At 70.6% G+C, this 113346-nt stretch carries 101 protein-coding genes and 1 tRNA gene (2 of these 102 running past the window's edge); 40 read left to right on the top strand and 62 right to left on the bottom strand.

What is annotated here, in order from left to right:
* A protein-coding gene (locus OG430_RS24615) for a lectin-like domain-containing protein (protein WP_327354763.1) crosses the window boundary here: on the top strand, positions 1-278 show its 3' end. It extends 1909 nt beyond the left edge of the window; 278 of the gene's 2187 nt are visible here — the last part of the coding sequence; its start codon lies off the left edge, out of view; it ends in the stop codon at positions 276-278.
* Positions 279-365: 87 nt separating this feature from the next.
* Here the strand turns inward: OG430_RS24615 and OG430_RS24610 are convergent, their stop codons facing one another.
* The 7 genes from OG430_RS24610 to OG430_RS24580 all read right to left on the bottom strand — a co-directional run bounded on the left by OG430_RS24610 (position 366) and on the right by OG430_RS24580 (position 9776).
* Positions 366-1340, bottom strand: a complete 975-nt coding sequence (locus OG430_RS24610) for an FKBP-type peptidyl-prolyl cis-trans isomerase (RefSeq protein WP_327354762.1) — start codon at positions 1338-1340, stop codon at positions 366-368.
* Between the two features lie 162 nt (positions 1341-1502).
* The gene (locus OG430_RS24605) at positions 1503-2525 is read right to left on the bottom strand and encodes a hypothetical protein (RefSeq protein ID WP_327354761.1); all 1023 of its coding nucleotides are present in this window, start codon (positions 2523-2525) and stop codon (positions 1503-1505) included.
* 131 nt (positions 2526-2656) lie between these two features.
* Positions 2657-3886, bottom strand: a complete 1230-nt coding sequence (locus tag OG430_RS24600; protein WP_327354760.1) for a hypothetical protein — start codon at positions 3884-3886, stop codon at positions 2657-2659.
* Between the two features lie 119 nt (positions 3887-4005).
* Positions 4006-5019 (bottom strand): hypothetical protein, encoded by a 1014-nt coding sequence (locus tag OG430_RS24595; RefSeq protein ID WP_327354759.1) that lies wholly within the window; start codon positions 5017-5019, stop codon positions 4006-4008.
* Positions 5020-5235: 216 nt separating this feature from the next.
* Positions 5236-8157 (bottom strand): lectin-like domain-containing protein, encoded by a 2922-nt coding sequence (locus OG430_RS24590; protein WP_327354758.1) that lies wholly within the window; start codon positions 8155-8157, stop codon positions 5236-5238.
* Between the two features lie 352 nt (positions 8158-8509).
* Entirely contained in the window at positions 8510-9100 is a 591-nt protein-coding gene (locus OG430_RS24585) for a hypothetical protein (protein WP_327354757.1), read from the bottom strand.
* A gap of 169 nt (positions 9101-9269) precedes the next feature.
* On the bottom strand, positions 9270-9776 hold the full coding sequence (locus OG430_RS24580) for an LURP-one-related/scramblase family protein (protein WP_327354756.1): 507 nt from the start codon (positions 9774-9776) through the stop codon (positions 9270-9272).
* Positions 9777-9968: 192 nt separating this feature from the next.
* Between OG430_RS24580 and OG430_RS24575 the strand changes: the two genes are divergently transcribed.
* The 5 genes from OG430_RS24575 to OG430_RS24555 all read left to right on the top strand — a co-directional run bounded on the left by OG430_RS24575 (position 9969) and on the right by OG430_RS24555 (position 15508).
* A complete protein-coding gene (locus tag OG430_RS24575; protein WP_327354755.1) occupies positions 9969-11042 on the top strand; it encodes an AI-2E family transporter in 1074 nt (357 codons plus the stop codon).
* A gap of 145 nt (positions 11043-11187) precedes the next feature.
* Positions 11188-13020, top strand: a complete 1833-nt coding sequence (locus tag OG430_RS24570; RefSeq protein WP_327354754.1) for an acyl-CoA dehydrogenase — start codon at positions 11188-11190, stop codon at positions 13018-13020.
* 99 nt (positions 13021-13119) lie between these two features.
* Positions 13120-13776 (top strand): hypothetical protein, encoded by a 657-nt coding sequence (locus tag OG430_RS24565; RefSeq protein ID WP_327354753.1) that lies wholly within the window; start codon positions 13120-13122, stop codon positions 13774-13776.
* Between the two features lie 69 nt (positions 13777-13845).
* The gene (locus tag OG430_RS24560; RefSeq protein WP_327354752.1) at positions 13846-15162 is read left to right on the top strand and encodes a M18 family aminopeptidase; all 1317 of its coding nucleotides are present in this window, start codon (positions 13846-13848) and stop codon (positions 15160-15162) included.
* Between the two features lie 127 nt (positions 15163-15289).
* Positions 15290-15508: a hypothetical protein gene (locus tag OG430_RS24555; protein ID WP_327354751.1), complete on the top strand. Its 219-nt coding sequence runs from the start codon at positions 15290-15292 to the stop codon at positions 15506-15508.
* Positions 15509-15513: 5 nt separating this feature from the next.
* On the opposite strand, the gene OG430_RS24550 is transcribed toward OG430_RS24555, so the two are convergent.
* Positions 15514-16242: a hypothetical protein gene (locus tag OG430_RS24550; RefSeq protein WP_327354750.1), complete on the bottom strand. Its 729-nt coding sequence runs from the start codon at positions 16240-16242 to the stop codon at positions 15514-15516.
* A 76-nt stretch (positions 16243-16318) separates the two neighbouring features.
* Between OG430_RS24550 and OG430_RS24545 the strand changes: the two genes are divergently transcribed.
* Positions 16319-16906, top strand: coding sequence for an ArsR/SmtB family transcription factor (locus OG430_RS24545; RefSeq protein WP_327354749.1), 588 nt, complete (start codon positions 16319-16321; stop codon positions 16904-16906).
* 103 nt (positions 16907-17009) lie between these two features.
* Here OG430_RS24545 and OG430_RS24540 read toward each other — a convergent pair whose 3' ends face one another.
* The 5 genes from OG430_RS24540 to OG430_RS24520 all read right to left on the bottom strand — a co-directional run bounded on the left by OG430_RS24540 (position 17010) and on the right by OG430_RS24520 (position 24906).
* Entirely contained in the window at positions 17010-18833 is a 1824-nt protein-coding gene (locus OG430_RS24540; protein WP_327354748.1) for an NHL domain-containing thioredoxin family protein, read from the bottom strand.
* A 115-nt stretch (positions 18834-18948) separates the two neighbouring features.
* Positions 18949-19905: a pirin family protein gene (locus OG430_RS24535; RefSeq protein WP_327354747.1), complete on the bottom strand. Its 957-nt coding sequence runs from the start codon at positions 19903-19905 to the stop codon at positions 18949-18951.
* A gap of 123 nt (positions 19906-20028) precedes the next feature.
* Positions 20029-22128 (bottom strand): lectin-like domain-containing protein, encoded by a 2100-nt coding sequence (locus OG430_RS24530; RefSeq protein WP_327354746.1) that lies wholly within the window; start codon positions 22126-22128, stop codon positions 20029-20031.
* A gap of 89 nt (positions 22129-22217) precedes the next feature.
* Positions 22218-22688: an SseB family protein gene (locus tag OG430_RS24525; protein WP_327354745.1), complete on the bottom strand. Its 471-nt coding sequence runs from the start codon at positions 22686-22688 to the stop codon at positions 22218-22220.
* Positions 22689-22758: 70 nt separating this feature from the next.
* On the bottom strand, positions 22759-24906 hold the full coding sequence (locus OG430_RS24520) for a SpoIIE family protein phosphatase (protein WP_327354744.1): 2148 nt from the start codon (positions 24904-24906) through the stop codon (positions 22759-22761).
* 207 nt (positions 24907-25113) lie between these two features.
* Between OG430_RS24520 and aspS the strand changes: the two genes are divergently transcribed.
* The 4 genes from aspS (at position 25114) to OG430_RS24500 (ending at position 29293) form a co-directional block, all read left to right on the top strand.
* Positions 25114-26904, top strand: coding sequence for an aspartate--tRNA ligase (gene aspS, locus OG430_RS24515; RefSeq protein WP_327359206.1), 1791 nt, complete (start codon positions 25114-25116; stop codon positions 26902-26904).
* A 196-nt stretch (positions 26905-27100) separates the two neighbouring features.
* On the top strand, positions 27101-27607 hold the full coding sequence (locus tag OG430_RS24510) for a SigE family RNA polymerase sigma factor (RefSeq protein WP_327354743.1): 507 nt from the start codon (positions 27101-27103) through the stop codon (positions 27605-27607).
* Positions 27600-28376, top strand: coding sequence for a hypothetical protein (locus tag OG430_RS24505; RefSeq protein WP_327354741.1), 777 nt, complete (start codon positions 27600-27602; stop codon positions 28374-28376). The genes OG430_RS24510 and OG430_RS24505 overlap by 8 nt, the downstream gene beginning before the upstream one ends.
* Positions 28377-28492: 116 nt before the next feature.
* On the top strand, positions 28493-29293 hold the full coding sequence (locus OG430_RS24500; protein WP_327354740.1) for a L,D-transpeptidase family protein: 801 nt from the start codon (positions 28493-28495) through the stop codon (positions 29291-29293).
* A gap of 1080 nt (positions 29294-30373) precedes the next feature.
* On the opposite strand, the gene OG430_RS24495 is transcribed toward OG430_RS24500, so the two are convergent.
* Entirely contained in the window at positions 30374-30793 is a 420-nt protein-coding gene (locus tag OG430_RS24495; protein ID WP_327354739.1) for an ATP-binding protein, read from the bottom strand.
* Positions 30794-31030: 237 nt separating this feature from the next.
* Here OG430_RS24495 and OG430_RS24490 point away from each other — a divergent pair, with 237 nt between their 5' ends.
* Both OG430_RS24490 and OG430_RS24485 read left to right on the top strand, forming a co-directional pair.
* Positions 31031-31882 carry a helix-turn-helix domain-containing protein gene (locus OG430_RS24490; protein ID WP_327354738.1) on the top strand — a complete coding sequence of 284 codons (852 nt, stop codon included), beginning with the start codon at positions 31031-31033 and terminating at the stop codon, positions 31880-31882.
* Positions 31883-31887: 5 nt separating this feature from the next.
* Positions 31888-32061, top strand: a complete 174-nt coding sequence (locus tag OG430_RS24485; protein ID WP_327354737.1) for a DUF397 domain-containing protein — start codon at positions 31888-31890, stop codon at positions 32059-32061.
* Between the two features lies 1 nt (position 32062).
* On the opposite strand, the gene metG is transcribed toward OG430_RS24485, so the two are convergent.
* Entirely contained in the window at positions 32063-33781 is a 1719-nt protein-coding gene (metG, locus tag OG430_RS24480) for a methionine--tRNA ligase (RefSeq protein ID WP_327354736.1), read from the bottom strand.
* A gap of 147 nt (positions 33782-33928) precedes the next feature.
* On the bottom strand, positions 33929-35167 hold the full coding sequence (locus OG430_RS24475; RefSeq protein WP_327354735.1) for a VWA domain-containing protein: 1239 nt from the start codon (positions 35165-35167) through the stop codon (positions 33929-33931).
* Positions 35168-35634: 467 nt separating this feature from the next.
* On the opposite strand from OG430_RS24475, the gene OG430_RS24470 reads away from it, so the two are divergent.
* Positions 35635-37695, top strand: coding sequence for a PhoX family protein (locus OG430_RS24470; RefSeq protein ID WP_327354734.1), 2061 nt, complete (start codon positions 35635-35637; stop codon positions 37693-37695).
* A gap of 144 nt (positions 37696-37839) precedes the next feature.
* Positions 37840-38490 (top strand): ScbR family autoregulator-binding transcription factor, encoded by a 651-nt coding sequence (locus OG430_RS24465; RefSeq protein WP_327354733.1) that lies wholly within the window; start codon positions 37840-37842, stop codon positions 38488-38490.
* On the opposite strand, the gene OG430_RS24460 is transcribed toward OG430_RS24465, so the two are convergent.
* From OG430_RS24460 to OG430_RS24450, 3 genes are all read right to left on the bottom strand, one after another.
* On the bottom strand, positions 38485-39096 hold the full coding sequence (locus OG430_RS24460; RefSeq protein WP_327354732.1) for a TetR family transcriptional regulator: 612 nt from the start codon (positions 39094-39096) through the stop codon (positions 38485-38487). The genes OG430_RS24465 and OG430_RS24460 overlap by 6 nt on opposite strands.
* Before the next feature lie 148 nt (positions 39097-39244).
* Positions 39245-40327, bottom strand: a complete 1083-nt coding sequence (locus OG430_RS24455) for a hypothetical protein (protein ID WP_327354731.1) — start codon at positions 40325-40327, stop codon at positions 39245-39247.
* 206 nt (positions 40328-40533) lie between these two features.
* Entirely contained in the window at positions 40534-41520 is a 987-nt protein-coding gene (locus OG430_RS24450) for a LysR family transcriptional regulator (RefSeq protein WP_327354730.1), read from the bottom strand.
* A 223-nt stretch (positions 41521-41743) separates the two neighbouring features.
* On the opposite strand from OG430_RS24450, the gene snpA reads away from it, so the two are divergent.
* On the top strand, positions 41744-42394 hold the full coding sequence (gene snpA, locus OG430_RS24445; protein ID WP_327354729.1) for a snapalysin: 651 nt from the start codon (positions 41744-41746) through the stop codon (positions 42392-42394).
* 14 nt (positions 42395-42408) lie between these two features.
* Here snpA and OG430_RS24440 read toward each other — a convergent pair whose 3' ends face one another.
* The 5 genes from OG430_RS24440 to OG430_RS24420 all read right to left on the bottom strand — a co-directional run bounded on the left by OG430_RS24440 (position 42409) and on the right by OG430_RS24420 (position 49164).
* On the bottom strand, positions 42409-43638 hold the full coding sequence (locus tag OG430_RS24440) for a HAMP domain-containing sensor histidine kinase (protein WP_327354728.1): 1230 nt from the start codon (positions 43636-43638) through the stop codon (positions 42409-42411).
* Positions 43635-44351, bottom strand: a complete 717-nt coding sequence (locus OG430_RS24435; protein WP_327354727.1) for a hypothetical protein — start codon at positions 44349-44351, stop codon at positions 43635-43637. Before OG430_RS24435 ends, OG430_RS24440 begins: the two co-directional genes overlap by 4 nt.
* Before the next feature lie 147 nt (positions 44352-44498).
* Positions 44499-46484 (bottom strand): FUSC family protein, encoded by a 1986-nt coding sequence (locus tag OG430_RS24430; RefSeq protein WP_327354726.1) that lies wholly within the window; start codon positions 46482-46484, stop codon positions 44499-44501.
* A gap of 25 nt (positions 46485-46509) precedes the next feature.
* Positions 46510-47535, bottom strand: a complete 1026-nt coding sequence (locus tag OG430_RS24425; RefSeq protein ID WP_442816543.1) for an endonuclease/exonuclease/phosphatase family protein — start codon at positions 47533-47535, stop codon at positions 46510-46512.
* A 186-nt stretch (positions 47536-47721) separates the two neighbouring features.
* A complete protein-coding gene (locus OG430_RS24420; protein WP_327354725.1) occupies positions 47722-49164 on the bottom strand; it encodes an amidase in 1443 nt (480 codons plus the stop codon).
* A gap of 179 nt (positions 49165-49343) precedes the next feature.
* Between OG430_RS24420 and OG430_RS24415 the strand changes: the two genes are divergently transcribed.
* Positions 49344-49880, top strand: coding sequence for a MauE/DoxX family redox-associated membrane protein (locus tag OG430_RS24415; RefSeq protein ID WP_327354724.1), 537 nt, complete (start codon positions 49344-49346; stop codon positions 49878-49880).
* 45 nt (positions 49881-49925) lie between these two features.
* On the opposite strand, the gene OG430_RS24410 is transcribed toward OG430_RS24415, so the two are convergent.
* The 3 genes from OG430_RS24410 to OG430_RS24400 form a co-directional block, all read right to left on the bottom strand.
* Positions 49926-50354, bottom strand: coding sequence for a DUF7144 family membrane protein (locus OG430_RS24410; protein WP_327354723.1), 429 nt, complete (start codon positions 50352-50354; stop codon positions 49926-49928).
* A gap of 85 nt (positions 50355-50439) precedes the next feature.
* Entirely contained in the window at positions 50440-50961 is a 522-nt protein-coding gene (locus tag OG430_RS24405) for a cupin domain-containing protein (protein WP_327354722.1), read from the bottom strand.
* A gap of 91 nt (positions 50962-51052) precedes the next feature.
* Complete coding sequence (locus tag OG430_RS24400; RefSeq protein ID WP_327354721.1) at positions 51053-51850, bottom strand: alpha/beta fold hydrolase; 798 nt, start codon at positions 51848-51850, stop codon at positions 51053-51055.
* Between the two features lie 103 nt (positions 51851-51953).
* Between OG430_RS24400 and OG430_RS24395 the strand changes: the two genes are divergently transcribed.
* Positions 51954-53294 (top strand): aminotransferase-like domain-containing protein, encoded by a 1341-nt coding sequence (locus OG430_RS24395; RefSeq protein ID WP_327354720.1) that lies wholly within the window; start codon positions 51954-51956, stop codon positions 53292-53294.
* Here OG430_RS24395 and OG430_RS24390 read toward each other — a convergent pair.
* From OG430_RS24390 to OG430_RS24365, 6 genes are all read right to left on the bottom strand, one after another.
* Positions 53277-54107: a hypothetical protein gene (locus tag OG430_RS24390; RefSeq protein WP_327354718.1), complete on the bottom strand. Its 831-nt coding sequence runs from the start codon at positions 54105-54107 to the stop codon at positions 53277-53279. The genes OG430_RS24395 and OG430_RS24390 overlap by 18 nt on opposite strands.
* A 123-nt stretch (positions 54108-54230) precedes the next feature.
* Positions 54231-55079, bottom strand: coding sequence for an ABC transporter permease (locus tag OG430_RS24385; RefSeq protein ID WP_327354717.1), 849 nt, complete (start codon positions 55077-55079; stop codon positions 54231-54233).
* A complete protein-coding gene (locus tag OG430_RS24380) occupies positions 55076-56152 on the bottom strand; it encodes an ATP-binding cassette domain-containing protein (RefSeq protein ID WP_327354716.1) in 1077 nt (358 codons plus the stop codon). Before OG430_RS24380 ends, OG430_RS24385 begins: the two co-directional genes overlap by 4 nt.
* A gap of 124 nt (positions 56153-56276) precedes the next feature.
* A complete protein-coding gene (locus OG430_RS24375; protein ID WP_327354715.1) occupies positions 56277-56771 on the bottom strand; it encodes an SH3 domain-containing protein in 495 nt (164 codons plus the stop codon).
* 34 nt (positions 56772-56805) lie between these two features.
* Positions 56806-57192 carry a hypothetical protein gene (locus OG430_RS24370; protein WP_327354714.1) on the bottom strand — a complete coding sequence of 129 codons (387 nt, stop codon included), beginning with the start codon at positions 57190-57192 and terminating at the stop codon, positions 56806-56808.
* Between the two features lie 220 nt (positions 57193-57412).
* Entirely contained in the window at positions 57413-58219 is an 807-nt protein-coding gene (locus OG430_RS24365; protein ID WP_327354713.1) for a nucleotidyltransferase, read from the bottom strand.
* Between the two features lie 99 nt (positions 58220-58318).
* Between OG430_RS24365 and OG430_RS24360 the strand changes: the two genes are divergently transcribed.
* Positions 58319-60316 (top strand): amino acid transporter, encoded by a 1998-nt coding sequence (locus tag OG430_RS24360; protein WP_327354712.1) that lies wholly within the window; start codon positions 58319-58321, stop codon positions 60314-60316.
* A 7-nt stretch (positions 60317-60323) separates the two neighbouring features.
* Here the strand turns inward: OG430_RS24360 and OG430_RS24355 are convergent, their stop codons facing one another.
* The 3 genes from OG430_RS24355 to OG430_RS24345 are packed head-to-tail and all read right to left on the bottom strand — an operon-like array spanning position 60324 to position 62287.
* Positions 60324-61490: an FUSC family protein gene (locus OG430_RS24355; RefSeq protein ID WP_327354711.1), complete on the bottom strand. Its 1167-nt coding sequence runs from the start codon at positions 61488-61490 to the stop codon at positions 60324-60326.
* Complete coding sequence (locus tag OG430_RS24350) at positions 61483-62121, bottom strand: disulfide bond formation protein B (RefSeq protein ID WP_327354710.1); 639 nt, start codon at positions 62119-62121, stop codon at positions 61483-61485. The genes OG430_RS24355 and OG430_RS24350 overlap by 8 nt, the downstream gene beginning before the upstream one ends.
* Before the next feature lies 1 nt (position 62122).
* On the bottom strand, positions 62123-62287 hold the full coding sequence (locus tag OG430_RS24345; protein ID WP_327354709.1) for a DUF5993 family protein: 165 nt from the start codon (positions 62285-62287) through the stop codon (positions 62123-62125).
* A 182-nt stretch (positions 62288-62469) separates the two neighbouring features.
* On the opposite strand from OG430_RS24345, the gene OG430_RS24340 reads away from it, so the two are divergent.
* Entirely contained in the window at positions 62470-62823 is a 354-nt protein-coding gene (locus OG430_RS24340) for a hypothetical protein (RefSeq protein WP_327354708.1), read from the top strand.
* On the opposite strand, the gene OG430_RS24335 is transcribed toward OG430_RS24340, so the two are convergent.
* From OG430_RS24335 to OG430_RS24305, 7 genes are all read right to left on the bottom strand, one after another.
* Positions 62709-63167: a hemerythrin domain-containing protein gene (locus tag OG430_RS24335; RefSeq protein WP_327354707.1), complete on the bottom strand. Its 459-nt coding sequence runs from the start codon at positions 63165-63167 to the stop codon at positions 62709-62711. The two genes, OG430_RS24340 and OG430_RS24335, sit on opposite strands and share 115 nt — an antisense overlap.
* A gap of 34 nt (positions 63168-63201) precedes the next feature.
* A complete protein-coding gene (locus OG430_RS24330) occupies positions 63202-63585 on the bottom strand; it encodes a fluoride efflux transporter FluC (RefSeq protein WP_327354706.1) in 384 nt (127 codons plus the stop codon).
* 3 nt (positions 63586-63588) lie between these two features.
* Positions 63589-64005, bottom strand: coding sequence for a fluoride efflux transporter CrcB (gene crcB / locus OG430_RS24325; RefSeq protein WP_327354705.1), 417 nt, complete (start codon positions 64003-64005; stop codon positions 63589-63591).
* A gap of 135 nt (positions 64006-64140) precedes the next feature.
* Entirely contained in the window at positions 64141-64962 is an 822-nt protein-coding gene (locus OG430_RS24320) for an ABC transporter permease (protein WP_327354704.1), read from the bottom strand.
* Positions 64959-65960: an ATP-binding cassette domain-containing protein gene (locus OG430_RS24315; RefSeq protein WP_327354703.1), complete on the bottom strand. Its 1002-nt coding sequence runs from the start codon at positions 65958-65960 to the stop codon at positions 64959-64961. The genes OG430_RS24320 and OG430_RS24315 overlap by 4 nt, the downstream gene beginning before the upstream one ends.
* Positions 65961-66260: 300 nt before the next feature.
* Positions 66261-68528, bottom strand: a complete 2268-nt coding sequence (locus OG430_RS24310) for an MMPL family transporter (RefSeq protein WP_327354702.1) — start codon at positions 68526-68528, stop codon at positions 66261-66263.
* Between the two features lie 204 nt (positions 68529-68732).
* On the bottom strand, positions 68733-69254 hold the full coding sequence (locus tag OG430_RS24305; RefSeq protein ID WP_327354701.1) for a MarR family winged helix-turn-helix transcriptional regulator: 522 nt from the start codon (positions 69252-69254) through the stop codon (positions 68733-68735).
* 161 nt (positions 69255-69415) lie between these two features.
* Here OG430_RS24305 and OG430_RS24300 point away from each other — a divergent pair, with 161 nt between their 5' ends.
* Together OG430_RS24300 and OG430_RS24295 are read left to right on the top strand one after the other, a co-directional pair.
* On the top strand, positions 69416-70033 hold the full coding sequence (locus OG430_RS24300; protein ID WP_327354700.1) for an SgcJ/EcaC family oxidoreductase: 618 nt from the start codon (positions 69416-69418) through the stop codon (positions 70031-70033).
* Positions 70030-70830 carry an SDR family NAD(P)-dependent oxidoreductase gene (locus OG430_RS24295; RefSeq protein ID WP_327354699.1) on the top strand — a complete coding sequence of 267 codons (801 nt, stop codon included), beginning with the start codon at positions 70030-70032 and terminating at the stop codon, positions 70828-70830. The genes OG430_RS24300 and OG430_RS24295 overlap by 4 nt, the downstream gene beginning before the upstream one ends.
* A gap of 48 nt (positions 70831-70878) precedes the next feature.
* On the opposite strand, the gene OG430_RS24290 is transcribed toward OG430_RS24295, so the two are convergent.
* Positions 70879-71823 carry an alpha/beta fold hydrolase gene (locus OG430_RS24290; protein ID WP_327354698.1) on the bottom strand — a complete coding sequence of 315 codons (945 nt, stop codon included), beginning with the start codon at positions 71821-71823 and terminating at the stop codon, positions 70879-70881.
* Positions 71824-71885: 62 nt separating this feature from the next.
* Here OG430_RS24290 and OG430_RS24285 point away from each other — a divergent pair, with 62 nt between their 5' ends.
* Positions 71886-72500 (top strand): helix-turn-helix domain-containing protein, encoded by a 615-nt coding sequence (locus OG430_RS24285; protein WP_327354697.1) that lies wholly within the window; start codon positions 71886-71888, stop codon positions 72498-72500.
* 1353 nt (positions 72501-73853) lie between these two features.
* Positions 73854-74864 (top strand): quinone oxidoreductase family protein, encoded by a 1011-nt coding sequence (locus tag OG430_RS24280; RefSeq protein WP_327354696.1) that lies wholly within the window; start codon positions 73854-73856, stop codon positions 74862-74864.
* A 72-nt stretch (positions 74865-74936) separates the two neighbouring features.
* Here the strand turns inward: OG430_RS24280 and OG430_RS24275 are convergent, their stop codons facing one another.
* Together OG430_RS24275 and OG430_RS24270 are read right to left on the bottom strand one after the other, a co-directional pair.
* Entirely contained in the window at positions 74937-75212 is a 276-nt protein-coding gene (locus tag OG430_RS24275) for a DUF397 domain-containing protein (RefSeq protein WP_327354695.1), read from the bottom strand.
* On the bottom strand, positions 75172-76020 hold the full coding sequence (locus OG430_RS24270) for a helix-turn-helix domain-containing protein (RefSeq protein WP_327354694.1): 849 nt from the start codon (positions 76018-76020) through the stop codon (positions 75172-75174). Before OG430_RS24270 ends, OG430_RS24275 begins: the two co-directional genes overlap by 41 nt.
* 85 nt (positions 76021-76105) lie before the next feature.
* Between OG430_RS24270 and OG430_RS24265 the strand changes: the two genes are divergently transcribed.
* Complete coding sequence (locus OG430_RS24265) at positions 76106-76543, top strand: ATP-binding protein (protein WP_327354693.1); 438 nt, start codon at positions 76106-76108, stop codon at positions 76541-76543.
* Here OG430_RS24265 and OG430_RS24260 read toward each other — a convergent pair.
* Positions 76540-77895 (bottom strand): MFS transporter, encoded by a 1356-nt coding sequence (locus tag OG430_RS24260; protein ID WP_327359204.1) that lies wholly within the window; start codon positions 77893-77895, stop codon positions 76540-76542. The genes OG430_RS24265 and OG430_RS24260 overlap by 4 nt on opposite strands.
* Before the next feature lie 265 nt (positions 77896-78160).
* Here OG430_RS24260 and OG430_RS24255 point away from each other — a divergent pair, with 265 nt between their 5' ends.
* The 9 genes from OG430_RS24255 (at position 78161) to OG430_RS24215 (ending at position 88794) form a co-directional block, all read left to right on the top strand.
* Entirely contained in the window at positions 78161-78646 is a 486-nt protein-coding gene (locus OG430_RS24255; protein ID WP_327354692.1) for a MarR family winged helix-turn-helix transcriptional regulator, read from the top strand.
* Positions 78647-78877: 231 nt separating this feature from the next.
* Entirely contained in the window at positions 78878-80728 is a 1851-nt protein-coding gene (locus OG430_RS24250) for an APC family permease (RefSeq protein WP_327354691.1), read from the top strand.
* 51 nt (positions 80729-80779) lie between these two features.
* Complete coding sequence (locus OG430_RS24245; RefSeq protein WP_327354690.1) at positions 80780-80932, top strand: hypothetical protein; 153 nt, start codon at positions 80780-80782, stop codon at positions 80930-80932.
* Positions 80929-81018, top strand: a complete 90-nt coding sequence (kdpF, locus tag OG430_RS24240) for a K(+)-transporting ATPase subunit F (RefSeq protein WP_327354689.1) — start codon at positions 80929-80931, stop codon at positions 81016-81018. The genes OG430_RS24245 and kdpF overlap by 4 nt, the downstream gene beginning before the upstream one ends.
* Before the next feature lie 8 nt (positions 81019-81026).
* Positions 81027-82715, top strand: coding sequence for a potassium-transporting ATPase subunit KdpA (gene kdpA / locus OG430_RS24235; protein WP_327354688.1), 1689 nt, complete (start codon positions 81027-81029; stop codon positions 82713-82715).
* On the top strand, positions 82712-84817 hold the full coding sequence (kdpB, locus tag OG430_RS24230; protein ID WP_327354687.1) for a potassium-transporting ATPase subunit KdpB: 2106 nt from the start codon (positions 82712-82714) through the stop codon (positions 84815-84817). Before kdpA ends, kdpB begins: the two co-directional genes overlap by 4 nt.
* A 9-nt stretch (positions 84818-84826) precedes the next feature.
* Complete coding sequence (locus tag OG430_RS24225; protein WP_327354686.1) at positions 84827-85498, top strand: potassium-transporting ATPase subunit C; 672 nt, start codon at positions 84827-84829, stop codon at positions 85496-85498.
* An 88-nt stretch (positions 85499-85586) separates the two neighbouring features.
* Positions 85587-86273: a response regulator transcription factor gene (locus tag OG430_RS24220; protein ID WP_327354685.1), complete on the top strand. Its 687-nt coding sequence runs from the start codon at positions 85587-85589 to the stop codon at positions 86271-86273.
* Between the two features lie 13 nt (positions 86274-86286).
* The gene (locus OG430_RS24215) at positions 86287-88794 is read left to right on the top strand and encodes a sensor histidine kinase KdpD (RefSeq protein WP_327354684.1); all 2508 of its coding nucleotides are present in this window, start codon (positions 86287-86289) and stop codon (positions 88792-88794) included.
* A 60-nt stretch (positions 88795-88854) separates the two neighbouring features.
* On the opposite strand, the gene OG430_RS24210 is transcribed toward OG430_RS24215, so the two are convergent.
* Both OG430_RS24210 and OG430_RS24205 read right to left on the bottom strand, forming a co-directional pair.
* Entirely contained in the window at positions 88855-89688 is an 834-nt protein-coding gene (locus OG430_RS24210) for a DUF4097 family beta strand repeat-containing protein (RefSeq protein WP_327354683.1), read from the bottom strand.
* A 114-nt stretch (positions 89689-89802) separates the two neighbouring features.
* On the bottom strand, positions 89803-90339 hold the full coding sequence (locus tag OG430_RS24205; protein WP_327354682.1) for a hypothetical protein: 537 nt from the start codon (positions 90337-90339) through the stop codon (positions 89803-89805).
* A 160-nt stretch (positions 90340-90499) separates the two neighbouring features.
* Between OG430_RS24205 and OG430_RS24200 the strand changes: the two genes are divergently transcribed.
* Positions 90500-90670 (top strand): hypothetical protein, encoded by a 171-nt coding sequence (locus OG430_RS24200; protein ID WP_327354681.1) that lies wholly within the window; start codon positions 90500-90502, stop codon positions 90668-90670.
* A gap of 133 nt (positions 90671-90803) precedes the next feature.
* On the opposite strand, the gene OG430_RS24195 is transcribed toward OG430_RS24200, so the two are convergent.
* A complete protein-coding gene (locus tag OG430_RS24195; RefSeq protein ID WP_327354680.1) occupies positions 90804-92429 on the bottom strand; it encodes a carboxylesterase/lipase family protein in 1626 nt (541 codons plus the stop codon).
* 285 nt (positions 92430-92714) lie between these two features.
* On the opposite strand from OG430_RS24195, the gene OG430_RS24190 reads away from it, so the two are divergent.
* Both OG430_RS24190 and OG430_RS24185 read left to right on the top strand, forming a co-directional pair.
* A complete protein-coding gene (locus tag OG430_RS24190; RefSeq protein ID WP_327359203.1) occupies positions 92715-94619 on the top strand; it encodes a potassium channel family protein in 1905 nt (634 codons plus the stop codon).
* A 118-nt stretch (positions 94620-94737) separates the two neighbouring features.
* Positions 94738-94932: a DUF1918 domain-containing protein gene (locus tag OG430_RS24185; RefSeq protein WP_327354679.1), complete on the top strand. Its 195-nt coding sequence runs from the start codon at positions 94738-94740 to the stop codon at positions 94930-94932.
* A 109-nt stretch (positions 94933-95041) separates the two neighbouring features.
* Here the strand turns inward: OG430_RS24185 and OG430_RS24180 are convergent.
* Positions 95042-95115, bottom strand: a tRNA-Gly gene (locus OG430_RS24180).
* Positions 95116-95584: 469 nt separating this feature from the next.
* Between OG430_RS24180 and dcd the strand changes: the two genes are divergently transcribed.
* Both dcd and OG430_RS24170 read left to right on the top strand, forming a co-directional pair.
* Positions 95585-96160 (top strand): dCTP deaminase, encoded by a 576-nt coding sequence (dcd, locus tag OG430_RS24175; RefSeq protein WP_327354678.1) that lies wholly within the window; start codon positions 95585-95587, stop codon positions 96158-96160.
* Positions 96160-96669: a phosphoribosyltransferase gene (locus OG430_RS24170; RefSeq protein ID WP_327354677.1), complete on the top strand. Its 510-nt coding sequence runs from the start codon at positions 96160-96162 to the stop codon at positions 96667-96669. The genes dcd and OG430_RS24170 overlap by 1 nt, the downstream gene beginning before the upstream one ends.
* An 89-nt stretch (positions 96670-96758) precedes the next feature.
* Here OG430_RS24170 and OG430_RS24165 read toward each other — a convergent pair whose 3' ends face one another.
* The 9 genes from OG430_RS24165 to OG430_RS24125 form a co-directional block, all read right to left on the bottom strand.
* The gene (locus OG430_RS24165; RefSeq protein ID WP_327354676.1) at positions 96759-97712 is read right to left on the bottom strand and encodes a Yip1 family protein; all 954 of its coding nucleotides are present in this window, start codon (positions 97710-97712) and stop codon (positions 96759-96761) included.
* A gap of 117 nt (positions 97713-97829) precedes the next feature.
* Positions 97830-99176, bottom strand: coding sequence for an FG-GAP and VCBS repeat-containing protein (locus tag OG430_RS24160; RefSeq protein ID WP_327354675.1), 1347 nt, complete (start codon positions 99174-99176; stop codon positions 97830-97832).
* Positions 99177-99247: 71 nt separating this feature from the next.
* Positions 99248-100684 carry an FG-GAP-like repeat-containing protein gene (locus OG430_RS24155; protein WP_327354674.1) on the bottom strand — a complete coding sequence of 479 codons (1437 nt, stop codon included), beginning with the start codon at positions 100682-100684 and terminating at the stop codon, positions 99248-99250.
* Between the two features lie 93 nt (positions 100685-100777).
* A complete protein-coding gene (locus OG430_RS24150) occupies positions 100778-102259 on the bottom strand; it encodes an FG-GAP and VCBS repeat-containing protein (protein WP_327354673.1) in 1482 nt (493 codons plus the stop codon).
* 381 nt (positions 102260-102640) lie between these two features.
* Positions 102641-104113 (bottom strand): FG-GAP-like repeat-containing protein, encoded by a 1473-nt coding sequence (locus OG430_RS24145; protein WP_327354672.1) that lies wholly within the window; start codon positions 104111-104113, stop codon positions 102641-102643.
* A 99-nt stretch (positions 104114-104212) separates the two neighbouring features.
* Positions 104213-105652 carry an FG-GAP and VCBS repeat-containing protein gene (locus OG430_RS24140; RefSeq protein WP_327354671.1) on the bottom strand — a complete coding sequence of 480 codons (1440 nt, stop codon included), beginning with the start codon at positions 105650-105652 and terminating at the stop codon, positions 104213-104215.
* Positions 105653-105756: 104 nt separating this feature from the next.
* Positions 105757-107184 (bottom strand): FG-GAP repeat domain-containing protein, encoded by a 1428-nt coding sequence (locus tag OG430_RS24135; RefSeq protein WP_327354670.1) that lies wholly within the window; start codon positions 107182-107184, stop codon positions 105757-105759.
* A gap of 91 nt (positions 107185-107275) precedes the next feature.
* Positions 107276-108751, bottom strand: coding sequence for an FG-GAP repeat protein (locus tag OG430_RS24130; RefSeq protein WP_327354669.1), 1476 nt, complete (start codon positions 108749-108751; stop codon positions 107276-107278).
* Positions 108752-108923: 172 nt separating this feature from the next.
* Positions 108924-110231 (bottom strand): FG-GAP repeat domain-containing protein, encoded by a 1308-nt coding sequence (locus tag OG430_RS24125; protein ID WP_327354668.1) that lies wholly within the window; start codon positions 110229-110231, stop codon positions 108924-108926.
* A gap of 273 nt (positions 110232-110504) precedes the next feature.
* Between OG430_RS24125 and OG430_RS24120 the strand changes: the two genes are divergently transcribed.
* Complete coding sequence (locus tag OG430_RS24120; protein ID WP_327354667.1) at positions 110505-111437, top strand: hypothetical protein; 933 nt, start codon at positions 110505-110507, stop codon at positions 111435-111437.
* Between the two features lie 141 nt (positions 111438-111578).
* On the opposite strand, the gene OG430_RS24115 is transcribed toward OG430_RS24120, so the two are convergent.
* Together OG430_RS24115 and OG430_RS24110 are read right to left on the bottom strand one after the other, a co-directional pair.
* Positions 111579-112751, bottom strand: a complete 1173-nt coding sequence (locus OG430_RS24115) for a hypothetical protein (RefSeq protein WP_327354666.1) — start codon at positions 112749-112751, stop codon at positions 111579-111581.
* Positions 112748-113346, bottom strand: the final stretch of a protein-coding gene (locus tag OG430_RS24110) for a hypothetical protein (protein WP_327354665.1). Its footprint extends 613 nt past the window's final position; only the last 599 of its 1212 coding nucleotides appear in the window; the start codon falls outside the window, past its right edge — the gene reads right to left on this strand; the stop codon is at positions 112748-112750. The genes OG430_RS24115 and OG430_RS24110 overlap by 4 nt, the downstream gene beginning before the upstream one ends.

Here is a 113346-nt window from a genome sequence, read left to right as displayed (position 1 = left end):
GGAAGTGCGCGATCGGCGGCCAGACGGTGACCTGCATGCGCGAGGACGTGCTGCAGCCCGGCAAGCAGTTCCCGACGATCAACGTCGAGACGACCGTCGACAAGGACGCCGAGGGTCAGATCGAGGGTGCCACCTCGGTGAGCACGTCCGGCGACCCCAACAGCGGCAACCAGGTGTTCGACACCTTCGTCGTCAAGACGGACGCGGGTCAGGACATCGACTGCGGTGGCTGGCTGAAGGACAAGCTGCCGACGACGCGGGCCGCTCAGTGCCAGTAGTTCCCGGCATGTAGACCGAGCAGCACCGAGTAATACCGAGGCCCCCGGGAGCAGTTCGCTCCCGGGGGCCTCGGGCTGCGCGCGGGTTCAGCGGCCCGCGCGGTCCCGGCGGTCCAGGATGTCGACGACGTACGCCACCGGCTTGTCCTTGGGCGCGGCCAGCGCCCCCGGCGTGTGCGTGAAGCCGGGCCGCTGGTCGGCCGGCACGGTGATCAGCACCCGGCTGCCCACCCGCCTGCCCAGCAGACCCGGGTACCAGCCGGGCAGCATGACCTCGTCCTTCATGACGAAACCGTTCGGACCACTGCGCCGGTACGTCGAGTTGAACGAGCTCTTCTTGCCCCACTCGACCCCGGTGAACTGCATGACCACCGTCTGCCCCGCCTTGAGCTCCGGCCCCTTCCCCTCGACCAGCGTGCGCACCCCGAGCTTCTTGGGCGCGGCACCCCAGGCCCCGATCACCGGCTCCTCGCCCGGCTTCACGGTGACCTCGGGCGAGCCGCCGTACGGGCCCGAACCACCCCCGGGAATCTGCTGCTTGGCGTCGTACCCCCCGATGACGTCGAAGACGAGCACCATGTGGTCGCTCGGCGTGACCTGCGCGGGTGCCATGCCGCCCGGCCCGAACCCGTGCGTCGCCGGGGTGACCAGCATGACCCGGCTGCCCGCCTTGCGGCCGAGCAGCGCCTGGTCCCAGGTCCGCGCCACGTGCTGTCCGTCGAGGACCGCGGTGGTGGGCTGTTCCAGGCGGTACGTGTCCATCAAGGGCTTGCCGGACTCCCAGATGCGCATGTCCACATCGGTGACGACGACTTGGCCCTTCTTCGTGAGCGCCCCGTCGCCCTCCTTGAGGACCTTCATCCGCGCTTCCTTCGGCGGCGGATAGGACGGCATGGCGACATCGGGACGGCTGCCGAAGTCGCCCGTCACCCGCGGGATGTTCTGCGGTTCGGGACCCGAGCAGCTCAGGGAGGCGGACAGGGCGAGGGCGGCGAGGGCCGCGGGCAGGGCCCGACGGCGCAGCAGGCCGATGCGGTCGCGGCGGTGGGGGGTGGCGGACACCGGGGGCTCCTTCGGGTCGGTGGTCGGATCCACCAGACTTGCCCGCCCGGGCCGCCCCCGGCCGGACCGCACGCGAAATGCCGGGTGCCGTACGCCCGTTCGGCGTACGGCACCCGGCCACTGAAGGAACTACCGGCCACTGAAGGAACTACTGGGGTCGTCCTACCAGCAGGAGGACGCCTTCGAGCCGCGGAACGCGTCCCGCACACCGGCGGCCGAGACGGCCGGCGGGGCGAACGGGGCGCACCGGCGGGTGACCGGGCCCGTGGGCTGTGCGGCCCGCTCGACGGCCTTCTTCGGCGCCGGTGCGAACTGGTCGGTGATCTTCGGGTCGCGGAGCACCGCCGCATGACCGACCGTCACATCCGCGACCTCGGTGCCGAGGACGCTCGCGTGAATGGCGTTGACGTAGCCGCTGGTGGCCTTCGGGTTGTACTTGTACGAACCGTTCTTGCCCTTGGTCGGCTCGCCCTGCTCGTCCGTGGTCACCTGCTCGTTCGTGGTGGCCAGGGCGAGCGGCGCCTTGGTGTAGTCCTCCGGGATGCGCAGACCGAGGTTCACGGCCCAGAGCGGCGGGATGTCGATGATCCGCAGACCGGCGATGGAGATGTAGCCACGGGCCGCGCCGCCCGTGAACTCGACCGTCCGGCCGGGCCGCGAGTACGCGGACACCGTGATGCCCTCGACGTGCACGCCGATCGGCGAGAGCTGGGTGGCGTCCGGCGCGGGCGACGGGTTCGCGATGTAGGGCACGCCCACGTCGACGGCCGCGCCGCCGGCGTCCGCGTAGACCTCACCGCGGGCCGGGACGTCGACACCGCCCAGCGCCTCCGAGGGGTGTGCGTGGCCCATGGCCCGTGAGTAGAGCGCCGACACCTTGCCGAGCCCGAAGCCGCCGGGCGCCAGGTTGACCAGCTTCCGGCCACCCGCGTGCATCTTGGGAGCCTTCGGCGTCGTGGGGTAGTGCGACTCGAACAGCTGCGTGTCGACGATCTTGCCGAGGCCCTTGACCCCGACCACCCACGCGTCTGCCTGGACACAGTCCTTGGTGTCGACGACCGTTCCCCAGTCGTCGACACCAGGGGGGACATACGCCTGAGCCGGGAGTGCGGCGGCCGCCACCGCGGTCAGGGCGAGTCCCGCTGTCAGCAGGGCGCGCGGCCCTGAAGTGCGCCATGAGGCCATGGCCGACCCTCTCTTTCCGTTTCCGTACGGGAAAAACACGGGCAGTTCGCAGCGGCCAGAGAGCGGCCACTGATAGTAAGAGATTCACTACATAGAGCGATGAGTGCACGTCGGGGCGGCCATCCGGGGACTCAGTTGCGGGCCGTCCCGCGGTGCGCCACCGCCGCGTGTCCGACCGTGACGTCCATGACGTAGGGCGTGAGCACGGTGATGTGCGCCGTGTTGGCGTAGCCGCTGGTCGCTTCCGGGTCGCGCACGTAGCCGCCGTCCTCGCCGGCCGTCGGGTGGCCCTGGGCGTCGGTGGTGACCTGCTCGTTCAGGGTGACGAAGAGCTGTGCCGGGCGGCGCGGGTCCGCCGGGATGCGCAGGCCCTTGTTGGCTTCCAACGGGCCGTTGAACGCGATGAGTTGGCGACCGTTCGAAAGGAGCCTGCCGCCCTTGGCCGAGGTGGTGAACTTCGGGGCCTGGCCGGCGGTGGCGACCGCGGTCGTGGTGGCGTCGTGCAGTTCGAGGCGGAGCGGGATCTTCGGGGCCGGAAGCTTCTCCCGCCCTGCCGCGTCGGGCCTGGTGAGGTACGGAAGGCCGAGGGTGAGCCCGCCGACCCGGGACTCGGCGGTGACCGAGTCGCCGTGCGTCGCCGTCGTGGAGGTGAGGCCCTGCACGGTGCCGAAGGTCCAGCCTTCCGACTCGAGGCGCAGGGGTTCGGGGGCGAGGTCCTTCGCCGAGGTCGGCACGCCGGGGCCCGCGGGCAGATGTGCCTCGGCCAGGCGTACGTCGGCTCCGGCGCCCCGGCCGAGGGTGCGCAGGGCCCAGACGTCGGCCTGCACCGGCTGGTTGGTGTCGGCGATGGTGCCCCAGTTGGCGGCGGGGATCGGCTCAGGCGTTTCCGGGGCCGGGGGCGGGGGCGGCTTGGGGGCGGCGGCCTTGGTGCCGGCCTTGGTGCCGGTCTTGGTGTGCGGGCGGAAGAAGCTGAAGGCCCCGTCGATCGTGCCGTGGATCAGTGCGGCGATGCCGGACTGTTCGGGGTCGAAGGGGTTCCAGTCGGGGTTGGTCGTGGGGTCGTAGCCGTTGGGGTTGGTCGTGTCGGGCTGCGTCGTCCCGGGCTGGGTGGTGCCGGGGTCGGTCGTCCCGGGCTTCGTGGTCCCGGGCTCGGTCGTCGTCGGCTTCTTGGGCACATTGCCCTCGCCCTGCGGTTCGCCCTTCTCGTTCACCTCGATCCCGGCGGGCGGCGGAAAGGGCGGCGGCTGGGCGGCGGATGCGGCGGTCGCGGTGGGCGTCGCGGCGAGCAGCAGCGCGGCGAGCGCGGTGACGGTGGCGGTGAAGGGCGAGGTGGAGCGCAGGACGGACGGCGAAGGCAGCACGGAGGCCCCCTGGTCTTCTTGGTTGTGCCTGGTGAGTGATTGGCCGTGGCTGATCGGCGAGGGGGGAACGCATCCGGTCGCCGTGCGCCCGCAAGGCGTACGGCGACCGGATGCGGCCGTCAGTTGGTGGCGATCTCCGCCGGCGGCTTGATGGTCTCGGCCGGCTTGGTCAGGTCGACCTTGGTCGGCGTCGTCTTGCCGCCGTTGATCAGGAGGTCGAGCAGGCCGGGCAGCTTCGGCGGCGTCGGCGGCTTGAGCATGTCGGTCTTGGCCGGGTCACGGATGACGGCGGCGTGGCCGATGGTGATGTCCGCGACCTCCGGGCCGAGCACGCTGGCGTGGATGGCGGTGACGTAGCCGCTGGTCGCCTTCGGGTCGTACTTGTACGAGCCGTCCTTGCCCTTGGTCGGCACACCCTTGTTGTCCGTGGTGACCTGCTCGTTGGTCATGGCGATGACCGGCGAGGGGCGGTCGCCGGCCGCCGGGATCTTGACGCCGAGGTTCACGGCCCACAGCGGCGGGATGTCGATGATCCGGATACCGGCGAGCGAGATGTAGCCGCTGGCCGCGCCGCCCTGGAACTCGACGGGCTTGCCGGGCAGCGCACGGGCGTGCACGTCGATCGCGTCGACGTGCACACCGATGCCGGAGAGCTGGGTGCCCTCCTGGGAGAGCGGCTCGATGTAGGGCACGCCGACGTCGACGGAGGCACCACCGGCGTTGGCGTACGCGGAACCCGGGTACTTGACCGTCAGCTTGCTCGACTTGGTGCGCGGCTGCTCATTGGTCAGCGCGGTGGAGTACAGCGCGGAGACCTTGCCCAGGCCGATGCCGCCGGGCGCGAGGTTGACCAGGTCGCGGCCGCCCTCGGCCTTGCGGGGCGCCTTGGGCGTGGAGGGCGAGGCGGACTCGAAGAGCCGGGCGTTGATGATGCGGCCGACACCGTCGATGCCGATGACCCAGGCGTTGGCCTGGACGCCGTCCTTGGTCTCGACGACCGTGCCCCACTCGTACGTGGGCTCGGGGTCGGCGGCCGATGCGGTACCCGCAGCCGTGAACGCCACCGTCATCGCGAGCCCGGCAGCGGTCGCCGCGCGCTTCCCCCTGGAGCCAACAGCGTGCCTAGCAGCCATAGCCACTCAGTTCCTTCCCTACAGATGAAGGTCGACAAATCGACCACTGTCTGTAAGCGGAACATCGCGCTGGGTAACTTGCATGCGGTGGGCGCCATCCGGGGCCCTCGCGGCCGCCGGGGAGTCCGGGCCATCCGCGGAAACAGCACCGCCGGGCCTCAGGAAGAGGTCCCGGCGGTGCTCCTACGAGGTGTCCGCGGTGCGCGGACTACAGGGTCAGCCCACGTCCACCGTCACGCTGTTCCAGGTGCCGGTGGCGTCCGTGTAACCGCCGAGGAGGCAGTGCGCGGCGCCCGGGATGATGTTCGCGGCGATGTCCCAGTCGGCCGTGGCGTGCACCTTGTTGCCCTTGTACGCGCCGTCGGTCACGACACCCTCGAAGTTCGCGCCGGACAGCGTGAGCTTCGAGGTGCCCTCGACCTTGGAGGTGAGGACCTTGCCGTTGACGTACCAGCGCATGACGCCGGTCATCGTCGCGTTCGGGATGCCGAGCGCGGGGACACAGGACCCCTTGCCGATGCCGTTGAACGAGACCTGGACCGAGCCCGGCTGCAGCTTCGAGTCGCTGGACGTACAGCCGGAGCTGGTGCCCGCGCCGGTGAAGGACTGCGTTTTGTCACCGATGCCGAGACCCGGCTTCATGCTGATCCGGGCCATGCCGCCGTAGCAGCTCACGCCGCCGCCCGCGGTGCCGTCGCCGCCGGCCTTGACGTCGACGGAGTCCTTGACGGTCTTGTCGCCGTCCGGGTCGCCCTTGGTGTTGACGCCCGTGGTGCCCTCGACCGTGCCCGACACGTCGTTGCCGACCGCGGTGGTCACCTTGATGGGCGGGTACTGCTTGCCGGGCTGCAGCGCGTCGTCACCGGTGCCGGGGCGGGTGCAGGTGACGGTCTGGCCGTCGATCTTGCAGTCCCAGCCGGGGCCCTGCGCGACCTTCGGCACGACGCCCTCGGGGAAGGTGCGGACGACCTTCACCGAGTCGTGCGTCGGGCCCGCGTCGGGCGCGTTGGAGACGTCGATGTTGAACTCGGCGGGCTTGCCCGCGACCACATCGCCGACCGGCTTGGTCACCACGGACAGGTCGGGCTCCTTGGCCGAGGCCGGGATCACCGTGACGGTGTCCTTGACCGGCGGCTTGGTGTCCTGGCCCGGCGTGCCGGTCTCGGTGGTACCGGTCAGGTCGCCCTTGGCGCCCTTGTCGACCTCGGTGTCCACGTTGATGGGCGGGTAGTTCTTGCCGGGCTGCAGCGCGTCGTCACCGGTGCCGGGGCGGGTGCAGGTGACGGTCTGGCCGTCGATCTTGCAGTCCCAGCCGGCACCGTTGGCGGCCACGGGCTTGACGCCCTCGGGGAAGGTGCGGACGACCTTCACCTCGCCGGTGGTCGGGCCGGCGTCCGGCGCGTTGCCCACGCCGATGGCCCACTTGGCGGGCTTGCCGGCGACGACGTCACCGACCGGCGAGGTGACCACGGTCAGGTTCGGGTCCTTGGCGGCCGGCTTGACCGTGGTGGTGTCCTTGACCGGGGTGGTGTTCGGCGCGCTGGGCGTGGTCACCTGGGTGGTGCCGTCCAGGTCGCCGGACGCGTCGTCGTCGACGTCGGTCTTGACGTTGATGGGCGGGTAGTTCTTGCCCGGGTCCAGTACGTCGTCCCCGGTGCCGGGGCGGGTGCAGGTGACGGTCTGGCCGTCGATGTCGCACTTCCAGCCGTCACCGGCGGCCTCGGTGGGCTTGATGCCCTCGGGGAAGGTGCGGACGACCTTCACCTCGCCGTCGGTCGGTCCGGCCTCCGGCTTGTTGGCCACGTCGATCTGGTACTCGGCGGGCTCACCGGCGGTCACGTCGCCCTTGGGCTTGGTGGTGACCGTCAGGTCCGGGCCCTTGACCGGGGTGATGCTGACCGGGCTGGTCTCCGGCTTCGGGTCGGACTCGCCCGGGGTGGTCGCGGCGGAGGTGATCTCCTTGTCGCCCTTGGCGTCCTTGGCGACCTCGGTCTTCACCAGGACCGGCGGCTTGGCGTCGCCCGGCTTGAGGGCGTCGGGGCCGGAGCCGGGTCGCTTGCAGGTGACCGTCTGGCCCGCCACCGAGCAGTCCCAGCCGTCACCGGAGGCCGAGACCGGCTTGATGCCTTCGGGGAAGGTCTGGGTGGTGACGATGTCGCCGTGCGTGGGACCGGCGGCCTTGTCGTTGCTGGTGGTCATCTCGAACTCGGCCGGCTCGCCGGCCTTGACCGTGCCCTTGGGCTCGACCTTCGTGAGGAGGTTCGGCTCGATCGTCTCGACCTTGCCGTTCCACAGCTCGTGGATCGCGGTGGAGTTGCCGGTCGAGGCGGCGACACCGATCCGGAGGGTGTCGGGGACCTTCGGCTGGCCCTTGATCTCGTCGAGGTCGACGGGCTCGATGACCTCGCGCGGCTCCGTACCGTCGTGGAAGTCGATGCGGACCCGCACCACTCCCTCGCTGGACAGCTCCACGATGGCGGTACGCCGGGCCTCGGTGCGGTTGGTGGCGCCGGGAGCGGCCAGCTTTCGGCCCGACTTGTACGTCGCGACCATCGGGTTCTTCACGCTGGACGCGCCACGGATCGTGATCGAGTTGGGCGTACGGTCCGACAGACCGCCTTCGGCGCCCGCGTCGTTGTGGGAGTCCGTGTAGTTGCCGTAGGCGTCGAGGCCGATGCCGAGATAGCCGCCCGCGATGCCCACGTAGCCGAGGCCCGAGCCGTTCTTGCCGGACTTCTTCGGCATCTCGGCACTGCCGTCGAGCAGCATCAGCGAGATGCCGTCGGCCGGGTCGCCGGCCTCCATCGGGTCGTAGACGCCGAAGTCGATGCTGAACTTCGTGCCGCCCCGGGTCGGGATCGGGTTCTTCGAGATCGCGTAGCCGTTCTGCAGCTTCTTGTTGTTCGTCAGCCGCAGTGCGCCCTGCCCCGGCTTGTCGCCGACCTTCTCCTGGCAGCCCTCGAGCGGCTTGGGAGCGGCGGTCGACGCCGTCAGACAGGCCCAGCCGGTGGGGTCACCCTCCTGGTAGGGACCGCCGTACCACTTGGCCTGGTCGACCGTGGCGCCGGTGAAGCTCTCGTTGGCGATCACTTCCGCCGTGGCGGACTGCGCCGTGACGAGGGACAGACCCATGGTCATGGCCGTGACCAGGCCAAGTGCCGCAGTGCCCCGGGGCGGTCGCGACCTCCCCCGGCGCTCGCGACAGTGTCCGATATCCACCATGTACCTCCTCCAGAAACGCGACAGGGTCTGCCACACGTATCCGATTAGTCACGCTACGTACGTACTGAGTCGCAGAACGTAGTGATGCGCGATCATCGGAACACCGCGGCGGCCTCCCCGCGACCCCTCGAAGTCCAAAGGAGTGAACGCCAGTTGCCCACCAGGCGGGGTGAAGTGCCATGCAGTCAGGGGGAGTTGGAGAAGCGCAAAGGCTTGACCCCGACCGCGACGGTCGGTGCCAAGCCTTTGCGGGGTTTCGGGCGACGGATCAGGCCACGTCGACCGTCAGGGTGTCCCAGGTGCCGGTCGCGTCGGTGTAGCCACCGGTGAAGCAGCCCGCGACGGCCTGGACGATGTTGGTCTCGAAGTCCCAGTTGGCCGTGGCGTTGACCTTGTTGCCCTTGAACGGGCCGTCCGTGACGACGCCTTCGAAGGTGGCACCGGACAGCGCCAGCTTGGCCGTGCCGCGGACCTTGCTGACCTGGTTGTCCAGGTCGACGCCGGCCATCGTCCAGCGGATCGCGCCGGTCATCTCGGCGTTCGGGATGCCGAGCGCGGGGAGACAGGAGCCCTTGCCGGTGCCCGTGAAGGACGCGTTGGCCGAGGACACCGACAGCTTGGAGTCGCTGGAGTTGCAGCCCGAGGTCGTGCCCGCGCCGGTCCAGGTCTGCGCCTTGTCGCCGAAGGTGAGGCCCGGCTTGATGCTGATCCGCGCCGCGCCGCCGTGGCAGGTCACGCCCGCGCCGACCGTCGGGTCCGGGGCGGCGGTGGTGACGGCCTGGGCGGAGGCCGGGGCCAGGGCGAGGAGCAGGGCAGCGGCCGGTACGGCTCCGGCGACCTTCTTGAGCATTGCGTGCATGGTGATTTCTCCTGCATCTGTGCAGCTGAGGACGTGGTACGTACCGACCACGCATTCAGTGTTCGCACAGGGTGATCGGGCGTGCGCGCTCAGTGACCTGGTCGAGTGACCGGGCAGGCGGGGCCCGGGCCCTGCCCGGCTGCGGTCCGTCGCCCCCGCCCAGCTGCGGTCAGTCGTCGTCGCGGTCCCCCTCGCGCTCCTTCTCGGCCAGCCGGATCACACACACCGCCACCGCGATCATCAGCGCCGGGTCGGCCTCCTCGTGCACGACGTCCACGCCGTACGTCTCCCGCACCCGCAGCCAGCGCCGCGAGATGTGCGCCAGCATCTCGCCGCCGTACTCGACCACGAACTCCCGGTCGAGGATCTTTCCGCTCACATCCAGCTCGGTGCCGTCCACCAGGGACACCCGGTAGTGATTGCGCAGCAGGGAGAACCGCTTCTTGCGGATGGTGGCAAGCGCCTCGCCGTCGCGCTCGATGGTCATCGCGTCACGCAGGCTGAACACCTTCGCCCGGATGTCGATGAGCACCCGCCCCTGCGGGTCCTTCAGCTCGAAGGTCTCGCGCAGCCGCATGGCCTTGCCGTCGACGAGGAAGGCCTTGCGGCCGTGCTCGTCCTCGATCCAGTAGTCGTCGCCGATGCCGAAGATCCGGTCGCGTACCAGGAATTTCATGCGGGCATACGTACCCGGGGTGCGCGGCGGGATGAGGCGGCGGCCCCAGGTGCACGCGTACGGGGGTCAACCGGCCCGACTTCACGGGCGTACTGACGACTCCTCACCGGCAGGAGGCCGCCGCCTGACGCCCCCTCACCCGGCCGGACGCCCAAACGCGCCGGGCACCTCGGGCCGTGTTCGGGTGGGGGAATGCAGCCGCTGCACACCCTTCTGCCGGAACCCGCCCGCAAGGTCGCGGCCTGGTGCGTCCTGGCCCTCCTGGTCACGGGGGTCGCCTATGTGGGCATCTGGCTCTGCATCGAGCTGAAGACCGCGGTCACGCCCGTGCTGCTCGCCCTGCTCGGCACCGCCCTGCTCGGCCCGCTGTACCGCCGGCTCGTCGCCATGAAGGTCAACAAATCCCTTGCCGCGGGCCTGACCTGCCTGGCGGTGCTCGTGGTCGTCGGCGGTGCGCTCTACATCGTGGTGAGCGCCCTCATCGACAGCGGGGAGCAGATCATCTCCTCCCTGCGCGACGCGGCGAAGGGCATCACGGAGCACTTCGGCGCCGCGGGCACCTCCCTCGACGACCTGGCCAAGAACTCCAAGGACCTGCTCTCCAAGTTCGGCGGGACGGCCGCGTCCGGGGTGATCAGCGGGGTCAGCGTCGTCGGCGAGATGATCGCGATGGCGGTGCTCGCGCTGCTCCTCGTCTTCTTCTTCCTGCGCGACTCCGACAAGGCGGTCGCCGGGCTGCACCAGCTCGCCCCGCGCGACACCGGGCACGCCCTGGAGACCATGGGGCGCCGCGCCTTCGAGGCCATCGAGGGCTTCATGCGGGGGACCACGCTGATCGCCCTCATCGACGCCGTCTGCATCACCATCGGGCTGCTCATCCTCGGGGTGCCGGGGGCCGTGGGCCTGGGGGCGCTGGTCTTCGTCGGCGCGTACATCCCCTATCTCGGCGCCTTCATCTCGGGCGCGGTCGCGGTGCTCGTGGCCTTCGCGGACCGGGGCTGGGTGATCGGGCTCTGGGCGCTCGGCGTCGTACTGGCCGTGCAGGTCCTGGAGGGCCATGTGCTGCAGCCGATGATCCAGAGCCGCACCGTCCAGATGCACCCCGCGATCGTGATGCTGGCGATCACCGCGGGGGCCTCGCTCGCCGGGATCCTCGGGATGCTGCTCGCGGTGCCGCTGGTGGCGGCGGCGTTCGGGGTGGTCTCGGAGGTGCGGGAGCGGTACGGGCTCAAGCGGGCGGCGACCGGGAGAGAAGCGGCGGACTAGAGGCTGGGATCAGAGCCTGGGATTAGAGCCTCGTCACAGATCGCCCGATAGGGTTGCTTCTTATTACTGGCGGGTAGCATCATCAGTAGCTACTTGCTGGTATTGACGAGGACCCTGCCTCCCCGATCCTTACGGAGCCGTTGCCATGGGGCACTACAAGCCGAATCTCCGCGACATCGAGTTCAACCTCTTCGAGGTGCTCGGCCGCGACAAGCTGTACGGCACCGGCCCGTTCGCGGAGATGGACGTCGAGACCGCCAAGAGCGTGCTCTCCGAGCTGACCCGCCTGGCGGAGAACGAGCTGGCGGAGTCCTTCGCGGACGCCGACCGCAACCCGCCCGTCTTCGACCCCGAGACCAACACCGCCCCGGTGCCCGCGTCCTTCAAGAAGTCCTACAAGGCCTTCATGGACTCCGAGTACTGGCGCCTCGGCCTGCCCGAGGAGATCGGCGGCACCACCGCCCCGCCGTCCCTGATCTGGTCCTACGCCGAGCTGATCCTGGGCGCCAACCCGGCGATCTGGATGTACTCTTCCGGCCCCGCGTTCGCGCGGATCCTCTTCGAGGAGGGCACCGAGGAGCAGAAGAAGTGGGCGCAGATCGCGGTCGACAAGACCTGGGGCTCGACCATGGTCCTGACCGAGCCCGACGCGGGTTCGGACGTCGGCGCCGGCCGCACCAAGGCGGTCCAGCAGGCCGACGGCTCCTGGCACATCGAGGGCGTCAAGCGCTTCATCACGTCCGGTGAGCACGACATGGAGGAGAACATCCTCCACTACGTCCTCGCCCGCCCCGAGGGCCACGGCCCCGGCACCAAGGGCCTCTCCCTCTTCCTCGTGCCGAAGTTCCACTTCGACTTCGAGACCGGCGAGCTTGGCGAGCGCAACGGCGTCTACGCCACCAACGTCGAGCACAAGATGGGCCTCAAGGCCTCCAACACCTGCGAGATGACCTTCGGCGACCAGGCCGACCACCCGGCCGTCGGCTGGCTGATCGGCGACAAGCACGACGGCATCCGCCAGATGTTCCGCATCATCGAGTTCGCCCGCATGATGGTCGGCACGAAGGCGATCTCCACGCTCTCCACGGGCTACCTCAACGCCCTCGAGTACGCCAAGGAGCGTGTCCAGGGCCCCGACCTCGCGCAGTTCATGGACAAGACCGCGCCGAAGGTCACCATCACGCACCACCCGGACGTGCGCCGCTCGCTGATCACGCAGAAGGCGTACGCGGAGGGCATGCGCGCCCTGGTCCTGCACACCGCGGCAGTCCAGGACGAGATCCTCGTCAAGGAGACCGCGGGCGAGGACACCGCCCAGCTCGAGGCGCTCAACGACCTGCTCCTGCCGATCGTGAAGGGCTACGGCTCCGAGAAGGGCTACGAGCAGCTCGCCCAGTCCCTGCAGACCTTCGGCGGCTCCGGCTTCCTGCAGGAGTACCCGATCGAGCAGTACATCCGCGACGCCAAGATCGACACCCTCTACGAGGGCACCACCGCGATCCAGGGCCAGGACTACTTCTTCCGGAAGATCGTCCGTAACCAGGGCGCGGCCCTCAACTCCCTCGCCGAGGAGATCAAGAAGTTCTTGGCCGTGGAGACCGGCGGCGAGGAGCTGTCCGGCGCCCGCGAGCAGCTCGCCAAGGCGGCCGTCGAGCTGGAGGCCATCGTCGGCCTGATGCTCACCGACCTCGCGGCGACCGAGCAGGACGTCAAGAACATCTACAAGGTGGGCCTCAACACCACCCGCCTGCTGCTCGCCTCCGGCGACGTCGTCGTCGGCTACCTGCTCCTTCGCGGTGCCGCGGTGGCCGCCGAGAAGCTGCCGAACGCCTCCGCCAAGGACAAGGCCTTCTACACCGGCAAGATCGCGGCCGCGAAGTTCTTCGCCGCCAACGTCCTGCCGGGCGTCACCGGTGCGCGCAAGCTCGCCGAGGGCGTCGACCTGGACCTGATGGAGCTGGACGAGGCGGCGTTCTAGCCCCTGGCACTGCCGACCGTTTCCGGTCTTGCCACGACGGCCCGTTCCCGCAAGGGGCGGGCCGTCCGTATGATCGGCGGCCACGAAGAGGGGCGGGGCATGAGGAGCGAGTGGTACGGCCGGATCGCGTTGGCCGCGGCGGCAGTTGTCCTGCTCGGCGCGTGCGGCGACGGCGGCGGGCAGGCCGAGTCGCCGGCCGGGAAACAGGCCGCGCCGCTGACCGCGAAGCAGGTCGGGGCCGTACTGCCGGACGCCGCGGCATTGCCCGGCTGGAAGGGCACCGAGCCGCGGGCGGCCGAGTCCATCGACAAGCACTCCAGGCCCTCGCTGTGCGGCGGACACAAGACGGACTGCGCCGGCCTGCGCTACTTCGACCAGGCCCACTTCACCGCGCCCGAGCAGGCGTTCTCGGCCAACCTCACGATCTTCGCGGCCCAGGACGAGGCATCGGCGAAGACGGCGTACGACCAGCTCGTCAAGCGCCTGTCCCGGGCCCTCGGCGAGCCCTCGAAGATCGAGGTCGGCGAGCTCGGGGACGAACGCGGCGCCGTCCGCGGCCTGTCCGGCCAGGCCTTCGGGCCGGCCGCGCACATCCAGGTGCGGACCGGGACGAGCATCCTGCAGATCAGCGCCGAAACCCTCAGCCCGGACGCGAAACTCGACCTCGCCACCGTCAAGGATCTCGCCGCCTTGGTCACCAAGCGCTCCGAACAGGTGGCCAGGGGTGACACCCCTTCCGCCGTCCTCGGCAACTGACCCACAGACCAGTGGTCGGCCCACCCCGCTCGCCGGGAGCCGACGCCCGTACGTCGTTAAGGTGAACCCATGAGCACTCCCGCCGCCGGCGCCGCAGGCAGAGCCCGCTTCGACCGCGGGCACACCGACGACATGATGTCCTTCCTCGCGGCCAGCCCGTCGCCGTACCACGCGGTGGCCAACGCGGCCGCGCGCCTGGAGAAGGCCGGCTTCCGCGAGGTCGAGGAGACCGCCGAGTGGGACGGCACCAGCGGTGGCAAGTACGTCACGCGCGGCGGTGCGATCGTCGCCTGGTACGTGCCGGAGGGCGCCTCGGCCCACACGCCGTACCGCATCGTCGGCGCACACACCGACTCGCCGAACCTGCGGGTCAAGCCGCAGCCGGACTCCGGTGCGCACGGCTGGCGCCAGATCGCCGTCGAGATCTACGGCGGGCCGCTGCTCAACTCCTGGCTGGACCGCGACCTCGGCCTCGCCGGCCGGCTCTCGTTGCGGGACGGCACGACCCGCCTGGTCAACATCGACCGCGCGCTCTGTCGGGTGCCGCAGCTGGCCATCCACCTGGACCGGGCGGTGAACACCGACGGCCTCAAGCTCGACAAGCAGCGTCATCTGCAGCCCATCTGGGGCCTCGGTGACGCACGCGAAGGCGATCTGATCCGGTTCCTCGAAGAGGAGAGCGGACTCGCGCCGGGTGCGGTCACCGGCTGGGACCTGATGACGCACCCCCTCGAAGCACCCTCCTACCTGGGCCGCGACGAAGACCTCGTCGCCGGGCCGCGCATGGACAACCTCCTTTCGGTGCACGCCGCCACGGCCGCGCTCGCCGCGGTCGCGACGGATGCCGGCGGGCTCTCGTACATCCCGGTGCTCGCGGCCTTCGACCACGAGGAGAACGGCTCGCAGTCCGACACCGGCGCGGACGGTCCGCTGCTCGGGTCGGTCCTGGAGCGCTCCGTCTTCGCCCGCGGCGGCACCTACGAGGACCGGGCACGCGCCTTCGCCGGCACGGTCTGCCTCTCCTCCGACACCGGCCACGCCGTGCACCCCAATTACGCCGAGCGCCATGACCCCACCCACCACCCGCGTGCGGGCGGCGGCCCGATCCTCAAGGTCAACGTCAACAACCGCTATGCGACCGACGGTTCGGGCCGGGCGATCTTCGCGGCCGCGTGTGAGAAGGCGGGGGTCCCCTTCCAGTCCTTCGTCTCGAACAACGCGATGCCCTGCGGCACCACGATCGGCCCGATCACCGCGGCCCGGCACGGCATCAAGACGGTCGACATCGGTGTCGCCATCCTGTCGATGCACAGCGTCCGCGAGCTGTGCGGCACGGCCGACCCCTATCTCCTGGCCAACTCGCTGGTCGCCTTCCTCGAAGGCTGAACCTCCGAGCCGAACGTCCGAGGCTGAACCTCCGCCTGTCGGAAGGCTGAACTTCCGCTTCCCGCATGGCTGTTCCGGTACCGGGTACCCGCTGCCGGAACAGCCACAGGACAGGGAGGCGGTTCATATGGGTCTGGGCGGATGCATCATCCTGATTGCCACCGGGGCGATCCTCACGTTCGCCACGGACTGGCAGATGCAGAGCGTCAACGTCGACGTCGTCGGCATCATCCTGATGCTGGTCGGCCTCATCGGTGTGCTGGCCTTCAGCTCGATGTCGCGCCGCAAGCGGGATGTCGTGGTGCCGCCGCCGGTGATCGGAGGGGATGAGCACCGGCATCTGTAACAGGCCTATATGTAGGGCTTGATGCCCACCGTGACGTCCATCTCGAAGGCGTTCGCCCCCGCCGGTGACGGCAGGCCGAGCACCCGGTCGAGTGCTCGGCCGAGCCGCCCGCAGCCGCTGGTGCGCGGGGCGGTGAACTCCGTGTCCTGCGCGCCGAAGGCCACGATCAGCGGGTCCTTCGATATCACCCGCGTGGGATAGGTGTCCTTGAGGACCAGGTGGATCGCGTCCTCGTCACTGCCCACCGAGCAGCCCTTCGAGGGCAGGGCCGGCAGACCGTGCCTTCCCCCCGCGCCTATCGCGAACTTGACGTCGAACTCGCCGCGCCGGGTGTCGTCGGACAGGAAGTCCGAGTAGCCGCCGTACTGCGGGGTGAGCGTCAGCGGGGTGCCGCCCACCCGGATCGGGGCGGCGGTCATCTCCCCGAAGACCTGGCGGAATTCGCCGTCCACACGGCCCTCCGCGAAGGTGATCTTCATGGGCGCGGTGAGCGGCTCGTCGACGGAGCCCAGACGCAGGCGGCCCGTGGCGTGCATGACTTCGCAGCGCCAGGTCCCGGGGTCGGCGCCCTCCGGCAGCTCCTCGACGGTCGGGCAGGCGGAGAAGTCGAACTTCGGCAGCTCGGCGGCCTGCTCCGCCGCATGCGCGGGTGCCGCACCCAGGGTGAGTCCGGCAAGCAGCGCTCCGGCCACGGCAGTTGAGAAGCGATTCATGGTCACTCGGCTCTTCGTCATGCAGCAAGCATTGCAGAGATTTCTCTGCAGAGAAAGGTCTGCAGAGAAATCTCTGTGATTCGGGTAGGGTGGGGTCATGACGGAAGAGCAGCGAGCAGAGCAGGGAGCAGGCGAGGGAGCAGAACGGCGCACGGTCGACAGCCCCGAGGTCCTCAAGGCCCTCGCGCACCCCCTGCGCCTGCGCATCCTGCGCCACCTCGGCAAGACCGGCCCGGCCACCTCGACCACCCTCGCCACCGCCCTGGGCGAGAACACCGGGACGCTCAGCTACCACCTGCGCATGCTCGAGCGCGCCGGCCTCATCGAGGACATCCCGGAACGCTCCACCGGCCGCGAGCGCTGGTGGCGCGGCGTGCGCGGCCTCGACATCCGCAGACCGCCGCAGAGCGAGCTGACGGACGCCGAGCGGGCCATGGCCGGTGAGCTGGACCGGATGCGGCTGGAGGAAGACGTCGAGCTGCTGCGGCAGTTCACCGCCGAGCAGGGGACGTCCGAGGGCTGGATGCGCGGCTCCCGGGGCCTCAGCCACCTCACCAAGGCCGAGCTGGACTCCTTCCACGACGACTATCTGGCCCTGCTCGCCCGCTATGCCCGAGGCCCCGAGGAGGCACCCGAGGACGCACGGCCCGTGCTGCTGCGCTGGTTCGGGCTGCCCGCCGGCTGATCGGCCGAACGGGCCATTTCGGCGGTCATGGGGGGCAGTTGGGGGACGGACGCGACCCGGCCGACGTCGTCTCGATCGACCACAACCCCGACGACGCGCTGAGCTAAGCAGTCTCGGGGGCGTCCGTCCCGGGCGCGTCCATCCCCGCGAGCACCAGGGCGAGCCGGTCCGCCCCGCCCTCGGTGAGGCGGACCGGAACCCCCCAGTCCTGCTGGTGCACATGGCAGGCGGGGTACTCGTTGGAAGGGTCGTCATCGCACGAGGCCGCCATCGCGGAGACGTGCAGCACGCCTTCCTCGACAGCCGGGTTCAGCGTCACCGGGCGCGCGAGATCCGTGCCCGCGCCCTCCCCGTCGAGCAGCAGCTCGGGCGGCGTGGACGACACGAGCAGCCGCGTCGAGGGGCCGTACCGGGTGTCCAGCTTCTGCCCGGCCGGCGCCTGGAAGACGACGTCCAACTGGAGCTTGCCCGGCGCCACTTCGGTCGCCGCCCGCTGCGTACGGTGGGCCACCGCCTCCACCCGTACGGCCTCCTCAGGGAGCCGCAGCCGGGTCAGCCGGTGCCGTGCCGACTCCACGACCACGATGTCCTCGCCCACGAGCACCGCGTCGGACGGCTCCCGCAAGTCGGTGGCCAGCGTGGTGACTTCACCACTTGCCGGGTCGTAGCGGCGCAGTGCGTGGTTGTACGTGTCGCTGACGGCGACCGAGCCGTCCGGCAGGGCCGTGACCCCCAACGGGTGCTGCAGCAGCGCCTGTTCGGCGGCCCCGTCCCGGTGCCCGAAGTCGAAGAGCCCGGTCCCGACCGCGGTGCGCACCACATGGTCCTTGGCGATCCAGCGCAGCGCGCTCGTCTCCGAGTCGGCGATCCACAGCCGCTCCCCGTCCGCGGACACCGCGAGCCCGGACGGCTGCGCGAACCACGCCTCACCGGCCGGCCCGTCGACGAGCCCTTCATTGGTGGTACCGGCCGCGACGGCGACCGTCCCGTCCGAGGGGTCGTACGTCCACAGCTGGTGCACACCCGCCATGGCGATCCACACCAGTCCGTCGAACCAGGCCACGTCCCACGGCGAGGAGAGGTCAACTTCCCGTGCGGGCCCGGCAGTCGGCGACCCCTGCCACCACTGCCGCCCCGTGCCCGCGACCGTCTCCACTTCGCCACTCGCCGGGTCGTACGTCCTGAGCGCGTGGTTCACCGTGTCCGCGACGACGACCTTCCCGTCGGGCAGCACGGCGAGCCCCTGCGGTTCGCTGAAGGAGTCGGGGCCGAAGCCGCGTTCCCCGCTGCCCACCCGGCGTACGACCGTCTCGCCGTCCGCGGCCAGCTCCACCAGCTGATGCCGCGTCGAGTCGGAGACGAGGAGGTTCCCCGACGGCAGCAGCACCGCCTTGCCGGGGAAGCGCAGGTCGGTGGCGACCGGCTCCGGCGGCACGTACGGCCCGTCGCCGCGGCGCAGCGTCCCCTTCGCCCCGTGCTCGGCCTCCAGCTCCTCGACCAGCGTCTCGATGGCGTGCGCATGCCCTTCGCCCGCGTGCTGGGCGACGACATAGCCCTCGGGGTCGATGACGACGAGCGTGGGCCAGGCCCGGACCGCGTACTGCTTCCAGGTGGCGAGCTCGGGGTCGTCGAGGACGGGGTGGTGCACCTCGTACCGCTCGACGGCGTCGACGACGGCCTGGTGCTCGGCCTCGTGCACGAACTTCGGGGAGTGCACGCCGATGATCACGACGGTGTCCCGGTGCTTCTGCTCCAGCTCGCGCAGCTCGTCGAGGACGTGCAGGCAGTTGATGCAGCAGAAGGTCCAGAAATCGAGAATTACGATGCGTCCTCGCAGGTCGGCGAGGGTGTAGGGGCGGCCGCCGGTGTTCAGCCAGCCGCCCTTGCCGAGGAGTTCCGGAGCCCGGACGCGTGCACGCTTTGCCATGTTTCAAGCCAACCACAGCGCCCGCCGGGGTAATCCCGGCGGGCGCACTGTTCACATTCCGTTGGCGGTCGTACGCCGTGGACCGTGATGGTCGTACGTCGTGGACCGTTGGCGATCACATGCCGTGGACCGCCGGGACGCTCCCGAGCCGCCCCTTCTGGAAGTCCTCGAACGCCTGCTTGAGCTCGTCCTGCGTGTTCATCACGAACGGCCCGTAGTGCGCCATCGGCTCCCGGATCGGGCGGCCGCCGAGGAGCACGACCTCCAGGTCGGGGGTGTGCCCGTCCTGCTTCTCGTCCGCGCGGACCGTGAGCGACCCGCCGTCGCCGAAGACCGCGGTCTGGCCCTTGTGGACCGGGCGACGCTCCTCGCCCACGGTGCCGCGACCGGCGAGGACGTACGCCAGACCGTTGAAGTCGGAGCGCCAGGGCAGGGTCACGGAGGCGCCCGGGCGGACCGTCGCGTGGATCATCGTGATCGGGGTGTGGGTGATGCCGGGGCCTTCGTGGCCGTCGAGCTCACCCGCGATGACCCGGAGCAGCGCGCCGCCGTCGGGGGACGCGAGGAGCTGGACCTGGCCGCCGCGGATGTCCTGGTAGCGGGGGTCCATCATCTTGTCCTTGGCGGGCAGGTTCACCCACAGCTGCAGGCCGTGGAAGAGGCCGCCGGACATGACCAGGTCCTCCGGCGGGGCCTCGATGTGGAGCAGGCCCGAGCCGGCGGTCATCCACTGGGTGTCGCCGTTCTGGATGGTGCCGCCGCCGCCGTTGGAGTCCTGGTGGATGAACGTTCCGTCGATCAGGTACGTGACGGTCTCGAAGCCGCGGTGGGGGTGCCAGGGGGTGCCCTTGGGCTCTCCCGGCGCGTACTCCACCTCGCCCATCTGATCCATCATGATGAACGGGTCGAGGTACTTGTAGTTGATGCCCGCGAACGCGCGGCGCACCGGAAATCCCTCGCCCTCGAAGCCGCTCGGCGCGGTCGTCACGGCCAGCACGGGGCGGGCGACGGCATCCGCGGCCGCGGTCACGCGGGGCAGGGTCAACGGGTTCTCGACGGTCACTGCAGGCATGGTCGGTACCTCCTTATGGTCCGAGGTTAGTTGAATCTCGAACTTTCTGCCACCCGTAACGCGGACACCCGGGAGTTCATTCCTCCCGGGTGCCCGCGCCGACGGGTTCCGCCCGCCTTTCGCTCAGCGGCGCTCTGCGGGCGACCCGCCCACCGCCACGGTGTCCGGCGCCGAGCAGCTGCCGCGGCAGGTCAGCTCCACGGAGTTGTCCGGCGGCTGCACGACCGCCTCGTTGCCCGCGACGCGCGGGGCCACCACGCCGTTGAAGACGTAATTGACCTCGCCGCCCGCGACCACGTCCGCGGTGGTGTCCAGATCGCCGACGCCCCGGCCGTCCCCGCAGGAGCTGGGCGAGACCGCCGAGCAGGTCCAGCTGAAGTCCTTCAGCCACTCCGGCAGCGTGTCCCTGACCTTGGCCCCGATCGCGTCCGAGGGCCCGGCGTTCTTCACCGTCACGGTGAGGGAGAGCTTGTCCCCGGCGTGATACTCGGCCGGCTGGTGCCCCTGCGTCACCGACAGGGCGGTGTGCGGGCGGGCCGTGACCCGGGCCTCGTCCGTGCAGGTCGGCTCGCAGTTGCCGTCGACCGCGCTGGCGGGCGGGGCGACCGAGGCCGTCCCGACGAGCTCGCCCATCGAGGAGGACGGCACCTTGCCCGCCTGGGTGAAGACCACCTTGCCGCCGGGCGGCAGCGTCACCCGCTGGGCGATCGCGCCCGTCCCGGACTCCGTACCGCAGACGCCGCCCTCCTGGGCCTCGCACTTCCAGGTGAACTCCCGCAGCGCGGGCGGCAGTTGGGCGGTCACCAGGGCGCCGTCCGCCTTGCCGGGCCCGTCGTTGGTGACGGCGATGGCGAACGCGAGATCCTCACCCGGTACGTACGGCTCCGGGTTCGCGATCTCCGCGATGCGCAGGGAGACCTCGTTGAGCACCGTGATCGGGGTCTGCACGGTGTTGTCCTTCGGGTTGAGGTCGGCGTCCGGGCCGCCCTCCTCGCCGCCGCGCACCACCGCGTCCGTGGGCAGCTCGCCGATCACTTCGGGCCCGGCCTGCACCTCGAGGACGACGGGCGGGGCGAGCCCGCCGGGGTTGATCACGTCGGGCCGCTTGCAGATCACCTTCTGGCCCTGCACCTCGCAGGCCCAGCCCGGGGCGTCGAGCACCTTCGGGGTGAGGCCCGGCGGCAGCGTCTTGGTCAGGGTGACCATGCCCCGGCTGGGGGCGGCAAGCTTGCGGTTGCCGACCTGGAGGACCAGCTGGCCGGAGGCGCCGGTGCGGAACTCGCCGCGCACCTCCTCGGTGACGTACAGATCCGGATCGAGCGTCGTGACCTTGACGTTCGAGATCTCGTGGATGTTGGTCGAGGCGCCGGTGGACGCCGCGAAGCCCAGCTTCAGCATGTCCGGCACCTTCGGCTGGCCCTTGAGCTTCCCCAGGTCGAGCGGGCCGAGGACGCGCTTCATGCCCTGGCCGTCGTGGAAGTCGATGGACACGGCGAGTACGAGGGCCGTGGACAGCTCGACCTTGACGGTCCGGCGGGCCTTCGTGCGGTCCGTGCCGACGACGGAGAGCGGGCGCTTCAGCTGGTACTGCTGGATGTACGCGTTCTGTGTGGCCAGCGAGCCGCGCACGGAGATCGAGTTGGGCGTGCGGCCGGGGCCGCCCTTGCCCTTGGCCTGCGAGGAGTTGCTGAAATTGCCGTACGTGTCCAGGCCCACGCCCAGATAGCCGCCCGCGATCCCCGAGTACCCGAGGGCGCCGCCGAAGTGTCCGGCGTCCTTCGGGGAGGCCTTGCCGTCGAGGAGGAAGAAGCTGATGCCGTCCGCGCTGTGCGGCGTCGTACGGCCGTACTGGTACTGGTCGAAGGTCGCCGAGATGCCCGAGCGTGCCGGGATCGCCTGGTCGAGCAGTGCGAATCCGCTCTGCCGCCGCTCGCTGTTGGTGAGCCGCAGCGCGCCCTTGCCCACGGCGTCCTTGGACATGCGGTGCGGGCAGGCCTTGAGCGGGCCGGCCGAGCCGCGGGCCGCGGTGAGACAGGCCCAGCCGTCCGGGTCGGCCGGCCCTTCGGCCCGGCTGTACCACTGCGCGGCGTCGACCGAGGCTCCGCTGAAGTCCTCGTCGACGAGGGTCTCCGCGTGGGCGGCGGGGGCGGGCAGGGCGAAGGCCGCGGCGGTGAGGGCGCCGAGCAGCAGGCCGCGGGCCGCGGTGCGACTCCGGGCCAGCAAGCCTTGGGTAAGGGATTGACTACGCATAGTCGCATCCAGTCACAGAGAGCAACTGGGCGCGACTGGAGATGATCTATACGAGGCTTCGATCAGCCATACATGCGGCGCATCGCGAAGTCGACCATCTGCTCCACGGCCTTGGCGTCGAACACCATCCGGTGCTCGCCCTCCATGTCGAGGACGAACCCGTACCCGGTGGGCAGCAGGTCGATGACCTCGGCGCCGGTGATGACGAAGTACTTGGACTCCTTGCCCGCGTACCGACGCAGCTCCTTGAGCGTCGTGAACATCGGGATGACCGGCTGCTGGGTGTTGTGCAGCGCGAGGAAGCCCGGGTTGTCGCCGCGTGGGCAGTACACCTTGGAGCCCGCGAAGATCTGCTGGAAGTCCTCGGCCGACATCGACCCGGTGGTGAATGCCCGTACCGCGTCGGCGAGCGAGGGCGGCGACGGCTCGGGGTACAGCGGGGCCTGCTGCCCGTACCCGCCGGACTGCTGCGGCGGGGCTCCCGGCGGCGCGTACTGCTGCTGGGCGCCCGCGTTCTGGTCGTAGCCGTACATGGCGTCGAGCGTACTGGGTCGAGTGGGCCGCCCGTACCGGTACTCCCTGCCTCCGACAGCTACGTACGGCCTACAACGCCATCGACTCGTACAGCTCGAACCAGATCGACTTCCCCTCGCCCCGCGGATCCACCCCCCACGCGTCCGCGAGCAGCTCCATGAGCACCAACCCCCGCCCGGAAGAGGCGAGTTCGCCCGGCTTGCGCTTGTGCGGCAGCTCGTCGCTCGCGTCGGCGACCTCGACGCGCAGCCGGCGCTCGCCGAGTTCGCCGCGGGCCTCGGCGATGAGGAGGGCGTCGCCGTCCGTGTGGACAAGGACGTTGGTGACCATCTCGGAGAGCATCAGGACCGCCGAGTCGACCTGCTCGGGGTCCGCCCAGTCGTGCAGCAGGTCGCGCAGCTGCTGGCGGCACTCGGCGATGCGCTCGGGCTCGGCCTGCGCGATCGTCAGCATGATGCGGCGGATCAGGGGCCGCACCGGCACGCCCGTGTCGCAGCCGCAGCCGGGGCTCGGACGGCAGAGCAGCAGCACCGCGATGTCGTCCTCGCGGCGGTCGGCGAGCGGCCCGGTGGAGTGGTGCGAGGACGGGCCGTGCACGCCCTGGACCAGGGCGTCCGCGAGCAGTTCGAGGTCGTCGCCGGCGTGCTCCTCCAAGATGGCCCGCAGCCTGGTGAAGCCGGTGAGCATGTCGTGGCCGCCGGTCTCGATGAGGCCGTCGGTGCAGAGCATCATCAGCTCGCCGGGTTCGAGGGTGATCGACGTCGTCGGATAGTCCGGGTCCGGGTCGATGCCGAGCGGGAGTCCGCCCGCCGTGGGCCGGATCAGGACCGTGCCGTCGCTGGTGCGCACCACCGGGTCGGGGTGGCCGGCGCGGGCGATCTCCAGACGGCCGGTCGCCGGGTCGGCCTCGACGTACAGACAGGTCGCGAAGCGCGGGTCGGCGGTGCCGCCGGCGTCCGGGCCGCCGGTGGAGCCGTAGGTGATCGAGTCGGTGATCCCGTAGAGGAAGCGGGAGGCGCGGGAGAGGACCGCGTCGGGGCGATGACCCTCGGACGCGTACGCCCGAAGAGCGATCCGCAGCTGGCCCATCAGCCCGGCCGCCCGTACGTCATGTCCCTGTACGTCGCCGATGACGAGCGCGATGCGGCCGTTGGGCAGCGGGATCATGTCGTACCAGTCGCCGCCGACCTGGAGTCCGCCGCCGGTCGGCACATAGCGTGCGGCGACCGACAGGCCCGGTATCTCGGGGCCGAGCGTGGGCAGCATCGAGCGCTGCAGGCCCTCGGTCAGCTCGCGCTCGGACTCGGCGACGCCCGCCCGGGACAGGGCCTGCGCGAGCATCCGGGCCACGGTCGTCAGGACCGAGCGCTCGTCCGGCGTGAAGGAGACCGGATAGGCGAAGGCCGCCATCCACGCGCCCATCGTGCGGCCGCCCGCGCTGAGCGGCAGGAACGCCCAGGACTCCCGGCCGAAGCGGCTGGCAAGCGGCCAGGTGGAGGGGTAGCGCTCCTTGTACTGGGACGGGGACGAGAGGTAGACGGCCCGGCCGCTGCGCACCACGTCGGCCGCCGGGTAGTCCGTGTTGAGCGGCATGTCGACGAAGGGCCCGTCGTCGCCGGGCTGGTGGCCGTGGTGCCCGATGATCGTGAGCCGGTCGCCCGCGACGCCGAAGACCGCGAGGCCGTCCGGCGAGAAGCCCGGCATCGACAGGCCCGCCGCGACCCGGAGCACCTCGGCGGTGGAGCGGGCCTCGGCGAGCGCGCGCCCCGCGTCGAGCAGGAAGGCCTCGCGGGAGCGGCGCCAGTCGCCGGTGACGGGGGTGCGGGCGGCGGTGCCCACGGGGGAGTCGGCGACCTCCTGCATGGTCCCGATCAGCTCGTACTCCTCGCCGTGCATGATCGGCTTGGAGCGGCTGCGTACCGTACGAAGGACCCGGTTCTGGCCGTCCATGACGCGAAGGCGGGCCTCGGCGACGGTGCCCTCGGCGACGGCGAGGGCGACGATGCCGTCGATCTCGTTCCAGTCCACCGGGTGGAAGTGCGCGCGGGCGCCCGCCTCGGTCAGGATCGTGGGCTCGGCGGGCAGGCCGAGCAGCCGGGCGGCCTCCGCGTCGAAGGTCACCAGGCCGGTGGCGTTGTCCCAGCGCCAAAGCCCTGTGGCGATGCTGGCGAGGACGTCCCCCACGGGGGGCAGGATTCCCCCGTCGTCTGTGCGCATTGCCCCACTTTATTTACGTATACGGGTCGGCCGCCACTGAGAGTATCGAACCGTGATCATGACGCGTATATGCCAATGAACGAGAGGCGGGGGTGCCGGTAACCTGGGGTGGTTGATTCCCGCCTGTCTCGCGAAGAATCTCGCGAACAACCCGCGACGCGGCCCACCCCGGCCCAGGCCGACCCGCTCGCGAAGAATTGGATGACGATGCAGCACCGGTACAGGTCCCACAAGTGCGGCGAGCTCCGCGCCACCGACGTCGGCACCGACGTCCGGCTGAGCGGCTGGCTGCACAATCGCCGAGACCTGGGCGGCATCCTCTTCATCGATCTGCGCGACCACTACGGCATCACGCAGCTCGTCGCCCGCCCCGGCACCGCCGCGGCCGAGGTCCTCGACAAGCTCTCCAAGGAGACGGTCGTACGGGTCGACGGCAAGGTCGTCTCGCGTGGCGCGGAGAACGTGAACCCGGACCTCCCGACCGGCGAGATCGAGATCGAGGCCACCGACGTCGAGGTGCTCGGCGCCGCCGCCCCGCTGCCCTTCACGATCAACGCCGAGGACGGCGTGAACGAGGAGCGCCGCCTGGAGTACCGCTTCCTCGACCTGCGCCGCGAGCGCATGCACCGCAACATCATGCTGCGCTCGGCCGTGATCGCCGCGATCCGGCACAAGATGGTGGCCCTCGGCTTCAACGAGATGGCGACCCCGATCCTGACGGCGACCTCCCCCGAGGGCGCCCGCGACTTCGTGGTCCCCTCCCGCCTCAACCCCGGGAAGTTCTACGCGCTCCCCCAGGCCCCGCAGCAGTTCAAGCAGCTGCTGATGATCTCGGGCTTCGACCGCTACTTCCAGATCGCGCCCTGCTTCCGCGACGAGGACGCCCGCGCGGACCGCTCGCCGGGCGAGTTCTACCAGCTCGACGTCGAGATGAGCTTCGTCGAGCAGGAGGACGTCTTCCAGCCGATCGAGAAGCTGATGACCGAGCTCTTCACGGAGTTCGGCGGCGGCCGCGAGGTCACGTCCCCGTTCCCGAGGATTCCTTTTAGGGAATCCATGCTGAAGTACGGCAACGACAAGCCCGACCTGCGCGCCAAGCTCGAACTCGTCGACATCACCGACGTGTTCGAGGGCTCGGAGTTCAAGGCCTTCGCCGGCCGGCACGTCCGCGCGCTGCCCGTCCCGGACACCGCCGGTCAGTCCCGCAAGTTCTTCGACGGCCTCGGCGAGTACGCGGTCGAGCACGGCGCCAAGGGTCTCGCCTGGGTCCGCGTCGGCGAGGACGGCTCCCTCGCGGGCCCGATCGCGAAGTTCCTCACCGAGGAGAACGTCAAGGTCCTCACCGAGCGCCTGGGCCTGGTCCCCGGCCACGCGATCTTCTTCGGCGCCGGCGAGTTCGACGAGGTCTCCAAGATCATGTCGGCCGTCCGCGTCGAGGCGGCCAAGCGCGCGGGCCACTTCGAAGAAGGGGTCTTCCGCTTCTGCTGGATCGTCGACTTCCCGATGTACGAGAAGGACGAGGACACCGGCAAGATCGACTTCTCGCACAACCCCTTCTCGATGCCCCAGGGCGGCATGAAGGACCTCGAGGAGAAGGACCCGCTCGACATCCTGGCCTGGCAGTACGACATCGTCTGCAACGGCATCGAGCTGTCCTCCGGCGCCATCCGCAACCACGAGCCCGACGTCATGCTCAAGGCCTTCGAGATCGCGGGCTACGACGCGGAGACCGTCGAGCACGAGTTCAAGGGCATGCTGAAGGCCTTCCGCCTCGGCGCCCCGCCGCACGGTGGCATCGCCCCCGGCGTCGACCGCATCGTGATGCTCCTCGCGGACGAGCCCAACATCCGCGAAACGATTGCCTTCCCGCTCAACGGCAACGCGCAGGACCTGATGATGGGCGCGCCCACGGAGCTGGACGAGTCCCGTCTGCGCGAGCTGAACATCGCGCTGCGCAAGCCGGTGGCTCCGGCGAAGGCCGACAAGGCCGGCGAGTAGTTCTTACGTAGGCGTACGTAGGCGTACGTAGGCGTACGTTCGTCCGTCGCGTACGTAGGCGTACGTTGCTGAAAGGGCCCGGAACCTCAAGGTTCCGGGCCCTTTCCCGTGGAACTTGTGGCGCGGGGCAACCTGATCGGGGGCCCACCGTGTTCCACAGGCGTGGACGACACGACGAAAGGGCGAGGGCGGCACGATGAACCCGGGCGACGAGGGCGACTTCGAGGCGTTCGTCGCCGCGCGCGGGCCGCGCCTCCTCCGCGTCGCCTGGCTGCTCACCGGCGACGCGCACCTCGCCGAGGATCTGCTGCAGACGGTCCTGGCCCGGGTCTGGCCCAAGTGGCACGGGATCGCCGAGGACCATCCGGAGGCGTACATCCGCAAGGCCCTCGTGCACACGCACTCGTCCTGGTGGCGGCGGCGCTGGCGGGGCGAGGTGCCGCACGGCGAACTGCCGGACAAGATCGGCTCGTTCGACGCCTACGCGGGCGTCGACCTGGAGCAGTCCCTGGCCTCGGCGATACGCGGGTTGCCGGTGCGGCAGCGGGCGGTCGTCGTGCTCCGTTACTTCGAGGACCTGAGCGTCGAGGAGACGGCGGCCACGCTGGGCTGCGCGCCCGGCACGGTCAAGAGCCAGTCGGCGAAGGCACTGCGCACGCTGCGCGGCGTGCTGCCCGCACCGGTGGAGGGGTGTCATGAGTGAGCGCCCGGATGAACTCGCCGCAGCCGAGCGGGAGTTGAGGGACTTCCTGGAACGCGCCGTGCCCCGGCCCGCCGCCCCCGAGGGCCGGATGGGGCGGGTGCGGGAGCTGGTCGTACGTCGCCGCCGGCGCCGCAACGCGGGTGTGCTCGGCGTGGCCGCCGTGGCCGGGGCGGTGCTCGCGGGCACGCTCCTGCCTTCCGGCTCCGGGGCCGACCCGGACCTGGTGCCGCCTGCCGCGTCGCCCGCCGGGAAGCCGGTGCCCTACCCGGACTTGGCGGGCCTTCGCCTGCGGCTGCCCGCGGGCTGGCAGGGCGAGCAGCTGCTGCTCGACGGCCAGGGCGCGGACGAGCCGGTCGGCGTCGCGGCGACGCAGCCGCTGGGCGAACCGCGCCTGAAGTACTGCGTCCAGGGTGCGCCGCGGTCCTGCGCGGTCATCGGCCGACTCCGGTCGCCGGACGACGCGTTGCTCCTCCTGCGGGTGGACCGGACGCCTGTACTGGCCGCGAAGGCACGATCCGGGCCCCGGCTCGACCCGGTCGCGCTGAGCAAGTCCTGCCAGGTCGTCGGCGGCGCCGAGGAGTACTACGGGCTGCTCCGGGGCCCGGCCCCGGATACGACCGTCGTCGTCACCCTCTGCGTCGGCTCCTCCTCCGACGCGGGCGCCCGACGCCTGGAGGAGGCCCGCCGCGCACTGGCTTCGGCGGACTTCGGGCCGGGCGCGAGCGACGACAGCCCAACCCCAGGCGGAAAGACGCCCTCGGCCCCCTGACCCGCGCCCGCCGAGGGGGATGGGGATCGGGATCTGGGGCAAAGGGGCCCCTACGCGCCCGAAATGCCCCGGTTCAGCTGCCCCATTCACCCCACACCCACCTCTGAGAGGACTCCGTGAGCCCCGATCGACGTCGACGTCTCGCCCCGGCCGCTGCTGCCGCCGCCCTGCTCTGCGCCACCGGGCTGCTGCTCGGCGGGTGCGCCGGGGCTGAAGACGGCGGGGCCCAGGCCGGCGGGCCCGTCGCCCCGGCCGCCGCCGGACAGGGCGGCCACGCGGGAAAGGCCGCGCCCGACCTGCCGGTCGCCGATGCCGCGCCCCGCGAGATACCCGCGCTCGGCCCCAAGACCCTTGCCCAGATACCGGATTCGACCCACCAGGCCGTAGTCGTCACCGGCGATGCGCCCGACTCGAACCGGGGCACGGCTCAGCGGTACGTACGCGAGACGGCGGGCGAGGGCGGCTGGCGGGCGGTCGGTGATCCCTGGCCCACCCGGAACGCGCTGAAGGGCTGGACCGACCATCACGTCCAGGGCGACCTCAAGTCCCCCATCGGCGTCTTCGGCCTGACCGACGCGGGGGGCCATGAGCCCGATCCCGGGACGGAGTTGCCGTACGACCGGGGCCCCGCCTTCGTCGCACGCGGGACGAACGTCGAGGGCGAGCCGCTCGGGGATGCCTTCGACTACGTCGTCGCCGTCAACTACAACCGCAAGCCCGGGACGACGCCGCTGGACTGGACTCGGCCGCTCGGGGCCTCACGCGGTGGCGGGATCTGGTTCCACGTGGACCATGGCGGGCCCACGCAGGGCTGTATCTCGCAGGCGAAGGCGCAGATGAAGGAGTTGCTGCGGTGGCTGGAGCCGGCGGCGAAGCCTGTTGTGGTGATGGGGGATGCGGGGGCTTTGGGGCGGTGAGGGGGGACCTGGTGTGGGGTTGGGGCTGGGTCTGGGGCTGGGGCTGGCTGTGCGGTGGGGCGGAGGGTGGGGTTGGTAGGGGCAACTGATCAACTGCCTGATTGCGTGGCTGGTGGGGGTGGGTGGTTGCGCGGACCTCCGTCTCTTTCGTTGCTGGCTGCGGGTGCTCTCTTGGCTGGCTTTCCCCAACTGATGTCAGTACGGGGCCCAGGGAGGTGGCTGCCGGTGATGGAAGAGGTGGGGGCAGGGCAAAGACAAAGAGCGCAGCGAGAGAAGGGGAAGGGGAAGGAGGGGGAGGTGCGGGCTCGGGACGGGGAAGTGCGGGCCCGGCAGGGGGAGATGCGGGCTCGGGGCGGGGAAGTGAGGGCCCGGCAGGGGGAGATGCTGGCCCGGGACGGGGAAGTGCAGGCCCGGGGCGGGGAGTGTGAGCTCGGGAGGGGGAGGCGCGAGCCCGGGACCGGGGGGCTGGGGCTGGCCGTGCGGAAAGTGGCGTCGAGGTGCCCGGGTTGCCCGTTAGGCAAGCCCCCTTTCCCGCCGCGAGTCGGCGGAGAGCGGCGCCTGGAGGCCTAGTGGGGGGAATGGGGCGCAAAAGCGTCCCTTTTGTGCTGGTTCCGTTGCCCGTTTTCCCCCACTAGGCCCCCCGCCCGCCCTCCGAGCCCCCGCTCTCCAAGCCCTCGCCCGCGCCCTTCCCCCGCCCGCCCTCCGAGCCCGCGCCCGCTCTCCGGGCCCGCGCCCGCGCCCTTCCCTCGCCCAGCCTCCGAGCCCCCGCCCGCCCTCCGAGCCCGCGCCCACCCTCCGAGCCCCAGCCCGCGCCCTTCCCTCGCCCAGCCTCCGAGCCCCCGCCCGCCCCCTCCATCCCCTTCTCTCGCTGCGGTCTTTGTCTTTCGTCTTTGCTCTTCCCCGCCTCTTCCGTTGCCGGGACTTCTCCCCCTGGGCCCCGTACTGACATCAGTTGGGGAAAGCCAGCCAAAAGAGCACCCGCAGCCAGCAACGAGACAGACGGAGGTCCGCGCAACCACCCACCCACACCAGCCACGCAATCAGGCAGTTGATCAGTTGAGCAGTAGCGCGAGGACCCGTTCAGGCCACGGCTCCGGCGAGTTCGCACCAGACGTACTTGCCGCTCTCGCTGTTGTCGCCGGTCAGGGGGTACCAGCCCCACCCGTCGGCGCAGGTTCTGACGAGGGTCAGGCCTCGGCCCTGTTCCGCGTCGGCCTCCGGTGTTTCCGGCGGCGTTGGTGGGGTGGGGTCCGCGTCCCATGCGCCGATGCGGAGGGTCCGGCGTGACCAGCGCAGGCGTAGGGCCGCCGGGCCCTTCGTATGGCATACGGCGTTGCTGATCAGCTCTGTTGCGAGGAGTTCGGCGACTTCGGCGAGGTGTGGGAGGCCGTGGGCCGCGAGGATCAGGCGGAGGGTGCGGCGACTGACGCTGACCGCGCGGGGGTCGTGCGGGATGTACAAGGTGTACTCCCAGGAGTCGGCTGGGCTGGATTCGGGCATGGCTGAACTCCGGTTCAGGGAAGGGGAGTTGGGTCGGTGCCGCGTTCGTCGGGCGGTGGCTATGCCGCTTCCGTCATGGCATGACGAGGCGGTGCACTTCCGGTGGCCCCGGGTGCGCAGCGTGTGCGTCGCGTAACTGAAGGTAGTTCCTAACTTTAGGAAGTCGCAAGCCGTTGGCGTACTCTGACCCCCGAACGAGTCACGTGTACAAGGCAGTTGAGGCAAGGAGGCGCGCCCATGCCGCCCAAGAGGCTGCTCACCGCTCGCAGGGTGCGGCTAGGTGCTGAGCTGCGCAAACTGCGCGAGGCAACGGGAATGAAGGCTCGGGAAGCGGCTGCGCTACTAGGCGCCGACTCGGTTCAGATGAGCCAAATCGAATCCGGGGTTGCGGGCGTGAGCGCGGACCGCGTGCGCCGTCTGGCTGCGCATTACGCCTGCGTGGACGAGGCGTTCATCAAGGCGCTGGTGGCCATGGCGACGGATCGCACGCGAGGTTGGTGGGAGGAGTACCGGGAGGTATTGCCGCCGCCCTTCCTGGATCTGGCGGAGCTGGAGCACCACGCCACCTCCCTCCAAGTGATCGCTACCGCGCATGTCCCGGGACTGCTCCAGACCGAGGCCTACGCGAGGGCTGTGTTCTCGTACGCGGCGCCTGAACTGCCTGCGAGCGAGCTGGAGCCCAGAGTTGCGCATCGGATGCGTCGCCGTGTGGTCGTGGAACGGGACCGGGCGGTCGAGTACGAGGCGGTTGTGCACGAGGGTGTGCTGCGTACGCGCGTGGACGATCGCCGTACGGCACGGGCCCAACTGGAGGAGATCCTGCGTCAGTTGGAGCGTCCGAATGTCACGGTCCGGGTCATCCCGTTCGACGTGGATGGCTTCGCCGGGGCCAACACGTCAATGGTGTACGCCGGTGGTGTCGTGCGGCAGTTGGACACCGCCAAACGGGACGCGCCTCACGGAGGCCCCTTCTTGGATGCCGAGTCTCAACTGGCCCGGTTTCGAACGCTCTTCCGTAAGGTGGAGTCGGCGTCGCTCGACCCGGTGCGGTCGCGGGACTTCATCCACCGTTTGGCGAAGGAGCTGTGAGACGCGTGACCCAGTGGCAGAAGTCGACTTTCTCTGGCGGCGGCGACGGCGATGACTGCGTAGAACTCGCCCACGGCAACCACGAGTTGCTACTACGAGAAAGCGACGACCCCGCCCAGGTAATCAAGCTCACCCGGGACGGAATCGCCGCCCTCATACGTCACGTACAAACAGGCTGAACTACTCCGGCGCCCCGCCGAACCGCTCCTTGTACGACTCCAGGTCCTCGTCCTGGATCTTCGCGAAGAGCACCGGCGGCACCGTGAACGGGGTGCCTGCCGGGACGAAGTTCAGGGTGCGGGCCTCGTCCGCCGTGACCCAGGTCGCGGTGTCGTCGGCCAGCTGGAAGGCGGAGCGCATCGCCGCCGCCGAGGTCGGGATGAAGGGCTCCGACACCACCGAGTAGAGGTGGATCAGGTTCATCGCGGTCCGGAGGGTCAGCGCCGCGGCCTCCGGGTCGGTCTTGATCTCCAGCCAGGGGGCCTTCTCCTCCAGGTAGGAGTTGCCCGCCGACCACAGGGCGCGCAGCGCGGCCGCCGCCTTGCGGAACTGGAGGGCCTCCATCTGGGTTTCGTACTCGGAGAGCAGACCCGCGATCTCCTCGCCCAGCTTCGTCTCCGCCTCGCCGGCCTCCGCGCCCGCCGGGACCTCCTCGCCGAAGCGCTTGCGAGAGAAGGACAGTACGCGGTTCACGAAGTTGCCCAGCGTGTCCGCCAGGTCCTTGTTCACCGTCGCCGTGAAGTGCTCCCACGTGAAGGACGAGTCGTCGGACTCGGGGGCGTTGGCGATGAGGAAGTAGCGCCAGTAGTCGGCCGGCAGGATCTCAAGGGCCTGGTCGGTGAAGACGCCGCGCTTCTGGGACGTGGAGAACTTTCCGCCGTAGTACGTCAGCCAGTTGAAGGCCTTGACGTAGTCGACCATCTTCCACGGCTCGCGTACGCCGAGCTCCGTGGCCGGGAACATGACCGTGTGGAAGGGGACGTTGTCCTTCGCCATGAACTCCGTGTAGCGGACCGGGTTGTCGCCCTTGTCCGCCTCGTACCACCACGACTTCCAGTCGCCGCCCGTCGCGTCCGCCCACTCCTTCGTCGCGCCGATGTACTCGATCGGGGCGTCGAACCAGACGTAGAAGACCTTGCCCTCGGCGGCCAGTTCGGGCCAGGTGTCGGCCGGGACGGGGACGCCCCACTCCAGGTCGCGGGTGATCGCGCGGTCGTGCAGGCCCTCGGTCAGCCACTTGCGGGCGATGGAGGAGGCGAGCTGCGGCCACTCCTCCTCGTGCTGGGCGACCCAGGCCTCGACCTCGACCTGCAGCTTCGACTGGAGGAGGAAGAGGTGCTTCGTCTCGCGCACTTCGAGTTCGGTGGAGCCGGAGATCGCCGAGCGCGGGTTGATCAGGTCCGTCGGGTCCAGGACGCGGGTGCAGTTCTCGCACTGGTCGCCGCGCGCCTTGTCGTAGCCGCAGTGCGGGCAGGTGCCCTCGACGTAGCGGTCGGGGAGGAAGCGGCCGTCGGCCGGCGAGTACACCTGGCGGATCGCGCGCTCTTCGATGAAGCCGTTCTCGTTCAGCTTGCGCGCGAAGTGCTGGGTCAGCTCGGCGTTCTGCGGCGAGGAGCTGCGGCCGAAGTAGTCGAAGGCCAGCTGGAAGCCGTCGTAGACCGCCTTCTGGGCGTCGTGCGCCTGGGCGCAGAACTCCGCGACCGGCAGGCCCTGCTCCTTCGCGGCGAGCTCGGCGGGGGTGCCGTGCTCGTCGGTGGCGCAGATGTAGAGGACTTCGTGGCCGGTCTGGCGGAGGTACCTGGCGTACACGTCCGCCGGGAGCATGGACCCCACCATGTTGCCCAGGTGCTTGATCCCGTTGATGTACGGAAGGGCGCTGGTGATGAGGTGTCGAGCCATTACAGGCTGCTCCCAAGTCGCTACGAGGAGTGACGCGGTCAGTTCAGGCACTGGGCGTCTACGGAACCTCATTAGCGTATCCGACCTCTTGAGGGCCCCAGCTCGGGTTTTCCGGGGGCTGAGACGGGGCCCTCACAGGCGGGATTCCTACTTGCTGAGCCAGGCGGGGCAGCCGCCGAGCAGGCCTTCGTACAGCTCGGCGTCGGTCAGCTCGTTGGGGACGGGGCCGGCGTGGAAGAAGGCGGCGTTGTCGACGCTCTCGTCCGCGTCGAGCTTGCGGAGGTAGTCGAAGGCCTTGGCCTCGTGCTCGCCGAAGGCCACGAACTGCCAGAAGATGTGGTGCTTCGCCGCGTCCTTGAGGGCCTGGGTGGCGGCGGTCTTGGACTCCGGCGCACCGTCGGTCTGGAAGACGACGAGCGCGGGACGGTCGGCGTTGCCCGACTTCTCGTGCAGCGCGACGACCTCGGCGATGGCGGTGTCGTAGTTGGTCCGCCCCATCCGTCCGAGTCCGGCGTGCAGTTCGTCGATACGTCCCTCGTGCTCGTCGAGCGTGAGGGTGCCGGTGCCGTCGAGCTCGGTGGAGAAGAACACGACGTTCACGGTCGCGTCCTCGTCGGTGTGCGCGGCGAGGGCGAGCACCTGCTCGCCCAGGTTCTGCGCGCTGCCGTCCTTGAAGTACGGCCGCATCGATCCGGACCGGTCGAGCACGAGATACAGGTCGGCCCGCACCCCGGTGATGCCGCGCTTCTTCAGCTGGGCCCCGGCAGCCTTGTAGGCGGCCACGAGGGCGGGGGCCTTGTTCTTGATCTTGGCGAGGGTGTGGGCGGGCTTTCCGGCGGGCACCGCTGCCGCGACGGGCTCGACCTCGGCCGCGACGGGCTCGGGGTCCGCCTCGACGACAACCTCTTCGGGCTGGGTCGCAACCTCGACCGGCTCGTCGACCTCCACGGGCTCGGCCTCAGTCGCCACCGCGACGGGCTCGGGGTCTGCCTCGACCGCGACCTCCACGGGCTCGACCTCGGCCGCAACCTCGACCGGCTCGGGGCTCGCCTCGGCGACGACCTCCTCCGCCTCGACGGCAGCCGCAACCTCAAGCGGGTCGGGCTCGACCTTCACAGGCCCCGCAGGCTTCGGCACCGTACTCAACGACGGATTGTCGAAGGCGGCAGAAACCAGCTCGTCCACCGCCGAAGGCGAGGGCTCGGCGGCCGGCGCCGGCACCGTGACCTCCGACTCCCGCAGGGTCTCCTTGGCCTGCGCCGGCACGGAAGGCGCAGCCTCGGCCTCGACCTCGGCGGGCTCCGCCACCTCCTGCCTAGCTTCCGGCACGGCAGCCGCAGCCTTGCCGCGCCCAAAAACGCTCCGCAGGCGATCCAGAATGCCCATGTGCGCAACCCTTCGCGTGAGTTGATTCCTTAGGCGCCTGCCGTTGGGTTCGGGCCGGGCCCGCAGCGTCTGGCACGCACGCTCGCGGCGTTGCCGAGGCGCCCTAGTAGCTCCGCTACGAGGACGCCTCGGCGCCTTGCGATCGCACGCACCAGACGCCGCGGGCCTTCCGGCCCGAACCCAACGGCAGGCGCCAACCCCTGGCCAGGGCGGACACGTAAGGTTAGCCGGGCCTTGAAGCGATCTTCGGCAGGGTAGGCAGGACCCCGCCCGCCGATCACCCGCCCAACCCAAAGCCGGTGTCAACTCCCGGCCCGCCGACGCAGGTTCACCCTCCGTTCACCTCGCGGCCCCCGCAGCTCAGCCGACCGCCCCTAGCGTCACGCCGGAAACAGATCCGAAAGATCCGACACCGTGTCGGCGCAGGGCGCGCCGAAACAGGGCCAATCCGGCTCAGGGGAGAAACCGTGCGCAAACTGCTGCCGCTCATCACCAAGAACACCCCGCACCAGGGCGGACGCTCCGCGCTGACCTGCCGCTACCGCTGCGGTGACGCCTGCTTCCACGAGGTGCCGAACACCAGCGACAACGAATACGTCGGCGATGTCATCGCCAGTGCCGTGAGCCGCCGCACGATGATGCGTGCCGCCGCCGTCGTCACGGTGGCCGCGGCCGCCGGTACCGGGATCGTGCTCGGCCAGGACGGCAACGCCGTCGCCGCCGGGGACACCACCAAGGCCGACCAGGCCCGCAAGGCAGCGCGCGGCCTGCGCTTCCAGGCCGTCGCGCCCAACACCGCGGACCAGGTCACGATCCCCGAGGGCTACGGCCAGAACGTGGTGATCCGCTGGGGCGAGCCGATCCTGCCCGGCACCCCGGACTTCGACCCGGAGAACCAGACGGCGAAGGCCCAGGCCGGCCAGTTCGGCTACAACAACGACTTCCTCTCCCTGCTCCCGCTCGGCCACGGCCGTCAGCTTCTCGTGGCCAACCACGAGTACACGGACGAGGTCCTGATGTTCCGCGGCTACGACCCGGCGAACCCGACCCGTGAGCAGGCCGAGATCGCCTGGGCCGCGCACGGCCTCGGTGTCGTCGTGGTGGAGGAGGACCGTAAGACGGGCGCGCTCAGGCCCGTTCGCCGTCACCGCCTCAACCGCCGCGTCACCGCGACCACCGAGTTCCGGCTGCAGGGCCCGGTCGCGGGCTCCGACCTGGTGAAGACCTCCGTCGACCCGACCGGCACCAAGGTGCTCGGCACCCTCAACAACTGCTCGGGCGGTACGACCCCGTGGGGCACCACGCTGCACGGCGAGGAGAACTTCAACCAGTACTTCGCCAACTCCTCCAGCGCCACGGACAAGCGCTACGGCATCGGCACAGGCGCCTCCGAGCGCAAGTGGGAGCGGTTCGACAAGCGGTTCGACGTCGCCCAGGAGCCCAACGAGGTGCACCGTTTCGGGTACGTCGTCGAACTCGACCCGTACGACCCGGACTCGACCCCGATCAAGCACACCGCGATCGGCCGCTTCAAGCACGAGGGCGCCACCATCCGCCTCACCGACGACGGCCGCCCGGTCGTCTACAGCGGTGACGACGAGCGCTTCGACTACTTCTACAAGTTCGTCTCCAGCAAGCGCATGCGCAAGGGCAACTCCCGCTGGGCGCGCGAGCACAACCTGACCCTCCTCGACGAGGGCACGCTGTACGTCGCCAAGCTCACCGGTGACTCCCCGGCCGGGCAGATCGACGGCTCGGGCGCCCTGCCGGTCGACGGCGAGTTCGACGGCAGCGGCCAGTGGCTGCCCCTTGCCACCGCCACCGCGGACGGCGCCGAGTCGCACGTCGAGGGCATGACGGCCGAAGAGGTCTTCGTCTTCACGCGCCTGGCCGGTGACAAGGTCGGCGCCACCAAGATGGACCGCCCCGAGGACATCGAGCCCTCGCCGCGCACCGGCAAGGTGTATGTCGCCCTGACCAACAACGCGGACCGCGGCAAGACCGGCAAGGCCCCTGCCGACGAGGCCAACCCGCGCAACCTGAACAAGCACGGCCAGATCCTGGAGCTGACCGAGCACCGCAACAACCCGGCGTCGACGAAGTTCGGGTGGCTGCTCTTCCTGGTGGCGGGCGACCCGAACGACCCGGCGACGTACTTCGCGGGCTTCCCCAAGGACCAGGTCAGCCCCATCTCCTGCCCGGACAACGTGGCCTTCGACCCGCACGGCAACCTGTGGATCTCCACGGACGGCAACCAACTCGGCAACCACGACGGCCTGTTCGGCGTCGCGACGTCCGGCAAGCGGCGTGGTGAGCTGAAGCAGTTCCTCACCGTCCCGAAGGGCGCCGAGACCTGTGGCCCGCTGGTCCAGGACCGTCGCGTCCTGGTGTCGGTGCAGCACCCGGGCGAGCTCGACGGGGCGTCCGTCGAGAAGCCGGCGTCGGTGTGGCCGGACGGACCTGGCAAGATCGTTCGTCCGGCCGTCGTGTCCGTGTGGCGCAAGGACGGTTCAGACATCGGCGTCTAGCCATTGACTGATCCAGCACGTCGAGCGGGCCGGGATTCCCTTCGGGGAGCCCCGGCCCGCCGCGTTGTCCCACTCGCTTTCTTCGCCGAGCGGTTCCAGGATGATTTTGGAACGTGGCGCGAAATCGACGGGGATTGCAAGGAGTTGGGGGTTTCCAAGGTGATGCAGGCGCGTGCGGTGAAGACCCGCGAGAAGGTCATCCTGGCAGCGGCCGAGGTATTCGACGAGGCGGGGTTCGCCGGCGCCAGCATGAAGCGGATCGGTCAGCGGGCCGGGACGACCATGGGTGCCATCTACTTCCACTTCAAGACCAAAGGGGAGCTCGCGCAGGCTGTCCTGGACGCCCAGCCGGACATGATCTTGCCGTTCCTCCGCTCCGAGGGCCTGCAGCGCCTCGTGGACATCACGCTGAGTTGGTCGTGGGCGTTGCAGTACGACCCGATGCTGCGGGCCGGGGTGCGGCTCGTCATCGAGCAGAGCGCCTTCCAGTTGCAGGACGACACCTTGTACGCGGACTGGAAGCGGACGATGATCGAGTGTCTTGAAGTCGCCCGTGAAAAGGGTGACTTGGTGGCAGATGTGGATCTGGGCGAGCTGGTCGAGCATCTGGCGGCCTGTTTCACGGGCACCCAGCTCTACTCCCAGATCGTCGGCGCCCGCGCGGACCTGCCGCAGCGGATCGCGCGCCTGTGGCACTTCCTGCTGCCGGGCATCGTGGCGAGCGCGGAGGTCGCGGAGCGCATCGTGCTCGATCCCGGGGTGTGGCGGCCGGAGTGGCACGGGGCTCCGTCATAACGAGGTGCCGGGCGGGGTGACGACTCCCGGGAGGATCACGTCCCACATCGCGTCGAGCTGCCCCTTCGGGCTCCAACTCCCGCCCCCCGGCGGGACGTAGTCGACCCGCATGGCCGCCCCCTCGAACCCCGCGACCAGGCACCCCACCAGCGCCATCACCGCCTGCGGGGCCCCGTCCCCGCGCAGTTGCCCCATCTGATGGGCCCGGTCGAGCAGGTCGCGCACGGTGGGGAACCAGGCGTCGTACCAGTCCGCCCGGATGTCCCGCTGCTCCCGCGTGAGCCGGGCCGCCGCCTGGACCGCGGGCTCCGTGTCGAGCAGCCCGGCCAGTGCCTGCGTCACGTCGACGACGCCCCGCAGCGGGGAGTCCGCCGCCCCGCTCGCCTCGGCGACTGCCTTGCGGGTGAGCTCGGCCCCCTGCGCGCAGACGGCCTCGGCCAGCGTGCTCTTCGCCGGGAAGTGGAAGGTGAGCGCGCCGACCGTGGCCATGGCGGCGGTGCAGATCTTGTTCAGGGACGTACCGACATAGCCGCGTCGGGCGAACTCCACGGCAGCCGAGTCGATGAGGAGTCTGCGGGTGCGGCCCGCCCGTTCCTGTTTGGTCATGCGGGCCATCCTCGCATTGCTCCAACTCCCGTGACTCCAGGGGGAGTTGAGACATGCGAAAGTGGGGCACCCCCCTGCCGTCGGGGTGCCCCACTTTCAGCTACGGATGGCCGGGGAGCCGTGGCCGGCCCGACCGTTCCGGCAGGCTTCAGCCCTGCTCGCGGCCGCGGCGCAGCATCGCGAAGCCGAGGCCCGCGGCACCGGCCGCCGCGATGCCGCCGCCGGCGGCGAGCAGTTCGGTGTTGTCCGAGGCGCCGACGCCCTCGGCGCCGGCCTTGACGCCGCCCTTCGGGGTGCCCGGCTTGACCGGCGCGACGGGCTTCTTGTGCTGGTCCTTCTTGCCGCCCTCGACCCAGCCCTTCATGGTGCCGTCGGGGTTGAGGACGAAGTGGGCGCCGTTGTGCCCGCCGTACGCGGCCTTGTTGCCGCGCTGCTGCAGGGTGTCCCACTTGATGTACTTGCCCTCGGGGTTCTTGCCCCACATCTCGGCGTCGTAGCCGCCCTTGACCTTGTAGACCTTGGCGTCGAAGCCGGAGCCGCCGATGTTCTTGTACTCGCGGACGAAGGTGCGGCCGTCGGGGGTCGGCTTCTCACCCTTCTTCATCGAGATCTGGCCGTCGGCGGTCAGCGTGAAGGTGTTGCCGTCGATCTTGGTGGTCGCGGTCTTGCCGTCGACCGCCTTCAGGGAGCCCTTGCCGGCCTTCGAGAAGTAGATGTCGGCCTTGGCCATGCGGGCGGAGGCGTTCACGGAGACGTTGGCGGACCAGCCGTTGCCGAGGTCCTTGGTGCCGAGGTCTTTCCAGCTGCCGGGCTTCGGGGTCTCGCCGCCGGTCTTCTTCTTGGAGACCTGGCCGTCGGCGGTCAGGGTGAAGGTGTACTCGCCGATCTTGGCGGTGGCGGTCTTGCCGTTGGCCTGCAGCGAGCCCTGGAGGGACTTGTTCAGGGCTATCTCGGCCTTGGCCATGCGGGCGGAGGCGTTTACGGAGACGTCGGCGGACCAGCCGTCGCCCAGGTCCTTGGAGCCCTTGGACTCCCAGCCGCCGGGCTTCGGGGTCTCGTCCTTCTTGCCCTCGTCCTTCTTGGCGTCGTCCTTGCCCGGAAGGACCTGCTCCTTGTTGCTGTCGGGAACAGTCGGGGAGTCGGCGAACGCGGCCGCGGCCGGGAGGGCCAGACCGGCGACGACACCGGCGGCGATGACGGAGGTACGGAGGGTACGGCGGGTGGCGCGCATGATGTCTGCTCTTCCTCGTAGATCTTCGTTGGGCTGCAAAGCCAGTGGTGGTCGCGCCCTCCGGCGGCAGCCCTTCGCGGCGGCGACAACAACGAAGCTACGAGGGTCATGTTTGGGTAATGCGTAAGCAATGTAACGATCAGGGCGAATCCGGCGCACGCATTTGTAAAGGTGGATAACGGGCCAAAGGTCCCGAGGGGGGAGGGTCAGGCGGCCCTTCCGTCACCCCGCCCGCCGACGCCTGCGCCCGTGCCGAGCAGCCACTCCCGGTACCCCGCCGCCCCGCGGGCCGCCTCCCAATAGGCGGCCTCCAGGTCGTCGTAGATGCCGTCGAGGCTGCCGTCGGCGTCCGCCGTCCCGCGCGCCACCAGGAGGAGGCGTACGGCAAGGGGATCCCCTTCCAGGGGGCGGATCGCCATGTCGGGACGCGCGCGCGAGGTGGGCTGGCAGACCGTGACCACCTCGCCGGTCGCCACCAGGGTGGCCGCGGTGAGGTAATCCCCGTGCAGCACACGGGGGTTGAGGCCCGCGGCACGCAACACACGGACCAGCGCCTCGCGTTCCCCGTCCACCGTCGGGTCGACCATCCACTGGTCCCCGGCCAGCTCCCCGAGACGCACGGTCCGTCCGCGCGCCGCCGGATGGTCCACGGCGAGCGAGACGAACTGCGGCTCGCGCTCCATCAGCACCCGCTGGCGCAGTCCGGGCGGCATCCGCAGCGGACAGCCCTCCACTTCGTGCACGAAGGCCACATCCAGCTCGCCGTCGGCGACCATCCTGAGCAGGGCGTTCGCCGACACGTCCATCTGCAGCGTGGGGTCGGCGGGCGATTCCGTCTGGGCCAGGCGTACGCGCAGCCGGCGCAGCCAGCCCGGGATGGCGCGGCTCGCGGTGGAGCCGATGCGCAGCTGGGGCCCGCCCGCCCGCGCGGCCGCCGTCCGTGCCTCGGCGACCAGGTCCCGCATCTCCGCTATCACCGGCCGGGCCCGGCTGAGCAGGACCCGGCCGAGCGGTGTCGGGCGGCAGCCGGTGCGCTCTCGGGCGAAGAGCCGGCCGCCGAGGGTGTCCTCGATGCGGCGCAGCTGGGTCGTCAACGAGGGCTGGGTCATGCCCAGTTGACGCGCCGCCTTGTGCAGGCTGCCGGTGTCGGCGATGGCGCACACGGCGCGGAGGTGCCTCACCTCGAGGTCCATGACGTTGAGCGTAGAACTGTCGTACGCCTCGCACCAGACGACCAAAACCCCGCAGAACACGCCGAGTTGGCGCCCACGGAGCCCCCCGAAGGGGGCGATAGCACGGGCCTATCGCCGATTGGCATCATCCCGGCGGCCCCCGCCCGGCCCGACACTCCTGGATGACCCGCTCGCCCCACACGAGTGGACGACCACTCGCCCCACACGAGTAGGAGCCCGTCGCATGAGACTTGCCAAGCCCGCCCTGACCGCCGCCCTCGGCCTCGCCGCCGCCGCGCTCGTCACGTCCCCGGCCACCGCGGCCTCCGCCCCCACAGCGCCGGCCTCGGCCTCGTCGTACGCCACGTACGAGAAGTCCGGTGAGAACGCCAAGGCCAACCGCGCCTTCTACCAGGCCGTCATGGACTCGGTCGCCAAGAAGCGCGCCGCGAACCCGGGCGCCCAGTCCGTGACCGTCGTCTACGACGCGTCCGCCGCGCCCAGCTTCGCCCAGGAGATAGCCAGCAGCACCCAGATATGGAACAGCTCGGTCGGCAACGTCCAGCTCCAGGCGGGTTCGAGCGGCGCGGACTTCTCGTACCGCGAAGGCAATGACTCCCGTGGTTCGTACGCCTCCACGGACGGGCACGGCCGCGGCTACATCTTCATCGACTACTCCCAGGCCCAGGAGTACGACCCCACCCGGATCACCGCGCACGAGACCGGGCACGTCCTCGGCCTGCCGGACCACTACGAAGGGCCGTGCAGCGAGCTGATGTCCGGCGGCGGGCCCGGCCCGTCCTGCACCAACCCGAACCCGGACGCCAATGAGCGGGCCGAGGTGGAGTCCCTCTGGCAGAACGGCCTGGTGAAGGGCCTCGACAAGGTGTCGTAGCAGGTCAGAGGGAATCAGAGAGGATCGGGGGGCGAGGCCGGCAGTCGAAGGACGGTCCTCGCCCCGCCGTCCGGCGCGTTGGTGAACTCGACCACGATGCCGAGCACCGAGGCCTGCCCCGCCACGATCGTCAGCCCCAGGCCGTGCCCCTTGCCCCGCCCCGGATCGCCGGTCCTGAACCGCTGCGGGCCGTGCTCGACCAGCTCCCGCGGATAGCCGTCGCCGTGGTCGCGCACGACCACCACGAGCCCGTCCACCGTGATCTCCACCGGTGGACGCCCGTGCCGATGGGCGTTGGCGATCAGATTGGCGAGGATGCGGTCGACGCGCCGCCGGTCCGTCCGCACGGCGACGTCCCGCACCACCCGCACCTGCGCCTCAAGGCCCGACGCCCGTACGGAATGCCGTACCAGCGCGCCCAGTTGATGCTCGTCGAGGTCGGCGGTCTCGGCGCCCGAGTCGAGGCGGGAGATCTCCAGGAGATCCTCGGTGAGCAGCCGCAGCGCCTGCAGCCGGTCGTTGATCATCTCCTTGGGGCGGCCCTCGGGCAGCAGTCCGGCCGCCGCGACCATGCCGGTCAGGGGCGTACGCAGCTCATGGGCGACATCCGCGGTGAACTGCTTCTCCGTCTCGATCCGCGACTGCAGCGAGCTCGCCATCGTGTCGAGGGCATGGGCGACGTCCCGCACCTCGTCCCGCCCCTTCCCCCGGCCCGCGTCCATCCCCACCCGGGCGTCCAGATCGCCCTCGGTGATGCGTCGGGCGAACTGCGCAGCCGCGCCGAGGCGGCGGCTGATGCGGGCCGCGAGAAAGAGCCCGGCGAGGGTGACCAGGCCGGCGGCGAGCAGGGCCGAGCCGAGGATGGCGGTGTCGATGGTGTCCAGCCGGGTGCGGGTGCTCGCGTACGGCGTCCACACCGCGAGGGCCTTCTTGTCGGCGGGCGCCGCGGCCCACATCACGGGCTGCCCGGCCCGCTCGCCGACCATGCTGCCGCGCTCGCCCCGCTTGACCAACTCCTTGAGTTCATCGGGCAGTTCACGAGGCTCCAGCTCGGTGTTGCTGCCGCTGGTGGAGGTGCCGTACTCGTACGCGGCGATCGCGTTGTCGAGGGCGAGCCGGATCTCCTTCCTCACCTCCCCCACGGTCTGCTTCGCCACGACGTTGTGCACGAGGACGCCGAGCACGACGGCGACGGCGCAGCAGACGGCGGTGATGGTGAGCGAGATCTTCCAGCGCAGCCTCATGAGAGGACCTTGGGGCAGGGCTCGTCGGAGGACTTGCGGGAGCGGCACTCGTCGAGGGTGACCCCGGACAGGACCATGGCGCCCTTGCCGTCCATCGCCGCGTCGTCCCAGATGTAGTCGGAGACGCTCACGTACTCCGGGTTGCTGGTCGGCTCCCGGATGGCGAGGTGGCCCGCCGCGACCTCGACGCCCTCCAGGACCGCGCGCCGGGCGAGCACCCGGACGACCTGCCCGCGCCGGACCGTGTAGACCCGCAGCTCGCTGGTCCGCCCGTCGATGTCCACGGCCGTGATCAGCTCGTCCTTGCCGTCCCCGGTGAGGTCGTGCAGCACGGGCTTGCGGACCGGGCAGGCCTTGCCCGTGCAGTCCGCGAGCCGCTTCACCGCCTGGGGGGAGACGAGGCGGCCGCTGCCCTTGTCGGTCCTGCCTGACTCGGCGATGTCGGCCTTGACGACTTCGAGGGCGTCCGCGTCGTCCATGTCGCCCGAGGGCACCTTCGGGACGCCGTCCACGGTGGTGGGGGTGCCTGGGCGTTGTTCGGCCGAGGCGTGGGAGGGGACGGTGTCGGGCCAGAGGGTGAGGGGGGCGGTGACGTCGTCCATGGGGCCGTCACTGTGTACGCCTTCGGCGTCGGTGCAGGCGGTCAGTGTCGCGGCGAGTGTCAGGCCGAGGGCCGCGAGGAGCAGGGTGCGGCGTACGCGGTGCGGGGCCATGGGTCCATCGTCGCGAGGTCGGGGCCGGGGGGCATGTTTTGATCCCCCACCCCGCCCCTTCCCGAAAGGCTGCCGCCGGCTTCAAGGATTGTCCTCAAGCGCCGGACGGGCTGATAGATCAGCCCGTCCGGCGCTTGAGGACAATCTTTAGCGCTCGCTGGGCGACGCGATGGCCCGAGCCGACCGGACCTCCTGCCGAAGCGGTGCCAGGACCCCGTCCTGGTCCTCCTCCGGAAGGAGTGCCGAGACCTCGTCGAGCCGCTTCGCCGAGCGCAGCCCGGCCGCCAACTCCCGCAATTGCCCGGCGATTTCCTCGCCCTCCGCGGGAGCGGGCCGCACCGCCCCATGCCGAATCCGCACCCGCGCCGCGGTGGTCGCGTCGACGACCCGCTCCACCGCGACCACCAACGGCCACCACGCCGCCGCCCGGGTCCCCACCGGCGGCGGCTCGGTCAGCGCCCGCTGGAACTCCGTACGGACGACGGACAGGTCCCGGTACAGGCGGCGCCGCAGCCGGGCCCGCGCGGCGACGTCGGGGGCGCCGGGCGAGGCCGGGTCGAGGAAGGCGATCTCGACATAGCCTGCGGCGTCGGCCACCGCGTCCGCGAGGCGGTCCCCGATCCGGGTGCCCCAGCTCTCCGGCCACAGCAGATACCCCGCCACGAGCGCGATCCCGCACCCCATGAGGCTGTCGTACAGACGCGGCATGACCAGGCCGAAACCCGCGTGGTTGAGCACGTCCGACAGGACCAGGATGACCGGTGTGATGGCCATGGTCTGGTAGCCGTAGCCGCGCGGGGTGAGCGCCGGGATGAGCGGGGCGAGGAGCAGCATCACCAGGACGTCCCACCACCCGCGCGGCACCTGCGAGAGCACCCCGGCCGCGAGCACCAGCCCCGCCGCGGTGCCGAAGGCGCGCAGCACGGCCCGCGAGAACACCGACCCGAAGTCGGGCTTCATCACGAAGGTGATGGTCAGCGGCACCCAGTACGAGCGCTCGACCTCGATCAGCGACACCAGCGCCTGCGCGAGCCCGATGCACAGCGCGAGCCGCAGCCCGTACCGCCAGGAGGCCGCGGAGAGCAGCACGTTGCGGGCGGTGCGCCGGACCCGCTCGCGCAGTGCGGCGGGCCGGCCGAGGCGGTCGTCCACATTGCCCGGGTCCACGTCGGTCAGGGCGGCGGCGACGTGGCGCACCGCGTCGTCGACGGCGCGGGCGGCCGGGCCCTCGGGTTCGGGCAGCCGCAGGTCGACGGGCCCGGCGAAGCCGCTCTGCACGGCATCGGCGAGGGAACGTACGGCAGCCGGCACCTGCTGCGGCAGCGGCTGCCCGCACTGGTGGGCCGCGGGCGCCGCCTCGATCACGGCCATCAGCGCGTTCAGCGGCGCGACAAGGCGGACCAGGTCCTCGTTGCGGCCGTGGTCGCGGGCGCGCCGGGCGAGCACCAGGTCGTACGTCTGGTTGAGGGACTGGGTGACGGCCTGGCGGGCGGCGGCGTACGCGGCCGCGTCCTTGCTCGCGGTCTCAAGGAGGTCGGCCACCGCGCGGAAGGTCCCGGCCACCGCGATCCGCTCCGGCACCCCCGATCTGAACGGCCAGGCGAGCAGCGCGAGAACGAGCACGAGCAGTCCGCCGCCGCACATCAGCAGGGGCGCGAGCCACCAGTCGCCCGGCATCGGAAGTCCCGCCCCGACCACGGCGTTCAGGAGGAGGAGCAGCCCGGAGACCGAGGCCACCGCGCCGATCGTCGAGATCATCCCGGAGACCAGGGCGACCAGGGTCACCACACCCACGGCGACCCAGCCGTGCCCGAACACCAGCGTCCCGAGCGTCACGCCGATCGCGCCGAAGAGCTGCGGCACGGCGATGTTGTAGACCCGCATCCGGTACGCGGTCGCCGTGTCGCCGATGACCCCGGAGAGGGCGCCCATGGAGGCGAGCGCGCCATAGCCCGGGTAGCCGGTGGCAAGACCGATCACGAGCGGCAACGTCATCGCGATGGCGGCACGGGCGACGGCCGGCCAGGGAACGGGAGCCTTCTGAGGCTTCAACGGATCAAGAGTCCGAACCAGCCACTCGGGCGGGGCGAAGCCCCGGGAGGTGTCGGGGCGGGCATCGGACTTTCGGGACATACGCCCATTATGTGCCGCGGCGCGCTCAGCCCGGCCCGGCCCCGTGCAATGTCAGCTCGGCCAGCAAGGACCGATGGTCCGTGTTCGCAAGATCGAGGAACCGGGCCGAGCCCACCGAGAAGTCCCGGCTCACCAGCACATGGTCGATCTGCGTACCGAGCGGCGGCGCGGTGGCCGAGGGCCAGGACGGCGCCCGCGAATCACCGGCCAGGCGCGCGCTGTCGTGCAGCCCCGTGTCGAGGATGCGGCGGAAGGCCGCGTGGTCCTGGGAGGCGTTGAAGTCACCGGCGAGGATGGTGGGGACCCCGGCCCGGTCGGCCGCGTAGTCGCGCAGGGCGCCGAGCTCGGTCCGCCACAGGCCGATGCCGCCGGGCCTGGGCGGCATCGGGTGGGCGAGCTGCAGCTGGACGGGCCGGCCCGCGATCTCGGCGACCGCGCCCGGCATGCCGAGGGTGGCCGCGATGCCGGGGGCGTCCTTGAGCGGGTACCGGCTGAGCAGGGCGGAGCCTTCGGGGCCGTGGGCCTCGACGACGCGCGTGTACGGGTACTCGGCGGCGAACTCGCCCCGCAGCGCCGCACTGCAGGGCGAGTCGCACTCCTCGGCGAAGACGATGTCGGGCTTCTCCCGGCGGATGGTCGCGCTCAACTCGCTTGTCGCCCAGCCGAATTCGACGTTCGAGGTCAGTACCCGCACCTTCGCGAGGGCGGGTCCTTCGGGCCGGTTCGCCCCGTCCCCGTACGGCTGCGTGAACCACCCGGTGCCGACGGCCACGACGAGCGCCCAGACGACCCCGAGCCGCCAGCGGGCCAGCGCGGCGAGGGCGAGCGCCACGGTCACGGGGATCAGCAGCCAGGGCAGGAAGGCGAGCAGCTGAGGGATGGGCGTGATCCCGTCGACGTCCGCGGCCCGGCAGGCCAGGACGACGCTGACGCCGCCCAGGGCGAGTCCCGAGAGCCAGCTGACGACGCGCCGCCAGGTCGGGGGCCTGTCCGGCGGGGGCGGGCCGGGGTCGAGCTGCCCGGCCCGGGGATCCGTCGTCTCGGTCGCCAAGGGGCTGCCCTCTCCACTCGCGCTGCGCAGCCACGGCGACTGCGGATTGCAGAGTGCCCGAATACTTTGGGAAAGACGGGGATTTGGGCGGGAAGGTTGCGCTCCAGGCGACTTCAGTGGCTCGGCGACTTCAGCGACTCCAGGGCTCAGCGGCTCAGCGGCTCAGGGGCTCAGGGGCTCAGCGGCTCAGCCCACGAAGGGAGGACGCCGCCCGGCCCACGGCCGCGCCGCCTCCACCTGGGCGCAGAGCGACAGGAGTTGGGCCTCACCGGCCGGGCGGCCGACCAGCGTCACGCCGATCGGGAGGCCGGCGTCCGTCCAGTGCAGGGGCAGCGACGCGGCGGGCTGACCGGTGACGTTCCAGCCGCCGGTGTACGGGGTGAACAGGGTCTGCCGGCGCAGTACGTCGATGGCCTCCACACCCTTGCCCGCCCCTTCGAAGAACTCCGGGAGCTGGGGCGGCAGCCCGAGCGTCGGCGTGAGGACGGCGTCGTACGGCTGAAGGGCGGTGACGACCCGATGGGTGAGCGCCTGCAGCCCCACGAGCGCCCGGTAGAACCGCTCGCCCGACAGCTCCCGCCCGCGCTCGCGCCAGAACCGGGTCACCGGACGCAGCAACTCCTCGTCCGGGTCCGGGAGTTGATGGCGCAGGGACTGCACGGCCCAGGTCGTGAAGAACAGCTTGCCCAGGTCCTCCCCCGGGAGCGCGAAGGGGTTGCGGATGTCCTCGACCTCGTGGCCGAGGGAGCCGAGCAGCTCGCTCGCCTCCTCGTACGCGGCCAGGCACGCCGGGTCCGCCGCGGCGTTGCCCTCGCCCAGGTCGGCGTAACGGGCGATGCGCAGGCGGCCCGGGTCGCGGCGGGTGTGATCGAGGAAGGTCTCGCCCGCGGGCAGGGGCGGCGCCCAGTAGGCGTCGCCGGGCATCGGCCCGGCCAGCGCGTCCAGGAAGGCGGCGGCGTCGCGGACGGTGCGGCTGAGCGGCCCCTCGATCGCGAGGCCCGCCATGTCGAGGGCGTCGGGCCCCGAACTGACCCGCCCCCGCGAAGGCTTCAGCCCGAAGATCCCGCACACGCTCGCCGGAATCCGTAGCGACCCGCCCCCGTCGCTGCCGTGCGCGACGGGCACGAGCCCCGCCGCCACGGCCGCCGCCGCGCCCCCGCTCGACCCGCCCGCCGAACGCGCGAGGTCCCAGGGGGTGCGGGCGGAACCCGCCACGTCGTTCTCGGTGTACCCGGTGAGCCCGAACTCCGGCGTATTGGTCTTGCCGACGCTGATCGTCCCCGCGGCCCGCAGCCGCGTCACGCTGTGCGCGTCGGCGACCGGGACGTGGTCGGCGTACGCCCGTGACCCGTAGGCGGTGCGTACGCCTGCCGTGGCCGTCAGGTCCTTGATGGCGGTCGGCACGCCGAACAGCGGGGGCAGCCCGTCGGGACCCTCGTCCCGGACCCGCTGCTCGGCCGCCTTGGCCTGGGCGCGGGCGGCCTCGGCGGTGACGGTGACGAAGGCGCCGAGCGCGTCGTTCCCGGCCTCGATCCGGGCGAGGCTCTCCTCGACCAGCTCGACGGGGCTGACCTCCCCGGTCCGGACGGCGGCGGCCAGCGCGAGGGCGTCGGGGGCGTGGGCGTTCATGAGGGTCCCTCCGGGCGGGCGGGGCGGGGTCTTCTGTGGATCCCAGTCGCCCTGCGGAGCGGCGTCAAGACCGCCGGAGGGTCTGCCACATGATCGAAACGGGGCGCCCGGTACGTCCCCGCCAGAGGGTTCGTCGAAGGGATCGTCGAAGGTTCGTCGAAGGGTTCTAGGGTTTCCGCATGCTCGTCGACCACCTGGCCTGGACCGCCCGCCTCCTCGTCGCGGCGGTCTTCGCGGTGGCCGCGTACGGGAAGCTCCGGGCGCGGATGGCCACGTGGCGGGCGGTGCGCGAGTTCGGGGTCCCGGCGCCGTTCGTGCCGACGGCCGCGCGGGCCCTGGTGCTCTCGGAGGCAGCGGTGGCCGTCGCCGTGCTGGTGCCCGCGTCCGCGGCGTGGGCGGCGGGGGCGGGCCTCGTGCTGCTCGCGGTGTTCACGGCGGCGATCGGGGTTCAGCTGGCGCAGGGCCGCCACCCGGCGTGCTCCTGCTTCGGCACGGCCTCGGCGGCGCCCATCGGTCCTGGCACCCTGCTCCGCAACGCGGCGCTGCTCGCCCTGACGGGCGGGGCGCTGGCGGGTGCCCTGGCCCGCCCGTCGCCCCCGGCCGGACTGCCGGCCGCCGCCTCGGTGGGTCTCGCGGTGGCGGTCGCGCTCGGGACGGCCGGGGTGCTGCGGGTTCTGGCTGTACGTTCCCGACGCCTCAGCTCACTTCAGCGCTGAGCGTTCCTGACGCCTCAGCCCGTAAGCCCGTACGTTCCTGACGCCTCAGCTCTGCTTCGACCCCACCGAGGTGGCCAGCGCCCACATCACGAACACCGCCATCGCGATCACGATCACCGACCACACCGGCGCGTACGGCAGGAAGAGGAAGTACGCCACCACGTACACCGCCGCCATCGCGATGCCCGCCCCGCGCGCCCAGTCCTGGCCCTTGAGGATGCCGTAGCCGGTGGCCGCCACCGCGAGGCCGAGGAGGAGGTGGATCCAGCCCCAGGTGGTGAGGTTGAAGGCGAAGACGTAGTCGCCGAGGCGGGTGTAGACGTCGTCCTTCGCGATCGCGGCGATGCCCTGAAGGGCGCCGATGATGCCGGAGCAGAGCATCAGGACGCCGGCGAAGGCGGTGCCGCCCGACGCCCACGGGGAGCCCTCGGGGCGGGGGGCCGGGCCCGAGCCGGGTGCGGTCTGCTGGGACATGGGTCTCTCCTCCGTACGGCCTCCGGTTGTCCCCGCAGGATCACCCGGGGCGGCCGGGGCCGCATGTGGAGGAGGCCCAGGCGGCCTAGTTGGCCGCTTCGAGCGCGGCCTTCCACACCGGGCTGTCCACGTAGTGGTTGTCGTACTGCTCGGAGGACGCCGCGATCTCCGCCGGGCTCGCCTCGCCCCGCATCACCCGGCCGAGCAGCCGCAGGTAGTCGAAGCGCGGCATGCCCGGCGTGAAGACGAACAGCACGTCGGCCGTGGCGTCGGGCGCGGCGGCGAAGGCGTGCGGGGTGTGCGGCGGGACGAGCAGGAAGTCGCCGGAGGTGAGGACCTTGACCTCGTCGTCGACCAGGACCTGGAGGGAGCCGTCGACGACGAAGAACATCTCCGAGGCCTTGGTGTGGAAGTGGGCGGGGGCGCCCACCGCGCCCTTGGCGAAGGTCGAGCGGTAGCTGGTGATCGAGCTGCCGTCGGTGCCGGCGTCGGCGAGCAGGGTCATGACACTGCTGGGGTCGCTGGTGGTCTCGGCGTTGGCGGCGCGGGTCAGGACGGGCTTGAGGGCGGCGGCGTTGCTGCTGATGTTGTTGCTGTCGCTGTTCATGAGGACAACTTTATGCGGCCAATGACCCCTGCTGAAGGTGCAATTGCCGGGCATAAAAAGGGGTCAATTCAGAGGTCGGTTCACGGTCGGATCAGGGTCGGTCCAGCCGGGCCAGGAACGCCCCCAACGCCGCGTTGAACTCCTCCGGCCGCTCCAGATTGGGCATGTGGGCCGCCCCTTCGACCACGCACAGGGTCGAGTCGGGCAGCGCCGCGTGCATCGCCTCCGCGTCCGCGACCGGCGTGAACTCGTCGTCCCGGCCCACGACCACCAGCGCGGGCACCGACACCCGGGTCAACAGCTCGCGGTAGTCGGGCCGTTCGGCCCGTCCCCGCAGCGCCGCCGCCGCGCCTTCGGGGGATGTTGAAGTCATCATGCGCAGGACGTGCGAGGCCACCTCGGGTGCGGCGTCGGGCGCGACCATCTTGAACAGGACCTCGTCCGCATGGCCCCGCATCCCTTCGCGCACCAGCCGCTCCGCGAGCTCCCGACGCCAGGCCTTGCCCTCCTCCGTCTCCGCCGCCGGGAACGTGTCCGCGAGGACCAGGCCCCGGATCCGCGCGCCGAACTGCCGGTGGCACTCCATGACGATCTGCCCGCCCATCGAAAGACCGCCGAGGACGAAGTCCCGTACGCCGAGGTGGTCGAGGAGGGCCGCCAGGTCCTCGGCGAACGTCGAGAGCAGTGTCTTTCCCGGTACGACGTCGGACTCGCCATAGCCCCGCAGATCGGGCGCGATCACCCGGAAGTCACCGGAGAACGCGGCAAGTTGGGGCGCCCACATGCTGCGGTCGAAGGGGTGCCCGTGGACCAGGACCAGCGGGACGCCGTCGGTCGGGCCCTTGTCGTCGTAGCCGACAGTGATGCCGTTGAGGAGTGCGTTTGCCATGGTCAGGAGCGTAGAAAGGGAGCCTTTCTCGGGGCAATAGAATCATTTGCTCTCGGTGCAATATGTACGCAGCGGGAATCCGTACGCAGCAGGGGGCCAGCGCATGCACGACTACCGCCGCATCGCCGACACCGTCGCCGGCGACATCCGCAGCGGCCGCCTCAGGCCCGGCGACCGCCTCCCCACCCAGCGCGCCTTCGCCAGGCGCCGCCGCATCGCCGACTCCACCGCAGGCCGCGTCTACGCCGAGCTGGTGCGGCGCGGCCTCGTCGTCGGCGAGGTGGGGCGCGGCACCTTCGTGCGGGCGGCGCCCGAGCCGGAGTCCGGGCGGGCCCTTGCGGAGCCCTACGGACCCTCGGACGCCGAGGTCAATCTGCAGCTCAACTACCCTTGCGCGCCCGGCCAGTCGGAGCTCATCGCCCCCGCCCTGCGCGCCCTCACCCGCCCCGACGTCCTCGCCGCGGCGACCCGCCCGGCCCCCGCCGACGGAACCCCCGCGGCGCGGGCGGCGACGGCCGCGCTGCTCACCCGTGCGGGCTGGCGACCCGCGCCGGAGCAGCTGCTCTTCGCCGGTAACGCGCGGCAGGCGATCGCGGGCACGCTCTCCGCGCTGGTACGTCCCGGGGGCCGGGTCGGTGTGGAGGCGCTGACCTATCCGCTGGTCAAGGAGATCGCCGCCCGTCTGAGCGTCCAGCTGGTCCCGCTCGCCACGGACGAGGCGGGGCTGCGGCCCGACGCGCTCGCGGCCGCCCACCGGTCGGCGCCGCTCGGCGCGCTCTACGTACAGCCGACCCTGCAGAACCCGACGTCGGTGACGATGCCCGACGGCCGGCGGAGGCAACTGGCCGAGACCGCAAGGGAGTTGCGGCTGCCCATCGTCGAGGATCGGATCTGGTCCTTCCTCCACGAGGGCCCGGAACCACCCCTCGCCGCGTACGCCCCCGAACGCACCCACCTCATCGACGGCCTCTCCAAGCGCGTCGCCCCCGGCCTGACCGTCGGCTTCGTCGTTGCCCCCGATGGGCGGGGCGAGCGGGTCGCCGAGGCGCTGCGGGGCGGGGGCTGGACGGCGTCCCGGTTCGGGCTCGAGGCGGCCACGCGGTGGCTGGGCGACGGCACGGTCGCCCGCCTCGTCGAGGCCAAGCGCGAGGACGCGGCGGCGCGGCAGCGGATTCTGGCGGAGTGCCTGGCCGGTCAGGACGTACGGGCCGATCCGCACGGCTACTTCGCCTGGTGGCGGCTGCCCGCGCCCTGGCGGGGCGAGACCTTCGCGGCCGCCGCGGCCGGGCGGGGCATCGCGCTCACCGAGGGGGCGGCCTTCGCGATCGGGGCGCACTCGGCGCCGGACGCGGTGCGGCTCGGCCTCGCGACACCGGCGCACGACACCCTCGCGTATGCCCTCGGGACCCTTGCGGAACTTGCCGCCTCAGACCCGCTCGCCTGAAGAGTTCGACCGCCCGGAGAAGCGCCCGGCGAGGAACGCCCCGAGGGCCACCGCGAGCCCGACTCCCAACATCACCCACACCGCGAGCCGCAGCGCCGACGTCAGCGCGTCGTACACGGCCGCGGCCGCGTCCCGCGAGATGTCCGGCGGGAGATCGCTCAGGGTCAGGTGCCGGGAGATGAGGAGCGCGATGCCGAGCAGGACGGCGGCCAGGGCGACGCCGAGCCCCGTCGCGGTGATCGCCCGACGGCGGCGTACCGCGAGCGCGATGCCCGCGAGCGCGCACAGCACGGAGGCGACGGGCAGCCAGATGCCCGCGATCTGAAGCATGTGGAACCCCTTCCGCAGGGAGCCGAGGTCGTTGCCGGTCATGACGGTGATCTCGGTGTGCTGGACCGGGATGTTCTTGGCGAAGGGCGCGCCCTCGTCGACGAGCTGCTGTTTCAGCTGCTTGGTGATGGGCGCGAGGTCGATGGTGACGGTGTCGGTCGAGCCGTCGTCGAGGGCCCGCTGCACGGCGTCGTGGGCGGCGCGCACGGCCGCGTTCCAGGCGGTCTGGAAGGCCTTGGTGCCGGTGAAGGACTTCACGGCGTCGTTGATGAAGGTCTCGACGGTGCCGGTCAGTGGCCCCAGGTCGACGGCCTTCATGACCTCTTTGGTGACCGCGTCGGCCACGGCGTCCTGCACGGCCGCGTTCGAGGCGAGCGGGGCCATGTTCTGTACGTACGCATCCGTGTCACCGATGTCGTACTTCGCCCAGGTCGACAGCGCACCGAGCGGCGCGAGCAGGCAGGCGAGCACGAGCAGCACCACAGCCGCAATTCCCCGAAAACTCCGCTGACTCCGCACCCTCCCCAGGCTTGGGGACCGGATGCGGAGCCGCGAGATGTGGTGGTGCGCACGAGTGAGGGACAGGGCCAAGCGGCTGAGCGGGGGCTACTTGCGGCTGTAGAGCCGCATCGTCACCGGCCCGAAGATCAGCACGAACAGGCCGGCCCAGCCGAGGGACCAGAGCAGGTCGGCCGCCGGCCAGTTCCCCGCCATCAACTCGCGTACGGCGGTGGCCAGATGGGTGATGGGGCTGTTGTTCACGAAGGCCTGCAGCCAGCCCGGCATGGTGATCGGGTCGACGAAGATGTTGCTGAGGAAGGTCAGCGGGAACAGCACCATCATGCTGACGCCCATCACGGACTTCTCGCTGCGGAGCAGCAGCCCGAACATCGTCCACACCCACGAGAACGCGAACGAGAAGACGATCAGCAGGGCGATCCCGGCAAGCACCCCGACCGGCCCGCCGTCCGGCCTGAAGCCCATGATCAGGCCGACCGTGAGCATCACGAGCGAGGCCATGGTGTAGCGCAGGGCATCGCCGAGCAGATAGCCGACCATCGGCGCGGGCCGCCAGATCGGCAGCGTACGGAATCGGTCGAAGACGCCCTTCTCGATGTCCGTGTTGACCGCGACACCCGTGTACATCGTGATCATCACGACGCTCATCACCATGATGCCGGGCAGCAGTTGCTGGATGTACGCGCTCGGCGAGCCGGCCAGGGCGCCGCCGAAGAGGTACGTGTACATCACGACCATCATGATCGGGAAGGCGGTGACGTCGAAGAGCTGCTCGGGCACGTGCTTGATCTTCAGGATGGCCCGCCAGCCGAAGGTGAGCGAGGTCGAGACGGCGCTGGGCCGGGGCGGGCGGTCCTTGGCGATGAGGAGTTCGGCGAGGGTCTCGGTGTGCACGGGCGCCAGTTCGGCGGCTTCGGTGCTGGTCGCGGTGCTCATGCTGCCGCCTCCTCGGAGAGCGCGTCGGTGTCGGTATCGGTGTCGGTCGACTCGGGCTTGCGGTCGGTGAGGGCGAGGAAGACCTCGTCCAGGCTGGGCTGGCCGAGGGAGAAGTTGTCGACGGTGATGCCGTGGTGGGCGAGTTCGGCGAGCGCGCGGGATGCCTTCTCGGCGGCGCCCTGGCCCCCGTCGCAAGCGACGGCTCCACCGGAGCGGCTGTCGCCGCGCGAATATTGGCCGTTGCCCACGCGCGCCGTGAGCGCCAACGGGTCGGCCTCCAACTGGACTTGGGCGTCGAGGGCGAGGTGCAGGATCCGCTCGGCCTCGGCGCGCTGGGCCGCGTCCCGCAGCCGCAGATGCACGGCGCCCGCGCCGACCGACGCCTTGAGCTCGCCCTTCGTGCCCTCGGCGATGACCTTGCCCTTGTCGATGACGGCGATCCGGGACGCCAACTGGTCGGCCTCGTCCAGGTATTGGGTGGTCAGCAGGACCGTCGTGCCCTGCCCGACGACCGCGCGCACGATGTCCCAGACCTGGTTGCGGCTGCGCGGGTCGAGGCCCGTCGTCGGCTCGTCCAGGAAGAGCAGGTCGGGGGTGTTGAGAATGGACGCGGCGATGTCGATGCGGCGCCGCATGCCGCCCGAGTAGTTCTTCACCTGCCGTGCGGCCGCGTCCGTCAGCCCGAAGGCTTCCAAGAGCTGACCTGCCCTGCTGTACGAGGCCTTCTTGGAGTGGCCCATCAGACGGGCCAGGAGCACCAGGTTCTCGGTGCCGGTCAGGTCCTCGTCGACGGAGGCGTACTGACCGGTGAGGCTGACCCGGCTGCGTACGGCATCCGCTTCCCGGACGACGTCGTGGCCGAAGACATGGGCCTCGCCGCCGTCCGGGCGGAGCAGGGTGGCCAGCATTTTCACGGTGGTGGTCTTGCCCGCGCCGTTCGGGCCGAGGACGCCGTAGACCGTGCCGGCCGGGACGGAGAGGTCCACGCCGTCGACGGCGCGGTTCTCACCGAAGGTCTTCACCAGACCCGCGGTCTCGATGGCCAAACCGGCCGACGACAACTGCTTGCTCATGGTGCGGTCCCTCCGGGGGTGGCGGTTTCACGCTCGACGCAAGGATGACTCCGGGCGTCACGCAAACTCATCGCACCTGAGCACTATTTGTTTGGGGGCAGTTGGTCCTACGACTGCCTTGGTCCTACGACCGCCTCGGTACCCACCGCCCGTTCTCGTAACGGCCCTCGTGCCGCCCGTCGTACCGCTCGTCGGATCTGCGACCGCCGTGCCAGCACGGGTCCCAGCACTCCTCGTTGCAGTTCGTGTTCGTGTGGTGGCCCGGCCGGCCGCCGCACATCGGCACCTGCCGGTCCGGCTGCATGAACGCGCCGCTGGCCCAGGCGCGGGCGCCGCCCAGCCAGTACCAGTACGGATTCCCGTTCACGTACGTCCCGTACGTCGCGCACTCCAGGCGGTCCTGGCTGCCGGAGGGGAGGTAGCCGACGACCCGGGACCCGGTGTCGGGGTCGGCCCGCAGGTTCATGTCGCCGCGGGAGACGACGGTGCCCCAGACGGGACCGCCGTTGTTGTTGGCCGGGGCGGCCTCGGCCGTCCCGACGGAGGTGAGGGTGAGGGCCCCGGTCAGCAGCAGGGCGGCGCCCAGCGCACGCAGGGGACCTATCCGGAGTGTGGGCATGAGCGCCTCCTGGAGGGCTCGGGCGGTGAGGCGCTCAGTCCTCGGAGGTGTAGAACCGGTAGAACACGGCGCAGGCCACGGCGCCCGCGACCAGGGCCGCGTGGCCGGCGGAGCGCAGGATGCTCACGCCGGTGAGGCTGTAGAGGAACCCGAAGGCACCGCCGGCGAGGGCGGCCCAGGCGAAGGCGCGCAGCTCGCGGGGCAGGCGGGGGGCGAGCCTGAGCACGGCGAGGTAGAGCACGCCCAGGGCTACGCCGGTGACGATGCCGAACAGCACGTTCATGCCCGTGATCGGGCCTGCGTGGCGGTTGATTCCGGCGGCCCAGATGCCGTAGACGACGGCGAGGACCGGGGCCAGCTTGGCGGCTGAGCCGATGCGGGTGCCGCTCATGCGGGACGGTGCGGGTGCGGCATGTGCCATGACGGAGCTTCCTCTCTCGTCGCCCCCTATCCAGGGCACACCGGAGCGGGGGGTCCGGCAACTCGGAGCTGTTTTTCTCCCCGCCCCGCCCCTTCCCGAAATCCTGCGGAGCTGTGTCCTCAAACGCCGGACGGGCTGATGAAATCAGCCCGTCCGGCGTTTGAGGACAGTCTTTGAAGCCGACGGCAGTCTTACGGGAAGGGGCGGGGCGGGGGGAAAATCACTCCACCCGCCGGATCTGCGCGTCCAGAAAGGACACCGCCAGCTCGGCCCGCCGGGCCAGCCACTCTTCGGTGCGAGCGTCCGGGCCGGTGAGGCCGTACCGGCGATTGCGTACATCCGCCACCAGCTCCCCCGGAGCCCCCAGCTCGACGAGCACGTCGAGGGCCTCCGCCTTCGTGATCAGGCGCCCCGACCGAAGCGTGACCGACGCCCTGGCAAGGACCAGCAGACCACCGTCGATCCAGATGTCCTGGCGCCAATTAGCCTCATTCGCAAGGGCCTTGCGCCAGAACCCGGTCAGATCGCGGCGGATGAAAGCCGAGAGCTCGGCATCCGTGACCGGCGGAAGCAGCCCCGCCGGAGCCTCCCCGTGCAGCACGCGCGCGAAGGCGTGCAGCTCGCGCCGGGTCACCTCGGTGACGGGCCGGTGGTCGCAGAGTTCCTCGTACCACCAGGACAGATGAGGGGCGTCGAGCTCCCCGAGCTCGGCCACCGGCACGTAGGCACAGTGCAGATGAGGCGCGAGAGGGCTGGTCGCGCCCACGCGGCGATGGGCCGAGTCGAGGCCCGCTCGCTCGGCCGAAGTGCACGGCCGCTCCAGGACCGCCACGAGGTCGAGATCGCTCCGGCCCTCCTGATAGTCACCCCCGCCCAGCGAACCGTGCGCCCACACCGCACGCAGCGGCACGACGGGCACGATCGCCGCGACGAAGGCGGCGAGGAACGTTTCGGTCGCCTCAGGGGCCTTGGATGCCGCGGGTATCTCGGATGACTCGGATGCATCAGATGCCTCGTACGTCGTCATCCGTCCACCCTGCCGCCCCGAGCGCGCCCTCGGAAGGGGTTCCGCAGCCAGGTCCGAGACGGGCTCCCCAACTCGCCGCCACCCCCACCCCAGGCCAAGATGACCTTTATGTCCGCCGACACCACCCCGCGTACGGGCACCCGCAACCGGTTCCGGGCCTGGCTCCTCGACGGGCTGAGCGAGACCGTGGCGCGCCACCCCGGTCCGCACGCCAAGCTCGCCCCGGAGCACCGGGGCCACAAGTGGTGGCGGGTCATGTGCCTCACCGGCGTGGACTACTTCTCCACCCTCGGCTACCAGCCGGGCATCGCCGCCCTCGCCGCCGGACTGCTCTCGCCCCTCGCCACCGTCGTGCTCATCGCGCTGACCCTGCTCGGCGCGCTGCCGGTGTACCGCAGAGTGGCCAAGGAGAGCCCGTACGGCGCGGGGTCGATCTCCATGCTGGAGCGGCTGCTGCACTGGTGGTCGGGGAAGCTCTTCGTGCTCGTGCTGCTCGGCTTCGCCGCCACCGACTTCATGATCACGATGACCCTGTCGGCCGCGGACGCCGCCGCCCACGTTGTCGAGAACCCCTTCGCCCCGCACTGGCTGGAGGGCGAGAACACCTGGATCACGCTGTTCCTGCTCGCCGCGCTGGCCGCCGTCTTCCTCAAGGGGTTCAAGGAGGCCATCGGCGTCGCGGTGGTCCTGGTGGCGACGTACCTGACGCTCAATGTGGTCGTCCTGTCCACCGCCGCCTGGGAGGTCATCAGCAAGCCGCACCAGATCGGCGACTGGACCGACGCGATGACCGCCGAGCACTCGTCGCCGTTCGCGATGATCGGCGTCGCGCTGCTCGTCTTCCCGAAGCTGGCCCTCGGCATGTCCGGCTTCGAGACCGGCGTCGCGGTGATGCCGCAGGTCAGGGGCGACGACACGGACACCCACGCCAACCCGGCCGGCCGCATCCGCGACACCCGCAAGCTGCTCACCACGGCCGCCGTGATCATGAGCTGCTTCCTGATGCTGTCCAGCCTGGCGACCACCATCCTGATCCCGCAGGACGAGTTCAAGGCCGGCGGCCAGGCCAACGGCCGCGCCCTCGCCTATCTGGCCCATGAGCACCTCGGCGAGATCTTCGGCACGATCTACGACGTCTCGACCATCGCCATCCTCTGGTTCGCGGGCGCCTCGGCCCTCGCCGGCCTGCTGAACCTCGTACCGCGCTATCTGCCGCGCTACGGCATGGCTCCCGAATGGGCGCGCGCGGTACGCCCCCTCGTCCTGGTCTTCATGGGCATCGGGGTCGCCATCACGCTGTGGTTCAACGCGAACGTCGACGCCCAGAGCGGCGCGTACGCGACCGGCGTCCTCGTGCTCATGCTGTCGGCGGCCTTCGCCTGTACGGCCGCCGCGCGCAAGGCCGGCCAGCGCAAGGCGACGATCGGCTTCGGCGTGATCACCGCGGTGCTCTCGTACACCCTCGTCGACAACGTGGTGGAGCGGCCCGACGGCATCCGGATCGCCGCCCTCTTCATCTTCGCGATCATGCTGACGTCCATCGCCTCGCGCATCCACCGCTCCTTCGAACTGCGCGCGGCGGACGTCACGTTCGACGAGACGGCGGCCCGGCTCATCGACGCGGCGGCCAGCCAGGGGCCGCTGCAGATCATCGCGCACGAGCCGCCGCCGAAGTCGAAGATCGACGCCGAGCCGGGCAAGCGCAGCCTCCTCGAATACCGGGCCAAGGAGGCCAGCCAGCGGGACGAGACGAACATCCCGCCGGGCCGTCCCGTGCTCTTCCTGGAGGTCTATCTCGCGAATTCCTCGGACTTCCGGGCGGACCTGGTCGTCAAGGGCCAGGAGCTGCACGGGGCACGGCTGTTGCGCGTGGAGGGGCCGGTCATCGGCAACACGATCGCGGCGGTCCTCCTCGAACTCCGCGACCGCACCGAGGAGATCCCGCACGCCTACTTCAACTGGACCGAGGGCCACCCGGTCAGCCACCTGCTGCGCTTCCTGGTCTTCGGTGACGGCGAGGTGGCCCCGGTCACCCGCGAGGTGCTGCGCCGGGCCGAGAAGGACCCGGAGCTGCGGCCCCGGGTCATCACCGGCTAGCTCCGGATCAGCTGAACGCCCCTGTGTGCGGGCCGAGTTCCGGATCCAGCTCGTGCAGCATCCGCCGCGCGTCCTCCAGGATCCCGGCCGTGCACAGCACCCGCCAGTCCGCGTACGCCGGGTTCTGCGCGAGGGCCGTCCGCAGATAGCTGGTCTCCGCCTCCCCGAGCAACTGCGCGAGCCTGGCGTGGAGTTCGGGCGTCGGAGGGTTCTCCAGGGTGTGTACGTCGGCCAGGTCGCCGAGCATCGCGGCCAGGTCGGCCAGCATCCGGTCGAGCCCGTCCGGCGCCGCCACCTCGACCCGCTCCCCGTCGCCCGCACCGTCGTGCAGCGCGGGCGGGCGCCCCTCGCGGAAGGTGAGGTTGTACAGGCCGCGGGTCAGGCCGCGCAGCTGGCTGCCCACGTGGTCGAGGCACTGGGTGGCCTCGGCGAGCCGGTTGATGCGGGGCCGCGCCGCCCGCCCGCGCGGCCGCCAGCGCACGGCGTCCTCGGCGTCCCGGACGGCGCCGCGTACCTTCTCCAGGCGCTTGGACAGCGCGCGGGCCTGACGCACCCACTCCCCGGTGTGCGCGGACCAGTCACCGGCACTCAGGTGCCGGGCCACCGTGTCCAGGAGTGCGGCCATTTCCCTTGTCAGCCGGGCAAGTTCGTCGCCCGCGCGACTGCTGAAGCCGGGCGCGGGCAGGACCAGGCCGACCAGGGTGCCGATGAGGACGCCGACCACGTTGTCCTCCAGGCGGGACGCGCCGTAGCCGAAGTGCGAGGCCGTGCCCATCACCAGGACCGCGGTCAGGGCGACCTGGTGCATCTGCGGGCCGAGCCGGAACAGCCGCCCCGCGTACATCCCGAGGGCCACGACGCACACGACGCTGACGCCGTTCACCCCGACCGTCCGGGCCGCCACCACGCCGAGCAGGAACCCGAAGAGGATCCCGGCCGCCCGCTGCAGGCTCTTGCGGGCGGTCGCGTACGGCGTCGTCTGCGCGGCGAGGATCGCGCCCGCCGGGGCGAGCGAGGCCGCCTCCGAGTGCAGCAGGGCGGTCGCGATCCACCAGGAGATCCCGGACGCGAGCGCGGCCCGCAGCACCATCGTGCCGTCGCCGAAGCCGGCCGTCGCCCGGGACCACCAACTCGCCTTGTTCGTGCGCGAATCGGCCGAGGGCGAGTCAGTCAAGGATTCCCACGTCGTAGAAGAACTGGTAGCGGGTCGGGTCGTCCGGCAGCCACCAGTGGAAGCCCTCCTCCAAGAAGACCGCCACCAGGTCGATCGCGATGATCAGGGCGATGAACCAGAGGACGGCACGGCCGAGGATCCAGTAGAGGCCGGTCGTCGGGACCGTACGGTCGGCGGTCAGATGCGCGAGCGCCATGATGATGCCGATGCCGACGATCGAGAGCATGAAGAGGATCCACGCCCAGACGTACATGTGCAGGCCGAGCACCGGGCTGCCGTAGCCCTTGTCGCCCGGCAGGATGTGCAGCATCGTCTGCCGCCAGGCCGTGAACGCCCCGCCGATGCAGGCGACCAGGGCGAGGCCCCAGCCCATCATGTAGTCGCGGCCGCCGATCGTCCCGGTCATGCCCTTGCGCACGATGGTCGCGGCGCCGAGCGCGGCGAGCAGCATGAACATGCGCTGGACCATGCAGAGCGGGCAGGGGTAGTCCCAGCTGATGAACTGCACCCCGAGCCCGCAGCAGACGATCGCCGTCCAGCCGACGGCGAAGAAGCAGGCGAACCAGTACTGGACCTTGCCGAGGACGCCGGAACCCTCGGAGATCTCGCGCGGAGCCGTCATGGAGGCCATGTCAGTAACTCAGTCCGAGCTTGAGGCTGCTGGTGACGTGGTGGTTCAGCAGGATGGCGACGAGAAGGATCATGAAGGCCCAGGCGCCGAGCACGACGGTGCGCGAGCGCTGTCGGTAGATCGCGAACCAGGTGGCGAGCAGGCCACCGAAGATGATCGTGTCCATGTCCGCGGACCGTAGTCAGCGCCGTCCCCGCGCCGGGTGCCCCGGGCGGGGACGCGCGGGGAAGTCCACGCGAAGGGCCCAGGGTGGCGGCGTATGACCATAAGCAACCTGTTTTATGACCGTTCGGCGACAACAGGCCATTTGCCTCGATTTCGCCGGTGCCGGCGTGCTTGCCTCGGTCCATGAGGAATCCGATGAAGGCTCAGGAGCAGATCCAGGAGCAGCGCAGGATCCATCTGGTCGGCGTGACGGTGGCAGCGGTTCTGCTGCTCACCAGCGCGCTGGTGCTGCTCGTCGTCCAGGAGGGCAACGCGACCACGGAGGAGCGCGCCCCCAAGGTCACGCAGATCTCGCTGGTCCAGGGCAGTGACAGTGGTCAGGACAGTCAGGACAGTCAGGACATTGAGGTCGGTCAACTCGGTCAGGACGACGACGGGTGGGCCGACCTCCAGGCCGCCATGGACCTGTCCCACTCGTCCCCGGACAGCGCGGTGAGCGAGGCCGGGAAGAGCCCGTCCTCCTCCTTCGCGATGTGATGGTGCAGCTCGTCGACGGCCTCGTGGAGCGTACGTACGTCCGCCGGGTCCGCCAGGTCGAGCCTGGGCAACAGGGCGGCGAGCTCCCGGTGTTCCCCCTCCAGGTCCGCGATGTAGTCCGCGTACTCCGGGTCCTCGCGCATCACCGCGAAGAGCCCCTCCTCCTCGCCCCGCCAGTGCTTGTCCAGCTCGACCGCCATCGCGGCGACCAGCTCACGGGCGCGGGCGATGTCACCGCGCTCCAGGGCGCGCAGGGCATCGCCCGCGGCGTCGGTGACGCGCTCGTGCTCGGCGATGAACTCCTTGATCAGGGGGATGTCGCGGCAACCGCAGTAGTGGCACATGACGACTGTTTCTACGCTGCCGGGTACGCGGTTCCTACGTCCACAGGCCCTGCGCGACCGCGATCCCCACGAACGCCGCACCGAGCCCGGCCACGACGCTGGTCACGGCGTTCATCGCGGCCAGGAAGCGGGCCCCCGACTCGGCGAGCCTGAGCGTCTCGTACGAGAACGTCGAGTACGTGGAGAGCGCCCCGCACAGCCCCGTCCCGAGCAGCAGCGCCAGCTGCGACGAGGCGGCCCCGGCGAGGACCGCGCCGGTCAGCACGCCCAGGATCAGGCAGGCCGTGACGTTGGCGACGAAGGTGCCCCAGGGAAAGCCGCCGTCCCCGGCGCCGTGCCGCAACCGGACGGTGCGGTCGGTGAGATAACGCAGAGGGGCGCCGACGGCTCCGCCGAGGAGGACGAGGATCCAGTTCACCTCTCATCGCCTCCCGTGCAGGAGCTTGCGCGTGACCGTGGCGGCGGCCCAGACCGCGAGCAGTGCGGTCAGCAGGGTCAGCGCGAGGTAGGCGAGGGCGGTGCGGGCCTGTTGGGCGTCGGTGAGGCGCTCGATGTCCACGGCGTACGTCGAGAAGGTGGTGAAGCCGCCGAGCACTCCCGTGCCGAAGAAGGGCTTGAGGAGGGGGTGTCGTGGTCTGCCCTCGGTGAGGGCCACCATGAGGACGCCCATGAGTGCGCAGCCCACGGTGTTCACGGCGAGGGTGGTCCAGGGGAAGGTTCCGTGGGGGGTGGGCCAGATGAGGGAGGCGCCGTAGCGGGCGCCGGCTCCCGTTGCACCACCGAGTGCGACGGCGACGAGGGTCCGGCCCTGGCCGCGCAGTGATCGGTGCGCTCCCATGAAGATCAGGCTACTTCTTTCTCCCCGCCCCGCCCCTTCCCGTAAGGCTGCCGCCGGCTTCAAAAGATTGTCCTCAAACGCCGGACGGGCTGGTTTTACCAGCCCGTCCGGCGTTTGAGGACAAAGGGTGATCGGTCAGCGCGTGACCTCGCGGTTGAAGACCGAGCGGGCCCACCAGTAGCCGAGGACGGCGAGGCCGGTGCACCAGGCCAGGGCGATCCAGCCGGTGTTGCCGATCTCCGTGCCGAGCAGCAGCCCGCGCAGGGTGTCGATGATCGGGGTGAAGGGCTGGTACTCGGCGAACCAGCGCAGCCCGGTCGGCATGGAGTCCGTGGAGACGATCGCGTTGCCGAGGAAGGGCAGGAAGGTCAGCGGCATCGGGGCGTTGGACGCGGACTCGATGGTCTTGGCGCCCATGCCCATCGCGGCGGTGATCCAGCTCAGGCCGAAGGACAGGAAGAGCAGCAGACCGATGGCGGCGAGCCATTCGACGGGCGAGGCGTCGGGGCGGAAGCCCACCGCGAGCGAGGCTCCGATGATCAGGACGAGGATCGCCACGGCCTGGACGACGCTGCCGAAGACGTGGCCGCTGAGCATGGCCCCGCGCGAGACCGACATCGTACGGAAGCGGTTGACGATGCCTTCCGTCTTGTCGGTGCAGACGGTGATGGCGGTCGAGAGGGCGCCGGAGGTCACGGCCATCAGGATGATGCCGGGGACCACGTAGTTGGTGTACTCGCCGCGGGTCATGCCGCCGCTGCCGGTGCCGAGCGTGCCGCCGAAGACGTACACGAACAGCAGCAGCATCACGATCGGCATCATGACGATCATGACCGTCAGCGACGGGTAGCGCCGCATGTGCTTGAGGTTGCGGCGCAGCATCGTCATCGAGTCGCGCAGGGCGTAGGAGCGAGCCGGCTCGGTGGCCTTGGCCGGGGTGATGGTCGCGGTGCTCATCGGTTCGACTCCTTCGGGGAGTTGGCGGCGGCGGCGGCGGGGGCGTTCTGCCGGCCGGTCAGGGTGAGGAAGACGTCGTCCAGGTCGGGCGTGTGCACGGTGAGCGACTCGGCCTGTACGTCGGTGGAGTCCAGGGCGTCGAGGACCGCGCGGAGATTGGGGATCGAGCCGTCGCTGGGGATCTGCAGGGTGAGCGACTCGTCGTCGCGGGTGGCCACGCCGAAGAGTTCGGCCGCCTTGTCGAGGTGGGCCGCGTCGGCGAACTGGACGCGGATGTGACCACCGGGGATCATCCGCTTCAGCTCGGCCGCGGTGCCCTCGGCGACCAGCTTGCCGTGGTCCAACACCGCGATGCGGTCGGCGAGTTGGTCGGCCTCCTCCAGGTACTGCGTGGTGAGGAAGATGGTCACGCCCTGGGCCACCTGGTCCCGGATGAGCTCCCACATGACGCGGCGGCTGCGCGGGTCGAGGCCGGTGGTCGGCTCGTCGAGGAAGATGATGTTCGGCCGGGCCACCAGGCTCATCGCCAGGTCCAGCTTGCGGCGCATGCCGCCGGAGAAGGTGGCGACGTTCTTCCTGGCCGCCTCGGTCAGCTCGAAGCGCTCCAGGAGCTCGGCGGCGCGGCGCTTGCCCTCGCGCCGGGGCAGGTGCTCCAGGTCGGCCATGAGGAGCAGGTTCTCCTCGGCGGTGAGCAGTCCGTCGACCGCCGCGAACTGTCCGGTGACGCCGATCTGGCCGCGTACGCCGGCGGGGTCCGTGAAGACGTCGTGGCCCGCGATCTGCGCCTCGCCGCCGTCGGCGGAGATGAGGGTGGACAGGATCTCCACGGTGGTGGTCTTGCCGGCGCCGTTCGGGCCGAGCAGGGCGAAGACCGAGCCTTCCGGGATGCGCAGGTCGATGCCGTCGAGCACCACCTTGTCGCCGTAGGACTTGCGCAGTCCGACGGCGGAGATCGCCGCGGGGCGCGTGCTGGAGGCCGCTGTGGTCGCGGTGTTCATGGTGGGCGGGCCCTTCTTTTCGGGGAGTCCGAGGGGATGGCGAACGAGATGGCTCAAGGTGGCGCATGTCTGGCGCTATGCACTGCGTTCCGCGCTGCCGTGCTTGCGTCATCACTATGGCACACGAGTGGCGCCATGGCGACCCTGTATGGCGCCAGAACTTCGCATCATGGCGCAAGATCCTGTCTGAGCTGCAGCGATGCTCGCGAAATTACTTGGCGTGCACCGCATGCGACGACGCCCCCGTACCGGCCATGGGGTCGGTACGGGGGCGCCATCGTGGTGCCATTCGGGAACTACTCAGCCGACGAGGGTGCTCTCCCGGCGCGGTGCCCGCGGAGCGGAGGTCGCGGCGGCGTCGAGCTTCTCGCCCTCGACGTCCACCCTCGGCAGGATCCGGTCCAGCCACTTCGGCAGCCACCAGGCGGTCTTGCCGAGCAGGGCGAAGAGCGCGGGCACGATCGCCATGCGGACGACGAAGGCGTCGAAGAGGACGGCGATCGCGAGGGCGAAGCCGATCATCTTGATGAAGTCGTTGTCCTCCACGATGAAGCCGGAGAAGACGCTCATCATGATGACCGCGGCCGCGGCGACGACCCGGCCGCCGTGCCGGAAGCCGTCCACGACCGCATCGGCGGGGCGTGCCCCGTGGGCGTACGACTCGCGCATCCGGCTGACCAGGAAGACCTCGTAGTCCATCGCGAGGCCGAAGACGATTCCGATCATGAAGATCGGCATCGTGCTCATGATCGGGCCGGTCTGCTCGATGCCGAGGACGTCCGCGAGCCAGCCCCACTGGAAGACCGCCACGACGGCGCCGAGTGCGGCGGTCACCGAGAGCAGGAATCCGAGGGCGGCCTTCAGCGGGACCAGGATCGAGCGGAAGACCACCATCAGGAGCAGGAAGGCGAGGCCCACGACCAGGCCCAGGTAGGGCAGGAGCGCGTCGTCGAGGGTCTTCGAGAAGTCGATGAACATGGCCGTCTGGCCGGTCACGAGGATCGTGGACGCGGTGGTCCGCTCCAACTCACCTGCGGCACCGCGGAGTTCGCGTACCAGCTCCTCGGTCTTCTTCTCGGTCGGGCCGGTCTTGGGGATGACGTTGACGATCGCGGTGTCGTTCGCCTTGTTGGCGCCGGCCGGGGAGACCGAGACCACGCCGTCCGCGTCGCGCAGGGCGTCGCCGACCTTGTTGCCCGCCGCCTCGGCGTCGTCCGCCTGCACGGTGACCATCAGCGGTCCGTTGAACCCGGGCCCGAAGGACTCCGAGAGCATGTCGTACGCCTTGCGCTGCGTGGTCTTCGTCGACATCGAGCCCTCGCCGGGCAGGCCGAGTTCGAGGCTCGCGGCCGGTACGGCGATGGCGCCGAGGCCGACCACGCCGACGAGCAGCACGGCCACGGGGTGGCGAAGCACGTAACGCGCCCAGCGGGAGCCGAGGTTGGGCCGGTCCTGCCCGCCCTTCTTCGCGAGCCTGGCGGCGCGCTTGGCGGCCACGCCCTGCTTCTTCTCCGACAGGGGCTTGATGGCGTACTGCAGGCGGGTCTTGCGGGCCATCACCTTGACCGGGGCGAAGCCGAGCAGGGCGGGGATCAGGGTGATCGCGACGAGCACGGCGACCGCGACGGTGCCGGCCGCGGCGAGGCCCATCTTGGTGAGCATCGGGACGTTGACGACGGCCAGTCCGGCGAGGGCGACGATGACGGTCAGCCCGGCGAAGACGACGGCCGAACCCGCGGTGCCGACGGCGCGTCCCGCGGCCTCCTCGGGGGTGCGCCCCTCGATCCGCTCGGCGCGGAAGCGGGACACGATGAACAGCGCGTAGTCGATGCCGACCGCGAGGCCGATCATCATCGCGAGCGTCGAGGTGGTGGCGGAAAGGTCGAAGGTGGAGGCGAGGGCGGTGATGCCGGAGATGCCGACCCCGACCCCGATCAGCGCGGTGAGCAGCGGCATGCCCGCCGCGAGCATCGAGCCGAAGGTCAGGACGAGCACGACCGCGGAGATCAGGATGCCGATCTGCTCGCCGGTGCCGCCCATCGCCTGGTCGATCTTGACGGCGTCACCGCCGGCCTCGACGGTCAGGCCCGTCTTCTCGGCCTTCTTGATGGCCGCTTCCTGCGCGTCGTGCGCCTTGTCGCTGACCTCCATCGCGGAGACCTTGTACGTCACCACCGTGTAGGCGGTCGTGCCGTCCTTGCTGATGCTGACCTCGGGGGTCCTGTACGGGTCGGCGGCGCTCACGACTTGCGGGGAGGACGTGCCCAACTCCCCGACCAGCTTGCCGACTTCGGCCTTCTGCTCGGGGTCGGTGATCTTCTTGCCCTCGGGGGCCCGGACGACGACCCGGGCGCTGGCGCCGTCGGCGCTCGCGTCCGGGAACTTCTCCGTCAGCAGGTCGAAGGCCTCCTGCGACTCGGTGCCCGGCATCGAGAACGTGTCGGCGGGTGGTGCGGGCGCGGAGGAGGCGGCGAAGCCGACGCCGCCGAATATCAGCAGCCAGAGGAGCACCATCACCCCCCTTCGCCGAAAGGCGAGGCGGCCGAGCTTGGAAAGGAACGTAGCCATGGTGGGGCTCCCGGTTGGTTCGGTTCGGTCGACTGCGTGACTGCGTGATTGCGGATCGGCGCCTGGGCAGCACTGTCGTTCTCGATGGGCAGGAGACTGCCGGGCGCGGCTGACAGCGCGCTGACAGAAAACGATCAGCCCCTGACAGGCCCGGCGTGGGGCCGGCTGTCAGGGGCTGGGATTGGGGGTGAGGGTTGCCCGGATTCAGCGGGGCTTCGCCTTGCCGCCCTCGCGGTCCTTGCCGTCCTTGCCGTCCTTCTTGCGCCCGTGCGTGGCCTCGCGGATCTCGTTCGTCGCCTCGCGGAACGCCGGGGCCGCGCGGGTGAAGTAGGCGAAGAGCACGTCCTGTTGCTCCGGGGTGAACTCGGCGAGGACCGCGCCGATCCGCCGCCGGGCCGGGCCCACCGCCCCCTCGACCTCCGCGAGCGCGCCGGGTACGGCCTCGACCACGACCTTGCGCCGGTCGGCCGGGTCGGCGGCGCGGCGTACGTATCCGGCGCGCTCCAGCCGGTCGATCAGCCGGGTCGTCGCGCCCGTCGTGAGCCCTGTCCCGGCCGCGAGTTCGCCCGAGGTGAGCCCGCCCTCCAGGGTGATGCGGCTGAGCGCGTACCACTCCGACGCCTGGAGGCCGGCCGCCTCCGCGCCCGCCATGGCGTGCAGCCCCACGGCATCGACGTAGTCCCGGAAGACCGCACGCCGGTCGTCCTGCTCTGCCATCTCCGCCATCGCGACACCTTTCCCCTTGCCTAATATCTGCACGTGTGCAGATAATGCATGCGTGCAGTTGTTGCGCCAGTCTAATCAACGCGGCGGCTGCAGTCATCCACCGTGCTCGCCCGGCCGGCCGACTGTCCGGCCGACTGACTGACTGACTGAGAGGTACTGCCATGAACGCCATGACCGCCAAGACCAAGAAGATCGTCAAGCGCTCCGCCCTGATCGCGGCCGCCGTCCTCGCCCTCGGGGCCGGCGGCGGGTACCTCTACCTCGACCAGACCTCCGACGTGAAGCGCACCGGCACGGATGCCTGCGCCAAGGTGATCCCGGCGGGCGCCGACCGGGCCGACGGCCAGGCCGTCTGCGCCACCCTCGATGCGCTCATCGACGCCTGGGGTGAGGGCGACGCGGACGCGTACGGCCGTCAGTTCACCGAGGACGCCACGTACACCACGTACGTCGGCAGCCACTACGAGGGCCGGGACGACATCACGCAGGGCCACCAGGCGCTGTTCAAGGAGTTCGTCAAGGACACGCAGCTCGCGGCGAGTTACCTCAACCTGCGCTTCCTCGGGAAGGACGCCGCCGTCGTCACCACGCGCGGCGACGACTACACCGGCGACAAGCCCAGCGCGACGGACCTGACCAAGGTCCAGACGTACACCCTGGTCCGCGACACGGACGGCGCCTGGCGCGTCGCGGCCTTCCAGAACACCCAGCGGGCGAACGTGATGGAGCGCTTCTCCTTCCTCTACGCCCCCGAGACGGCCCCGAAGGCGGAGAAGTGAGCACCGAACCCGAACCCCACCGCCGCGCGCTGATCACGGGCGCCTCCGAGGGCCTGGGCCGAGCCTTCGCGCTGGCCCTGGCGGCCGAGGGCCATACGGTCACAGCCGTCGCCCGCACCGAGCACCGACTGCTGGCCCTCATGGCCGAACTTGCCGAACTGGCCGAACTGTCCGAACTCGGCCCGGGGGACCACGACTTCATCGTGGCGGACCTGGCCACGCCCGAGGGGATCGGCACGGTCGCGGACGCCCTGACGGACGCGAAGGGCACTAAGGGCGCCCCCTACGACCTCCTGGTCAACAACGCGGGCCTCGCCCACGCCGGCCCCTTCACCGACACCCCCGTGGACCGGGCCGGCCCGATGATCCGCCTGAACTGCGAGGCGGTCGTCACCCTCTCCCACGCCTTCCTCGCCGCCGCGCGCCCCGGAGCGGCCCTGGTCAACGTCGCCTCCACTCTCGCCTTCACGCCCAAGCCCGGGCAGGCCGTCTACAGCGCGACCAAGGCCTTCGTCGCGTCCTTCTCGGAAGCGCTCTGGTACGAGCAGAAGCCGCGCGGAGTCCAAGTACTGGCCCTCTGCCCGGGCCCGACGGCCACACGCCCCGGCCTGCACGACGACGTCCCGTCCGCGCTGGTCATGGAACCCGGGGCCGTCGTCACTTCCGCCCTGAAGGCCCTACGCCGACACCGCCGGCCCACGGTCGTCCCCGGGCGCGCCAACGCCTTCATGGCCAGGGTCATCCGCGCACTCCCGCGAGGCAGGGCGCTGTCGCTGCTCGCGGACGACGCGTTCTGATACGCGTTCTGATGCGCGCCCTGATAGGCCTCCTGATGCGCGCCATCGTCAACTGGCGCGCGAGAGCAGGTCGTTGACGGCCTGAGTCACCGCGTCCGGCCGCTCCTCGTGCAGCCACCCGTGCCCCGCGTCACCGAGAACCCGCTGCTCGCCGTACGGAGACTCGGCTGCCAACTCGGCGTGCAGCGTGCGCTTGAGCTCGTTGATCTCGTGCAGAAGTTCCGCGGGCCACAAGTGGGCCTGGGTCGCGTCGTGGCCCATCGCCGTGAGCACGATCAGGGGTACGTCCGGGGTGGCGGGGGCGTCGCGGAGTTCGTCGGCGACCTTGTCGTACAGGTTCTGGTTCTCCCGCCCGGCGGTTCGCCAGGTGTCGAGGTGCCGCTCGGCCAGCGGCCCACGGACCGCCTCCGGCCAAGGGGCGAAGTGCTGGACGAGCTGGGCTCGGGCCTGTTCGAGCTGTTCCGCCGTGAACTCGACCGACTCCGACTCCGACTCTGACTCTGACTCCGACTCCGACTCCTGACTCCCCATCTGCTCCATCATCGCGTCGAGCCTCTCCCGCGCCTGCCGGGGCGCCCGGACCGCCAGGTCCTCATGGAAGGGGTCGAGCAGCAGCAGCCCGGCCACCTCGTGCGGGAATCGCCTCGCGTAGTGGCGCGCGTAGGCGCCGCCCAGGGAGTGGCCGATCAGCAGGTACGGTCCGGGAACGTCGGCGTCGTGCAGCAACTGGCGCAGTTCGTCGGTGACTTCACCTGCCGTGCGGGGGAGTTGGGCGGGGTAGCTCCAGCCGTTGCCGCCACGGTCGTAGAGGACGCTCGTGGTCGACTCGGCGACACGGCGGTGGATGTTCAGGTAGTCCAGGCTCATCATGCCCACCCCTGCCAGGAACACCGCGGTGGGGCCGCCGGTGCCGGAGCGGTGCAGCATCAGGTGGCGGCCGGCACCGATGTCGTGCAGCCGCCCGAGGGGAGGTGTGGTCGTCGTGCCGGTCATGCGCCGCTCCCGCCTTACGGTCTCAAGTTTGAGAACGGTATCACTCATGAGATCGTTCAGGCATGGACACGGTCGACCTGCTTCTGCATCCCGTACGGCTGCGCATCGTGCACGCGATGTCCGGCGAACGGACGCTGACCACCTCGCAGTTGTGCGCGCTGCTGCCCGACGTGTCGAAGGCGACGGTGTACCGCCACGTCGGCCTGCTCGCCGATGGGGGCCTGCTCGAAGTCGAGGGCGAGCAGCGCGTGCGGGGTGCGGTCGAGCGCCGCTACCGGCTGCGGCGGGAGCGCGCCGTGATCGACGCGGATGCCGCCGCGTCCGTCTCGGTCGAGGGGCACCGGCAGGTGTTCGCCGTGGCGATGGCGACGCTGCTGGCCGAGTTCAACGCCTACCTCGACCGGCCCGACGCCGACCCTGCCGCCGACCTGGTGGGGTACCGGCAGCATGCGATGTGGCTCAGCCCGGATGAACTGGGCGAGCTGATCGGCGAGTTGCGGGACGTGCTGGTACGCCGGATCGGCCAGGAGCCCTCGCCGGAGCGGACGCGGTACCTGATCAGCCCGATCCTGTTTCCGGCGGAGGGGGCGGCTGGGGTTGGGGCTGGGGCTGGGGTTGGGTCTGGGGCTGGGGCTGGGGCTGGCTGTGCGGTGGGGGCGGAGGGTGGGGAGGGGTAGGGGCAACTGCTCAACTGCTCAACTGCCTGATTGCGTGGCTGGTGGGGGTGGGTGGTTGCGCGGACCTCCGTCTGTTTCGTTGCTGGCTGCGGGTGCTCTCTTGGCTGGCTTTCCCCAATTGCTGTCAGTACGGGGCCCAGGGAGGTGGCTGCCGGTGATGGAAGAGGTGGGGGCAGGGCAAAGACAAAGACCGCAGCGAGAGAAGGGGACGGAGGGGGGAGGGGGCTGGAGGGGAGGTGCGGGCCCGGCGGGGGAGGTGCGGGCCCGGGGCTGGGGGTGCGGGCTAGGCGGGGGGAGGTGCGGGCCCGGCACGGGAAGTGCGGGTCCGGTGGGGGGAGGTGCGGGCTCGGGACGGGGAAGTGCGGGCCCGGCGGGGGGAGGTGCGGGCTCGGGACGGGGAAGTGCGGGCCCGGGACGGGGAAGTGCAGGCCCGGGGCGGGGAGTGCGCGCTCGGGTGGGGGAGGCGCGAGCCCGGGGCCGGGACGCTGGGGCTAGCAGTGCGGAAAGTGGCGTCGAGGTGCCCGGTTTGCCCGTTAGGCGAGCTCCTTTCCCGTCACGAGGCGGCGGAGGGCGGCGCCTGAAGGCTTAGTGGGGGAAATGGGGCGCAAGAGCGTCCCTTTTGTGCTGGTTCTGTTGCCCCTTTTCCCCCACTAGGCCCCCAACCCGCCCTCCGAGCCCTCGCCCGCTCCCTTCCCTCGCCCGCTCTCCCTTCCCTCGCCCGCTCTCCGAGCCCGCGCCCGCTCTCCGAGCCCGCGCCTTTCCCTCGCCCAGCCTCCGAGCCCGCGCCCGCTCTCCGAGCCCGCGCCTTTCCCTCGCCCAGCCTCCGAGCCCGCGCCCGCTCTCCGAGCCCGAGCCCGAGCCCGCGCCCTTCCCTCGCCCACCCTCCGAGCCCCAGCCCACCCCCTCCATCCCCTCCCCTCGCTGCGGTCTTTGTCTTTCGTCTTTGCTCTTCCCCCGCCTCTTCCATCACCGGCAACTTCCCCCCTGGGCCCCGTACTGACATCAGTTGGGGAAAGCCAGCCAAAAGAGCACCCGCAGCCAGTGACGAAACAGACGGAGGTCCGCGCAACCACCCACCCCCACCAGCCACGCAATCAGGCAGTTGATCAGTTTCGCCGGCTAGATGTATTGCCTCGTTAGGTTGGGGACGCGGCTTGCGGGTGGTTTGCCTGCGAGTGCGGTGGACCCTTGACGGCCTCGGCCTCGGCCTCGGCCTCGGCCTCGGTCTCCTGTCCCGGACCCGGTGCAAAGCAGGCGTCTCAGCTCTCGGTGGGGGCGGCGGGCTGGTCTGCTTTCCGGGAATCGGATCGCCATCAACGGGGTTGGTGGGGGATGAGCCGTTATTGGAGGGTCATGCGAGCGATTCAGGTGTACGAAGTGGGCGGTCCCGAGGTGCTGCAGGAGGCCGAGGTGGACCAGCCGCGGCCGGGTCCGGGCGAGGCGGTCGTGGAGGTCGCCGCATCCGGGGTCAACTTCCTCGACGTCTACCACCGCGAAGGCCGGTACAGCCTCCCGCTGCCCTTCACCCCGGGCGCCGAGGGCGCCGGCACGGTCGTCGAAGTGGGACCCGGCGTCGCTGACGTCGCAGTCGGGGACCGGGTCGGTTGGGTGGAGATTCCCGGCACGTATGCCGAGCGGGCCGTCGTGGACTCCTCCCGGCTGGTGCCGCTGCCCGACGACATCGGCTTCGAGACAGCCGCCGCCGTGCTCCTCCAAGGCATGACCGCGCACTATCTCGTCAAGGACGCCTACCCGGTTCAGGGGGGCGACACGGTGCTCGTGCATGCGGCTGCCGGCGGCATGGGGCTGCTTTTGACCCAGCTCATCACCCATCTCGGCGGCAGGGTGATCGGCACGACGTCGACCACGGCCAAGGCCGAGCTGGCGAAGCGTGCCGGGGCCGCTGAGGTGATCCTTTCCTCCGCAGTCGACGATCTCGCAACCGAGGTGAGGCGGCTCAACGGCGGTCAGGGACTGCCGGTTGTCTTCGACGGCGTCGGCGCGCACACCTTCGATGCGAGCCTCGCCAGCCTGCGAACCCGCGGCCATCTCGTGCTCTTCGGCGCGGCAAGTGGTGCCGTGCCGCCGTTTGATCCGATTCGGCTCGCCCATGGCGGTTCGCTGACCCTGATCCGGCCCAGCCTCGGGGACTTCATCGCCGATCGGTCCGAACTGCTCCGACGGGCCGCCGATGTGTTCGAGTGGGTGCGCTCCAAGGCGCTTGAGGTCACCGTGACGGGCCGCTACGCATTGTCCGAGGCCGCCCAGGCCCACAGCGATCTGGAGGCTCGGCGTACCACCGGCAAGCTGCTCCTCGTACCCGATGCGGCCGCTATTGGACGCCACGAGGAGACGCAGAGCTGATCGCGGGTGACGAGGTCGGGGATCTTGGAGACTGAGATGTCGGCCCGTCCACAACCTCCCGGGACAGAACAGCTAGAGCTCCCCCTGCACAGCGGCCTCGACGAAGCGGGCGAAGGCTTCGGGGCTGACGGTGAAGGCGGGGCCTTGGGGGTTCTTGGAGTCGCGGACGGCGACGTGGGGGTTGAGGTGAGCGATCTCGACGCACTCGCCGCCGGTGTCTCCGCTGTACGAGGACTTACGCCATGCGGCGCCGTCCAGGGGGGCGCACTCGATGCAGTCGCCGCCGGTGTCGCTGCTGTACGAGGACTTACGCCACAGCGCGGCCGTCAGGTCCAGCTGCCTGTCCATAACGCTCCTCCGATACGCGGGCGATCAGTGCCGCCGATTTCTCTACGGAGAGCGCGGCAGCCTGCAAATGATCGTAACGGAGCGAACCCTCCCTGAGAGCTTGCGGGTTGGCGGTCATGTGGCCCTGGACGAAGTCCTCGGTGTAGACGAGGTCCGGGTCGCCATCGAAGCGCAAGAGATTGAACGTGCCCGGCAGTCCCGCATGCTCACCCACCTCAAACGGCAGAACCTGCAACCGCACCCACTCCCGCTGCCGCGTACCCAACAGATGGGCGAGTTGGTTTCGCATGACCTCCGGGCCGCCGATCTCCTGGTGCAGCACCGCCTCGCTCAGTACGACCCAGATCAGCGGCGGTTCCTCGCGCTCCAGGATCCGCTGGCGCTCCAGTCGCGCGGCGACCTTGGTGTCGAGGTCGTCCTCGCCGCGTACGCCGAGTACGGCCCGTGCGTACGCCTCGGTCTGCAGCAGGCCGTACACCAACTGGGCCTGGTAGGTGGAGATGTACGCGGCCTTCGCTTCCAGCTCCGCGTACGCCTGGAACCACGTCGGCAACTGGCTGCGCAGCACAAGGCCCACGAGCCGCGTGAAGTGCCCGTCCGAGCCGAGTGCGGCGTCGAGCCGCTCCGAGAGCTCGCGGGTGGGGACCTTGTGGGCCGTCTCGATCTGGCCGATCAGTGAGCCGGAGCAGAAGACGACGGAGCCCAGCTCCCCTTGTCTGAGGTCCGCGTCCTCGCGCAGGCGGCGCAGTTCCGAGCCGTAGTAGTCCAGCGGCGAAGCGCCGGGATCCAGATCGCGGATGTTGGCCATGGTGACAGCCACCCCCAAGCTCACGCCTCGCGGCGTCCGGTTCAAGCCGTAGCCCAGCGTAATCACCCCACTCCACCCTGGTGACATGAATCACCCAACTCCCGCCCAGGCCCCGCCCCTTGACCCCTCGTACCGCATGAGCCTCACCGTCGGTGCGCACTCCGCCCGGCACCTGCGCCAGATCCTCCGTCTGCTCCTGCACGCCTGGCGCATGCCGGAACTCACGGACGGCGCCGGGCTCGCGCTCACCGAGCTGGCCTCGAACGTCATAAGGCATGTCCCGGGCAGGCGCTGCACGATCCTGATCGCCCGCCGCCCCGAGGGGATCCGGGTCGAGGTCGACGACAAGAGCCCCCGTCTGCCGCGTACGGCAGACGAGGGCTCCGAACTGACCGAGAACAACCGGGGGTTGCTCCTCATCGAGGGTGTAACTGACCGCTGGGGCGTCGCCCGGAACCCCGACCCCGCTGCCCGACCGGGCAAAACCGTCTGGTTCGAGTGCGACGCCCTCAGCGAGGACTAGCGGCGCGGCGCCCGAAGGACCGTGAAGGCCACCGCGAAGGCCGCGACGATCAGGCCCGCCCCGACCCCGAAGGCCAGGTGGAATCCGCCGGTCAGGGCTTCGGAGGCGGAGCGGCCCGCCTCGGTCAGGGACTCCGTGCGGGAGGCGGCAAGGGTGGAGAGGACCGCGACGCCGACGGCCATGCCGATCTGCTGGGTCGTGTTGAAGAGGCCGGAGGCCAGACCCGCGTCCTCGGACTTCGCGCCGGACATGCCCAGCGAGGTCAGGGCGGGCAGCGCCAGGCCGAAGCCGGCGGCGAGGAGCATCACGGGGAGCAGGTCGGTGAAGTAGTTGACCTGGGCGGCCTGGTCGGGCAGTCGGGTCAGGAGGCCGAGTACGCCGACGAGGAGGACAAGGCCGGCCAGCAGCACGTTGCGCTCGCCGAAGCGGGCGTTGAGGCGGGCCGAGACGCCCAGGGAGACCGCGCCGATGACGACCGCGGCCGGCAGCATCGCGAGGCCGGTCTTGGCGGCGCCGTAGCCGAGGACGTTCTGCAGGTAGAGCGCGACGAGGACCTGGAAGGAGAAGAGGGCGGCGATCATCAGCATCTGGACGACGTTCGCGCCGGTCACGCTGCGGGAGCGGAAGATCCGGAGCGGCATCAGGGGGTTGGCCGTCTTGGCCTGGCGGACGACGAAGCCGGCGAGCAGGGCGAGTGCGAGAGAGCCGAGGCCGAGCGTGTGGGCCGAAGTGGCGCCGTACTCCTCGATCTTGACCACCGTGTAGATGCCGAGCGTCAGGCCGGAGGTGACGAGCAGCGCGCCGAGCGCGTCCGCGCCGGCCTTCAGGCCGAGGCCGCGGTCGCCGGGCAGGGCGGGGAGGGCGACGAGCAGGGCCGCGATGCCGATCGGGAGGTTGATGAAGAAGATCCAGTTCCAGGTGAGCGCCTCGGTGAGTACGCCGCCGAGGACCTGCCCGATCGAGGCGCCGGCCGCGCCGGTGAAGCTGAATATCGCGATGGCCTTGGCCCGTTCGCGGGGTTCGGTGAAGAGCGTGATCAGGATGCCGAGACTGACGGCGGCGGCCATCGCACTGCCGACGCCCTGGAGGAAGCGGGCGGCGATCAGGACCGCGGGCGATGCGGCGACTCCGGCGAGGAGTGAGGCGCCGGTGAACACCCCCGTCCCTGCCAGGAACATCCGTTTGCGGCCGATGAGATCGCCGAGGCGCCCGGCCAGCAGGAGCAGCGAACCGAAGGCGATGAGGTAGGCGTTGACGACCCAGCTCAGTCCGGTCGGGGTGAATCCGAGGTCGTCCTGGATGGCCGGCATGGCGACGGTGACGATGCTGCCGTCGAGGACCGTCATCAGCATCCCGGTGGCGAGGACGCCGAGGGCGAGCCAGCGGGAGCGGGTGGGGGCCGGGGCGGATTCGGCTTCGGTGCTGAGGGGGGCGGACTCGGCATCGGTGCTGAGGGGGGCTGCGGCGGTGGCGGTGGCAGACATTCGCTTCTCCAGTCGGGCGGGCCTGGTGAACGGCCGTTGCGGGCGGGCCGGTCGGGGCAACAAGAGAGACCGTAGCAGATAGTTCCGTTGCAGACTATCTTTCACGGATCGGAGTTCGGTTACGCTGGCAGACATGACAGCCATGGCACCCCGACGCACCGAACCGGACCTGTCCTTCCTCCTGGACCACACCAGCCACGTGTTGCGGACCCAGATGAGTGCGCGGCTCGGCGAGATCGGGCTGACCCCGCGCATGCACTGCGTCCTCGTGCACGCCCTGGAGGAGGAGCGCACCCAGGCGCAGCTCGCCGAGATCGGGGACATGGACAAGACCACGATGGTGGTGACCGTCGACGCCCTGGAGAAGGCGGGCCTCGCCGAGCGCAGGCCGTCGAGCACCGACCGGCGGGCCCGGATCATCGCGGTGACCGAGGACGGGGCGAAGGTCGCCAAGAAGAGCCAGAAGATCGTCGACCACGTCCACCAGAGCGCCCTCGACGCCCTGCCCGACGACGAGCGCGTGGTGCTGCTGCGGGCGCTGAACCGGCTGGTCGCGGGCCATCTGGAGACAGCGGAAGAGGGGCCGCGGGCGGCACGGCGGGTGCGTCAGAAGGGCTGACGGGGCGGGCCGGTGGCCCCGGTCGTGTCAGACCCGGGTTGCGTCCCAGGTTGCGTCCCGAGTCGCGTCCCGGGTTGCGTCCAGAGTCGCGTCAAGGCCCCGTGAAGAGCGGCCCGTTCGGCGCGAAGAACGCGCAAGGAACGTACGCGCGGAGGCAGGCGGCGACCGGCAGGGACGGAACCTGAGCGGACCTGGCGACCTGCCGCCCCTGCCCCGGAGGAGCACGCGTACATGTCCGTCCTGACCACCCGCGCCGCCGCCCCGCTCACCGCCGAGCAACCCCCCGATACCGGCGAACGCCACCGCCTCACCGCCGTCACCGGCCTCGCCGCGCTCTCCCTCGACGCCATGGCCTCCGTCGCCTACGGCCCCGAGGCGATCGTGCTCGTCCTCGCCGCAGCCGGCGGGTACGGGCTCGGCTTCACCCTCCCCGTCACCCTCGCCATCGCCGCCCTGCTCGCGGTCCTCGTCGCCTCCTACCGGCAGGTGATCGCCGCCTTCCCGGACGGCGGCGGCTCCTACGCCGTGGCCAGGACGTACCTCGGCAGGCGCACCGGCCTGGTCGCCGCGGCCTCGCTCGTCCTGGACTACGTACTGAACGTCGCGGTGGCCGTCACCGCCGGAGTCGCCGCGCTGACCTCGGCCTTTCCCGAGCTGTACGGGGACCGCCTGGTCATCTGCCTGGGCGTCCTCGTCCTCGTCACGGCCGTGAATCTGCGCGGCATCGTCGAGTCGGCGAAGGCCTTCATCGTGCCGACGGCCGTCTTCGTCGTCGCGATCCTCACGCTGATAGTCGTCGGCCTCTTCCGGGACGGCCCGGTCTCGACGGCCGCCGCCGAGGGCCACGCCTCCGTACTCGGCGACAACGCCACCACCGTCGGCGCCCTGCTTCTGCTGAAGGCCTTCGCCTCCGGCTGCTCCGCGCTCACCGGTGTCGAGGCCATCGCCAACGCCGTCCCCAACTTCCGTACGCCGCGCGCCAAACGGGCCCAGCACGCGGAGGTCGCGCTCGGCGCGATCCTCGGGGTGATGCTGATCGGCCTCGCGGTGCTGATCTCCCGCTTCGGCCTGCAGCCGGTCGAGGGCGTGACCGTCCTCGCGCAGCTCGCGGACGCCTCGCTCGGGCACAACTGGGCTTTCTACGTCATCCAGTTCGCCACGATGATCCTGCTCGCCCTGTCCGCGAACACGTCCTTCGGCGGCCTCCCGGTCCTGCTGAAACTGCTCGCCCGCGACAACTACCTGCCGCACGTCTTCGCCCTCAAGGCCGACCGCCAGGTCCACCGGCACGGCGTCCTCGCCCTCGCCGCCGTCTCCGCCGCCCTGCTCCTCTTCTCCGGCGGCGACACCAACACCCTCGTGCCGCTCTTCGCGATCGGCGTCTTCGTCGGCTTCACCCTCGCCCAGACCGGGATGGTGCTCCACTGGCGCCGTGAGCGCGGCCCGAGGTGGCTCGGCAAGGCGCTGCTCAACGGCCTCGGGGCGCTCCTCACCGGGGTCAGCGCCGTCGTCGTCACCGCCACCAAGTTTCACGACGGGGCCTGGCTGATCGTGGTCGCCCTGCCCGTCCTGGTCGCGGCCTTCGAGGCCGTGCAGCGGGCGTACGCGCGGCTCGGTGAGCGGCTCGGCATCGGCCGGGTGCCCGAAGTCCCGCACCGGGAGCGGTCGTTGGTGATCGTGCCCGTGTCGGGCCTGTCCAAGCTGACCTGCGAGGCCCTGAACGCGGCCGTCTCGCTCGGCGACGAGGTGCGGGCCGTCACCGTCAGCCACCTGGAGGCCGAGGACCGCGCGGCGGCCGCCGCCCTGCGCCGCGACTGGGAGCTGTGGAATCCGGGCGTCGACCTCGTCGAGCTGAAGTCCGCGCACCGCACGGTGGGGCGTCCGGTGGCCGCGTACGTACGGAAGATCCACGACTACCACCCGGGCACCCGCGTCACCGTCCTGATCCCCGAGGTCGAGCCGGCCCGGCTGTGGCAGCGGATGCTGCAGAACCAGCGCGGCGCGGTCGTCGCGCACGCGGTGCGGCGGGACACGGACGCGGTGATCTGCCGGCTGCGCTTCCGGCTGCCGGGGTCCCGTTAGAGATCCGTCAAGGCCGGGTCCGTCCGCGTATGGGAGGTGTCAACGCGTGCTGTGGGCGGCGAAACACGGGTTCTCCTCAAGAAGTCCGTTCAGTTCCCGCATCTCATTCAGGAGCTCGCGATGGCCGATGTGGCCTTCGTAGTCACCACGATCGCGGTATTCGCGCTGGTGGCTCTCATCGCCAAGGGGGTGGCAAAGCTGTGAGTGCCGAAAACATCGTCGGTCTCGTCGTGGCCGTCGCCCTCCTCGGTTACCTGGTCCTCGCCCTCGTCAAGCCGGAGAGGTTCTGAGCCCGGATATGAGTCCCGTACTTGCCGGTGTGCTCCAGCTGCTCGCCCTGATGGCGGCGCTGGCCCTCGCATACCGACCGCTTGGCGACTACATGGCCAAGGTCTACGAGTCGAAGAAGCACCTGCGCTTCGAGAAGTGGATCTACAAGGCCATCGGCGCCAACCCCGACGCCGAGATGCGCTGGCCCGCCTATCTGCGCGGCGTCCTCGTCTTCTCGCTGGCGAGCGTCCTGTTCCTCTACGGACTGATGCGGCTCCAGCCGCACCTGCCCGGCTCGCTCGGCTTCAAGGCGATCGACCCGGACCAGGCGTTCAACACCGCCGCGTCCTTCGTCTCCAACACCAACTGGCAGTCGTACGCGGGTGAGCAGGCCATGGGCCACCTCGTGCAGACCGGCGGCCTCGCGGTGCAGAACTTCGTCTCGGCGGCCGTGGGGATCGCCGTGGCGGTCGCGCTCGTACGCGGTTTCGCCCGGTCCCGCACCGGTGAGCTCGGCAACTTCTGGGCCGACCTGGTGCGCGGCACCGTACGCATCCTGCTGCCGCTGTCGGTCATCGGCGCGGTGGTCCTGGTCGCCTGTGGCGCCATCCAGAACTTCTCCGGCATCCACGAGGTCGGCCAGTTCGTGGGCGGCCACCAGCAGTGGAACGGCGGCGCGGTCGCCTCGCAGGAGGTCATCAAGGAGCTGGGCACCAACGGCGGCGGCTACTTCAACGCCAACAGCGCCCACCCCTTGGAGAACCCGAACGCCTTCTCCAACCTCTTCGAGATCTTCCTGATCCTGCTGATCCCGTTCGCGATCACGCGGACCTTCGGCCGGATGGTCGGCAACCTCAAGCAGGGTTACGCGATCCTCGCCACGATGGTCACCATCTGGATCGGCTTCACGGCCCTCATGATGTGGACCGAATTCGCCCACCACGGCCCGGCGTTCGACCTCGCGGGCGGCGCGATGGAGGGCAAGGAGACCCGCTTCGGCATCGGCGCGTCCGCGATCTTCTCGGTCGCCACCACGCTGACCTCGACCGGCGCGGTCAACTCCTTCCACTCCTCCAACACCGGTCTCGGCGGCGGCCTCAACATGCTGGGCATGCAGCTCGGCGAGATCGCGCCCGGCGGTGTGGGCTCCGGCCTCTACGGCATGCTGATCATGGCGATCATCGCGGTGTTCATCGCCGGACTGATGGTGGGCCGTACGCCCGAGTACCTGGGCAAGAAGATCGGCACCCGCGAGATCAAGTTCGCCGCCTGCTACATCCTGATCACGCCGGTCCTGGTGCTCGGCTTCACCGCGGCCGCGGTCGCCCTGAAGCAGCCCCCGGAGTCGATCACCAACACGGCGGCGAACGCGGTCGGCGGTTCGCACGCCCACGGCTTCTCCGAGATCCTGTACGCCTACACCTCGGGCGCCAACAACAACGGCTCGGCCTTCGCCGGCCTGAACGCCGACACCCCCTGGTACAACACCACGATCGGCCTCGCGATGCTGCTCGGCCGCTTCCTGCCGATGGTGTTCGTGCTGGCCCTGGCCGGCTCGCTCGCCGAGCAGAAGCCGGTGCCGGCCACCGCGGGGACGCTGCGTACGGAAAAGCCCCTGTTCACCGGCCTGTTGGTCGGCACGATCCTGATCGTCACCGGTCTGACCTACTTCCCGGCCCTGGCGCTGGGTCCGCTCGCCGAAGGGCTCGCGTCATGAGCACCATCACTCCCTCCCGGGCACCGCACAGCGACGTGCCCGGCGGTAACTCCCCCTCCAAGGGCAAGGTCGGCGGCGGGATCTTCGACCCCAAGGCCCTGGTCAAGTCGCTGCCGGACGCGCTGCGCAAGCTCGATCCGCGGGTGATGGTCAAGTCCCCGGTGATGTTCGTGGTGTTGATCGGGTCCGTGCTGACCACGGTCTTCGCCGTCAAGGACCCGGGCGACTGGTTCGGCTGGGCGATCACCGCCTGGCTGTGGCTGACCGTCGTCTTCGCGAACCTCGCGGAGGCCGTGGCGGAGGGCCGGGGCAAGGCGCAGGCGGACACCCTGCGCAAGGCCAAGACCGACACCGTCGCCCGGCGGCTGTCCAAGGACGGCACGAGCGAGGAGCAGGTCCCCGGCACCGCACTCACCATCGGGGACCGGGTGGTGTGCGAGGCGGGCGACATCATCCCCGGCGACGGTGATGTCGTCGAGGGGGTCGCTTCCGTCGACGAGTCCGCGATCACCGGTGAATCGGCGCCGGTCATCCGGGAGTCCGGCGGTGACCGCTCGGCCGTCACCGGTGGCACGAAGGTCCTCTCCGACCGCATCGTCATCAAGATCACGACGAAGCCGGGCGAGACCTTCATCGACCGCATGATCAACCTGGTCGAGGGCGCCGCCCGGCAGAAGACGCCCAACGAGATCGCGCTCAACATCCTGCTCGCCTCGCTGACGATCGTCTTCCTGCTCGCCGTGGTCACCCTGCAGCCGTTCGCGACGTTCGCGGGCGAGGGGCAGTCGATGATCGTGCTCGTCGCTCTGCTGGTCTGCCTGATCCCGACGACGATCGGGGCACTGCTCTCGGCGATCGGCATCGCGGGCATGGACCGGCTCGTGCAGCGCAACGTACTGGCCATGTCCGGAAGGGCAGTTGAGGCGGCAGGCGACGTATCGACCCTCCTCCTCGACAAGACCGGAACCATCACGCTCGGCAACCGTCAGGCTTCGGAGTTCGTGCCGGTACGGGGGACGACGGAGGCCGAGGTCGCCGATGCGGCCCAGCTGTCCTCGCTGGCCGACGAGACGCCGGAGGGCCGCTCGATCGTCGTTCTGGCGAAGGAGAAGTACGGCCTGCGCGAGCGCCACCAGGGTGAGTTGACGCACGCGACCTGGATCGAGTTCACGGCCCAGACCCGCATGTCGGGCGTGGACGTGGACGGGCGCATGGTCCGCAAGGGCGCGACCGGCTCGGTCGTCGCCTGGGTCAAGGAGCGTGGCGGCTCCGTCTCCGAGGAGGCGCAGACGCTCACCGACAAGATCTCCCAGGCGGGCGGTACGCCGCTGCTCGTGGCGGTCGACGACACCGACGGGGCCCGCGTCCTGGGCGTCATCCACCTCAAGGACGTGGTGAAGGACGGGATGCGGGAGCGGTTCGACGAACTGCGCCGCATGGGCATCAAGACCGTGATGATCACGGGTGACAACCCGCTGACGGCGAAGGCGATCGCCGAGGAGGCGGGCGTCGACGACTTTCTCGCGGAGGCCACTCCCGAGGACAAGATGGCCCTGATCAAGCGCGAGCAGGCCGGCGGCAAGCTGGTCGCGATGACGGGCGACGGCACCAACGACGCGCCCGCCCTCGCGCAGGCCGACGTGGGCGTCGCCATGAACACCGGTACTTCCGCAGCCAAGGAAGCCGGGAACATGGTCGACCTCGACTCCAACCCGACCAAGCTCATCGAGATCGTCGAGATCGGCAAGCAACTCCTCATCACACGGGGCGCGTTGACGACCTTCTCCATCGCCAACGACGTCGCCAAGTACTTCGCGATCATCCCGGCGCTCTTCGCGGGCCTGTACCCGGGCCTAGACAAGCTCGACATCATGAGCCTGCACAGCTCGCAGACCGCGATCCTGTCGGCCGTCGTCTTCAACGCGCTGATCATCATCGCCCTGGTCCCGCTGGCCCTGAAGGGCGTCCAGTACCGGCCGGTGAGCGCGGACAAGCTGCTGCGCCGCAACCTCGGGATCTACGGCCTCGGCGGTCTGGTCGCGCCGTTCATCGGCATCAAGCTCATCGACATGCTCATCTCGCTCATTCCCGGGATCCGGTAGAGGCGCATCATGAACAACTCCGTAGGAAACACCGCCCGGTTGATGGGAGCGGGTCTCCGTGCCCTGCTCGTCCTGACCGTCCTGTGCGGCGTCATCTATCCGCTCGCCGTGACCGGGATCGCGCAGGCCGCCTTCGGCAACAAGGCCAACGGGTCCGAGGTCAAGGACGCACAGGGCAAGGTCGTCGGCTCCGAGCTCATCGGCCAGACGTACAACCTGCCGCTGAAGAAGGGCGAGGAGACCCCGGCCGCGGACCTCAAGTGGTTCCAGCCGCGGCCTTCCAACGGGCTCGGCGCCAACGCGGTGAACACGCAGTACAAGCTCCTCCTCTCCGGTGCCACCAACAAGGCCGGGAACAACACCGAGTTGATCAAGGCGATCGACGACGCCAAGAAGGCCGTCATCAAGGACAACTCGGTGAACGGCTACACGGTCAAGCCCTCCGAGGTCCCGGCCGAGGCCGTCACGTCCTCCGGATCGGGTCTCGACCCGGACATCTCACCTACGTACGCACGGATCCAGGTGCACCGGATCGCGGAGAAGAACGGCCTCTCCGTCGCGCAGGTCGAGAAGCTCGTCAAGGAGCACACCGACGGCCGGATCCTGGGCTTCATGGGGGAGCCCACGGTGAACGTCCTGAAGCTCAACATCGCGCTGAAGCAGCTGACCGGGAAGGGCTGATGACACACCGGTTACGCGGGTGCGGGTGGTGCGGGGATGACGTGGATGCGGGTGGTGGCGGGATGACGCGGGTGCGGGCGGTGGAGAGATGACACGGGTACTCGTCGTCGAGGACGACCCGCAGCTCGTGCGGGCCCTCGTGATCAACATGCAGGTGCGGAAGTACGGGGTGGACGCCGCACCGGACGGGGCCACGGCCCTCAGGATCGCCGCCGCCCGCCAACCCGACGTCGTGGTGCTGGACTTGGGCCTGCCCGACATGGACGGCGTCGACGTCATCAAGGGTCTGCGCGGCTGGACCCGGGTGCCGATCCTGGTGCTCTCCGCGCGGCGCGCGTCCGAGGAGAAGGTCGAGGCCCTGGACGCGGGTGCGGATGACTACATCACCAAGCCGTTCAGCATGGACGAGCTCCTCGCCAGACTGCGCGCGGCGGTCCGCCGTACGGACGACGGGCCGCCCGCGCGGATCGGCGCGACGCTGGTGACCACGGACGAGTTCACCGTCGACCTCGTCGCCAAGAAGGCCAGGCGGGCCGGCCGGGACATCCGGCTCACGCCGACCGAGTGGCACCTGTTGGAAATCCTGATCTGCAACCCGGGCCGCCTCATCAGCCAGAAACGCCTGCTGCAGGAGGTCTGGGGCACCAGCCACGGCAACCGTACGAACTATCTCCGGGTCTACATGGCCCAGTTGAGACGCAAGCTCGAAGCCGACCCCTCCCATCCCCGGTACCTGATCACGGAGCCGGGCATGGGGTACCGCTTCGAGCAGTAGGGGCACTTTCATCATGGGACGCGGCAAGCTCCGCATCTACCTGGGCGCGGCACCGGGCGTCGGCAAGACGTACGCGATGCTCGCCGAGGGCCACCGGAGGGTCGAGCGCGGCACGGACTGCGTGGTCGCCTTCCTGGAGCACCACGACCGGCCGCGCACCGAGGTGATGCTGCACGGCCTGGAGGTGATCGGACGCAAGGAACTCACTTACCGGGGCGGCGAGTTCACCGAGATGGACGTGGACGCGGTCCTCGCCCGCCGCCCCGCCGTGGCCCTCGTCGACGAGCTGCCGCACACCAACGTCCCCGGCTCCCGCAACGCCAAGCGCTGGCAGGACATCGAGGAGCTGCTGGCGGCCGGCATCGACGTCATATCGACGGTCAACATCCAGCACCTGGAGTCCCTGGCCGACGTCGTCGAGTCGATCACGGGCGTACGCCAGCAGGAGACGGTCCCCGACGAAATCGTCCGCCGGGCCGACCAGATCGAACTGGTCGACATGTCCCCGCAGGCACTGCGCCGACGCATGGCGCACGGCAACATCTACAAGGCCGACAAGGTCGACGCGGCCCTGTCCAACTACTTCCGCCCCGGAAACCTCACGGCACTGCGGGAGTTGGCGTTGCTGTGGACGGCGGACCGGGTCGACGAGTACCTCAAGGAGTACCGCTCCGAGCACCGCGTCTCCAAGATCTGGGGCTCCCGCGAACGCATCGTCGTCGGCCTCACCGGCGGACCCGAGGGCCGTACGCTGATCCGCCGCGCGGCCCGCCTCGCCGAAAAGGGCGCGGGCGGTGAGGTGTTGGCCGTGTACATCGCCCGCAGCGACGGCCTGACCTCCGCATCGCCGAAGGAACTCGCCCTCCAGCGCACCCTCGTGGAGGACCTGGGCGGCACCTTCCACCACGTCATAGGCGACGACGTACCGTCCGCGCTCCTCGAATTCGCCCGGGGGGTCAACGCCACCCAGATCGTCCTCGGCGTCTCCCGCCGCAAGCCGTGGCAGTACGTGTTCGGGCCGGGCGTCAGCGCGACCATCGCCCGTGACTCGGGGCCCGACCTCGACGTCCACCTGGTCACGCACGACGCGATGGGCCGGGGCCGGGGGCTGCCCGTGGCGCGCGGGGCGCGGCTCGGCAAGGCCCGGCTGCTGTGGGGCTGGCTGGTCGGCGTGGCGGGTCCGCCGGTGCTCACCTTCCTGCTGAGCAGCGTGCTCCCGGACCTCGGGCTCGCCAACGACATGCTGGTGTTCCTGTCGCTCACGGTGGGTGCGGCCCTGCTCGGCGGGCGGTGGCCGGCGCTGGCCTCGGCGGCCGTCGGGTCGATGCTCCTCAACTGGTACTTCACCCCACCCGTGCACACCCTCACCATCTCCGACCCGAAGAACATCGTGGCCATCGTGGTCTTCGTCGGTGTCGCGGTCTCGGTCGCCTCGGTGGTGGACCTGGCGGCTCGGCGCACCCAGCAGGCGGCGCGGCTGCGGGCCGAGTCGGAGATCCTGTCCTTCCTCGCGGGCAGCGTCCTGCGCGGCGAGACCACCCTGGACGCGCTGCTCGAACGGGTCCGGGAGACCTTCGCGATGGAGTCCGTGGCGCTCCTGGAGCGGGCGAGCGACGTCGACCCCTGGACCTGCACGGGACGCGTGGGCACCGGGGCGCCGCTGGACCGCCCCGAGGACGCCGACGTCGACATGCCGGCCGGCGACCACATGGCGCTCGCCCTGTCCGGCCGCGTCCTTCCGGCCGAGGACCGCCGGGTCCTGGCCGCGTTCGCCGCGCAGGCCGCGGTGGTCATCGACCGCCGGCGGCTGCAGGACGAGGCCCAGCAGGCGCGCGGCCTCGCGGAGGGCAACCGGATCCGCACGGCGCTGCTCGCGGCGGTCAGCCACGACCTGCGCACCCCGCTCGCCGGGATCAAGGCCTCGGTCACGTCGCTGCGCTCGGAGGACGTCGACTGGTCGCCCGAGGACCAGGCGGAGCTCCTGGAAGGCATCGAGGACGGCGCGGACCGCCTCGACCACCTGGTCGGCAACCTCCTCGACATGTCCCGCCTGCAGACCGGCACGGTCTCCCCGCTCATCCGCGAGATCGACCTCGACGAGGTGGTCCCGATGGCGCTCGGCGGCGTACCACTGGAGAGCGTCGAGCTGGACATCCCCGAGAACCTGCCCATGGTCACGGTCGACAAGGGCCTGCTGGAACGGGTCGTGGCGAACATCGTCGAGAACGCGGTCAAGTACAGCCCCGACGCCGAGCCGGTCCTGGTCGCGGCCAGCACCCTCGGCGAGCGGGTCGAGGTCCGGGTCGTGGACCGGGGCCCCGGTGTCCCCGACGACGCGAAGGACCGCATCTTCGAGCCCTTCCAGCGCTACGGCGACGCCCCGAGAGGCGCGGGCGTGGGCCTCGGCCTGGCGGTGGCCCGAGGCTTCACGGAGTCGATGGCGGGCACGCTGTGGGCGGAGGACACGCCGGGTGGCGGGTTGACGATGGTGCTGACCCTGCCGGTGAGCCCGAATCCCTAGTGCGTCTCCCTAGTGCGTCGGGCCCTCACTCCGGGCGAAGCCCCGCGACGCCCACCCCACTCAAGCCCTACGAATCACGATGTCACCGAAGCTCGTACGCCCCCGAACCTCAACCGTCTCCTCAGCCTCCGCAGGCCCCTCCGCAGCCCCGAGCTCATTGCGCACCCGCCCCGCCTTGGACCGCACATCGAGCCACGCCGCGGTGGAAGTGGGGATACCGACCTCGAGCCCACCCGCCGCGGTCTGCAAGGTCACGCGGCCACGCCGCACCTCATCGACCCGGATGGACCCGTTCGCGGACTTCGCGTCGACCGAGCCCCCGGCCCGCACCACGCTGATCGACCCGTTGGACGACTTCACCGTGAGATCCCCGTCGACCTCACCGAGCGCGGTCTCACCATTGAGGTTCTTGATGCTCGCGGTGCCGTCGATCCTGCCGATACGCACCCGCCCGCCGCCCTGCACCTCGGCATCGCCCGTGACCTGGTCCACGAGGACATCACCGAGCGGGGTCCTGAGCCACACGGACGCGGCCTCGTCGATCTGGATGTTGCCGGTGGCCGTCTTGAGCCTGACCGGCCCGAAGCGTCCCTCGCACAGGAAGTCCCCCAGCGCGCTGACGCCGTTGAGCTCGGAGCCCGCGGGCAGCTGGATGGATACCTCGACCAGCCCCTTCCTGCCGATGACGGAGCGCACCTTCGGGTCCATGACCGTCAGCTTGCCGCCGGAAAAGGTGACCTTGGTTTCCTCGGCGGCCTGTACGTCCTTCTTGCTGTCGGGGTTCATCGGGCGCACCTCGACCACCGTGTCGGTGCGCTTGCTGGCAACGATCTGAGCCGGCCCGACGATCTCGATCGTGGCGGAGACGGGTTCAGGAGTGTCGAAACTTGGCATGACAGTGCCGTCCTCTTGGCTGTGGGGTGAGTGAAGTGCTGGGTTCCGGCGGCGAGTTGCGGTACGGAGACGGATGGCGCCGCGATAGCGCCACGCCCCGCCCCGCTCGGCGCCCTAGCGCACCCACCCGGTGAAGCCCTGCCCCGCCCCGGACGTGAAGTTCGGGCGGGCGGGCCGGCCGCGGTCGGCCCCGGGTTCCAGGGCGGCGGTCACGGCGCGCACCAGCCAGGCGTTGACCGAGAGCCCTTCGCGGCTCGCGGCCTCCTCGACCCGGACCTTGAGCTGGGTGGGCGGGCGGAAGTTGATGCGCGAGGTGGTGCCGTCGTCGGCCTCGGCCGCACTCGGGGCCGGTGGTGCGACGGGCGCCGGGTGCGCGGGGGCGTCGTCCTCGTCGAAGGGGTCCGTGGTGGGCGGGGCCGTGACCACGAACTCGGGGTTGAGCCCGCGCAGCCGTACGTCGACCGAGCCGGGGGCCAGGTCACGGGTGACCTCGTCCATGGCGTCGGACAGCGCGTTAAGGAGCGTGAGCCGGGCGGTCGACTCGAGCTGGGAGGCGAGCCGGTCGGCCAGGGCGCGGGCTTCGTCCCCGCCTGCCTCGGCGGCGGCTCCGAGCTCGTGCCGGAGATTGTCAACGTAGGGAGTGAGGTCCATAACGCAATGATGGCACCACCATGGCGCCATTGCAAGTCATGTGGCGCCACAGTGGTGCTACGCCGGCTGCGGTCAGCCCTGCCCGGACGAACCGGACAGGGCTGGTTTCGGCCGAGAAGGCCTCTTGCTGATGTCGCGTCAGCTCCGGCATGCTCCGGCTATGCCGGACGAGGTGGGACCACACTGCTCGAAGTGCTGCCCTGTCGAGCCGCCCAAGCCCGAGAAGGGTCCCGAACTCTCTTCCGGGGCAGCCCTGTTCTTCCTGCTGGCCGCGCTCACGGTCGTCGCGGCGTGGGCCGGAGTGGTGTGGCTGATCTGGAAGGCCGGCTGAAGCAGCCGAATCGTTTTCCCGAAGGGCTTCCCGGGAGCCGTGCCGGTCGTCATGCGAGCCGTGCCGGTCGTCATGCGAGCCGTGCCGGTCGTCATGCGAGCCGTGCCGGTCGTCATACGAGCCGTGCCGGTCGTCATGCGCCGAGGGCCTTCCAGAACTCGTACCGGTGATCCTTCGCGAAGTCCACCGGGCGGATGCCGCCCGGGCCCGAGGCCAGGGACTGGACGTTGGGTGCCGTCGGCGTGGTCGGCTTCCAGTCGGCGCGGCCGGTGCGGGCGAACTCCGTCCAGATGCGGATCATGGCGTCGCTCAGCGCACGGTGCGGGCCGTCGGGCACGCTCTCGAACTCGGCCAGCTCGAAGAGGTACGGCAGCTCGGACAGGTGCCCGGCACCCGGCTCGAAGGACGGCTTCGGGTAGGCGGCGTGGTCCCGGTACCAGGGCGTGTCCGAGTCATTGAACTCGAAGCTGTACGTGGGTACTTGGGTGGCGAGCGCCCGCCCGGTCTCGACGCTGTGGCGGGCCCAGGTGCCGTCGGTCAGGGCCGCCGCGAGGGCCAGGGCGGGGGAGCCGTCGTACGCGCTCACCGGGTAGCGGGCGGCGATCGCGGGAGCCCGCTCCGGCCCGAACTCCGCCTCCAGGCCGGCCCGGTACTCGGCCTCGCTGATCTGCGCGTCCGGGTCGTTCGTCTGCTGCCGCTTGAAGAGCTCCTGGCCGTAGACCATGGCCCGTGACTCGTCGTGGTTGATGCCCTGCAGAACCGGGACCTTGTTGAACTGCCCGGTGGCGAAGGCCTCTTGGGGCTTGAGCGGCAGCAGCTTGCCGCCGTACACGGGGGCGTACTCGGGGCCCTGGCCGAAGGGGTTCACCATGTCCTTGGCGCCCGCGGTGCGCCAGTCCTTGCCCTGCCCCGCGACCTTCTCCGTGATGGCCCTGGCGGTCTGCTCGCCCTGCTTCAGCGCGTGGGCGCGGTCGAGCTTGCCGTCCTTGCCCAGGCACGGCGCGCTCTGGGTGACGACCCGGTGGAACAGTCCCGCAGACGACGGGGCGACCAGGTGGGCGCAGGTGCTGTGGCCGCCGCCGGACTCGCCGAAGAGCGTGACGTTGCCGGGGTCGCCGCCGAAGGCCGCCGCGTTGCGCTGCACCCAGCGCAGGGCGGCCTGCTGGTCGAGGAAGCCGTAGTTGCCGGACTCGCCGCGCCCCTTCTTCTCCAGGTCGGGGTGGGCGAGGTAACCCAGCGCCCCCAGGCGGTAGTTGACCGTCACGACGACCACGTCACCCTGTGCGGCGAGTCGTGCGGCCCCGTTCATGGCGCCCGAGCCGTCGGTGTGGTCGCCGCCGTGCAGGTAGACCATCACGGGGCGGGGCCCGGCCGAGGTGGTGCGCGGTGTGGTGACGTTGAGGGAGAGGCAGTCCTCGATGTCGGAGTACGGCCCGACGGGCGGGACGAACCCGGTCTGCGGGCAGGCGGCACCCGGCTCCCGGGCGTCCCGCACGCCACGCCATCCCGCGGCCGGCGCGGTCGGGGCCCAGCGGCGGTCGCCGGTGGGCGGGGCGGCGTAGGGGATGCCTTCGAAGGTGCGTACGGCATCGGTGACCGTGCCACGCACGGCTCCCTTGTCGGTGCGTACGACCTTCTGCGAATCGGTGCGCTGTCCGTCCGCCGCGACGGCGGAGCTCGTGGACCCGGCCGTGAGGGTCACGGCGGCGACGGTGGCGAGCGAGAGGGCGATGGCTGTGTGTGCGGTCCGCTTCAGCATGTAGACAACCGTATGAAGTGGGGGTGCGGGCGAGCAGCCGGGCAGCCACCGTGGTGGGGGTGGTGCTGGGTACACCTTTCATCTTCCATCAGTCCTTCATCAGTCCGTCCGGCGTTTTGAGGACACCGCCCGCAGGGCGGAAGGCGGCCGAAGTGCCCCGCCCCGCACGGCGATTGGAACCAGTGGGTGTCCTGAGACAGTCTTCGCCTTGTGACCTCCCTACCCCAGCAGTCGCCACAGTCGCCACAGCCGTCCCCGCCGCCGCCCACCGCGCGCCCGGGACACATGATCGTCTGCGGCGACGACGCCCTGGCCCAGCGCCTGGCCGGTGAACTGCGGGAGGTCTACGGCGAGTCGGTGACGCTGGTCCTGCCCCCGGCCGGCCGCATGCCGCAGCCGCCGCTCACGGGCCGGGCCCGGGCCACCGCCCTGCTCGGCCGGGTCTCGGCCGCGGTGGGCCGCGCGGCGGGCAACGGAAACGCCCACGTGAACGGAAATGGCAACGGCGGCGGGCCCACCGGGTCCGGGTCCGGGCCCGGCGACCCCGACACCCCCGCCCCGGTCCGTTTCGTGGAGGCGACCGAGGTCACCGACGACATCCTCGTCGCGGCCGGCATCGAGGAGGCGGCGGCCCTCGCCCTGGTCCACCGGGAGGACGAGACCAACATCAGGGCCGCGCTCACGGCCCGCCGCCTCAACCCCCGCCTGCGCCTCGTCATCCGCCTCTACAACCGCAAGCTCGGCCAGCACCTGGAGCAACTGCTCGACCAGACGGCCGCGTTGGCGTCCCATGGAAGCGATACGGCGGCCGCACTCGACGCGTCCACCACCGTGCTCTCGGACGCCGACACCGCCGCCCCGGCCCTCGCCGCCACCGCGGTCGCCGGGACCAGCAAGGTCGTCATGGCCGGCGGGCTGATGCTGCAGGCGGTCGAGCTGGCCCCGCCCCGCAACGGCGGGATCGCGGGCCCCGGCCTGTGCACCCTCGCCCTGCTCTCGTCGACGAGCAAGGACCCGGCGGGCACGGAGGGTTCGGAGCACAGCGGCGCCGACGGCCCCCGACTCCTGCCCGACGACGAGGCGGTCGCCGCCACCAGCCGTGGCGCCTTCGTCCTGGAGGCCGTCTCCTACTCCGGCAGCACCCGCCCACAGGGCCGCCTCACCGGCCGCGGCGCCCCGCTCGGCCAGCTCTTCTCCCGCCGCCTGCGCTGGTCCCTGGCCGGCCTCGTGGCCTGCGTACTCGGCCTGGCGATCGCCTCCGCCCTGATCACCGGCGACCACCCCCTGCACGCCGCGTACATCACACTCCTCGACCTCTTCGCCATCAACGACCCGGCGACCGGCCTCCCCCTGAGCCACCAGATCCTCCAACTCCTCTCCGGCCTTGCCGGGTTGCTCGTCCTCCCGGTCCTGATGGCCGCGGTCCTGGAAGCACTCGGCACGTTCCGCTCCGCATCCGCCCTGCGCCGCCCGCCCCGCGGCCTCTCCGGCCATGTCGTCCTGCTCGGCCTCGGCAAGATCGGCACCCGCGTGCTGGCCCGGCTGCGGGAGCTCGACATCCCCGTGGTCTGCGTGGAGGAGGACCCCGAGGCCCGCGGCATCCCGCTCGCCCGCAGCCTGCGGGTCCCGGTCGTCCTCGGCGACGTCACCGACGAGGGCGTCCTGGAAGCCGCGAAGATCAAGCGCGCCCACGCCCTGCTCGCCCTCACCAGCGTCGACACCACCAACCTCGAAGCGGCCCTGTACGCCCGCTCGGTGAAGCCCGACCTCCGGGTCGCGCTGCGGCTGTACGACGACGAGTTCGCCACCGCCGTCTACCGCACCCTGCGCGCCGCCCACCCCGGCGCCCGGACCCGCAGCCGCAGCGTCACGACGCTCGCCGCACCCGCCTTCGCCGGCGCGATGATGGGCCGGCAGATCCTGGGCGCCATCCCGGTCGAACGCAAGGTCCTGCTCTTCGCCGCGATCCCGGTCGCGGGCCACCCCCTACTCGACGGTCACACGGTCGCCGAGGCCTTCCGCCCCGGCGCCTGGCGCGTGATCGCCCTCGACACGGAGAAGGGCCTGGTCCGAGACCTCCCCGCCGCATACATCCTGGGCCCCCAGGACCGCGTCGTCCTGGTCGCCACCCGCCGAGGCCTCGCAGAACTCCTGGGCCGCCACGGCACCCGACACCGGGTGAGGCCCTAGGGCCGGGCCTGTGGTCCGGCAGCGTCGGCGAGCACACGACAAAACAACCCGAACCCTGGCCAAGCTGCTCGGCGCCGCCTACAACAGTGACAGGGCGGCGGGCGTGGGAGGGCGAGGTATGCGCGCAGAGGTCGGAGACCGCATCAGGGTCAAGACCAGAGGGGCCCAGAGCAGAGGAGGCGACATCCGGGAAGGCGAGATCACCGCAGTCGTCGGCGAATTAGGAAGACAGCTCTACGTCGTGACGTACGACGATGGGGAGGAAGCGACGGTCCTGCCTGGACCCACGGTCACCATCCTTCGCACCGAGTGACTCGAAGTGGGGAACCCGAGTCGACGGGCACGGATCTGGCCCAAGGCGCCTCATGCGGTCCGGACAACAAACAACCCCCGGCCTCAACGGCCTGGGGGTTGGGTGATCATGGAGCGAGTGACGGGAATCGAACCCGCGCTATAAGCTTGGGAAGCTCATGTTCTACCATTAAACTACACTCGCGAGACGTCGGAACGCTGCCCGGCGCATCGCGACACACACTACCTCATGGCAGGCCCCCGACGCATTCGGCTTGGGGGCCTTTGTGCTGTCCGGAGCATGGATGGGGCTGCGGGGGCGGGGAGTTGAGGCGTACGGTTGGCGACCGGAGCGGCGCCTGGAACTGCGTCCCTTTCATCCCGTAATGTGAGGTTTCGTCTTTCACTGGTAGTGGGGAAGGGATCCGAGGACTTGATGGAGCGCACCGTCGTCCGTTGTGCCGAGGGGCACGTGTTCAGCACCGCTTCGTTTCCGATGCAGAAGGCCGACCGGCTCGGTCCGGGCCGGCTCATCCGCTGCCCGCGCTGTGCCCGGTTGCGGCATGCCGTGCCGGTAGCGACCGCGCGGAACTGAGGCAGGCCGAAGGCCGAACACCTGGCGCGCGGGACCGTCCGATTGGGGCGGGCCCGCGCGCTCTGCGTATCCTCGGGGCGTGCTTCTCTCAGACAAGGACATCCGGGCCGAGATCGACGCCGGACGGGTCCGGATCGACCCGTACGACGAATCCATGGTGCAGCCCTCGAGCATCGATGTGCGGCTGGACCGCTACTTCCGGGTGTTCGAGAACCACCGCTACCCCCACATCGACCCTGCCGTCGAGCAGGCCGACCTGACGCGCACGGTGGAGCCGGAGGGCGACGAGCCCTTCATCCTGCACCCCGGCGAGTTCGTGCTGGCCTCGACGTACGAGGTCATCACGCTCCCCGACGACCTCGCGAGCCGCCTCGAGGGCAAGTCCAGCCTCGGCCGCCTCGGGCTGGTCACGCACTCCACGGCCGGGTTCATCGACCCCGGCTTCTCGGGCCACGTGACCCTGGAGCTCTCCAACCTCGCGACGCTCCCGATCAAGCTCTGGCCGGGCATGAAGATCGGCCAGCTCTGCATGTTCCGGCTGAGCTCACCCGCCGAGCACCCGTACGGCAGCGAGCGCTACGGCTCCCGCTACCAGGGCCAGCGCGGCCCGACGGCCTCGCGCTCGTTCCTCAACTTCCACCGGACCCAGGTCTGATGGCGGGCGGAGGAGGAGAGGTGCGCGAGAACCTCACGTACGAGAAGTTCGGGACGGCCGTGCGCGAGCTGGCGCAGACCATCGCGGACGACGGCTACCAGCCCGACATCATCCTGAGCATCGCGCGCGGCGGCGTCTTCGTGGCGGGCGGCCTGGCGTACGCCCTGGACTGCAAGAACATCCACCTGGTGAACGTGGAGTTCTACACGGGCGTCGGCACGACGCTCGAAATGCCGGTCATGCTGGCGCCCGTCCCGAACGCGATCGACTTCTCCAACAAGAAGGTCCTGATCGCGGACGACGTCGCCGACACCGGCAAGACGCTGAAGCTGGTCCACGACTTCTGCCTGGACGAGGTGGCCGAGGTCCGCAGCGCGGTGATCTATGAGAAGTCGCACTCCCTGGTGAAGTGCGAGTACGTGTGGAAGCGCACGGATGAGTGGATCAACTTCCCGTGGAGCGTCGAAGCGCCCGTGGTGAAGCGGGCGGGCCAGGTGCTGGACGCCTGACGGCGGATTTTCGACCTGTACGTGGAGGGGCCCGGCGGAAAATTTCCGCCGGGCCCCTCCACGTACAGGAACAGAAAGCAGCAACTGGGCTAGAACGTGCCCAGCTTGATGATCGAGAGCAGCGCGATCAGCTGGATCGCGGAGGCGCCGAGGGCCTTGGGCCAGGGCAGGTCGTGGGACTTGCTGACCATCGTCGTCAGCAGGAAGCCCGCGAGGAGCCAGGTGGCCCAGCCGAGGACCTGGACGAGCGAGTTGTCGCCGCCGAGGAACATCGCGAAGACCAGGCGCGGCGCGTCCGTGAGGGACGCGATCAGCATGGAGAGGCCGACCGTCGGCTGCCAGGCGCCGTCGCCGCCCATCTGGCGGGCCAGGGTGTGGGTGACCACGCCGAGCACGAGCATGCTGATGGTGATCGCGACGCCCGTGGTCAGGACGATCGGGATGCTCGTGGAGAGTGTGGCGTTGATCGCGTCCTCGCGGGCGCCGTCGAAGCCGAAGACCGCGAGTGCGCCGTAGAGGAACGTGATGATCAGGGCCGGGCCCCAGAGCGTGTAGTCGCGCATCTGGAGGAAGGTCGGGCCGGGGCGGCTGAAGATCCCGCTGATCAGCTGCTTCCAGTGCAGCCGGGGCCCGATCGGACCGGCCGGCGCGGCGCCCGCCTGGTAGGTCTGGCCCTGGTTGTACGGGTCCTCGCCGATGGAGAAGGCCTGGGTGTGACCGGGGTTGTTGTTCGGGGCGTACGGGTCGTTCGGCGGGTAGCCCCCGCCGTGGCCGCCCTGGTGACCCTGATCGAAGTACTCGGGCTCACCGTGCCCGCCATGACCGCCGTGCCCGCCATGACCGCCGTGTCCACCATGCCCGCCGGCCTGGGGCCACTGCTGCTGCGGGTAGCCCTGGCCACCGCCCTGCCCTGGGTACGGGGGCGCGGGAGGCCCGCCGTACGGCGCCGGTCCCTGGCCGCCGTACGGCTGCTGCGGTTGTTGTTGGGGGCGGGGCCCCGTCGAGCGGTTGTCCCGGCCGCGTCCGATCCTGAATCCAGCCACGCATTCGAACGTACCTGGTTCGGCTGTGCCCGGTGGACGGGTGGGCGATTTGGCGGGGGTTTGCGGCTGAGCTGTGACAACCCCTAGGGGGTGCTCCCTACTGCCCCGTACGGGCACCTACTGGAGGAACCCGCCCACCAGTTCGGTGTCCACCGCGGTCGCCCCGGCCGTCGTGATGCCAGACGACGAGCCCGACAGGCGCAGTGAGCCGACGGTGCCGGTGACGTACAGGTCGGCGAATCCGTCGCGGTCGGTGTCGCGGAGGCGGACGGTCGCGCCGAAGTAGTCGTCCATGTCCAGGGCGCCGGGGATGCCGGGGCTGTTGCGGGCGAACCACTGGGAGGCGGTGCCGGTCACGCCGCCGGAGCCGCCGCGCAGGATGTGCACGCCACCCGCGTAGTCGCTGCCGTCGACGGCCTCGCCGTACGCGCCGACCGCGAGGTCGGGGTAGCCGTCGCCGTTGGTGTCCCCGGCGGAGAGGTCGGCGCCGAAGTTGTCCTCGGCCTCGGGCGTGCCCGCGACGCCGGACGAGGCCTGGGTGAGGCGGGTGCTGGTGCCGGGGCCGGTGGAGCCGCCGCGCCAGATGCTCACGGCGCCCTTGTGCTTCGCGTCGGCCCCGTTGCCGATCGCGATGTCGCCGTATCCGTCCTTGTCGAAGTCGGCGACCAGGCCGTCTCCGCCCTCGGTGGCGGACTTGTTGACGCGCAGCGTCTTGCCGGAGGTGAGCGTGGAGCCGCCCTTGATGAACCAGGCGTCGGCGGCCCGCACTCCGGGTGAGACGACCTCCCCGATGATGACCAGATCGGTCGCCGAGTCCTTCGTCACCTTGCCCGCGATCAGCGCCTCGGCGTTGAAGGAGGTCTTGTCGAGCGTGGTGACCGAGCCGGTCGTGCCGGAGCGGGTCAGGGTGCCCCGGTAGACGTACGCCTTGGACGCGCTTACGGCGGCCAGGTCCGGCTTGCCGTCACCGTTGAAGTCGCCGGTGGCCAGGTCCTGGCCGAAGTGCCCGAACGATTGCTTGGCGCCCTTGTTGGGCACGGACGTACCGCCGGACAGGCCGGAGGCCGAGCCCCACAGGATGGTGACCGCGCCCTGGTCCTCGCGGCCGTCGACGTCTTCGCCGAGCGCTGCCACCGCGAGGTCGCCGTACCCGTCCCGGTCGAAGTCGGCGGCGGCCCTGACCTCGCCGAACATGTCGTCGGTCTCGTCGGCGCCGGGGACGCCGGGGCTGCCCTGGTCGATCAACTGGGTTGCCGTCCCGGGCCCGTTGGCGGTGCCGAAGGTGACCCGGAGCCCGCCGCCCGCGGATCCGCCCCACCAGGTGTGGACGTAGTCCCGGTAGCCGTCGCCGTTGAAGTCGTCCGCGTGCTTGGCGGGGGCCGCGGAGGCCGGGGCCGTCCCGGAGAGCGGGACCAGGCCCGCGGTGAGGAGTGCGGCGATGGCTGTGCGGGTTCTCATGCGCATGGGGAAGTCCTGAAGGTGGGGGCGGGGAAGGGCCCGTGCCGAGTGGTTGGCCGAGCCCTTCGGTCGGAAGGTCAGCCGGTGAGGCCGGAGCCGAACGCGCCGTACTTCGTGGGCAGGTTGAAGGCGCTCGGGCCGAAGCTCTTGGCGCCGGTGGTGCTGACGCCCGTGGTCGTCGAGCGCAGGGCCCAGACGGCTCCGGCGCCCTCGTTCTCGAAGCCGGCCGCCGTGGTGAGGTCGGCGCGGCCGTCCTTCGTCACGTCGGAGAGCAGCACGTCGGAACCGAAGTAGTCCATCGACTCAGCGGCCCCGGGGACCCCGGCGGTGGACTGGTTGAGGGAGAGCGCACCGGTCCGCGCGACGCCTTCGGCCGAGCCGCGCATCACGATGACGGAGCCGGTGTCCTCGGCCGTGCCGATGTCCTCGAAGACGACACCGATGGCGAGCTCCGCGTAGCCGTCCTTGTCGGTGTCGGCGATGGACACGGCGTTTCCGAATCCGTCGCCCTTCTCGTCCGTGCCGGGGACGCCGTTGCTGTCCTGGGTGAGCGTGGCCATGGGGATGTCGCCGTTGATCGGGCCGCCCTGCGAGCCGCGGATCACGACGACCCTGCCGCCGAGGGTGCCGGTGTGGTCGTCCTCCTTGGCGAATACGTTGCCGATGGCGATCTCGTCGTAGCCGTCGCCGTCGATGTCGCCGAGGGCGAGTGAGGTGCCGCCGTTCAGCGGGCGGGGCACGGCGGTCTCCAGGCCGGACGAGGTGCCGAGGAAGGCGACTCCCTTCGACCAGTCCTCGAAGTCCTGGGTGGAGGTGCGATAGGTGAGGACGAGGTCGGCCTTCTTGTCGCCGTTGGTGTCGCCGGCCGCGATGGCGTCGATGCCGTACTTCACCTCGTCGGGCATGACGACCTTCTGGGCGGCGCCGGTGGAGCCGGACTTGGTGAAGCCGCCCTTGACGACGTAGGCGTGCCCTTCGGAGGTACCGGCGGCCAGGTCGGGCTTGCCGTCCCCGTCGAAGTCGCCCGCGGCAAGCACCCGGCCGAACTCGCTGTGCTGCGAAGTCGCCGGGTCCTTGACCGTCGTACCGCCCGAGAGCCCGGCAGCGCCGCCCCACACGATGGTGACGCTGCCCGCGTTGTCCTCCGTGCCGATGGCCTCACCGGAGGCGCCGACGGCTAGGTCCGCGTACTTGTCGCCGTTGAAGTCGGCCACGGCGAGGGCATCGCCGAAGACGTCCTCGGCCTCCGGGGTGCCGGGTATCCCCGCCGAACTCTGGTTGATCACGGTGCGCTTGGCCGGGTCCAGGCCCGTCGCACCGCCGTAGACGACGGCGACGTATCCCGCCATGCCCTTGCCGGCGACATTGGCGTAGGGCGCGGCGAAGGCCACATCGCGGTAGCCGTCCCCGTTGAAGTCCCCCTGCAGCCCCGAAGGAGCCGCCGAAGCGGGCGAGGTGAGGGACAGCAGGCCGCCCGACAGGGCAGCGGTGAGCAGCAGGGCGCGCTTGCGCAAAGGGAACTCCGGGGTGAGGAAAAGGTGCCGGGCCCAGCTCCCCGGGGGTGCGGAGCGGGGCCCGGCCGTTCATGGGCGGTGGGTGGGGTCGGGTCAGTCCGTGAAGTTGACGCCGAACTGCGGGGTGCCCGTCGTCGAGATGCCGACTGCCGACGGGTAGAGGCCGCCGGGCGCGGTCAGGGTGTCGTCGGCGTTGGACTTCAGGGCGTAGACCGCGCCGTTGTACTCGTTCTCGCCCGACGCGCCGATCAGGAGGTCGTCGCGGCCGTCCTTGTCCAGGTCGTCGAGGTGGACGTCGGAGCCGAACTGGTCCAGCTTCTCGTTGGAGTTGGGGACGCCCGCGGTGTTCTGGTCGAGGAACTTCGCGCCGGCCGTCGTGATGCCGGAGCCGTCCGCGGCGCCGTACAGGACGGTGACCGAACCCGCGTCCGCGACACCGGCGAGGTTCTCGCCCGGCGCGCCGACGACCAGGTCGAGGTTGCCGTCGCCGTTGACGTCGCCGAGCTCCAGCTCCTGGCCGAAGCCGTCGCCGGTCTCGCCGCCGCCGGGGACGCCCTCCGAGTCCTGCGTGATGGCCTGGTGGGCGCCGTACGGGCCGTTGGCGTTGCCCTTCACGACGTGCACGGTGCCGCCGAGGTTGGCGCCGGCGATGCCCTCGTCCCAGACCATGCCGATGACGATGTCGCCGTAGCCGTCGTTGTCGGTGTCGCCGACGTCGGTGATGTGGCCGCCGGGCAGGCGCTGCACACCGGTCAGGGTGACGCCCGCGTCGCTGCCGGGCAGCCAGTAGTTGCTGTTCTCGCCGTCCGGGGTGGTGGAGAAGCCGTCGACGATCAGGTCGTCCTTGCCGTCGCCGTTGACGTCGCCCGAGTGCAGGTTGAGCGGGCCCTCGTACTCGTAGTTGGTGATCGGCGGGGTCACCGTGTAGCGGTGGCCGTAGCTGCCGTTGCGCTGGATGCCGTCGTCGAAGAGGTCGATCGTGGCGGCGCCCGAGCGGGAGCCGACGGCCAGGTCGTCCTTGCCGTCGCCGTCGAAGTCGCCGGCCTCGACCGGGCCGCCCCAGAGGTCGTGCTTGGTGGGACGCGGGTCCTTGAGGGTGGTGCCGCCCTTCAGGCCGCCGGCGGAGCCCCACAGGATGGTGACGGAGCCGCCGTCCTTGTCGGTGCCGACGTCCTCGCCGGGGGTGCCGACCGCGAGGTCGTCGAAGCCGTCGTCGTCGAAGTCGCCGTACGCGGAGTCGTAACCGAAGTTGTCGATGGCCTCGGCCGTGCCGGGCACACCGGCGCTGTTCTGGCTGAAGGTGACCTTGTGGGTGCTGGTGGCACCGCCGTAGATCGCGGTGATCGCACCCGCGCCCTTCTGGCCGTTCACGTACGCGGTGGGGGCCGAGACGGCCGCGTCGGTGAAGCCGTCGCCGTTGAAGTCGGCGCCGTCCGTGTCGGGGGCCTCGGCGGCGACGGCGCTGCTCGCGGCCGCGCTGACCAGTCCGCCGGTGAGGGCGGCAGCGGCGGCCGTGGCAGCGGCCAGCCGTATCCGGCTCGGGGACGGTGCCGGGATGCGCTTGTGCTTCGCCATGTGGGATCTCCTGCGGCATACGGGCGGACACCTGGCGGGCATCCGAAGTCGATGGGTGCCTGTTGCCCGTGTTTACCTGGAGTTGTCCTAGGGGCCACTGGGCAGTTGGCGATCAGGAGACCCTCGATGGGGGTCGAGGGTTGTATGGGGTTGCGGAGAATTTTTGCGGGAGGTGTGAAGCCGCGGTGACCGTGTCCCGGTTCGTCAATTGCCGGATAGGGATGGTCAGTTTGTTCCGGTTGAGGCCTGTGCCTGATATGCGCGTACGCCCATGCCCGTACGCCCATGCCCGTACGCCCACATGCTTGCGGCGCGGCCCTTGCGATCCCGCAACGGCCGCGCCGCGTAGAGCAGCGCCGCAGACAGCAGCAAGGACCGGGCTCAGTGCCCGAGCACCTGCCCGTAATTCATCGCTCCGCGCAGCCCGAACAGCCGCGGCGTCAGTGCCTTGGAGCCCGTCCCGGCGCCGTTCGGCAGGGTCCAGACACCTCCCGTGCTGAGGGTCTCCTCCCACTCCTGGCTGTTCTCGTCGTCGGCGCCGACCGTGATGTCCCCGTCACCGTCGCCGTCGTAGTCCGCGACGGCCACAGCCGAGCCGAACGAGTCGAGGGTCTCCGCCGTCCCCGGGACCCCGGTGGAGTTCTGGTGCCAGGCCACCGACTTGGCGGCCCCCGAGGCGTCGAGCACGCCGTCCGGGCCCGAGGTCAGCACGGTCGCCGAACCCGCCCACCGCGCCGTGCCGATCGCCTCGCCGGGCGCTCCGACCACCAGGTCGTCCCTGCCGTCCCCGGTGAGCTCGCCCGCGGCCAGCTTGACCCCGAAGGCGTCGCCGTCCTCGGCCGTACCCGCGACGCCCGGGGTGTCCTGGCTGAAGGTGTGGCTGCGGGTGCCGAAGCCGTCGGCGCCCCCGCCTCCGTAGACGACCCGCACCTTGCCGCCCTTGGCCGGTGCGTCGGGGCCGCAGTCGCCCTCGACGCGATCGCCGGACATGTCCGTGCAGTATCCGAGCGCCAGGTCGTCCACGCCGTTGCCGTCGAAGTCGCCCACGGCCATGGAGGTGCCGATGGCCGGGTGCTTCCAGTACTCCTGCAGGGCCGAGCCGTTCCAGCGCCACAGGGCAGTGCGGTCGGGTTGGTCGAGGACGTCCGACGCGGTCACCAGGTCGGTGTTGCCGTCCCCGTCGAAGTCGCCCGCCGCCAGCTTGACCGTCATGCCGGTCTCGAGCAGCTGCGTCAGCGGCTTGTCCTCGGTGAGGGGGCCGGGCCGCAGCGAGATCTTGCCGAACTCCCCCTGGGTCGCGCCCACCGCCACGTCGACGGCGCCGTCCCGGGTGAAGTCGCCCACGGCGAGCGAGGCTCCGGTGCCGCTGCCCGCGGGTCCCTGGGCGATCGTCTTGCCCCGCCCGAGGTAGCCGCCCGCTCGCCCGCCGCCGTACAGGACGACCACCGAGCCGTGGTGCTTGCCCGCGGTGCCGTCGCCGACCGTCTCGCCCGGAGCCCCGACGACCACGTCGGTCAGGCCGTCGCCGTCCACGTCGGCCGTCGCGACGGTGCTGCCGAACTGGTCGCCCGCCTCACTGTTCCCGGGGACGCCCAGGCTCTCCTGGGTGTACTTGACGTAACTGGTGCCGAGCCCGCTCTCGCTCCCGTAGAGCACGTGGATGAACCCCGCGGACTTCTTCCCGTCGACGTACCCGGCACCCACCCCGACCACGGCGTCCGCGTACCCGTCCCCGTTGAAGTCGGGCCCCTGGACGGTCGCCGCCGACGCGGCGCCCGCCGTCGTGGCGAGCCCGGCCGCCGCGAGCGCGGTGGCGGCGCCGAGCAGGGCGGCCGAGAGTCTCTTTCTGCGCACAAGTTCTCCAAATCGCCTGGATGGAAAGGGAGTTCATGTGGGGGGGGAGGTGGGTCCGCGGGACGTGGGGTGCGCGGGGGCCGTGCCTAGAGCCCGTGCCTAGAGCCCCAGCACCTCGCCGTACTTGAGGGCACCGTTCGGCAGCGCGAAGCCGAACGGCGTCAGCGACTTGCCCAGCGGGTACGTCTCCTCGGTGCTGCTCGGCGCGAACCAGACGCCACCCGACTTGGGGTCACCGGCGTTCTCGCCGGGGGCGCTCACGCCCGTGTCCCACAGCCCGTCCTTGTTGAAGTCGCCGACGGTCACCTGGGCGCCGAAGCGGTCGCCGGCCTCGGCCGTGCCGGGCATGTTCACGGTGCTCTGGCTGCGGGCCAGACCGCCGTACAGGCCGTGCTCCGTGCCGTTCAGGGTGACGTAGCCGCCCGCGTTCTTCACGGTGCCGACGTCCTCGCCGGGCACGCCGACCACCAGCTCCGGGCGGTCGTCGCCGTTCAGGTCGCCCGCGCTGAGCGCGGCGCCGAAGTCGTCGCCCTCCTCGGCGGTGCCGCCGACCTCCGGGCTCGACTGGGTGAAGCACTCGTACTCGGTGCCGAAGGGCGCGGACTTCGAGCCGTTGAGTACGAGCGCGGTGCCGCCGAGCAGGTCCGTGCAATGCCGGTCGTCCGACTCGAAGGGGGGATGTACGAGGCCGACCGCGAGGTCGTCCGTGCCGTCCTGGTCGAAGTCCTCGACGGCGAGCGCGCTGCCGAAGTCACCGGTGGACCACCACTGGGCGGGCCCGGCCTGGCCCCAGCGCGTGATGAACGTGCCGGAGTCCTCCATGGCCGCCCAGGTGGTGGCGAGGTCGTCCCGGCCGTCGCCGTCGAAGTCGCCGGTGGCCAGGTCCTTGGTGGCGCCGCCCATGCCGTACTGGCGCACAGTGGTGGGGGCCACCGGGTCGGCGGTGAGCGGACCCGGGCGGAACCGGAGCGAGCCCCGCTCCTCGCCGCTCTCGCCGTACGCGAGGTCGGTGTCGCCGTCGCCGTCGTAGTCGCCCGCGGCGAGGGTGTTGCCGATCTTGCTGAACTCGCCCGAGCCCCTGGCCACGGTGGTGCCCTGGAAGTCGAGCCCCGGCGTGATCGACAGGACGGTGATGGTGCCCTCGTCCTGGAGCTGCTCGGAGGTGAGCGACTCGCCGCCGGCGCCGACGATGAGCTCGGTGCGCCCGTCGCCGTCCACGTCGGCGGGGGTCAGGGCGGAGCCGAAGCGGTCGCCCGCCTCGGGGGTGCCGGGTATGCCGGCGTCGGCCTGGCTGATTTCGCCGGTGGACTGGCTCGGGCTCTGGTTGCCGCCCCAGATCACGCTGATGTAGCCGGCCTTGGCCTTGCCGTTCACCGTGGCGTTCGGCATGCCGACCGCGATGTCCGCGTATCCGTCGCCGTTGAAGTCGAACCGCGGCGGAGCCGTGACCGCGGCGGCGCTCCCGGCGAACGGCAGGGTCAGCCCGGCCGCGGTCAGGGCCGCAACGGCCGCTGTGGCAGCGAGGGTTCGTACACGCACGTGGGTCTCCCGGAAATCGAAATGAGGGGGGTAAGGCTTCCGGGGGGTGTGACTCGTGAGGCGTACGAAGGGTTGTGCGAAAGTGGCCCCCGGGTGAACGCGGTCTACTTCAAACGGAGTTGGACCCCCAGGTCCTCCGGTGTGAAGCGGTGCGCGTGCTTGACGTCGAGCCCGTCCGCCGACCCGGGCAGCACCAGGAACGCGCCCCGGCCCTTGTAGTCGTACTCCGAGTACGCGATCACGTCCTGCTTTCCGTCCCCGTTCACGTCGAGCAGGTCGGAGACGCCGAATTCCGACTTCAGCGGGATCTTGGACTCGATGCCCGGGTCGTCGCCGTAGATCTCCTGCTCCCGGTTCCGGTCGGGTCCCTGGGATCCGCCGGGAATCAGGATGATCCGGTCCGTGTCGATCAGGTGGAAGCCCTCGCGGCCGGTCACCAGATCGGGCACCTTGTCGCCGTTCACATCGCCGGCCCGCGGGCCGACGCCCCAGTAGGTGCCCTTCTCCGCGAGCTCCTTGGCCGCCTTCCCCTTGCCCAGGCCCGACTTGGCGCCGTACACGACCGTGATCCGCGAGGTGTTCAGATGCGCGCCGGAGCCGGAGGCCAGCAGGTCGTCGATGCCGTCGCCGTCCATGTCCCCGGTGTGGGGCGTGCGCGGCCCGTCCTGGGTGCCGAGCAGGGCTTCGAGGTCGGGCGTGGTCGTGCCGCCGTCGACCAGGCCCTCGGGCGAGCCCCGGTAGTGAGCGACGGACCGCAGGTCGTCGGGCGCGGACTCGTCCTCCTCGGCGTCATAGCTGTACGTGAAGATCACGTCGGTACGGCCGTCTGCGTCGAAGTCGCCCGTGGTGGCGGTCTGCGGGCTGGCGTATCCGTGCTGGCCCAGGTCGAGTTCGGCCTCGCGGGCGAACTTGCCGGAGCGCTCGATCGGCCCGGACAGCAGCCGTCCGCCCCGGTGTCCGGGCAGCTCGTCGGGGTCGCCGCTGCCGCCCCGGCCGCCGTCGATCAGATCGGTGGAGCCGTCGCCGTCGAAGTCGCCGGCGGCCAGCGGGAGGAAGCCTTTGGGGAGCCCAGGCAGGGCGGCGGGCTTGCCGAGGCCGCGCGCACCGCCGTACGCGACGAAGGGCGTGCCGGTCTGGTCCGCGCCGCGCGTGCCGACCAGATCGGTGAAGCCGTCGCCGTCGAGGTCCGTACGCGAAAGATCGCCGAACCAGGCGTAGTTGGTGCTCCCGGCCGAGATGCGCGTGACCGTTTCGGGGCGCAGCCCCTTGGCCGAGCCGTAGACCACGACCAGCGTGCTGGTGCCCTTCTCCTTGTCCTTGCTGTGGGGCTCGAGCAACGACATGTAGTCGTCGTAGCCGTCACCGTTGAAGTCCGCGGGGTCCGGCTCGTCGGCCGGTTTGCCCGAGGCGGGCGGGGCGGGCGGCAGTTTCGCGTCGTCGTCCCCGCCGCCGCCCGAGCCACAGCCGGTGAGCAGCAGGGCGGTGCAGCTCAGGGCTGCGGTCAGGTGGCGGCGGGGACGACGTACGGGCATGAACTGTCCTTCTGCATGGGGGGATTGGCGGATCGCCGGATCGCCGGATCGTTGAGTTGCCGGGTTGCCGGATCGTGGGGGGGGATCCGGGTCAGTCGTTCAGCACGGACCCGAAGGCGCGGTTCACATAGGTGAGCCCGAAGTCCGGCGCGCTGAACGACGTGGCCCCGCTCGTGGTGAGCCCGGAAGACGAGCCGCGCAGCACCCAGTCGGCGCCGTCGCCCGTGGACCCGGCGACGACGTCCTCGCCGGCCGCGGCGACCGTGACGTCCGCCTTGCCGTCGCCGTTGACGTCGCCGGTGCGTACGTCCGAGCCGAAGTGGTCGTTCTTCTCGGCGGCGCCCGGGACCCCGGCGGTGGACTGGTGGAAGGCCTGCGCCCCGGTGCCGGTCAGGCCGCGCGAGGAGCCCTTGAGCAGCACGATCTCGCCGGTCTTCGCGATGCCGTCGACGGTCTCGTCGGGCACGCCGACCGCGACGTCGGCATAGCCGTCGCCGGTGACATCGCCGACCGAGACGGAGGCGCCGAAGGCGTCACCGGCCTCGTTGGCGCCGGGGACGCCCGCGGTGTTCTGGTCGAAGGAGACCGGTGCGCCGGGCCCGTTCGCGCTGCCGTAGCGGACCTGGATGCGGCCGGCACCGCTGTTGACGTTCTTGCCGCCGGTGACCAGGTCGGCATAGCCGTCCTTGTTGATGTCACCGCTCGCGACGATCGAGGAGTCGGTGCTGTAGGTCTCGCCCCCGAGGTCCTTGGTGAACTCGACGCCGCCGGGCCCGCCGGCCGCGTACCCGAGCCACGCGCAGCTGTCCTCGCCCTCCTCGCCGCACTCCTGGTTGCCGGTGACGATGATGCTCGCGCTGCCGGACTTGGTGTAGTCGCCGACGGTCAGGTCCGAGAAGGAGCTGAACCAGGGCTCCATGTACGGGCCGTACGTCACCTCGATCGCCTTGGACGGGGTCGTACGGCTGAATCCGTCGCCGTACCAGTACAGCCGGCCGCTGGCGAGCGAGACGAGCTGGGCGCTGCCGTCGCCGTCCATGTCGGCGATGGCCACCTGGGCGCCGAATTCCAGGTCGTGCTCGCCGGCCGGTGCGGAGGTGTCGATCGGGCTGGTGGTCGAAGTCCCGCCGTACGAAAGGCCGTTGGGGCCGCCCCACAGTACGGTGACCGACCCGGTGTTGGCGGTGCCGTCGAGCACCTCGCCCGGCGCGGACACCGCGAGGTCGGCGTAGCCGTCCCCGTCGAGGTCGCCCGTCGCGAAGTCGGCGCCGAACCGGTCGCCCGCCTCGGCTGCTCCCGGGACCTGGGGTGAAGCCTGGCTGAGGGTCAGGGAGTTGGACGGGCGGACGCCGGTCGCCGATCCATAACTCACGGTCACCTGGCCCGCCTTGTCCTTGCCGCCGACCACGGCGTTCGGGGTGGCGACGACGTCGTCGCCGACGCCGTCGCCGTTGAAGTCGTTCGGCTTCGCCTCGACCGCGCTCGCGGTGGGGGCGAGCTGCAGGGTCAGGCCGGTGGCCGCGGCGGTCACCACGGCTGCGGCTATGGCGAGGTTGCGTACGCGCAAAGCAGTGCTCCAGTCTCGGACGGACGGAAGGAAAGCGGATGAAAGAAGAGCGGACGGACGACGGCGGACGGACGAAGGGGAGCGTGGGGCTCCGGCCTTCGGCACTCCGACCTCCGGGGTGGCCGGAAGGTTGTATGTGCACGGCCAAAAAGTGAACTGCCCAAAACGTGAACTACGAGGAGGCCTTGGCGAACACGGCTGTGGAGAAGGTGACTTCGGCCTTCGGCGCGATCCCGTCCTTCGTCCCCGGATACACCGCGACCCGGTCCTTGCCCTCGCCCTCGCTCAGCTGGACCACCAGGTCGTCCCGCTCGTCCCCGTTCAGGTCGGCGACCTCGACGACCCGGGCGGCGGTCAGCCCGGCCGGCAGCTTCACCGGTGCCGCCGCCGACAGACCCTGCGTACGCCCCTTGTAGACCTTCAACTCCTGGGCGACGACGACGAGTTCGCTCAGCCCGTCCCCGTCGAAGTCGCCGGCCCGCAGCCCGGTGCTCGACCCCTTCAGCGTCGCCCGCGCCGTCCCCGGCACGTCATAGCGCAGGGCGAGCCCGCTCCCGGTGCCGATCGCGGCGTCCATGCCCTTGCCCTTGCCGAACCGGCCGAGGGCCAGCTGGTCCCCGGCCGGGAAGACCACGCCGGTCTGCGCGGGGCCGGTCGGGCCGCCGAGGACGAGGGAGGACTTCGCGGTGCCGCCGCCCGCGTACACGACCAGGTCGTCGTAGCCGTCGCGGTCGACGTCGAGGGCGGGGCCGCGCAGCACGGTGCCGGGCGCCTTGAGGAGCTTGCCGGAGCGGGGGGCGCCCTTCTTGGAGAAGGGGCCGCGCAGGAAGCTGATCTGGGCGTTGCTCGCGTGCACCACCAGGTCGGCGGCCTTGTCGCCGTCGAAGTCGCCGCAGACGGGCTGGTCGGACCACTCGTTCCCGTCGCGGGCCGCGCCCGGCACGGTCAGCTTGACCGCCTTGCCGCCGAGGCCGGTGGGGGAGCCGAAGAGGATCTGCAGCGGGACGGGCGGGCGGCCGATGCCGTTGTACGGGGGGTCCGTGGCGACGACCAGATCGGTGAAGCCGTCCTTGTTCAGGTCGCAGCTCGCGGCCGAGTCGAAGGCCGCCGGCAGCTGCCCCTTGGTGGCGGCGCCGTTCTTGCGGGCGCTGAGCAGTCGGCGGGCCCCGGCGTCGATGCCGCGCGCGGAGCCCTTCCGGGTGCCGTACGCGATGCCGATGCCCGCGTCGTCGCCCTGCCCTTCGTGCACGAGGTCGTCGAGGACGAGGTCCCGCAGGCCGTCGCCGTTGAAGTCGTCCGGCGTGCTGCTGCCGTCACCGCGCGGGACGGGGACCAGGGGCGTCGCGCCCTTGTTCGCCATGGAGACGGGGTCGGGGCTCTTCTTGTCGTCGGCCGCCGCCCCTTCTCCGTCGGAGGGACCGCCGCAGCCCGCGAGCATCGCCGCGCACCCCACCGCCGCCACCGCGACTCGTATCCGCACGACCCACCCACCCCATCCGTGTCTTGTTTCCCCATGATGCTCTCGCTGCGTCATTGCGTTAAGACAACGGACGCATCCCGATCAGTGGTTCGCCCGGGCGGAGTGAGTGGTTGAAATCCGACCTATTTACGATCTTGCGTTACAGCCCTGGGCTGGTCGTTACATTACGTACGGCTTACACAGACATTGCCCTTCTAACTTCGTAGTCAGCAGCAAACGCTGCAAACGCAGCGACCGCAGCACACGCAGACCGCAGAGTTACGAGGGATCACCATGCGCGCCAACCGACGCACCATTCGCACCGCCGCCATCGCGACCGGCGCCCTGGCCGCCCTCGCTCTGCCTGCCGGTGCCGCCTTCGCCGACGCGTCCGACGCTCCGGCCACCAAGCCCGCGCCGTCCGCTTCGGCTTCGCCCGACTCCTCGACGTCCGAGACTCCGGAGCCCACGGCTCCGTCGAACTCCTCGGACCCGTCGAAGCCGTCGAGTGCGCACAAGCTCCGTGAGTTCGTGAAGACCGAGAAGCTCGCCGACGGCTCCGTCGCCAAGGTCTACAAGACCGCGAAGGACCGCTTCGAGGCCGAGATCTGGGCGAACGGCCAGAAGCTCGACACCCTCGTCTCCCAGGGCGGCAAGCCCGCGCAGGGCGAGAACAACGGCCTGCACGTGACCCTGCAGCCCAACGGCCAGATCAAGTCCTGGGTCGAGGGCGGCGCCAAGCAGGAGAACAAGCCGGGCAAGGCCGAGGACGACGCCACCACCGTCAAGATCACGATGCCCGACGGCCGGATCGCCAAGCTCATGGACGGCCCGCGCGTCGAGATCTCCATGCCGAACGGCAAATTCCTGGGCGCGCTCGACAAGAACAACCCGTCGACCGTCAAGGGCGGCTGGACGTACAAGATCGACCGGTCCGGCCACCTGCACAAGTTCGTGGTCACCGACGGCCGTGGCGGCTGCAGCTGGGTCTACGACTTCAGCGGCAAGCTGATCGAGAAGTACACCGTCAAGGCGGGCAAGCACACCGCGGCGGCCGGCGAGAACAAGAAGATCGCCACCCCGAAGGGCGGCGTCAAGGCCGGTGTCGAGGGCGTCGAGGCGCCCACCACGGGCAGCGCCCCGCTGGTCGCGGCCGGCGGCGGCATGGCGGCACTCGGCGCCGCGGGCCTCGGCTTCGCGCTCCTTCGCCGCCGCACCGACGGCTGAGGCCGCTGACGGCGGAAGGGATTGCTCAGCCCCGCTCGGAGGGGGGCTGAGAACTGACTGAGGGGCCGGCACGGGGCGGCCCCTCAGTCGTATGCGTACACCGGTCGGTCCGGTACGCGCACGGGGATGGCGGCCGGGTTCTCAGACCGGCTTGTCGATCTGGGCCACCAGATACGCCCCGTACAGCAGCGAGAGCACGGCCGGTACGGCGAGCAGGGCGACCACCTTGCGACGCCCGGTCCGCAGCAGGCCGACCGCCACCGGAAGCAGCAGCGGGAACGCGGGCAGCAGGAAGCGCGCCTTGCACGCGGGGTTGCCGGACTGGCCGAGGGCGAGGACCAGCAGGGCCGCCGTGTAGACCAGCAGCGGCGGCGGGGCGAGTTTCCCGCGTACGAGAAACGCGAAGGCCACCAGCGCCGCGACGACGACGAGCAGCATGACGTAGAACCGCAACTCCTCGCGGGTCAGGAGCAGATGGGCGGTGTAGCGCAGCATGAAGTAGCCGAAGTCGAAGCTCGACTCCCACTTCGCCTGCACTTCCAGATACCCGAGCGGATTCCCGGTGCGCACGCCGACCCAGGCCACATGGCCGAGCCAGCCGAGCGGCGCGAGGGCCGCCCCCGCCCAGGCCCGCGGGTTGCGGCGGTCAAGGGCGGCCGCGACGAAGACGGCCGCGATCACGGCGAGCCCGCTGGGCCGGGTGAGGCCCGCCAGCGCGGCGAGCATGCCCGCGAGGACCGGGCGCCGGGTGAGCAGCGCGTACAGCGCCCACGCGCACAGCGCGATGAACAGGGCCTCCGCATAGGCCATGTTGAGCACGACCGCGTGCGGCAGCAGCGCCCACAGCGCCACCAGGACCAGGCCCGCCCGCCGCCCGTGCAGCAGCTCACCGATCGCGAAGATCCCCCACGCGGCGACGACTCCCGCGCACCCCGAAACCAGGAGCGCCGCGTCCACCGGACCGAGCGGCAGCAGCTCGGTGACGGCCCGTACGCAGCCCGGGTAGAGGGGGAAGAAGGCGAGATCGCTGTACGTCAGGCCGTCGGGCGTGACGAACCAGGTGCGGTAGCCGTGTTGCGCGATGTGCAGGTAGTACAGCGAGTCCCAGGACTGACCGAGGACGGTGCGCGGATGTCGGCCCGCCGAAAGGGCCCAAGTCACCACGCAGAGCAGCCCGATGAGCCGTACCGCCAGATAGCAGACGAGGGCGGGCGCCGCACGGCGCAGGGCGCGGGGCGCGGTGAGGCGCGGTGCGCTGCGGCGGGGTGCGCGGACCGACTGGCGGGGGAGGCGGGACAGCGAGGTCTCGGTCACGGCTGCCCCAACTCGGCGCTCTGGGCTGCCACTTGGCCGGATTCCCGCTCGCCGCGCCGGGCCGGCGGCACCACCGCGACGCCCCACCCGCGCACCGTCTCGACGAGCAGCGGCACCCCGAGCGCGACGGGCAGCCACGCGAGCACCCACAGCCGGTCGAGCTCTTCGAGCAGCGGATGCGCGACGGCCGTGCCGATCCCGGTGAGCCCCACGGCGATCCCCGGCACCGCGAGCACCGGCCGCCCGCGCCACAGCGCGAAGCAGCACACCGCGAGCAGCACGGCGAACCCGGCGTTCAGGTGCAGCCAGGACGGCCAGTACCCGGCCTCCAGCGCCAGCATCCCGCGCACCGGATCCGGCACGTCGGGCCGGGTGAAGTACCGGGTCAGCGTGTCCTGCATGGACTCGCTCAGCCCCGGCAGACCGAGCGCCGCCGTCGTCACGTTGACCACGAGGGCCGCCCCCGCGGACCCGCCGAGCAGTGCCAATGCCCGCCGGTACAGGGTGACTTGATGCCGTACGCGCCATGCGTACGCCCCCGCCACCGCGGCCAGGCACACGGTGAGCAGCATCGCCGTCGAGTACTTGGCGAGCC

Source organism: Streptomyces sp. NBC_01304, assembly GCF_035975855.1.
Taxonomy (GTDB): Bacteria; Actinomycetota; Actinomycetes; order Streptomycetales; family Streptomycetaceae; genus Streptomyces.
This window is presented reverse-complemented; position numbering and strand designations above follow the sequence as displayed.

What these genes read in the sequence shown, in the direction of transcription:
- OG430_RS24605 (WP_327354761.1), bottom strand. Translation starts at nt 2,525, where the DNA reads ATGGCCTCATGGCGCACTTCAGGGCCGCGCGCCCTGCTGACAGCGGGA.
- OG430_RS24595 (WP_327354759.1), bottom strand. Translation starts at nt 5,019, where the DNA reads ATGGCTGCTAGGCACGCTGTTGGCTCCAGGGGGAAGCGCGCGGCGACC.
- OG430_RS24590 (WP_327354758.1), bottom strand. Translation starts at nt 8,157, where the DNA reads ATGACCATGGGTCTGTCCCTCGTCACGGCGCAGTCCGCCACGGCGGAA.
- OG430_RS24585 (WP_327354757.1), bottom strand. Translation starts at nt 9,100, where the DNA reads ATGCACGCAATGCTCAAGAAGGTCGCCGGAGCCGTACCGGCCGCTGCC.
- OG430_RS24580 (WP_327354756.1), bottom strand. Translation starts at nt 9,776, where the DNA reads ATGAAATTCCTGGTACGCGACCGGATCTTCGGCATCGGCGACGACTAC.
- OG430_RS24575 (WP_327354755.1), top strand. Translation starts at nt 9,969, where the DNA reads ATGCAGCCGCTGCACACCCTTCTGCCGGAACCCGCCCGCAAGGTCGCG.
- OG430_RS24570 (WP_327354754.1), top strand. Translation starts at nt 11,188, where the DNA reads ATGGGGCACTACAAGCCGAATCTCCGCGACATCGAGTTCAACCTCTTC.
- OG430_RS24565 (WP_327354753.1), top strand. Translation starts at nt 13,120, where the DNA reads ATGAGGAGCGAGTGGTACGGCCGGATCGCGTTGGCCGCGGCGGCAGTT.
- OG430_RS24560 (WP_327354752.1), top strand. Translation starts at nt 13,846, where the DNA reads ATGAGCACTCCCGCCGCCGGCGCCGCAGGCAGAGCCCGCTTCGACCGC.
- OG430_RS24555 (WP_327354751.1), top strand. Translation starts at nt 15,290, where the DNA reads ATGGGTCTGGGCGGATGCATCATCCTGATTGCCACCGGGGCGATCCTC.
- OG430_RS24550 (WP_327354750.1), bottom strand. Translation starts at nt 16,242, where the DNA reads ATGACGAAGAGCCGAGTGACCATGAATCGCTTCTCAACTGCCGTGGCC.
- OG430_RS24545 (WP_327354749.1), top strand. Translation starts at nt 16,319, where the DNA reads ATGACGGAAGAGCAGCGAGCAGAGCAGGGAGCAGGCGAGGGAGCAGAA.
- OG430_RS24540 (WP_327354748.1), bottom strand. Translation starts at nt 18,833, where the DNA reads ATGGCAAAGCGTGCACGCGTCCGGGCTCCGGAACTCCTCGGCAAGGGC.
- OG430_RS24535 (WP_327354747.1), bottom strand. Translation starts at nt 19,905, where the DNA reads ATGCCTGCAGTGACCGTCGAGAACCCGTTGACCCTGCCCCGCGTGACC.
- OG430_RS24525 (WP_327354745.1), bottom strand. Translation starts at nt 22,688, where the DNA reads ATGTACGGCTACGACCAGAACGCGGGCGCCCAGCAGCAGTACGCGCCG.
- OG430_RS24520 (WP_327354744.1), bottom strand. Translation starts at nt 24,906, where the DNA reads ATGCGCACAGACGACGGGGGAATCCTGCCCCCCGTGGGGGACGTCCTC.
- aspS (WP_327359206.1), top strand. Translation starts at nt 25,114, where the DNA reads ATGCAGCACCGGTACAGGTCCCACAAGTGCGGCGAGCTCCGCGCCACC.
- OG430_RS24510 (WP_327354743.1), top strand. Translation starts at nt 27,101, where the DNA reads ATGAACCCGGGCGACGAGGGCGACTTCGAGGCGTTCGTCGCCGCGCGC.
- OG430_RS24505 (WP_327354741.1), top strand. Translation starts at nt 27,600, where the DNA reads ATGAGTGAGCGCCCGGATGAACTCGCCGCAGCCGAGCGGGAGTTGAGG.
- OG430_RS24495 (WP_327354739.1), bottom strand. Translation starts at nt 30,793, where the DNA reads ATGCCCGAATCCAGCCCAGCCGACTCCTGGGAGTACACCTTGTACATC.
- OG430_RS24490 (WP_327354738.1), top strand. Translation starts at nt 31,031, where the DNA reads ATGCCGCCCAAGAGGCTGCTCACCGCTCGCAGGGTGCGGCTAGGTGCT.
- metG (WP_327354736.1), bottom strand. Translation starts at nt 33,781, where the DNA reads ATGGCTCGACACCTCATCACCAGCGCCCTTCCGTACATCAACGGGATC.
- OG430_RS24475 (WP_327354735.1), bottom strand. Translation starts at nt 35,167, where the DNA reads ATGGGCATTCTGGATCGCCTGCGGAGCGTTTTTGGGCGCGGCAAGGCT.
- OG430_RS24460 (WP_327354732.1), bottom strand. Translation starts at nt 39,096, where the DNA reads ATGACCAAACAGGAACGGGCGGGCCGCACCCGCAGACTCCTCATCGAC.
- OG430_RS24455 (WP_327354731.1), bottom strand. Translation starts at nt 40,327, where the DNA reads ATGCGCGCCACCCGCCGTACCCTCCGTACCTCCGTCATCGCCGCCGGT.
- OG430_RS24450 (WP_327354730.1), bottom strand. Translation starts at nt 41,520, where the DNA reads ATGGACCTCGAGGTGAGGCACCTCCGCGCCGTGTGCGCCATCGCCGAC.
- snpA (WP_327354729.1), top strand. Translation starts at nt 41,744, where the DNA reads ATGAGACTTGCCAAGCCCGCCCTGACCGCCGCCCTCGGCCTCGCCGCC.
- OG430_RS24440 (WP_327354728.1), bottom strand. Translation starts at nt 43,638, where the DNA reads ATGAGGCTGCGCTGGAAGATCTCGCTCACCATCACCGCCGTCTGCTGC.
- OG430_RS24435 (WP_327354727.1), bottom strand. Translation starts at nt 44,351, where the DNA reads ATGGCCCCGCACCGCGTACGCCGCACCCTGCTCCTCGCGGCCCTCGGC.
- OG430_RS24430 (WP_327354726.1), bottom strand. Translation starts at nt 46,484, where the DNA reads ATGTCCCGAAAGTCCGATGCCCGCCCCGACACCTCCCGGGGCTTCGCC.
- OG430_RS24420 (WP_327354725.1), bottom strand. Translation starts at nt 49,164, where the DNA reads ATGAACGCCCACGCCCCCGACGCCCTCGCGCTGGCCGCCGCCGTCCGG.
- OG430_RS24415 (WP_327354724.1), top strand. Translation starts at nt 49,344, where the DNA reads ATGCTCGTCGACCACCTGGCCTGGACCGCCCGCCTCCTCGTCGCGGCG.
- OG430_RS24410 (WP_327354723.1), bottom strand. Translation starts at nt 50,354, where the DNA reads ATGTCCCAGCAGACCGCACCCGGCTCGGGCCCGGCCCCCCGCCCCGAG.
- OG430_RS24405 (WP_327354722.1), bottom strand. Translation starts at nt 50,961, where the DNA reads ATGAACAGCGACAGCAACAACATCAGCAGCAACGCCGCCGCCCTCAAG.
- OG430_RS24400 (WP_327354721.1), bottom strand. Translation starts at nt 51,850, where the DNA reads ATGGCAAACGCACTCCTCAACGGCATCACTGTCGGCTACGACGACAAG.
- OG430_RS24395 (WP_327354720.1), top strand. Translation starts at nt 51,954, where the DNA reads ATGCACGACTACCGCCGCATCGCCGACACCGTCGCCGGCGACATCCGC.
- OG430_RS24385 (WP_327354717.1), bottom strand. Translation starts at nt 55,079, where the DNA reads ATGAGCACCGCGACCAGCACCGAAGCCGCCGAACTGGCGCCCGTGCAC.
- OG430_RS24380 (WP_327354716.1), bottom strand. Translation starts at nt 56,152, where the DNA reads ATGAGCAAGCAGTTGTCGTCGGCCGGTTTGGCCATCGAGACCGCGGGT.
- OG430_RS24375 (WP_327354715.1), bottom strand. Translation starts at nt 56,771, where the DNA reads ATGCCCACACTCCGGATAGGTCCCCTGCGTGCGCTGGGCGCCGCCCTG.
- OG430_RS24370 (WP_327354714.1), bottom strand. Translation starts at nt 57,192, where the DNA reads ATGGCACATGCCGCACCCGCACCGTCCCGCATGAGCGGCACCCGCATC.
- OG430_RS24365 (WP_327354713.1), bottom strand. Translation starts at nt 58,219, where the DNA reads ATGACGACGTACGAGGCATCTGATGCATCCGAGTCATCCGAGATACCC.
- OG430_RS24360 (WP_327354712.1), top strand. Translation starts at nt 58,319, where the DNA reads ATGACCTTTATGTCCGCCGACACCACCCCGCGTACGGGCACCCGCAAC.
- OG430_RS24350 (WP_327354710.1), bottom strand. Translation starts at nt 62,121, where the DNA reads ATGGCCTCCATGACGGCTCCGCGCGAGATCTCCGAGGGTTCCGGCGTC.
- OG430_RS24345 (WP_327354709.1), bottom strand. Translation starts at nt 62,287, where the DNA reads ATGGACACGATCATCTTCGGTGGCCTGCTCGCCACCTGGTTCGCGATC.
- OG430_RS24340 (WP_327354708.1), top strand. Translation starts at nt 62,470, where the DNA reads ATGAGGAATCCGATGAAGGCTCAGGAGCAGATCCAGGAGCAGCGCAGG.
- OG430_RS24335 (WP_327354707.1), bottom strand. Translation starts at nt 63,167, where the DNA reads ATGTGCCACTACTGCGGTTGCCGCGACATCCCCCTGATCAAGGAGTTC.
- crcB (WP_327354705.1), bottom strand. Translation starts at nt 64,005, where the DNA reads ATGGGAGCGCACCGATCACTGCGCGGCCAGGGCCGGACCCTCGTCGCC.
- OG430_RS24320 (WP_327354704.1), bottom strand. Translation starts at nt 64,962, where the DNA reads ATGAGCACCGCGACCATCACCCCGGCCAAGGCCACCGAGCCGGCTCGC.
- OG430_RS24315 (WP_327354703.1), bottom strand. Translation starts at nt 65,960, where the DNA reads ATGAACACCGCGACCACAGCGGCCTCCAGCACGCGCCCCGCGGCGATC.
- OG430_RS24310 (WP_327354702.1), bottom strand. Translation starts at nt 68,528, where the DNA reads ATGGCTACGTTCCTTTCCAAGCTCGGCCGCCTCGCCTTTCGGCGAAGG.
- OG430_RS24305 (WP_327354701.1), bottom strand. Translation starts at nt 69,254, where the DNA reads ATGGCGGAGATGGCAGAGCAGGACGACCGGCGTGCGGTCTTCCGGGAC.
- OG430_RS24300 (WP_327354700.1), top strand. Translation starts at nt 69,416, where the DNA reads ATGAACGCCATGACCGCCAAGACCAAGAAGATCGTCAAGCGCTCCGCC.
- OG430_RS24290 (WP_327354698.1), bottom strand. Translation starts at nt 71,823, where the DNA reads ATGACCGGCACGACGACCACACCTCCCCTCGGGCGGCTGCACGACATC.
- OG430_RS24285 (WP_327354697.1), top strand. Translation starts at nt 71,886, where the DNA reads ATGGACACGGTCGACCTGCTTCTGCATCCCGTACGGCTGCGCATCGTG.
- OG430_RS24280 (WP_327354696.1), top strand. Translation starts at nt 73,854, where the DNA reads ATGCGAGCGATTCAGGTGTACGAAGTGGGCGGTCCCGAGGTGCTGCAG.
- OG430_RS24275 (WP_327354695.1), bottom strand. Translation starts at nt 75,212, where the DNA reads ATGGACAGGCAGCTGGACCTGACGGCCGCGCTGTGGCGTAAGTCCTCG.
- OG430_RS24270 (WP_327354694.1), bottom strand. Translation starts at nt 76,020, where the DNA reads ATGGCCAACATCCGCGATCTGGATCCCGGCGCTTCGCCGCTGGACTAC.
- OG430_RS24265 (WP_327354693.1), top strand. Translation starts at nt 76,106, where the DNA reads ATGAATCACCCAACTCCCGCCCAGGCCCCGCCCCTTGACCCCTCGTAC.
- OG430_RS24260 (WP_327359204.1), bottom strand. Translation starts at nt 77,895, where the DNA reads ATGCTGATGACGGTCCTCGACGGCAGCATCGTCACCGTCGCCATGCCG.
- OG430_RS24255 (WP_327354692.1), top strand. Translation starts at nt 78,161, where the DNA reads ATGACAGCCATGGCACCCCGACGCACCGAACCGGACCTGTCCTTCCTC.
- OG430_RS24250 (WP_327354691.1), top strand. Translation starts at nt 78,878, where the DNA reads ATGTCCGTCCTGACCACCCGCGCCGCCGCCCCGCTCACCGCCGAGCAA.
- kdpA (WP_327354688.1), top strand. Translation starts at nt 81,027, where the DNA reads ATGAGTCCCGTACTTGCCGGTGTGCTCCAGCTGCTCGCCCTGATGGCG.
- kdpB (WP_327354687.1), top strand. Translation starts at nt 82,712, where the DNA reads ATGAGCACCATCACTCCCTCCCGGGCACCGCACAGCGACGTGCCCGGC.
- OG430_RS24225 (WP_327354686.1), top strand. Translation starts at nt 84,827, where the DNA reads ATGAACAACTCCGTAGGAAACACCGCCCGGTTGATGGGAGCGGGTCTC.
- OG430_RS24220 (WP_327354685.1), top strand. Translation starts at nt 85,587, where the DNA reads ATGACACGGGTACTCGTCGTCGAGGACGACCCGCAGCTCGTGCGGGCC.
- OG430_RS24215 (WP_327354684.1), top strand. Translation starts at nt 86,287, where the DNA reads ATGGGACGCGGCAAGCTCCGCATCTACCTGGGCGCGGCACCGGGCGTC.
- OG430_RS24210 (WP_327354683.1), bottom strand. Translation starts at nt 89,688, where the DNA reads ATGCCAAGTTTCGACACTCCTGAACCCGTCTCCGCCACGATCGAGATC.
- OG430_RS24205 (WP_327354682.1), bottom strand. Translation starts at nt 90,339, where the DNA reads ATGGACCTCACTCCCTACGTTGACAATCTCCGGCACGAGCTCGGAGCC.
- OG430_RS24200 (WP_327354681.1), top strand. Translation starts at nt 90,500, where the DNA reads ATGCCGGACGAGGTGGGACCACACTGCTCGAAGTGCTGCCCTGTCGAG.
- OG430_RS24195 (WP_327354680.1), bottom strand. Translation starts at nt 92,429, where the DNA reads ATGCTGAAGCGGACCGCACACACAGCCATCGCCCTCTCGCTCGCCACC.
- OG430_RS24190 (WP_327359203.1), top strand. Translation starts at nt 92,715, where the DNA reads ATGATCGTCTGCGGCGACGACGCCCTGGCCCAGCGCCTGGCCGGTGAA.
- OG430_RS24185 (WP_327354679.1), top strand. Translation starts at nt 94,738, where the DNA reads ATGCGCGCAGAGGTCGGAGACCGCATCAGGGTCAAGACCAGAGGGGCC.
- OG430_RS24170 (WP_327354677.1), top strand. Translation starts at nt 96,160, where the DNA reads ATGGCGGGCGGAGGAGGAGAGGTGCGCGAGAACCTCACGTACGAGAAG.
- OG430_RS24160 (WP_327354675.1), bottom strand. Translation starts at nt 99,176, where the DNA reads ATGCGCATGAGAACCCGCACAGCCATCGCCGCACTCCTCACCGCGGGC.
- OG430_RS24150 (WP_327354673.1), bottom strand. Translation starts at nt 102,259, where the DNA reads ATGGCGAAGCACAAGCGCATCCCGGCACCGTCCCCGAGCCGGATACGG.
- OG430_RS24135 (WP_327354670.1), bottom strand. Translation starts at nt 107,184, where the DNA reads ATGCCCGTACGTCGTCCCCGCCGCCACCTGACCGCAGCCCTGAGCTGC.
- OG430_RS24120 (WP_327354667.1), top strand. Translation starts at nt 110,505, where the DNA reads ATGCGCGCCAACCGACGCACCATTCGCACCGCCGCCATCGCGACCGGC.